Source organism: Pseudomonas parafulva, from assembly GCF_000800255.1.
In the GTDB taxonomy this organism is placed as follows: Bacteria; Pseudomonadota; Gammaproteobacteria; order Pseudomonadales; family Pseudomonadaceae; genus Aquipseudomonas; species Aquipseudomonas boreofloridensis.
In genome coordinates, this window is the sequence record NZ_CP009747.1 from 3,422,264 (window position 1) to 3,537,606 (window position 115,343).

The 115,343-nt window shown below is 62.8% G+C and carries 94 protein-coding genes, 1 other RNA gene and 6 pseudogenes (2 of these 101 running past the window's edge); 45 read left to right on the plus strand and 56 right to left on the minus strand.

Annotation, left to right across the window (positions count from 1 at the left end):
- Both ettA and NJ69_RS14860 read right to left on the minus strand, forming a co-directional pair.
- A protein-coding gene (ettA, locus tag NJ69_RS14855) for an energy-dependent translational throttle protein EttA (RefSeq protein ID WP_039580317.1) crosses the window boundary here: on the minus strand, nt 1–876 show its 5' portion. It extends 792 nt beyond the left edge of the window; the window shows 876 of its 1,668 coding nt (coding positions 1–876); the start codon lies at nt 874–876; the stop codon falls past the left edge of the window.
- Nucleotides 877–1,175: 299 nt separating this feature from the next.
- Complete coding sequence (locus NJ69_RS14860) at nt 1,176–1,583, minus strand: hypothetical protein (RefSeq protein ID WP_039583267.1); 408 nt, start codon at nt 1,581–1,583, stop codon at nt 1,176–1,178.
- Between the two features lie 228 nt (nt 1,584–1,811).
- Here NJ69_RS14860 and NJ69_RS14865 point away from each other — a divergent pair, with 228 nt between their 5' ends.
- The 4 genes from NJ69_RS14865 to NJ69_RS14880 all read left to right on the plus strand — a co-directional run bounded on the left by NJ69_RS14865 (nt 1,812) and on the right by NJ69_RS14880 (nt 8,494).
- A complete protein-coding gene (locus tag NJ69_RS14865) occupies nt 1,812–5,633 on the plus strand; it encodes a sensor domain-containing protein (protein WP_052192124.1) in 3,822 nt (1,273 codons plus the stop codon).
- A 175-nt stretch (nt 5,634–5,808) separates the two neighbouring features.
- A complete protein-coding gene (gene glyA / locus NJ69_RS14870) occupies nt 5,809–7,062 on the plus strand; it encodes a serine hydroxymethyltransferase (RefSeq protein ID WP_039580319.1) in 1,254 nt (417 codons plus the stop codon).
- A gap of 198 nt (nt 7,063–7,260) precedes the next feature.
- The gene (locus NJ69_RS14875) at nt 7,261–7,821 is read left to right on the plus strand and encodes a hypothetical protein (protein ID WP_029614788.1); all 561 of its coding nucleotides are present in this window, start codon (nt 7,261–7,263) and stop codon (nt 7,819–7,821) included.
- A gap of 85 nt (nt 7,822–7,906) precedes the next feature.
- Nucleotides 7,907–8,494, plus strand: a complete 588-nt coding sequence (locus tag NJ69_RS14880) for a hypothetical protein (RefSeq protein WP_039580321.1) — start codon at nt 7,907–7,909, stop codon at nt 8,492–8,494.
- Nucleotides 8,495–8,531: 37 nt separating this feature from the next.
- Here the strand turns inward: NJ69_RS14880 and yjiA are convergent, their stop codons facing one another.
- The 3 genes from yjiA to NJ69_RS14895 form a co-directional block, all read right to left on the minus strand.
- Nucleotides 8,532–9,506, minus strand: a complete 975-nt coding sequence (yjiA, locus tag NJ69_RS14885; RefSeq protein ID WP_039580323.1) for a GTPase — start codon at nt 9,504–9,506, stop codon at nt 8,532–8,534.
- A gap of 79 nt (nt 9,507–9,585) precedes the next feature.
- Nucleotides 9,586–9,783: a YbdD/YjiX family protein gene (locus NJ69_RS14890; protein WP_029614786.1), complete on the minus strand. Its 198-nt coding sequence runs from the start codon at nt 9,781–9,783 to the stop codon at nt 9,586–9,588.
- A gap of 13 nt (nt 9,784–9,796) precedes the next feature.
- Nucleotides 9,797–11,863 (minus strand): carbon starvation CstA family protein, encoded by a 2,067-nt coding sequence (locus NJ69_RS14895; RefSeq protein ID WP_039580325.1) that lies wholly within the window; start codon nt 11,861–11,863, stop codon nt 9,797–9,799.
- Between the two features lie 150 nt (nt 11,864–12,013).
- Between NJ69_RS14895 and NJ69_RS14900 the strand changes: the two genes are divergently transcribed.
- On the plus strand, nt 12,014–12,379 hold the full coding sequence (locus NJ69_RS14900; protein ID WP_029614781.1) for a PilZ domain-containing protein: 366 nt from the start codon (nt 12,014–12,016) through the stop codon (nt 12,377–12,379).
- Between the two features lie 260 nt (nt 12,380–12,639).
- Nucleotides 12,640–14,157, plus strand: coding sequence for a nucleobase:cation symporter-2 family protein (locus tag NJ69_RS14905; protein ID WP_039580328.1), 1,518 nt, complete (start codon nt 12,640–12,642; stop codon nt 14,155–14,157).
- Nucleotides 14,158–14,237: 80 nt separating this feature from the next.
- On the opposite strand, the gene NJ69_RS14910 is transcribed toward NJ69_RS14905, so the two are convergent.
- The 8 genes from NJ69_RS14910 to radA all read right to left on the minus strand — a co-directional run bounded on the left by NJ69_RS14910 (nt 14,238) and on the right by radA (nt 25,507).
- Nucleotides 14,238–15,566, minus strand: coding sequence for a TolC family outer membrane protein (locus NJ69_RS14910; protein ID WP_052192126.1), 1,329 nt, complete (start codon nt 15,564–15,566; stop codon nt 14,238–14,240).
- A gap of 4 nt (nt 15,567–15,570) precedes the next feature.
- Nucleotides 15,571–16,917, minus strand: coding sequence for an HlyD family type I secretion periplasmic adaptor subunit (locus tag NJ69_RS14915; protein ID WP_039580331.1), 1,347 nt, complete (start codon nt 16,915–16,917; stop codon nt 15,571–15,573).
- Nucleotides 16,918–16,919: 2 nt separating this feature from the next.
- Nucleotides 16,920–18,683, minus strand: a complete 1,764-nt coding sequence (locus tag NJ69_RS14920; protein ID WP_039580333.1) for a type I secretion system permease/ATPase — start codon at nt 18,681–18,683, stop codon at nt 16,920–16,922.
- A 161-nt stretch (nt 18,684–18,844) separates the two neighbouring features.
- Nucleotides 18,845–19,462, minus strand: a complete 618-nt coding sequence (locus NJ69_RS14925; protein ID WP_029614778.1) for a heme acquisition protein HasA — start codon at nt 19,460–19,462, stop codon at nt 18,845–18,847.
- 77 nt (nt 19,463–19,539) lie between these two features.
- The gene (locus NJ69_RS14930; protein ID WP_209435538.1) at nt 19,540–22,203 is read right to left on the minus strand and encodes a TonB-dependent receptor; all 2,664 of its coding nucleotides are present in this window, start codon (nt 22,201–22,203) and stop codon (nt 19,540–19,542) included.
- Nucleotides 22,204–22,517: 314 nt separating this feature from the next.
- Nucleotides 22,518–23,495: a FecR family protein gene (locus NJ69_RS14935; protein ID WP_039580337.1), complete on the minus strand. Its 978-nt coding sequence runs from the start codon at nt 23,493–23,495 to the stop codon at nt 22,518–22,520.
- Nucleotides 23,496–23,563: 68 nt separating this feature from the next.
- On the minus strand, nt 23,564–24,067 hold the full coding sequence (locus tag NJ69_RS14940) for an RNA polymerase sigma factor (protein WP_029614777.1): 504 nt from the start codon (nt 24,065–24,067) through the stop codon (nt 23,564–23,566).
- A 72-nt stretch (nt 24,068–24,139) separates the two neighbouring features.
- The gene (gene radA, locus NJ69_RS14945; protein ID WP_029614776.1) at nt 24,140–25,507 is read right to left on the minus strand and encodes a DNA repair protein RadA; all 1,368 of its coding nucleotides are present in this window, start codon (nt 25,505–25,507) and stop codon (nt 24,140–24,142) included.
- Nucleotides 25,508–25,682: 175 nt separating this feature from the next.
- Between radA and mscL the strand changes: the two genes are divergently transcribed.
- The gene (mscL, locus tag NJ69_RS14950; RefSeq protein ID WP_039580340.1) at nt 25,683–26,102 is read left to right on the plus strand and encodes a large-conductance mechanosensitive channel protein MscL; all 420 of its coding nucleotides are present in this window, start codon (nt 25,683–25,685) and stop codon (nt 26,100–26,102) included.
- A 67-nt stretch (nt 26,103–26,169) separates the two neighbouring features.
- Here the strand turns inward: mscL and NJ69_RS14955 are convergent, their stop codons facing one another.
- Complete coding sequence (locus NJ69_RS14955; RefSeq protein WP_039580342.1) at nt 26,170–26,946, minus strand: ferredoxin--NADP reductase; 777 nt, start codon at nt 26,944–26,946, stop codon at nt 26,170–26,172.
- 197 nt (nt 26,947–27,143) lie between these two features.
- Between NJ69_RS14955 and NJ69_RS14960 the strand changes: the two genes are divergently transcribed.
- On the plus strand, nt 27,144–27,857 hold the full coding sequence (locus tag NJ69_RS14960; protein ID WP_039580344.1) for an autoinducer binding domain-containing protein: 714 nt from the start codon (nt 27,144–27,146) through the stop codon (nt 27,855–27,857).
- Nucleotides 27,858–27,946: 89 nt separating this feature from the next.
- Nucleotides 27,947–29,071: a methyltransferase gene (locus tag NJ69_RS14965; protein WP_039580348.1), complete on the plus strand. Its 1,125-nt coding sequence runs from the start codon at nt 27,947–27,949 to the stop codon at nt 29,069–29,071.
- A 365-nt stretch (nt 29,072–29,436) separates the two neighbouring features.
- On the opposite strand, the gene NJ69_RS14970 is transcribed toward NJ69_RS14965, so the two are convergent.
- The 3 genes from NJ69_RS14970 to NJ69_RS14980 are packed head-to-tail and all read right to left on the minus strand — an operon-like array spanning nt 29,437 to nt 32,038.
- Complete coding sequence (locus NJ69_RS14970) at nt 29,437–29,577, minus strand: DUF2474 domain-containing protein (protein ID WP_037028932.1); 141 nt, start codon at nt 29,575–29,577, stop codon at nt 29,437–29,439.
- Nucleotides 29,578–29,590: 13 nt separating this feature from the next.
- Nucleotides 29,591–30,598 (minus strand): cytochrome d ubiquinol oxidase subunit II, encoded by a 1,008-nt coding sequence (gene cydB / locus NJ69_RS14975; RefSeq protein ID WP_039580353.1) that lies wholly within the window; start codon nt 30,596–30,598, stop codon nt 29,591–29,593.
- A gap of 3 nt (nt 30,599–30,601) precedes the next feature.
- Nucleotides 30,602–32,038, minus strand: coding sequence for a cytochrome ubiquinol oxidase subunit I (locus NJ69_RS14980; RefSeq protein WP_029612703.1), 1,437 nt, complete (start codon nt 32,036–32,038; stop codon nt 30,602–30,604).
- Between the two features lie 355 nt (nt 32,039–32,393).
- On the opposite strand from NJ69_RS14980, the gene NJ69_RS14985 reads away from it, so the two are divergent.
- The gene (locus NJ69_RS14985) at nt 32,394–32,672 is read left to right on the plus strand and encodes a hypothetical protein (RefSeq protein WP_039580355.1); all 279 of its coding nucleotides are present in this window, start codon (nt 32,394–32,396) and stop codon (nt 32,670–32,672) included.
- Nucleotides 32,673–32,777: 105 nt separating this feature from the next.
- Nucleotides 32,778–33,169, plus strand: a transfer-messenger RNA (tmRNA) gene (gene ssrA, locus NJ69_RS22445).
- A gap of 51 nt (nt 33,170–33,220) precedes the next feature.
- Here ssrA and NJ69_RS14990 read toward each other — a convergent pair.
- Entirely contained in the window at nt 33,221–33,469 is a 249-nt protein-coding gene (locus NJ69_RS14990; RefSeq protein ID WP_039580357.1) for a hypothetical protein, read from the minus strand.
- Between the two features lie 594 nt (nt 33,470–34,063).
- On the opposite strand from NJ69_RS14990, the pseudogene NJ69_RS14995 reads away from it, so the two are divergent.
- The 6 genes and pseudogenes from NJ69_RS14995 to NJ69_RS15020 all read left to right on the plus strand — a co-directional run bounded on the left by NJ69_RS14995 (nt 34,064) and on the right by NJ69_RS15020 (nt 39,445).
- Nucleotides 34,064–35,229 (plus strand): annotated as a pseudogene (locus NJ69_RS14995) (IS256 family transposase).
- 152 nt (nt 35,230–35,381) lie between these two features.
- Nucleotides 35,382–36,782, plus strand: coding sequence for a YfjI family protein (locus NJ69_RS15000; protein ID WP_039580358.1), 1,401 nt, complete (start codon nt 35,382–35,384; stop codon nt 36,780–36,782).
- Nucleotides 36,766–37,116, plus strand: a pseudogene (locus NJ69_RS23065) (hypothetical protein). The gene NJ69_RS15000 and the pseudogene NJ69_RS23065 overlap by 17 nt, the downstream one beginning before the upstream one ends.
- Entirely contained in the window at nt 37,094–38,074 is a 981-nt protein-coding gene (locus NJ69_RS15010) for an integrase domain-containing protein (protein ID WP_039583270.1), read from the plus strand. The pseudogene NJ69_RS23065 and the gene NJ69_RS15010 overlap by 23 nt, the downstream one beginning before the upstream one ends.
- Entirely contained in the window at nt 38,071–38,430 is a 360-nt protein-coding gene (locus NJ69_RS15015; RefSeq protein ID WP_245219453.1) for a hypothetical protein, read from the plus strand. The genes NJ69_RS15010 and NJ69_RS15015 overlap by 4 nt, the downstream gene beginning before the upstream one ends.
- A complete protein-coding gene (locus NJ69_RS15020; RefSeq protein ID WP_245219455.1) occupies nt 38,399–39,445 on the plus strand; it encodes a hypothetical protein in 1,047 nt (348 codons plus the stop codon). Before NJ69_RS15015 ends, NJ69_RS15020 begins: the two co-directional genes overlap by 32 nt.
- Nucleotides 39,446–39,486: 41 nt before the next feature.
- Here NJ69_RS15020 and NJ69_RS15025 read toward each other — a convergent pair whose 3' ends face one another.
- Nucleotides 39,487–39,900: a very short patch repair endonuclease gene (locus NJ69_RS15025; RefSeq protein WP_039580361.1), complete on the minus strand. Its 414-nt coding sequence runs from the start codon at nt 39,898–39,900 to the stop codon at nt 39,487–39,489.
- A gap of 29 nt (nt 39,901–39,929) precedes the next feature.
- Between NJ69_RS15025 and NJ69_RS15030 the strand changes: the two genes are divergently transcribed.
- From NJ69_RS15030 to NJ69_RS15055, 7 genes are all read left to right on the plus strand, one after another.
- Entirely contained in the window at nt 39,930–41,531 is a 1,602-nt protein-coding gene (locus NJ69_RS15030; RefSeq protein ID WP_039580364.1) for a DNA cytosine methyltransferase, read from the plus strand.
- An 88-nt stretch (nt 41,532–41,619) separates the two neighbouring features.
- Nucleotides 41,620–43,065, plus strand: coding sequence for an ATP-binding protein (locus tag NJ69_RS15035; protein ID WP_039580365.1), 1,446 nt, complete (start codon nt 41,620–41,622; stop codon nt 43,063–43,065).
- Between the two features lie 13 nt (nt 43,066–43,078).
- The gene (locus NJ69_RS15040; protein ID WP_039580368.1) at nt 43,079–45,910 is read left to right on the plus strand and encodes a Z1 domain-containing protein; all 2,832 of its coding nucleotides are present in this window, start codon (nt 43,079–43,081) and stop codon (nt 45,908–45,910) included.
- The gene (locus NJ69_RS15045; RefSeq protein ID WP_039580371.1) at nt 45,894–46,907 is read left to right on the plus strand and encodes a PD-(D/E)XK motif protein; all 1,014 of its coding nucleotides are present in this window, start codon (nt 45,894–45,896) and stop codon (nt 46,905–46,907) included. Before NJ69_RS15040 ends, NJ69_RS15045 begins: the two co-directional genes overlap by 17 nt.
- Complete coding sequence (locus NJ69_RS15050; protein ID WP_039580374.1) at nt 46,907–48,757, plus strand: AIPR family protein; 1,851 nt, start codon at nt 46,907–46,909, stop codon at nt 48,755–48,757. The genes NJ69_RS15045 and NJ69_RS15050 overlap by 1 nt, the downstream gene beginning before the upstream one ends.
- A 217-nt stretch (nt 48,758–48,974) precedes the next feature.
- Entirely contained in the window at nt 48,975–50,789 is a 1,815-nt protein-coding gene (locus tag NJ69_RS22655) for a hypothetical protein (protein WP_155290537.1), read from the plus strand.
- Between the two features lie 525 nt (nt 50,790–51,314).
- Entirely contained in the window at nt 51,315–52,250 is a 936-nt protein-coding gene (locus NJ69_RS15055; protein ID WP_039580376.1) for a restriction endonuclease, read from the plus strand.
- Nucleotides 52,251–52,289: 39 nt separating this feature from the next.
- Here NJ69_RS15055 and NJ69_RS15060 read toward each other — a convergent pair whose 3' ends face one another.
- The 3 genes from NJ69_RS15060 to NJ69_RS15070 all read right to left on the minus strand — a co-directional run bounded on the left by NJ69_RS15060 (nt 52,290) and on the right by NJ69_RS15070 (nt 54,498).
- Nucleotides 52,290–53,054, minus strand: coding sequence for an SDR family NAD(P)-dependent oxidoreductase (locus NJ69_RS15060; protein ID WP_039580379.1), 765 nt, complete (start codon nt 53,052–53,054; stop codon nt 52,290–52,292).
- A gap of 43 nt (nt 53,055–53,097) precedes the next feature.
- Nucleotides 53,098–53,823 (minus strand): SDR family oxidoreductase, encoded by a 726-nt coding sequence (locus tag NJ69_RS15065; RefSeq protein ID WP_039580381.1) that lies wholly within the window; start codon nt 53,821–53,823, stop codon nt 53,098–53,100.
- Between the two features lie 186 nt (nt 53,824–54,009).
- Nucleotides 54,010–54,498, minus strand: coding sequence for a hypothetical protein (locus tag NJ69_RS15070; protein WP_039580384.1), 489 nt, complete (start codon nt 54,496–54,498; stop codon nt 54,010–54,012).
- Between the two features lie 244 nt (nt 54,499–54,742).
- On the opposite strand from NJ69_RS15070, the gene NJ69_RS15075 reads away from it, so the two are divergent.
- Nucleotides 54,743–55,273: a GAF domain-containing protein gene (locus NJ69_RS15075; RefSeq protein WP_039580387.1), complete on the plus strand. Its 531-nt coding sequence runs from the start codon at nt 54,743–54,745 to the stop codon at nt 55,271–55,273.
- Nucleotides 55,274–55,346: 73 nt separating this feature from the next.
- Here the strand turns inward: NJ69_RS15075 and NJ69_RS23225 are convergent, their stop codons facing one another.
- Both NJ69_RS23225 and NJ69_RS23230 read right to left on the minus strand, forming a co-directional pair.
- Complete coding sequence (locus NJ69_RS23225; RefSeq protein ID WP_430736678.1) at nt 55,347–56,210, minus strand: methyl-accepting chemotaxis protein; 864 nt, start codon at nt 56,208–56,210, stop codon at nt 55,347–55,349.
- Nucleotides 56,205–56,987, minus strand: a pseudogene (locus tag NJ69_RS23230) (MCP four helix bundle domain-containing protein); the annotation flags it as partial. The pseudogene NJ69_RS23230 and the gene NJ69_RS23225, both read right to left, overlap by 6 nt.
- A gap of 347 nt (nt 56,988–57,334) precedes the next feature.
- Between NJ69_RS23230 and NJ69_RS15085 the strand changes: the two are divergent.
- Entirely contained in the window at nt 57,335–57,751 is a 417-nt protein-coding gene (locus NJ69_RS15085) for an Ivy family c-type lysozyme inhibitor (protein WP_039580392.1), read from the plus strand.
- Between the two features lie 62 nt (nt 57,752–57,813).
- Here the strand turns inward: NJ69_RS15085 and NJ69_RS23235 are convergent.
- From NJ69_RS23235 to NJ69_RS15130, 10 genes and pseudogenes are all read right to left on the minus strand, one after another.
- Nucleotides 57,814–58,083 (minus strand): annotated as a pseudogene (locus NJ69_RS23235) (methyl-accepting chemotaxis protein); the annotation flags it as partial.
- Nucleotides 58,072–59,082 (minus strand): annotated as a pseudogene (locus NJ69_RS23020) (PAS domain-containing protein); the annotation flags it as partial. The pseudogenes NJ69_RS23235 and NJ69_RS23020, both read right to left, overlap by 12 nt.
- Nucleotides 59,083–59,307: 225 nt before the next feature.
- The gene (gene dctM / locus NJ69_RS15095) at nt 59,308–60,591 is read right to left on the minus strand and encodes a C4-dicarboxylate TRAP transporter large permease protein DctM (protein ID WP_039580398.1); all 1,284 of its coding nucleotides are present in this window, start codon (nt 60,589–60,591) and stop codon (nt 59,308–59,310) included.
- Nucleotides 60,591–61,223, minus strand: a complete 633-nt coding sequence (locus tag NJ69_RS15100; RefSeq protein WP_029615028.1) for a TRAP transporter small permease — start codon at nt 61,221–61,223, stop codon at nt 60,591–60,593. The genes dctM and NJ69_RS15100 overlap by 1 nt, the downstream gene beginning before the upstream one ends.
- Before the next feature lie 67 nt (nt 61,224–61,290).
- Nucleotides 61,291–62,289, minus strand: coding sequence for a TRAP transporter substrate-binding protein (locus NJ69_RS15105; protein WP_039580401.1), 999 nt, complete (start codon nt 62,287–62,289; stop codon nt 61,291–61,293).
- Nucleotides 62,290–62,456: 167 nt separating this feature from the next.
- Entirely contained in the window at nt 62,457–63,275 is an 819-nt protein-coding gene (locus tag NJ69_RS15110; protein ID WP_039580404.1) for an HpcH/HpaI aldolase/citrate lyase family protein, read from the minus strand.
- Nucleotides 63,276–63,294: 19 nt separating this feature from the next.
- Entirely contained in the window at nt 63,295–64,494 is a 1,200-nt protein-coding gene (locus NJ69_RS15115; RefSeq protein WP_039580406.1) for a CaiB/BaiF CoA transferase family protein, read from the minus strand.
- A 20-nt stretch (nt 64,495–64,514) separates the two neighbouring features.
- Nucleotides 64,515–65,864, minus strand: coding sequence for an MmgE/PrpD family protein (locus NJ69_RS15120; RefSeq protein ID WP_039580408.1), 1,350 nt, complete (start codon nt 65,862–65,864; stop codon nt 64,515–64,517).
- A gap of 10 nt (nt 65,865–65,874) precedes the next feature.
- Entirely contained in the window at nt 65,875–67,038 is a 1,164-nt protein-coding gene (locus tag NJ69_RS15125) for an acyl-CoA dehydrogenase family protein (RefSeq protein ID WP_039580410.1), read from the minus strand.
- Between the two features lie 20 nt (nt 67,039–67,058).
- Nucleotides 67,059–67,886 carry an FAS1-like dehydratase domain-containing protein gene (locus NJ69_RS15130; RefSeq protein WP_039580412.1) on the minus strand — a complete coding sequence of 276 codons (828 nt, stop codon included), beginning with the start codon at nt 67,884–67,886 and terminating at the stop codon, nt 67,059–67,061.
- Nucleotides 67,887–68,093: 207 nt separating this feature from the next.
- Here NJ69_RS15130 and NJ69_RS15135 point away from each other — a divergent pair, with 207 nt between their 5' ends.
- Nucleotides 68,094–68,999: a LysR family transcriptional regulator gene (locus NJ69_RS15135; RefSeq protein ID WP_039580414.1), complete on the plus strand. Its 906-nt coding sequence runs from the start codon at nt 68,094–68,096 to the stop codon at nt 68,997–68,999.
- 204 nt (nt 69,000–69,203) lie between these two features.
- Here the strand turns inward: NJ69_RS15135 and NJ69_RS15140 are convergent, their stop codons facing one another.
- From NJ69_RS15140 to NJ69_RS15165, 6 genes are read right to left on the minus strand one after another with little or no spacing between them, the layout of a single operon-like run.
- On the minus strand, nt 69,204–69,896 hold the full coding sequence (locus NJ69_RS15140; protein WP_039580416.1) for a hypothetical protein: 693 nt from the start codon (nt 69,894–69,896) through the stop codon (nt 69,204–69,206).
- Entirely contained in the window at nt 69,893–71,350 is a 1,458-nt protein-coding gene (locus NJ69_RS15145; protein WP_245219457.1) for a M48 family metallopeptidase, read from the minus strand. The genes NJ69_RS15140 and NJ69_RS15145 overlap by 4 nt, the downstream gene beginning before the upstream one ends.
- A gap of 24 nt (nt 71,351–71,374) precedes the next feature.
- Complete coding sequence (locus tag NJ69_RS15150) at nt 71,375–72,037, minus strand: hypothetical protein (RefSeq protein ID WP_240326897.1); 663 nt, start codon at nt 72,035–72,037, stop codon at nt 71,375–71,377.
- Nucleotides 72,030–72,686, minus strand: coding sequence for a hypothetical protein (locus NJ69_RS15155; protein WP_205419291.1), 657 nt, complete (start codon nt 72,684–72,686; stop codon nt 72,030–72,032). The genes NJ69_RS15150 and NJ69_RS15155 overlap by 8 nt, the downstream gene beginning before the upstream one ends.
- A gap of 58 nt (nt 72,687–72,744) precedes the next feature.
- Nucleotides 72,745–73,410 (minus strand): hypothetical protein, encoded by a 666-nt coding sequence (locus tag NJ69_RS15160; RefSeq protein ID WP_205419292.1) that lies wholly within the window; start codon nt 73,408–73,410, stop codon nt 72,745–72,747.
- Between the two features lie 29 nt (nt 73,411–73,439).
- Complete coding sequence (locus NJ69_RS15165) at nt 73,440–73,889, minus strand: hypothetical protein (RefSeq protein WP_029615174.1); 450 nt, start codon at nt 73,887–73,889, stop codon at nt 73,440–73,442.
- A 180-nt stretch (nt 73,890–74,069) separates the two neighbouring features.
- Here NJ69_RS15165 and NJ69_RS15170 point away from each other — a divergent pair, with 180 nt between their 5' ends.
- A complete protein-coding gene (locus NJ69_RS15170; protein WP_039580423.1) occupies nt 74,070–75,014 on the plus strand; it encodes a helix-turn-helix transcriptional regulator in 945 nt (314 codons plus the stop codon).
- 12 nt (nt 75,015–75,026) lie between these two features.
- Here NJ69_RS15170 and NJ69_RS15175 read toward each other — a convergent pair whose 3' ends face one another.
- Complete coding sequence (locus NJ69_RS15175; RefSeq protein ID WP_039580426.1) at nt 75,027–75,761, minus strand: GntR family transcriptional regulator; 735 nt, start codon at nt 75,759–75,761, stop codon at nt 75,027–75,029.
- Nucleotides 75,762–75,886: 125 nt separating this feature from the next.
- On the opposite strand from NJ69_RS15175, the gene NJ69_RS15180 reads away from it, so the two are divergent.
- From NJ69_RS15180 to NJ69_RS15190, 3 genes are all read left to right on the plus strand, one after another.
- Nucleotides 75,887–77,242, plus strand: coding sequence for a class-II fumarase/aspartase family protein (locus NJ69_RS15180; RefSeq protein WP_039580428.1), 1,356 nt, complete (start codon nt 75,887–75,889; stop codon nt 77,240–77,242).
- A 66-nt stretch (nt 77,243–77,308) separates the two neighbouring features.
- A complete protein-coding gene (gene dctA / locus NJ69_RS15185) occupies nt 77,309–78,610 on the plus strand; it encodes a C4-dicarboxylate transporter DctA (protein ID WP_029615177.1) in 1,302 nt (433 codons plus the stop codon).
- A gap of 15 nt (nt 78,611–78,625) precedes the next feature.
- Nucleotides 78,626–80,014 (plus strand): class II fumarate hydratase, encoded by a 1,389-nt coding sequence (locus NJ69_RS15190; protein WP_039580431.1) that lies wholly within the window; start codon nt 78,626–78,628, stop codon nt 80,012–80,014.
- 463 nt (nt 80,015–80,477) lie between these two features.
- Here NJ69_RS15190 and NJ69_RS23240 read toward each other — a convergent pair whose 3' ends face one another.
- The gene (locus NJ69_RS23240) at nt 80,478–81,539 is read right to left on the minus strand and encodes a methyl-accepting chemotaxis protein (protein WP_432416639.1); all 1,062 of its coding nucleotides are present in this window, start codon (nt 81,537–81,539) and stop codon (nt 80,478–80,480) included.
- A 66-nt stretch (nt 81,540–81,605) separates the two neighbouring features.
- A pseudogene (locus NJ69_RS23245) lies at nt 81,606–82,127 on the minus strand (MCP four helix bundle domain-containing protein); the annotation flags it as partial.
- A 171-nt stretch (nt 82,128–82,298) separates the two neighbouring features.
- Between NJ69_RS23245 and NJ69_RS15200 the strand changes: the two are divergent.
- Nucleotides 82,299–83,303 (plus strand): hypothetical protein, encoded by a 1,005-nt coding sequence (locus NJ69_RS15200; RefSeq protein ID WP_039580432.1) that lies wholly within the window; start codon nt 82,299–82,301, stop codon nt 83,301–83,303.
- 5 nt (nt 83,304–83,308) lie between these two features.
- Here the strand turns inward: NJ69_RS15200 and NJ69_RS15205 are convergent, their stop codons facing one another.
- From NJ69_RS15205 to NJ69_RS15240, 8 genes are all read right to left on the minus strand, one after another.
- Complete coding sequence (locus tag NJ69_RS15205) at nt 83,309–84,334, minus strand: PDDEXK nuclease domain-containing protein (protein ID WP_039580434.1); 1,026 nt, start codon at nt 84,332–84,334, stop codon at nt 83,309–83,311.
- Between the two features lie 149 nt (nt 84,335–84,483).
- Nucleotides 84,484–85,875, minus strand: coding sequence for a GABA permease (gabP, locus tag NJ69_RS15210; RefSeq protein ID WP_029614685.1), 1,392 nt, complete (start codon nt 85,873–85,875; stop codon nt 84,484–84,486).
- A gap of 314 nt (nt 85,876–86,189) precedes the next feature.
- Nucleotides 86,190–86,951: an ABC transporter ATP-binding protein gene (locus NJ69_RS15215; RefSeq protein WP_039580436.1), complete on the minus strand. Its 762-nt coding sequence runs from the start codon at nt 86,949–86,951 to the stop codon at nt 86,190–86,192.
- Nucleotides 86,948–88,015 carry a FecCD family ABC transporter permease gene (locus NJ69_RS15220; RefSeq protein ID WP_080754762.1) on the minus strand — a complete coding sequence of 356 codons (1,068 nt, stop codon included), beginning with the start codon at nt 88,013–88,015 and terminating at the stop codon, nt 86,948–86,950. The genes NJ69_RS15215 and NJ69_RS15220 overlap by 4 nt, the downstream gene beginning before the upstream one ends.
- The gene (locus tag NJ69_RS15225; protein ID WP_039580438.1) at nt 88,012–89,127 is read right to left on the minus strand and encodes an ABC transporter substrate-binding protein; all 1,116 of its coding nucleotides are present in this window, start codon (nt 89,125–89,127) and stop codon (nt 88,012–88,014) included. Before NJ69_RS15225 ends, NJ69_RS15220 begins: the two co-directional genes overlap by 4 nt.
- Before the next feature lie 449 nt (nt 89,128–89,576).
- The gene (locus NJ69_RS15230; protein WP_039580441.1) at nt 89,577–90,167 is read right to left on the minus strand and encodes an HAD family hydrolase; all 591 of its coding nucleotides are present in this window, start codon (nt 90,165–90,167) and stop codon (nt 89,577–89,579) included.
- Entirely contained in the window at nt 90,164–91,033 is an 870-nt protein-coding gene (tesB, locus tag NJ69_RS15235) for an acyl-CoA thioesterase II (RefSeq protein ID WP_039580443.1), read from the minus strand. Before tesB ends, NJ69_RS15230 begins: the two co-directional genes overlap by 4 nt.
- A gap of 87 nt (nt 91,034–91,120) precedes the next feature.
- Entirely contained in the window at nt 91,121–91,690 is a 570-nt protein-coding gene (locus NJ69_RS15240; protein WP_039580447.1) for a GNAT family N-acetyltransferase, read from the minus strand.
- A gap of 184 nt (nt 91,691–91,874) precedes the next feature.
- Between NJ69_RS15240 and NJ69_RS15245 the strand changes: the two genes are divergently transcribed.
- The 3 genes from NJ69_RS15245 (at nt 91,875) to NJ69_RS15255 (ending at nt 94,955) form a co-directional block, all read left to right on the plus strand.
- A complete protein-coding gene (locus NJ69_RS15245) occupies nt 91,875–92,564 on the plus strand; it encodes a histidine phosphatase family protein (protein WP_029614679.1) in 690 nt (229 codons plus the stop codon).
- Nucleotides 92,565–92,632: 68 nt separating this feature from the next.
- Nucleotides 92,633–93,547, plus strand: a complete 915-nt coding sequence (locus NJ69_RS15250) for a histone deacetylase family protein (protein ID WP_039580450.1) — start codon at nt 92,633–92,635, stop codon at nt 93,545–93,547.
- A gap of 148 nt (nt 93,548–93,695) precedes the next feature.
- A complete protein-coding gene (locus NJ69_RS15255; protein ID WP_039580453.1) occupies nt 93,696–94,955 on the plus strand; it encodes a TIGR03862 family flavoprotein in 1,260 nt (419 codons plus the stop codon).
- A 46-nt stretch (nt 94,956–95,001) separates the two neighbouring features.
- Here the strand turns inward: NJ69_RS15255 and NJ69_RS15260 are convergent, their stop codons facing one another.
- Nucleotides 95,002–96,327, minus strand: coding sequence for a DEAD/DEAH box helicase (locus NJ69_RS15260; RefSeq protein ID WP_039580456.1), 1,326 nt, complete (start codon nt 96,325–96,327; stop codon nt 95,002–95,004).
- 75 nt (nt 96,328–96,402) lie between these two features.
- Nucleotides 96,403–97,299, minus strand: coding sequence for a drug/metabolite exporter YedA (gene yedA / locus NJ69_RS15265; protein ID WP_039580459.1), 897 nt, complete (start codon nt 97,297–97,299; stop codon nt 96,403–96,405).
- Between the two features lie 150 nt (nt 97,300–97,449).
- Here yedA and NJ69_RS15270 point away from each other — a divergent pair, with 150 nt between their 5' ends.
- The 8 genes from NJ69_RS15270 (at nt 97,450) to NJ69_RS15305 (ending at nt 111,047) form a co-directional block, all read left to right on the plus strand.
- A complete protein-coding gene (locus NJ69_RS15270) occupies nt 97,450–97,929 on the plus strand; it encodes an Lrp/AsnC family transcriptional regulator (RefSeq protein ID WP_039580461.1) in 480 nt (159 codons plus the stop codon).
- A gap of 726 nt (nt 97,930–98,655) precedes the next feature.
- Nucleotides 98,656–99,867 carry a crotonyl-CoA carboxylase/reductase gene (gene ccrA, locus NJ69_RS15275; protein WP_039580462.1) on the plus strand — a complete coding sequence of 404 codons (1,212 nt, stop codon included), beginning with the start codon at nt 98,656–98,658 and terminating at the stop codon, nt 99,865–99,867.
- A gap of 3 nt (nt 99,868–99,870) precedes the next feature.
- Nucleotides 99,871–101,715 (plus strand): non-ribosomal peptide synthetase, encoded by a 1,845-nt coding sequence (locus NJ69_RS15280; protein WP_039580464.1) that lies wholly within the window; start codon nt 99,871–99,873, stop codon nt 101,713–101,715.
- Between the two features lie 2 nt (nt 101,716–101,717).
- Nucleotides 101,718–107,453, plus strand: a complete 5,736-nt coding sequence (locus tag NJ69_RS15285; protein WP_039580466.1) for a type I polyketide synthase — start codon at nt 101,718–101,720, stop codon at nt 107,451–107,453.
- On the plus strand, nt 107,450–108,178 hold the full coding sequence (locus tag NJ69_RS15290) for a thioesterase II family protein (protein ID WP_080754763.1): 729 nt from the start codon (nt 107,450–107,452) through the stop codon (nt 108,176–108,178). The genes NJ69_RS15285 and NJ69_RS15290 overlap by 4 nt, the downstream gene beginning before the upstream one ends.
- The gene (locus tag NJ69_RS15295) at nt 108,168–109,067 is read left to right on the plus strand and encodes a serine hydrolase (RefSeq protein WP_080754764.1); all 900 of its coding nucleotides are present in this window, start codon (nt 108,168–108,170) and stop codon (nt 109,065–109,067) included. The genes NJ69_RS15290 and NJ69_RS15295 overlap by 11 nt, the downstream gene beginning before the upstream one ends.
- 14 nt (nt 109,068–109,081) lie before the next feature.
- Nucleotides 109,082–109,834: a class I SAM-dependent methyltransferase gene (locus tag NJ69_RS15300; protein WP_039580471.1), complete on the plus strand. Its 753-nt coding sequence runs from the start codon at nt 109,082–109,084 to the stop codon at nt 109,832–109,834.
- Nucleotides 109,821–111,047 carry an MFS transporter gene (locus NJ69_RS15305; RefSeq protein WP_039580474.1) on the plus strand — a complete coding sequence of 409 codons (1,227 nt, stop codon included), beginning with the start codon at nt 109,821–109,823 and terminating at the stop codon, nt 111,045–111,047. Before NJ69_RS15300 ends, NJ69_RS15305 begins: the two co-directional genes overlap by 14 nt.
- Nucleotides 111,048–111,055: 8 nt before the next feature.
- Here NJ69_RS15305 and proS read toward each other — a convergent pair whose 3' ends face one another.
- The 3 genes from proS to NJ69_RS15320 form a co-directional block, all read right to left on the minus strand.
- Nucleotides 111,056–112,546, minus strand: coding sequence for a proline--tRNA ligase (proS, locus tag NJ69_RS15310; protein WP_039580477.1), 1,491 nt, complete (start codon nt 112,544–112,546; stop codon nt 111,056–111,058).
- 193 nt (nt 112,547–112,739) lie between these two features.
- On the minus strand, nt 112,740–113,219 hold the full coding sequence (locus NJ69_RS15315) for an NYN domain-containing protein (RefSeq protein WP_039580479.1): 480 nt from the start codon (nt 113,217–113,219) through the stop codon (nt 112,740–112,742).
- 105 nt (nt 113,220–113,324) lie between these two features.
- Nucleotides 113,325–114,068 (minus strand): DUF2076 domain-containing protein, encoded by a 744-nt coding sequence (locus NJ69_RS15320; protein WP_039580482.1) that lies wholly within the window; start codon nt 114,066–114,068, stop codon nt 113,325–113,327.
- Between the two features lie 150 nt (nt 114,069–114,218).
- Here NJ69_RS15320 and NJ69_RS15325 point away from each other — a divergent pair, with 150 nt between their 5' ends.
- Nucleotides 114,219–114,875, plus strand: a complete 657-nt coding sequence (locus tag NJ69_RS15325) for a membrane protein (protein ID WP_039580487.1) — start codon at nt 114,219–114,221, stop codon at nt 114,873–114,875.
- A 106-nt stretch (nt 114,876–114,981) separates the two neighbouring features.
- Nucleotides 114,982–115,343: the 5' portion of a hypothetical protein gene (locus tag NJ69_RS22205; protein ID WP_052192131.1), read on the plus strand. 22 nt of this gene lie beyond the right edge of the window; only the first 362 of its 384 coding nucleotides appear in the window; it begins with the start codon at nt 114,982–114,984; the stop codon falls past the right edge of the window.

Here is a 115,343-nt window from a genome sequence, read left to right on the forward strand (position 1 = left end):
CTGCAGACGTGCCTTGGACTTGGACTGGCGGGCCTTGGCGCCTTTGCGCACCCACTCCAGTTCTTCTTTCATGGCCTTCTCGTGGGCGCTCTGTTGCTTGGATTCCTGCTCCAGGCGCGAGGACTTGGCTTCCAGCCAGCCGGAATAGTTGCCCTCGTACGGAATGCCGGCGCCGCGGTCGAGCTCGAGGATCCAGCCCGCGACGTTGTCGAGGAAGTAACGGTCGTGGGTGATGGCCACCACGGTGCCGGGGAAGTCGTGCAGGAAGCGCTCGAGCCAGGCCACCGAGTCGGCGTCCAGGTGGTTGGTCGGTTCGTCCAGCAGCAGCATGTCAGGGGCCGACAGCAGCAGGCGGCACAGGGCCACACGGCGCTTCTCGCCACCGGACAGGTGCTCGATGCGCGCGTCCCAGGCCGGCAGGCGCAGGGCGTCGGCGGCCACGTCCAACTGACGCTCCAGGTTATGGCCGTCGGCCGCTTGCAGGATGGCTTCGAGCTTGGCCTGCTCGGCGGCCAGCTTGTCGAAGTCGGCGTCCGGATCGGCGTAGGCCGCGTAGACTTCGTCCAGGCGCGCCTGGGCGTCCTTGATCACGCTGACCGCTTCCTCGACCACTTCACGCACGGTCTTGCTCGGGTCCAACTGCGGCTCCTGGGGCAGGTAGCCGACGTTGATGTCGGGCATCGGACGGGCTTCGCCGTCGAATTCCTTGTCCACGCCCGCCATGATCCGCAGCAGCGTCGACTTACCGGCGCCGTTCAGGCCCAGCACGCCGATCTTGGCGCCGGGGAAGAACGACAGGGAGATGTTCTTGAGGATTTCCCGCTTCGGCGGCACGACCTTGCTCAGCCGATGCATGGTGTAGACGTATTGAGCCATTCCAGGCACCTCGATGATGATGAGTGAATCCCGTTGAGCCGCGCCAGGACGCGTTGACGGCATGGGAGAGAACACGTGCCGCGCGCCTGGGCGCGCCAATGGAGGCCTACTGGCCCCGCTGCGCTCGGAAGTCCTGGCGCTCGCAGCCAAGCCGGGCATTATGTCCGCCCCGCTGTGCCAACTCAACCGCGGCACCTGCACTGGGGCAAGGCGGCGCGGTGGCGTGAATCCAGCGCACTGCTGAACAGATTGCCGCTGGCTACGTCACGTTCATGCCAGGAGCCCTCGAACGCCCGACCTCAGACGTGCCGCTGCCTACCCTTGCCACGCGGCAGGCGCGACTGCCCTTGCTGCTCGGCCAAACGTGCGGCCCATTCGGCCTTGGCGCTGAACCCACCCGCACGGGCCGGCGTCTGCACGGTCTTGCCAGCCGGTTTGCTGGCGGACTTGGTCACCGCCTTGGGCGCTGGCGTGCCCTGAGCCGCGACGGCTGCAGCCACCGCCACCGGCTCGACCGCGGCCTTGGCCGACTTGCGCAGCTCGGCCAGCGACGGACTCTTGCGCACCGCCGTCGCCACGTCGGGCTTGGCGAACGAGCGCTGACAGGATTTGCACGACACCTGTTCGGCCACGGCCGTGCTGGCCAGCGTCTGGCTGCTGCGCCCGCAGGCGGAATCGAGACCATTGGTGGAATAGTGGGTAACCAAACCGAGCTTCTCCGATGCATTGACTATGAAACGGCCGGCATTCTCGCACAGCTTGCCCACCGTGCAGAACGTCACACCGTCCGGCGAATGGCGGTTTTAGGGGCTGGCACTTAGCCATAATCCAAGGCATGCTAGCCGCTTTCGTGCGACCGGCCTATAGTGCGCCACGGCGGCCTGCCGCGTGCATGCCTGCCCCTGCCTACGCCAGCCCAATCGCAGGACCAACGCTTGACCCACTTCATTCGACCGCCTATTGAGTCACCGGCGTCGCCCGCCTCGTTGCGTGGCTCGCTCAAGGGTGCGCTCGCCCTGCTGGCCCTGGTGCTGCTCGGCCTGCTGGCCTGGCAACTGTTCTCGCAGTTCCGCCAGACCCAGATCGACGTGCGCGAGCAGAGCGTGGCAGCGGGCGAAGAGTTGGCCAATCACCTGACCTTGAGCATGGCGCTTGAGGCGCAACAGGCGATCAACCTGGTTCAGCCCTACGGCAATCCACCGTCGCCTGAAACCCTGCCGGCGCTGCTGCAGTCCTTGCGCGAGCAACTGCCCAGCTTGCGCGACCTCGCCTGGCTGGACCGTGACGGGGCGATGCGCAGCGACAGCCTGAGCGCCAGCCCGGACCGCGAGGCCATCGAGCGCCTGCTGCGCCAGAGTCAGGGCGCCGGCTTCTTCTATGGCAATGCCGCCGACCAGAGCCTGATCTACCTGCTGTTGCGCCAGTCCAGCGAGCCGACCTCCGGCTACTGGCTGCTGCGCCTGTCCAGCGACTACTACCAGGTGCTGACTCGCCGATTCAATGGCGCCCGGCATCCGCTGTGGCTATTGGAGAACAGCCGCGATGGCAGTGTGCTCGACACCAGCGCGAGCGCGCGTGGCGATCTGTCGGCCCTGCACAGCATCCTGCTGACTTTCATCGACAACAGCACCTGGCAACTGCGCGGGCTCTACGACCCCAACGCCGTGCGCAACAAGCTGCTGCCGCCGCTGCTGGGCAAGAGCCTGCTGGTGCTGTTCTGCGCGCTGCTGCCGGGCCTGGCGCTGATCAACATGCGCCGTCGCCACCGCGCCTTGCAGGAAGACCGTCGCCGCTATCAGGACATCTTCGACAGTACCGGCGTGGCCCTGTGCGTGCTCGACCTCTCCAGCCTGCCCGCTCAACTCGACCGTCACCACACGCGCAATCACACCGCGCTCAAGCACAGCCTGGCGCTGGAGCCGACCCTGCGGCGCAACCTGTTGCAGGAACTGAAAATCACCGAGATCAACCAGGTCGCCCGTCAGTTGCTCAACGTGTCCAGCAGCGAAGGGGCCTGGCAACGGCTGATCGAGGGCAGCGGCGAAGGCCGTGACAGCATCGGCATGCAGTTGCTCGACGCCCTGATCGAGCAGCGTGCCCAGTTCGAGATGGAAGTGCGCCTGCCCGCGCCCCAGGGCGGCGACCTGCACCTGTGGCTGATGGCCCGCCTGCCGCAGCAGCGCCGCGACTATCAGGCGGTGATCCTGAGCATCAGCGATATCACCAGCCGCAAGCAGGTGGAGCTGTCGCTGCTGGAGCGCGAAAGCTTCTGGTCGGACGTGGTGCGCACCGTGCCCGACCAGTTGTATGTGCAGGACGTGCACAGCCGGCGCATGATCTTCAGCAACCGTCACCTCGGCCAGACCCTGGGCTACGACCGCGCGGAACTGGCGCAGATGGGCGATCACTTCTGGGAGGTGCTGCTGCACCCCGAGGACGCCGACCAATACCAGCACCTGCGCCAGTTGCGTCGAGACACCGGCCATAGCCAACTGCTGCACTGCCAGTTGCGTTTCCGTCACCGCGACGGCAACTGGCGCTGCTACGAGATCCGCGAACAGGCGCTGACCCGCGACAATGCCGGCCAAGTCACGCGGATCATCGGCGTGGGCAAGGACGTCACCGTGCAGATCGAGGCCAGCCAGTCGCTGCGCGACAGCGAGCAGCGCTACCGCATGCTCGCCGAGAGCATCAGCGACGTGATCTTCTCCACCGACAGCGCGCTGCAACTGAACTACATCAGCCCGTCGGTGCACAGCGTGCTCGGCTACTCGGTGGACTACATCTTCGAGAACGGCTGGCCGACGGTGGTGGCCAACCCAGCCCAGCTCAGCGGTATCCACGCGCTGATGGAGCGGCTCACCCAGGCGCTGGGCAACCGCGAGCAACTGCATGCCCTGCGCAGCCAATTGCCGACCCAGGTGTTTCTGTTCGACTGCCTGCGCGCCGATGGCCGCAAGATTCCCATCGAACTGCGCCTGGTGCTGGTGTGGGACGACCAGGAGCATTTCGAAGGCCTGCTCGGCGTGGGCCGCGACATCAGCCAGCAGCGCCGCGCCGAAAAAGATCTGCGCATGGCCGCGACGGTGTTCGAGCACTCCACATCGGCGATCCTGATCACCGACCCGGCCGGGTTCATCGTCCAGGTCAACGAGGCCTTCAGCCGGGTCAGCGGCTACGCGCCGGACGAGGTGCTCGACCAGCGCCCGAACATGCTCACCGTCGAAGGCCAACAGGACGCCCACCTGGGCTACGTGCTCAAGCAACTCAACCAGCGCGGCACCTGGGAAGGCGAAGTGTGGCTCAAGCGCCGCAGCGGCGAGCATTACCCGGCGTGGGTCGGCATTACCGCAGTGCTGGACGAAGAACGCGACCTGGCCAGCTACGTGTGCTTCTTCACCGACATCAGCGAGCGCAAGGCCAGCGAACAGCGCATCCACCGCCTGGCCTACTACGACGCCCTCACCCACCTGCCCAACCGCACGCTGTTCCAGGACCGTCTGCACACTGCGTTGCAGCAGGCCGAACGGCACAAGTCGTGGGTGGTGCTGATGTTCCTCGACCTGGACCGCTTCAAGCCGATCAACGACTCCCTCGGCCACGCCGCCGGCGACCGCATGCTCAAGGACATGGCCGAGCGCCTGCTGGCCTGCGTCGACGAAGACGACACCGTGGCGCGCATGGGCGGCGACGAATTCACCCTGCTGCTGCAACCGCGCAGCAGCCGCGAGATGGCCCTGAACCGGGCGATCCATGTGGCCGAGAACATCCTCGGCAGCCTGGTGCGGCCGTTCGTGCTGGAGAGCCGCGAATTCTTCGTCACCGCTAGCATCGGCATCGCCCTGAGTCCGCAGGACGGCAACGAGCTGAGCCAGTTGATGAAGAACGCCGACACGGCCATGTACCATGCCAAAGAGCGCGGCAAGAACAACTTCCAGTTCTACCAGGCCGACATGAACGCCAGCGCCTTGGAGCGCCTGGAGTTGGAGAGCGACCTGCGCCACGCGCTGGAGCAGAACGAGTTCATCCTCTACTACCAACCGCAGTTCAGCGGCGACGGCAAGCGCCTGACCGGCGCCGAGGCGCTGCTGCGCTGGCGTCATCCGCGTCGCGGCCTGGTGCCGCCGGGCGATTTCATCCCGGTGATCGAGGAGCTGGGGCTGGTGGTGGATGTCGGCGACTGGGTGCTGCGTGAGGCCTGCCGCCAGCTCAAGGCCTGGCACAAGGCCAAAGTGCGGGTACCGAAGGTGTCGGTGAACATCTCTGCGCGGCAGTTCTCCGACGGCCAGTTGGGCACGCAGATCGCCAGCATTCTGGAGGCCACCGGCCTGCCGCCGGCCTGCCTGGAGCTGGAACTGACCGAGAGCATCCTGATGCGCGAGGTCAACGAAGCCATGCACATCCTCGACAGCCTGAAGAACCTGGGCCTGAGCATCGCGGTGGACGACTTCGGTACCGGCTATTCGTCGCTCAACTACCTCAAGCAGTTCCCCATCGATGTACTGAAGATCGACCGTACCTTCGTCGACGGCCTGCCCGAGGGCGAGCAGGACGCGCAGATCGCCCGGGCGATCATCGCCATGGCCCACAGCCTCAACCTGGCGGTGATCGCCGAGGGCGTGGAGACCCACGAGCAGTTGGAGTTCCTGCGCGAGCACGATTGCGACGAAGTGCAGGGCTACCTGTTCGGTCGGCCAATGCCGGCGAACCAGTTCGAAGCCCAGTTCAGCAACGAAACGCTGTTCATGTTCCAGTAACGTGAGACCCCAGCCCGCCCCGCTCGCTCTCGGTAGGCGCGCGCTGGGTTCTGCAAAAGGCTGCCCAGGATCCTGAACGCCTTTGCGCCGCGACATGACGCCACTTCATGTGCCAGCCTCCGGAGCAATGGGTTAGAATGCCACCCCACTTCAGCCCCGATCCTTGAGGACCGCCATGTTCAGCCGTGATTTGACCATTGCCAAGTACGACGCCGAGCTCTTCGAAGCCATGCAGCAAGAAGCCCTGCGCCAGGAAGAGCACATCGAGCTGATCGCTTCGGAAAACTACACCAGCCCAGCGGTCATGGAAGCCCAGGGTTCGGTTCTGACCAACAAGTACGCCGAAGGCTATCCAGGCAAGCGTTACTACGGCGGCTGCGAGTACGTCGACGTGGTCGAACAGCTGGCCATCGACCGCGCCAAGCAACTGTTCGGCGCCGACTACGCCAACGTTCAGCCGCACGCCGGTTCCCAGGCCAACGCGGCGGTCTACCTGGCCCTGCTGTCGGCCGGCGACACCATCCTGGGCATGAGCCTGGCCCACGGCGGCCACCTGACCCACGGCGCCAGCGTGTCGTCCTCGGGCAAGCTGTACAACGCCATCCAGTACGGCATCGACGGTAACGGCCTGATCGACTACGACGAAGTGGAGCGTCTGGCGCTCGAGCACAAGCCGAAGATGATCGTCGCCGGTTTCTCCGCCTACTCCCAGGTGCTGGACTTCCCACGCTTCCGCGCCATCGCCGACAAGGTCGGGGCCTACCTGTTCGTCGACATGGCCCACGTTGCCGGTCTGGTCGCAGCAGGCGTCTACCCCAACCCGGTGCCGTTCGCCGACGTGGTCACCACCACCACCCACAAGACCCTGCGCGGTCCGCGCGGTGGCCTGATCCTGGCGCGCAAGAACGAAGAGATCGAGAAGAAGCTGAACTCCGCCGTGTTCCCAGGCGCCCAGGGTGGCCCGCTGGAGCACGTGATCGCGGCCAAGGCGATCTGCTTCAAGGAAGCGCTGCAGCCTGAATTCAAGGCCTACCAGCAGCAAGTGGTGAAGAACGCCCAGGCCATGGCCAGCGTGTTCATCGAGCGCGGTTTCGACGTAGTGTCCGGCGGTACCGAGAACCACCTGTTCCTGCTGTCGCTGATCAAGCAGGAGATCTCCGGCAAGGACGCGGACGCCGCCCTGGGCAAAGCGTTCATCACCGTGAACAAGAACTCGGTGCCGAACGACCCACGCTCGCCGTTCGTCACCTCCGGCCTGCGCTTCGGCACCCCGGCCGTCACCACCCGTGGCTTCAAGGAAGCCGAGTGCCGCGAACTGGCCGGCTGGATCTGCGACATCCTCGCCGACCTGAACAACGAGGCAGTGATCGACGCCGTGCGGGAAAAGGTCAAGGCCATCTGCAAAAAGCTGCCGGTCTACGGCAACTGATCGCAAGCAAGGTTTGAGGGCCGCTGCTGCGGCACTCGCTTGACCCGAAGCCGCTGACGCCCGTGCAGCGGCTTCGTCGTTTTCGGCCGGCGCTTGGCCGTCCCTGGGCAATGCCTGCCGCTTCCTGCCTGCACGCGCTTCTGAGCATCCTCGGTGGACGGTCGCTATGTCAGCGCCCGACGGCACAGGGAAACGCCCATGCTCACCGACCGCCAACAATCCTTCCTCGCCACCTTGCACCTGCAGGATCGCCCGCTCAACACGCTCGATGCGCTGTTGGGCAAGCCCGCGTGGGTCAATTGGTTCGGCGGCGCCTCGACGCTGCCACAGCTGGCCAGCACCGTGCGCAACGATTCCTCGATGCTCAGTTGCCAACCGGGCGTCGGCGACCAGGCCGTGTTGCTCTATTTTCGGTACAGCGAGGGTGGCTACCGTCTGTACTCCCGCACCCCGGGTGAGCACTTCGGCAAGGGCGTATGGCTGCACGGTCACGGCCATCTAGGTTTGGTTTCGACCCGCAAACAGGCGCCCACCACCCTGAGGTTGCAAACCCTGCAAGGTGATGCGCTGGCACTGAGCGAGTTGGCTGGGTCACAGCACCCCGTGTGGCTGATCACTGAGCAGGGTCACGTCCATCCGCGACAGCGCCTGCCATCGCCCTTCGAGTACCTTGGCGGACAAGGTCAGACGCCGCTGACCTGGAGCATGACCGTCATCGAACGTGAGGTGCCGTGGTTGAGCAGTCCCGATGAAGTCTGAAGACATGGGGCGAGGAACTGATTCCGGCTTCGCCGCGCAGCCACGGCTTCGTAACGTTCGGCTCCCCTTCAAGGAGAGCAAGCGCATGTCAAAGCAGCGTTCATTCATCGCCACCCTGTCATTCAATGGGCAGCCCCTCAACGGCTTTGCCGAATCGACCCGTGGGCCGGTTGTCCTAGAGACACCCGGCACGCTCCCCGCCACGGCGGTCGATGGCGGCCAGGCAATGGGCTATCTGGACGGCAGCGAAAGCGACTTCGCCCACGGCCAGGAAATGGGCCTGATCACCTTCGAAAAGGCCCCGCAGCCCGCGCCGCTGCGGCTGTACTTTCGCGACAGCGAACGTGGGTACCGGATTTACGTACGCGGCGGCGCCTTGCATGGCCAGGGTGTGTTCGTCGCCCAGTCCGGGCTGGTGGAGATCAGCCCCGTCGAGCGGCACGATCCGACCTACTGGCAGATCGACGAACTGAGCGGCGGAGCGCCCCTGGACGTGCTCCAGCAGGCCGGCGATACGCTGCGCGTGACGATGACCAGCGAAGCCGGGCAACGCCTCTACACGCAGCTGATGTACCCGGTCGGCGGCTTCCTGGCGTGCCTGCCGCAGGCAGAGCCCTCTTGCTTGGGTCTGACGATCCTAGAGCGCGAGGTCGACTGGCTCAGCGCCAGCTGAAAGCACCAGACAGCCAAGCTTCGCGGCCCCGGAGCCCTCAGCGGCCGAGCGCTGCGAAGCCTTCGCGGATCTTCTCCTGGGGCAGCTCGTCGCCGATGAACACCATCACGCTTTCCCGCGCCTCGCCGTCCTGCCACGGGGCATCCCAATCGAAACCGTAGAGCTTGAGCACGCCCTGGAACACCAGGCGGCGATCTTCGCCGGCGATGTTCAGCACCCCCTTGTAGCGCAGCAACTGCTTGCCGTGCGCTTCGAGCAACCCATTCATGAAGTCGCTGAGCTGGTCGATGTCCAGCGCCGTGTCGCTGCGCAGCACCAGGGTGGAGATACGGTCCGGGGTGGCGGGCTTCAACACGGGGCGTAGCGTCGGCTTGAGGCTGGCGCCCAGGTCCGGGTTGAGGTTGAAACCGCGCACGTCGAGCAACTCGGCCAGGTCGATGCGACCGTGCTCGACCACCCGCAACTGCGCGCGGCCATTGATGCGCGCCAGCCGCTCACGCAGCGCCTCCACCGCCGCCGGTTCGACCAGGTCGGTCTTGCTCAGCAGCAAGCGGTCGGCAAAGCCCACCTGGGCCTGGGCGATGGCCTGGGTCAGGTGGAATTCGGCGTGCTTGGCATCGACCAGGGTGATGATGCCGTCGAGGATGTAGCGATCGCGCAGTTCTTCATCGATGAAGAAGGTCTGGGCCACCGGCGCCGGATCGGCCAGGCCGGTGCACTCGATCACCAGACGGTCGAAGGCGATTTCGCCCGCGTCCAGGCGCTCGAGCAGCAGGTACAGCGCACGGGTCAGGTCGCCGTGGATGCTGCAGCACACGCAGCCGTTGGCCAGGGTCATCACCTGTACCGGTTCGTCGCCCAGCAGTTGGCTGTCGATGCCCGCGTCACTGAACTCGTTCTCAATCACGGCGATCTTCAGGCCGTGCTCGGCCTTGAGCATGTGCTTGAGCAGGGTGGTCTTGCCAGCACCGAGAAAGCCGGTGAGCACGGTGACGGGAATGGGGGTATGCACGCGTTTGCCTCCTTGAAGCCGAAAAAGACTGTGGGAGCCTGCTTGCGCGGGCTCCCACAGGGTCAGGCAGGGTAGCGACTCAACAGCACTTGGGCCCGGACTTGCCGCCGTAGCGGGCTTCCTGGCGCTCGCGGAAGAACGCCTCGTAGCTCATCACCGGCTGGTCCGGATGGGTCTTTTGCATGTGCTCGACATAGTTATCGTAGTCGGGCATGCCGACCATCAGCCGAGCGGCTTGCCCCAGGTACTTACCCAGTCGTCCCAGGTCGTTGAACATCGCAGCGGTCCTCTCAAGCGTCAGGCAGAGCCTGGAACGGGGTTTCCTTGTCGCTGCGCTCCTTGCGGCCCAGGGCGGCGATGCCGACCTTGATGGCGAAGAACAGCACGCTGAACACCACCACCAGGAACAGGATGGTGAGGCCGGCGTTGGTGTAGGCGTTGAAGATCACGTGCTGCATCTGCCCGATGTCCTTGGCCGGGGCCAGCACCTGGCCGGCGTCCAGCGCGGTGCTGTACTTCTTGGCCAGGGCCAGGAAGCCGACGGCCGGGTTCGGGTCGAACAGCTTGATCAGACCTGCGGTGGTGGTACAGATCAGCAGCCACAGCGCCGGCAGCAGGGTGACCCAGATGTAGCGCTCGCGCTTCATCTTGATCAGCACCACGGTGCCGAGCATCAAGGCGATACCTGCCAGCATCTGGTTGGAGATGCCGAACAGCGGCCACAGCGTATTGATGCCGCCCAGCGGATCGATGACGCCCTGGTACAGCAGGTAGCCCCACAGCGCCACGCAGCCGGCGGTGCCGATCAGGTTGGCGGTCCACGACTCGGTGCGCTTGAGCGCCGGCACGAAGCTGCCCAGCAGGTCCTGCAGCATGAAACGTCCGGCGCGGGTGCCGGCGTCCACGGCAGTCAGGATGAACAGCGCTTCGAACAGGATCGCGAAGTGGTACCAGAAGGCCATGGTGTTTTCACCCGGCAGTACCTGGTGCAGGATCTGCGCGATCCCCACCGCCAACGTCGGCGCGCCCCCGGCACGGGCCAGGATGGTGTGCTCGCCGATGTCACGGGCGGTCGCCTCGAGCTGCTCGGGGGTGATGCTGAAGCCCCAACTGCTGACCGTCTGCGCCACCGCCACCACGTCGCCACCGACCACGGCCGCCGGGCTGTTCATGGCGAAGTACACGCCCGGTTCGATGACCGACGCCGCGACCATGGCCATGATTGCCACGAACGACTCCATGAGCATGCCGCCGTAACCGATGTAGCGGGCGTTGGTTTCGTTGTCCAGCAGCTTGGGCGTGGTGCCCGAGCTGATCAGGGCATGGAAGCCGGACACCGCGCCGCAGGCGATGGTGATGAACAGGAACGGGAACAGGGTGCCCTTCCACACCGGGCCGGTGCCGTCGGTGAACTGGGTCAGGGCCGGCATTTTCAGCTCGGGCGCGATGACCAGGATGCCGATGGCCAGGGCGATGATGGTGCCGATCTTGAGGAAGGTCGACAGGTAGTCACGCGGCGCCAGCACCAGCCATACCGGCAGCACGGCAGCGACGAAACCGTAGCCGACCAGCATCCAGGTGATCTGCACGCCGGTGAAGGTGAACGCCGGACCCCAGGTCGGATCCGCCGCGATCACACCGCCCAGCCAGATGGAGGTGAGCAGCAGGACCACGCCGATCAGCGAGATCTCGCCAATGCGCCCCGGGCGGATATAGCGCATGTAGATACCCATGAACATGGCGATCGGGATGGTCGCCATCACCGTGAACATGCCCCATGGGCTCTCGGCCAGGGCCTTGACCACGATCAGCGCCAGCACCGCGAGGATGATGATCATGATCAGGAAGCAGCCGAACAACGCGATGGTGCCGGGGATGCGGCCCATCTCCTCGCGCACCATGTCGCCCAGCGAGCGGCCGTTGCGGCGGGTGGACAGGAACAGCACCATGAAGTCCTGCACCGCACCGGCCAGGACCACGCCGGCGATCAGCCACAGGGTGCCCGGCAGATACCCCATCTGCGCGGCCAGGACCGGACCGACCAGGGGACCGGCGCCAGCGATGGCGGCGAAGTGGTGACCGAAGAGGATGTGTTTGTTGGTCGGGACGTAGTCCAGGCCGTCGTTATTGAGGACCGCCGGGGTGGCCCGGCGCGGATCGAGTTGCATCACTTTGGTGGCGATGAACAGGCTGTAGTAACGGTAGGCGACCAGGTAGATGGCCACTGCCGCGACCACGATCCACAAGGCATTGATCGCTTCACCGCGACGCAGGGCAACCACACCCAGCGCGCAGGCTCCTATGATTGCCAGCGCCAGCCACGGAATGTGGCGGAGCAGGCTATTATTGTTGTTCATGGTTGGCTTCCAGCTGGTGAATTGGAATGAGACCGCCTTTCGAGTCTAGAGCCAGTCATTGCGCATTGCCATACTTGCTTTGGTCTAGAGCCTCTGCGAGCCGATTACGCCCTTCTACTCTCCCCCAGGCCGAACGCCGAGGACTGTCCCATGAGCGACCATGACGAGCGTCGACGTTTCCAGCGCATTGCCTTCGATGCCCCCACCGAGTTGCGCCAGGGCGAGCGCCGTTGGCCGGTGACCCTGCTCGACCTCTCCCTCAAAGGCCTGCTGGCGGAGCGACCCGAAGCCTGGGAAGCGGACTTGAGCCAGGATTTCGAAGCCATCATCCACCTGGACAAGGCCACCGAGGTGAGGATGCAGGTCGAACTTCGCCACGAAGAGCCTGAGCGACTCGGTTTCATCTGCCTGTATATCGACCTGGAATCCATGTCCCACCTGCACCGACTTGTGGAATTGAACCTGGCCGACAGCACCGAAATGATGCGCGAGCTGCGTGAACTGATCGAATATTGAAATCTGTTAGCTCGCTAAGCACCTAGCCGCGCCGCAAAACCTGCCCAACCAGACAGCTTTCAATGGGGTGTCTGGTTTTTTGTACACACCCCTCTGGCACCGTCTCCCTCACCTGGAACGCATTCTGCATTAGCGCTAGGCACCCCTTCCTGGCGCTCCTGGGGGCGGCTTGATCAAAATATTGTATACAATTCATGTGGCAATGATTTGCAAGAGCTGTCTACAGTAGCGGCACAACAATAAACAGAGAGCCTGCTCCCATGACCACGTCTCCCAGCACGTCTCCCGCCCGGCGCCCCGAGGACGAAAACCTCGGCGTCGGGGCCAACCTGGCCTACGGCCTGCAGCACGTCCTGACCATGTACGGCGGCATCGTCGCCGTACCGCTGATCCTTGGCCAGGCGGCGGGACTGGCGCCGGCGGAGATCGGCCTGCTGATCGCCGCCTCGCTGTTCGCCGGTGGCCTGGCGACCTTGCTGCAAACCCTCGGCCTGCCGTTCTTCGGCTGCCAGTTGCCGCTGGTGCAAGGGGTGTCGTTCGCCGGCGTGGCGACCATGGGCGCGATCCTCGGCAGCCAGAATGGCGGCGGCATGCCGGCCGTGCTCGGTGCGGTGATGGCCGCCTCGCTGATCGGCCTGCTGATCACCCCCGTGTTCTCGCGCATCACCCGCTTCTTTCCGCCGCTGGTGACCGGCATCGTCATCACCACCATCGGCCTGACCCTGATGCCGGTGGCCGCGCGCTGGGTGATGGGCGGCAACAGCGCCGCCGCCGACTTCGGCAGCATGGCCAACGTCGGCCTCGCGGCTCTGACCTTCGCCATCGTGCTGCTGTTGAGCAAGCTGGGCAGCGCCAGCATTTCGCGCCTGTCGATCCTCCTGGCGATGGTCGCCGGCACCTTGATCGCCTGGGCGCTGGGCATGGCCGACTTCAGCACAGTGGGCGACGGCCCGCTGCTGGCCTTCCCCACGCCCTTCCACTTCGGCCTGCCGACCTTCCATATCGCCGCGATCCTGTCGATGTGCATCGTGATCATGGTGACCTTGGTGGAAACCTCGGCGGACATCCTCGCCGTGGGCGAGATCATCGACACCAAGGTCGACTCCCGGCGCCTGGGCGACGGCCTGCGCGCGGACATGGCCTCGAGCATCCTGGCGCCGATCTTCGGCTCTTTCACCCAGAGCGCGTTCGCCCAGAACGTCGGACTGGTGGCGGTGACCGGGGTAAAGAGCCGCTATGTGGTGGCCACCGGCGGGCTGATCCTGGTGGTGCTCGGCCTGCTGCCGATCATGGGCCGGGTGATCGCCGCCGTGCCCACGCCCGTGCTGGGCGGCGCCGGCATCGTGCTGTTCGGCACAGTGGCGGCCAGCGGCATCCGCACCCTGTCCAAGGTGAGCTACACCAACAACGTCAACCTGATCATCGTCGCCGCCTCGCTGGGCTTCGGCATGATCCCCATCGCCGCGCCGACCTTCTACCACCAGTTCCCCGGCTGGTTCGAGACCATCTTCCACTCTGGCATCAGTTCGGCGGCGATCATGGCCATCGTGCTCAACCTGATCTTCAACCACCTCAAGACCGGCAACTCGGACCAGCAGTCGGTGTTCGCCGCCGGCTACGAGCGCACCATCCAGTACTCGGACATCTCGCAGTTGCGTGACGGCGACTACTTCAAGGACGGCAAGCTGTTCGATGCCGAGGGCCACGAAGTGCCGGTGAAGAACGAGGCCGAGCCGGGCGCCCGGGGCCGGCGGCGCAAGGTGGTGGCGGAGCATTGAGTGGTGACAGCGGCTTTGGCGGTGATTACGGGTGAGTTCGCGTCTGCGAGTGATCGCAGACGCGAACTCACCCGCGACCTTCACTCACGCCCGACGAAATACCGGTTCAACACATCGAGGTCCTTCGCCTCCAGCACCCCCGCCAGGTAGCGCAACTGCACCCAGGCGCGCAGGTATTCGTGGCGCGCCTGGGCCAGGTCACGCCGCGCGCCGTACAACTGCTGCTCGGCATCGAGCACATCGAGGTTGACCCGCTCACCGCCCTGGACGCTGCGCCGGGTCGCCTCCACCAACGCGCTGGCCGCCTTCACTGCCAGGCCATAGGCGCGGATTTTCGCCGTGCTGCTGGCGCACAGGTTGAACTGCCGACGCAACTGGTTGAGCGTATCGCTGACTTGCGCGTCCACCTGGAACTGCAAGCCGTCGCGCTCGGCGCGGGCCTGGCGCACCCGCGCCGACACCCCGCCCCCGGCGTACAGCGGCATGCTCAGTTGCAGACCGACACTGTCGGTGTCATAGCGCTGGTTGTAGGTGCTTTCGGAACTGGAACTGGAAATGCCTTTGCTGACGTAGGCGCTCAAACTGGGCAGATGCCCGGCGCGCTGGCGCTCGATGCCCTGTTCGGCGGCCTCCAGTGCATGACGCTGGCTGGCAAGCTCGGCGTTGTGAGCCACGGCCAGGTCACGCCACGGCTCGAAGCGCGCAGGCGACAGCGGCTGCACCGCGAACGCCGCGCGCAGCGGCGCCAGGTCCTCGGTAATCACCGCCTCCCCGGTGATCGCCTGCAAGCTGCGCAGGGCCGCATCGAGGTTGTCGGCCGCTTCGATTTCCTGGGCCTGGGCCAATTCGTAGCGGGCGCGGGTTTCCAGCACATCGGTGCGCGTCCCCTCACCGCCCTGGAGCAAGCGCTGATTGAGGTGCAACTGCTCGGCGTAGCTGCGCCGCTGGGCCTGGGCCAGGGCGATCTGCTCGGCGGCGAACAGCGCTTCGCTGTAGGCCGCGAACACCCGCACCATCATCTCCTGACCGCGACCGCGCAAGCGCGCGTCGGCCAACGCCGCTTGGGCCACGCCGCGGCGGTAGTCGCTCCACAGCCCGTAGTCGAACAGTGGCTGCTGCAACGTCAGGGTCGAACTGTAGCTGCGATAGTCACGCTGACTGGTGACGTCGCCGAACTGGCCGCGCTGGGTCACCTCGGAATCGTTGCGCGCACGGTTGTAGCGGTAAGACAGGTTCGGCAGCAGACCGGCACGCCCGATGTTCAAGTGCTCGATGCCGGCGTCTCGCTCGGCGAGGGCGGCATGCAAGGTCGGGTCGTTGCGCAAGGCCAGGGCATAGGCGTCGCTCAAGTCCAGCGCGACAGCCCGCAGGCTCACGCCCAGCAACACGAGGGGCCACAACAGACGCATCGAATCACTCCTCGCTCAAGGCCACATGCACCCGGTCTGCCAGCGGCTTGAACAGGTAGTTGAGCAGCGAGCGCTCGCCGCTGCGCACGAACGCCTCCACCGGCATGCCGGGGCGAATGTCTACACCGGCCAACTGCCGCGTGCCCTCGGCGCTGACCTGGATGCGTACCTGGTAATAGGGCTGCTGGGTCTTGTCGTCGAGCAAGCGGTCGGCCGACACCAGGCTCACCTCCCCGGCCACGCGCGGCGTAGTGCTCTGGTTGAAGGCGACGAACAGCAACTCCACCGGCAGGCCCGGCTGCAGGCGGTCGATCAGTTCCACCGGGGCGCGGGCATCGACCAGCAGCGGGGCGTCGCGGGGGACGATCTCCATCAGTTGTTGCCCCCGGCCGATCACGCCGCCGTTGGTGAACACACTGAGCCCGACCACGGTGCCGGCCACCGGCGCGCGTACCTGGGTGTGGGCCAGTTCGAACTCGGCGCTGCGCAGGCGATTGCCCAAGTCCTCGGCACTGGCCTGGACCTCGCTCAACTGCTGGCGCACCTCGTTCTGGAACTCCTGGCGGCGCTGGCTGGCACGCAAGGTGAGCTCCTGCACCTGACGCCGGGTGCGGGCGATGTTGCCCATGTCCTCGGCGATCGCGCCATTGACCTGGGCCAACAGGCGTTCGCTATCGAGCAGGCGATTGCGCGCGATGTAGCCGTCGCGGGCCAGGTCGCGCAGGCCGCGCAGTTGCTCGTCCAGGGCCTGGCGCTGGGCCTGTTTGCCAAGCAGTGCGCCCTGGAGGCCGCCGAGCGACGCCTGCGCCCCGGCGATGCCCTGGCCCAGGCCAGCCAGCTCCAGCTCACGCGCCTGGGCGCGACTGCCGCGCAGTTGCCGCTGGGTTTCCAGCACCGTGGCGACCCACGGCGTGGCCGCGTCGGCGAGCAGGTCCTGGGGAAAGCTCACGGTTGGCGCGCCCGCCTCCTCGGCGCGCAAGCGCGCAGCCGTGGCCAGCGCGTTGACGTACTGCACCCGCAGTGAGCCCTGCTGGGCCTGGGCCTGGGTCGGATCGAGACTGAGCAGCACCTGGCCAGCCTCGACCTGATCGCCGTCGCGCACCCGCAACGCGCCAATCACGCCCCCGGTCGGGTGCTGCACCGCTTGCCGGCTCCCGGCGACCACCACGTTGCCGCTCAGCGGCACGCCCTTGTCCAGCGGCGCCAGGGCCGCCCACAGGACGAAGCCGCCGAAGCCGACCAACACCAGCCAACGCCCGGCCCTGGCCGGGGCGCTGGCATCGTCGCGCAGTGGATGAACCCTGTCCGCCGCGGGGGCGGCGCCAGGGCTGAACAGTGGATGCACACTCATGCTCAAGACCTCTGCCCGCTCTGGTTGAAGCTGTAGGTCACCCCGGTGCGCGCCGTGGTGGCCACCGGGGGCGTGGGGCTGGCGGGACGTGCAGCGGCCTGCAGCACCCGCGCAGTCGCACCGAACTGCTGGACCCGGCCTTCATGCAGCACCAGCAGCTTGTCCAGCCCCAGCAGCAGGCTCGACTTGTGGCTGATCATCACCAGCGTGCGGCCCTGAGCCTTGAGTGCCGCGAGTGCTGCCAGCAAGGCGCGCTCGCCCGCGTCATCCAGGCTGGCGTTGGGCTCGTCGAGCACCACCAGCGCCGGCAGCCGATACAACGCCCGAGCCAGGCCGATGCGCTGTCGCTGGCCCCCGGAGAGCCCGGCGCCGCCGTCGCCCAAGCGTGTGTCGTAACCTTGCGGCCATTGCAGAATCAGCTCGTGCACGCCGGCCAACTGCGCGGCCGCCACCACTGCGTCGGCGTCCACCGGGCCAAGACGGGCGATGTTCTCGGCAACGCTGCCGGCGAACAACTGCACGTCCTGGGGCAAATAGCCGATGTGCGCACCGAGCAGTGGGCGGTCCCACTGCGCCAGCGCTGCGCCGTCCAGGCACACTTTGCCCGACAGCGGACTGGCCGCGCCCACCAGCAGCCGCGCCAGGGTCGACTTGCCGGAGCCGGAGGCGCCGATCAGCCCCAGCGATTCGCCCGCCGCCAGCTCGAAGGCCACGCCCTCCAGGCACAACCGCCCCCCGCCCGGTACCGCGGCGCTCAAGTGCTCGACGCGCAACTGTCCGCGAGGGTCAGGCAGCGGCATACCATTGGCCAACGGCGCATGGCGCTGCAGCAGTTGGCCCAGGCGCTCGGCACTCTGGCGCGCCGCGCCCCACTGGCGCCAGACCCCGATCAACTGATCGATCGGCGCCAGCACCCGCGCCATGAGAATGGAGCCGGCGATCATCATGCCGGGGCTGATCAGGTGCTCCAGCGCCAGCCACGCGCCCAGGCCCAGTACCAGCGACTGCAGGGCCAGACGCACGCTCTTGGACACGGCGGTGATCGCTGCGCTGCGCTCGCTGCCCAGGTTCTGCAGGGCCAGAAAGCCTTGGTGCAAGAGACTCCAGCGCTGGCGCACGGCGCCGAGCATGCCCATCGCCGCGACCGCTTCAGCGTTGCCCAGGTTGCCCGCGGCTTGCTGCACGGCCTGCTGCGACAGGCGTCCGGCTTCGACGAACACGCCCTCGGTCAGCCGTTCGTTGAGCCAGGCCAGTGAAGCCAGCAGCAGCGCGCCGACCAGCGCCAGCAGGCCCAGCCAGGGGCTGAACAGAAAGATCACCAGCAGGTAGAGCACGAACCACGGCGCGTCGAAGAAGGCGAACAGCGCCTGGCCGGTGGCGAACTGGCGCAGTTGGGTCAGGTCGCCCAGCGCCTGCTGGGCACTGCCCTTGTGCCCCTCCAGGCTGGCCTGGAAAGCGGCGTCGAACACGCGCGGATTGAGGTGCAGGTCCAGCCGCGTGCCCAGGCGGATCACCACCAGGCTGCGCAACCACTCGAGCACGCCGAGGAAAGCGAACAGTCCCAGCACCATGAGGCTGAGCATCAGCAAGGTCATCTCGTTGCCCGACGACAGCACCCGGTCATAGACCTGCAGCATGTACAGCGCCGGCGCCAGCATCAGCACATTGGCCACGGCGGTGAACAGGGCGACATGGCCCAGGCCGCCCCGGCAGGCCTTCAGGGCCTGCCACAGCTCAGCGGTGGCGGCATTGCGGGGTGTACTCATCGCGGACCTCGGAGGACGGGGCGGCGCGGCCATTGACCCGGCCGTCGCCACCTCGCAGAATTTCGCAGCCCCCCGGCCTGGGCCCGACAAGACACGGGCCAGGGTGCCTGCAACAGGGCCAATGACAGAGCGATCTGCCATTGGCCTTTTTCATGCCAAGGTCAGGCCGCCAGGGCCAAGTCCTCAGGCAGTGCCTGCACGCCCACCGCTTCGGCAGCGGCGAAGCTCGACGCACCACCGCCGAGGGCGGCAGCGATGGCGTCGAAGGTGCTGTCGGTGGACACGCCGTAGCTGGCCAACAGGTTGTCCAGCACCCCTTCCAAGGCCGAGGTGTTGCCCTGCATCAGGCCGTAGATCACACCTTGCACCTCGTTGCCGGCACGCCCTGCGCCCAGCGCAGCATCCAGGTCCAGGCCATTGAAGCTGACCACGTAGTTGCCCAGGCTGAAGTCGCTGCCACTGCCGCCGCCGAGCACTTCGCCCAGGCTGACGTTGTCCAGCGAACCCCACAGGTAGTGGTTGAGGTTGTCGCCCGGCGCCTTGGACGGGTCGAACACGTAGTGCAGGCCGTTGGCGGTGTTGGAGTCGGCAATGAAGGCGTAGTCCGAGCCGTTGGCGCCATGGGTGGCGTACTGGTCACCGTCGAAGGTGCCGTTGCTGAAGCCGCCGGTGTTGCTGTAGCCGTGGCCGGCGGTGACGAAACCTGCGCTCCAGAAGGCCAGGTAGTCATCGACGGTAGCGCTGCCGAAGGCTGGATCGTAGGTGACGGAAATAGTCATGACGGTTCCTCTGTGCTGCGTGGTCAAAGCGAAGGCCAACGGCCCTCGTGTCGCCCGGAATGGGCAAACTCAGGGGTTCAGAATCGGTATTCGAGCATGCCGCTCAAGGTCCGGCCGCGGGCCAGGGACAGGTTGTTGGCATCGCCCATGGCGACGAAATAGGCTTCGTCGGTGGCGTTCTCCAGCGACAGCGCCAGGTTCAGGCTGGGGGTCATCCAGTAGCTGGCATAGAGGTCGTAGACCTTGTACTTGGGCCACATGGCCTGGTCGATCTGGCTGTAGCCATGGGTGTCGAGGTTCTTGCCATTGCCTTCGCTGTAGCGCAGGCGCATGCCCACATCCAGGGTGCGCTCGAGAAAGCGCATGCCCAGGGTCAACGCGCCACGGTCGGCCGGCATGTAGGCGGCATTGCCCATGATGTCGCCACAGCTCACCCGGTTGTTTTCCGTGGCGTTGGCTTCGGCCCGCGAGACCCGCACCGGCAGCATGAGAATGCGGCTGCCGACGCGCACTGGACGCAGCACGGTGCCGGCGCTGACCAACTGCTGGGCGCCGCCGAGGTAGAACTGGTTGGAGCAGAAGTCGTTGCTGCCGATCATGTGCGTGTAGCTGAGCTGGCCGTAGTAGTCGCCAGCGTCGTAGTCCAGGCTGTACTCCACACCGCGAAAACGCGTGGCTTGCAAGTTGTTCTGGTACGCCGAACGGCCCAGGGCGATGCCCGAGACACTGGAGCCGGGCAGGCTGACGTTGGTGTCGAGAAACGAGAAATGGTCGATGCGCGTGTCGAAGTAGGCGACCTTGGCGGCGAAGCGATCACCGTCGCGCAGCAGCGATTGCTTGAAGATGTTCAGCCCCAGTTCCCAGTTGTGCGACTGCTCGGCCTGCAGGAACGGATTGGGGTATACCATCTCGTTGCCGCCGCCGTGGGGACGTCCGCTCATGTACGCCTCGGTGACCGCCGGCGGGCGCCAGCCACGGCCCCAGCGGGTGTAGAGCTGCAGCCAGTCCGGCCCTGGCTTGACGGCGATGCCGAAGGTCGGCGAGAAGCGGCCCTCTTCGCGCTCCTGGTCGAACAGCAGGTCGGTCCGCTGGCGCCGCAGGTTGGTCTCGGTGATGCCCTCGGGGTACAGCCAAGTGGTCACGCCGGTCTTGCCGGTGAGGCGATAGCGGTCGTAGCGCAGGCCCGCATCGACGGTCAGCCAGTCGTCGTGCTCGTAGCTGAGGTTGCCGAACAGGCTGGCCATGACCCGCTTGCCGGTGGGGTTGGCGCCTTGGACATACGGCAGCGATTCGGTTTCGTTGGCGGCCGCCACACGCTCGGTACTGGGCCGGAAGCGGTCCTGGAACATTTCGCTGCCGTAGTTGAAGGTCAAGCTGTCGGCCTTGAACAACTGCCAGCGCGAGGTGTTCTGCACCTGCAAGCCCCAGGTGTCGGTCTGGTAGCGGTCGCTATAGCCTTCGACCCGGTTGCCGCTGGTGGCCGAGGCGGCGTTGTCGGCATTCCAGCGATCCTGACGGGTGGTGACGTAGTACAGCTTGGCCTTGAAATCCACCAGGTCGCTGGGGTTGAGGCTGTAGTCCAGCGCCGCGTTCCTGGCGTTGATGTCGTTGCTGCCGGTGACGCGGTAGTAGTACTCATGGCTGCCGGCGTCCTTGACCGTCCAGGCGTCCTTGCTGTCGGTGTCGGTCTCGAAGTAGCTGAACTGCAGGCGCTGGGTGTCGGGCAGGTTGAGGCCGAGCTTGAAGATCTGCGAGCGGGTCACGCTGTCCATGGCGCCGACTTCGCCGTTGAGCCAGTGCTTCCACGCCTGGCGGTCCTCCAGCTTGCCGCGCATTTGGGTGCCGAGGTTGCCGGCGTGCTGGGTGCCGCTGCGGTAGTCGCCAAAATGGCGCTCGCTGTGGCCGACCAGGATGTCGCCCACTTCGTTGCCCAGGGCGAACAACGCGCTGCCGTTGAAGTAGGTACCGTTGCCCAGCTCGCCGATGCCGTGACCGGCGCGCAGGCGTCCACCGATCTCCTTGTCCGGACCGAGCAGGTCGCGGGCCTCGACCGTGTTGAAACTGGCGATGCCGCCGATCACGCCAGCACCGCCCATACCGGCCGAGGTGCCTTTGTCGATTTCCACGTTCTGCACGAACTCCGGGTCGATGAACATCACGCCATTGCGCTGCTGGTGACCGTTGACGCTGAAGTTCTGGCGCATGCCGTCGATGTTCATGTTGACCCGGCCGTAGTCCTGTACGCCACGGATGTTCACCGACAGACCGGGGTCGCGCTGGTTGACCGCGGTGTAGACGCCGGCGGTCTGCTCCAGCAGGTCGGCCGCGTGACGCGGCGGGCGCTGGTCGATCTGCGCGCGGGTGATGACGCTGACCGAGCGCGGCGCCATGTACACCCAGTCGCCGTCACGGCTGGACTCCACATGGGTGGCGCCCAGCTCGACGCTGTGCTCGCCAGCCTCGATCCGCTCCAGGCCCACTTGACCAGGGGCGCTGAAGCGATAGCGCACCGGCGTGCCCTGCAGCAACCGACGCAAGCCGTCCTCGATCGCGTGCGAGCCCTGCAGGCCAGGGCTGTTCAGCCCGGCCAGCTTGCGGCTGTCGAAGAACACCTGCACCCCGGATTGCTCGGCATAGGCGAGCACCGCGCGGTCGAGTGCCTGGGCCGGGATGTCGAAGCGGATCAGTTGGCGCTCGGCGCGCTCGACCGGTGCGGCGGCCTGCACCTGGCCGATCCCCATCGGCAAGGCGCAGGTGCCCAGGGCCAGGCTGCTGGCCAGGGCGAGGCGACTCAAAGGTCGCGGGGTCTGTTGTCGTGGCGTGGTCACTGCGAAGGCTCGTCTGTTGTGGGCGTTTTCTAGTAATGAAAATCAATCTCAACAATCAGACGTGCAGGGGCGGAAAAGTCAGTAAGGAAAAATGAAAAAAGATGCTCAAGGCAGCAATGGCAGCGGCTGCGCGGGGATGTCGGCTCAGTCGCCGCGCCTGCAAAAGTAGCGCGCGACCTGCGGCAGCCGCGATTGGCCGCCCATAGAGGTGCCGAGGCGCGACGGGGTCAGTAGATGACGGTCAGGCCGGGCAGTTCGAGCCGACGGGCCTGCAGCTCATCGCTCAACACCGCGCCGACGGTGGCCAATTGGTCGAGGCGAAACACCCCGCTCACCTCGCGCCGGGCCAATTGCTCATTCAAAACCAGCCATTGCCCGCTGCGGTAGTGATTGAGCCGAGCCACCACATCGGCCAGCGGCTGGCGCTCGAACACCAGCACACCGCGCGCCCAGTCGGTGGCCCGTTGCAGGTCCTGCTGCGGCCAGGGACGCACACCGTCTGCCTGGTCGTAGCGCACCGCCTGCCCCTGCTCCACCACTTGATCGGCGCGCCCCCGGTCCGGCGAGTTGAGCAGGTGCACGGCCACCCGGTGCTCGAGCATCCCGACCCAGCCGCCTGCGCCCGCATCGCCGACCACGAAGCGCGTACCCAGCGCGCGGGTGGTGGCGCCAGCATGCTCGACCACGAACGGCCGCGGTTCCTGCGCCGACACCGGCGCGGCGCTGAACACCGCTTCTCCCGCCAGCAAGCGCACACGGCGCTGCTGGTCATCGAAGTCCAAGGCAATGGCGCTGCGGGCATCCAGGTCGACCTGGCTGCCATCGGGCAGCGTCACCTGGCGCACTTCACCCATGCCGGTGACGTAGTCGGCACGCCATTGCAGCAGCCAGTGCGGGGCCTGCGCGACACCGAAGGCCAATACCAGCAGCGCGGCGACGCCGGTCATGGCCTGGCGCAGGCGGGAACGGCGACGCAGGGGACGGGCGGCGGCACGAGGGCGCGAGGACGTCAACGCGGCCAATCCGCCGAGGTCGGCCCAGGTTGCCTGGGCGAAGGCATAGGCCTGGGCATGCTGCGGGTCGGCAGCGCACCACTGGGCCAACGCCCGTTGCTGCGCCGGGTCGAGGACGCCGCTGGCGGCGCGCACCGCCCACTCGGCGGCCTGCTCGCGAATCGCTTGCTCGGGCGGGTTCTGGCTAGTCACACGGTTCTCTCGCGATCTGGTTATGTCTGGGCTGACGTCTGAAGGGGCGTTTTTCAGTAAACCGTTGGTCAGCCATCCTCGTGCAGGCACTGCATCACATAGGCCAACGCCTTGGCCAGATGCTTCTGCACGGAACTGTCGGAAATGCCCAGGTGACGGGCGACCTCGGCGTGGGTCATGCCCTCCAGGCGATTCAGGCGAAAGACCTGCCCAGTGCGCTCGGGCAGCGCCTGGACAATCGCCAGCAAGCGCCGCAAGTGCTGCTCGCGAGCGACCTGCTCGTCCAACCCCGGACGGTCCTCGACGATGCCTTCGAGGGCCTCGTGGGGCACCAGGTCTGTCTTGCGTCGCTGCTGCTGGCGCACGTGGTCGATCATCAGGTTGTGCGCGGTGCGGTACAGGTAGCCAGGCGGATTATCCAAGGGCTCCTGACGCTGCTGCTCGGCCAGGCGCAGGAAACTCTCCTGCACCAGGTCAGCGGCCAACTGCGGATCGCGCACCTTGCGCGTGAGCAGGCCCTGCAAGGTTTTCGCATGCTTGATGAACAAGCGCTTGAGGTCGGACTCCGCCACACGCACTCCCGCTGGTGCTCGCAAGGTGGCGGAATGCTACTCGCTACTGAGAATCAGTTGCAAGTGAGTCGATCACTCGAACAACGCGTCCAGCGCCTGCTCCAGTCGCGTCACTGCGATCACCTGCAGTCCAGCCGGCGCTTCCTTGGGCGCATTGCCCTTGGGCACGATGGCGCGCTTGAAGCCGTGTTTGGCCGCTTCCTTGAGACGCTCCTGGCCGCTGGGCACCGGGCGCACCTCGCCGGACAGACCGATTTCACCGAACACCAGCAAGCCGTGGGCCAGCGGGCGGTTGCGCAGGCTGGACATCACCGCTGCCAGCAGCGCCAGGTCCGAGGCGGTCTCCAGCACCTTGACCCCACCGACCACGTTGAGGAACACGTCCTGGTCGTGGGTGGGAATGCCGCCGTGGCGGTGCAGCACCGCCAGCAACATGGCCAGGCGGTTCTGGTCCAGGCCCAGGGTGACCCGGCGCGGGTTGGCCAAGTGGCTGTCGTCGACCAGCGCCTGCACCTCCACCAGCATCGGTCGGGTGCCCTCCCAAGTCGCCATCACCACGCTGCCGGGCACTTCCTCCTGGGTCCGGTTGAGGAAGATCGCCGAGGGGTTGGAGACTTCCTTCAGGCCACGGTCGGTCATGCCGAACACACCCAGTTCGTTGACCGCGCCGAAGCGGTTCTTCACCGCCCGCAGCAAACGCAGGCGGCCGTCCGATTCGCCTTCGAAATACAGCACGGTATCGACCATGTGCTCGAGCACGCGCGGCCCGGCCAGCGAGCCTTCCTTGGTGACGTGGCCGACCAGGAAGATCGCCGTGCCGCTCTGCTTGGCGTAGCGCACCAGCAGCGCCGTGCTCTCGCGCACCTGGGCCACGCCGCCGGGCGCCGATTGCAGTTGCTCGGTGAAGATGGTCTGGATCGAGTCGATGACCATCACCCGCGGTTTTTCCTGGCGAGCGGTGGCGATGATGGTTTCGATGCAGGTCTCGGTCATCACCTTGAGCTGGTCCTGGGGCAGCCCCAGGCGCCGCGAGCGCATGGCCACCTGTTGCTGCGACTCCTCGCCGGTGACGTACAGCGCCGGCATGTGCGTGGCGATGTTGCACAGGGTTTGCAACAGGATGGTGGATTTGCCGATGCCCGGATCACCGCCGATCAGCACCACCGAGCCGTCGACCAGGCCGCCGCCGAGCACGCGGTCCAGTTCCGTGCTGCTGGTGGTGAAACGCGGGATTTCCTCGACGCTGACTTCGGCCAGGGTCTTGATCTGCGCCTGCTGCCCGGTCCAGCCGGCGCGCCCGGCCGGGGCCGCTGCAGCGCCGCTCTCGATCATGGTTTCGACCAGGGTATTCCAGGCGCCGCACTCGCCGCACTGGCCGGCCCATTTGGGAAAGGTCGCGCCGCACTCGGTGCAGCCATACAAGCGCTTGGCCTTGGCCATCGGGTCAGTCTCCTGGGCAAAGACCGCCATGATAGCCGAACGCGCGCGTGCCTCGGCGGCGACGGCCAGCGACAAAACTATTCAGGCTGATGGCAGTCTGTACCCCACGCAGTACAAGAATCGATTCCGTGGCTTACACTGCGTTTACTCATCACTTGTTACAAAGGAAGAACACATGGGCGTGCTCAACGAATTCAAGGCCTTCGCGGTCAAGGGAAATGTCGTCGATATGGCGGTGGGTATCATCATCGGCGCGGCCTTCGGCAAGATCGTCTCGTCGTTCGTGGGCGATGTGATCATGCCGCCGCTGGGCCTGCTGATCGGCGGCGTAGACTTCAGCGACCTGGCAATCACCCTCAAAGCCGCCCAAGGCGATGTGCCGGCGGTGGTGCTGGCCTACGGTAAATTCATCCAGACGGTGATCGACTTCATCATCGTCGCCTTCGCCATCTTCATGGGCGTCAAAGCGATCAACCGCCTCAAGCGCGAAGAAGCCAAGGCCCCCAGCGTGCCCCCGGCCCCGACCCCGCAGGAAACCCTGCTCACCGAAATCCGCGACCTCCTCAAGAACGGCAACGGCAACGGCAAGCTGTAAGCGGCAAGCGGGAGCGCGCACGGCACCGCTCCTACTTGCAGCTTGCCGCTTGCAACTTGCCGCTCCCTCACCAATACGTCTCGACCGCGACTTGGCCGGGGCGTTTGCTGAGGCTCAGTTGCAGGTCGCGGGCTTTGAGGACTTTGCGGGTCTCGTCGATCATCTCCGGATTGCCGCAGAGCATGATGCGCGAGTGCTCGGGCGACAGCTCCAGGCCCGCGGCGCGCTCCAGCTCGCCGGTTTCGATCAGCGTGGTGATGCGCGCGTTCAGCGCGCCGGGGTGGGATTCGCGGGTGACCACCGGGATGAACTGCAGCTTGCCGGCGAACTCGGTCAGGTATTCACGCTGCTCGAGGCCCGCGATCAGGTCCAGGTAGGCCAGCTCCTTGGCTTCGCGCACTGAATACACCAGTTTGATTGTGTCGAAGCGCTCCCAGGCCTCGAAGTCCTGAAGGATCGATACGAACGGCGCGATGCCGGTGCCGGTGGCCAGCAGCCACAGGTCGCGGCCGTCGACGAAGCGGTCCAGGGTCAGGTAGCCGTAGGCCTGGCGCTCGATCAGCAGGCTGTCGCCCTTCTGCAAGCGGCTCAGCTCGCTGGTGAACTCGCCGTCTGGCACTACGATCGAGAAGAAATCGAGGAACTCGTCGTGCGGAGCGCTGACCATCGAGTACGCACGCCACACCACGCTGCCATCGGCCCTGGTCACCCCCAGACGCGCGAACTGGCCCGAGCGGAAACGAAAGCCCGGATCGCGTGTGACCCGCAGACTGAACAGGTTCGGCGTCAGTGGCTGCACATCGAGCAAGGTCTGAGAGGTGTATTTGTCGGCGCTGGCGGTCATGGGGGGCTCCTGGAATGATTGCGCCCAGTGTCTCGCAAACCGCCGCGAAGAAACACCGCGCGGCTGTAGGCGTATAGCTTAAGAGCAAGAAATTACCCTGCACTTCGTCGCTATAGCCAAAAATTCCCAGCGGTTTTTACAGCTTTTTCTACACTCAAGTGGGTGAGTCCAATCCTGGATCCAACTGGAGCAGCGTCATGCCGCACTGGAAGCAAGAAAAGCTGCAGACCCTGCTCGGGGAGCGGCACCCCGAAAGAATGTTCGACCAGGCCATCTTGCTGGCGCAAGAGATGGGCATGATGTACCTCGGGCTGGTGTTGCACCTGCACATTCCGGCACGTCACCCGCAGACCATCCTATACAACAATTTTCCCGAAGCGTGGAACGAGCGCTTTCGCGCCGACCGCGATTTCATCCTCCAGGACCCGGCCATCAACCGCAGCCGCATCAGCGCCGTTCCGGTGCTGTGGGAGGATGAGCTGTACGACGAGGTGCCCGATTTTCGTGAGGCCGCGTGCACCCATGGCCTGCGTCATGGCTGGACGCAGTCGCTCTACGACCGCTACAACCACGAGAGCCAATTGAGCGTGGCACGCAGTCAGCGCCGCATCTCCGCCCACGAACTGCTCAGCAAAAGCGCACAGCTTTTGTGGTTGCACAATGTGCTGCATGAGCTGATCTGCGAGCACCACCGCCGAGCGGAAAGCCCGTCCCATGAGCTGACAGAGCGCGAACTCGAAGTCACCAAATGGACAGCCGACGGCAAGACCGCTTCAGACATCGCCTGCATCCTCTCCCTCTCCCCCAGCACCGTGAACTTCCATATCCGCAGCGTCATCACCAAACTCGGCGTCACCAACAAGACCGCTGCCGTTGCAGTCGCCGCGGCTCGCGGTTTGATCTGGAAGTGACTGCCGCTGCCTGGCAAAGCCTGTAGAATCGAGCGTTTTCCAGCACGCAGACGACCTCTGCGCGCGCAGCCGTTTCGAGCCCGTTTCCCATGCCTCTGCTCACCAGCCCCTTCGCCGAACTCGACCTGATCCGCCAGCCGGAGCAGAACAACGACCCGCTACAGGCCTTCGACGCCGCCGACGAATACCTGCTCTCGCACCTGGCCACCCAGGCGCCCGCCGCCGACGCCCGGGTGCTGATTCTCAACGACAGTTTCGGCGCCCTGGCCGCGAGCCTGGCTGGGCAAGTGCAGGTGATCAGCAGCGGTGACTCGCACCTGGCTCACCTGGCACTGGATAAGAACCTGGCGCGCAACGGCAAGCCCTTCGACTGCGTGCCGTTCGTGCCCGCCAGCGCCGCTTGGCAGGGGCCGTTCGACCGCGTGCTGGTGCGCGTGCCGAAGACCCTGGCCTTGCTAGAAGAGCAGTTGATTCGCTTGCAGGGCCATCTGGCGCCGGGCGCCGAAGTGATCGCCGGCGCCATGATCAAGCACCTGCCGCGCGCGGCGGGCGATTTGCTGGAGCGCTACATCGGCCCGGTGCAGGCGTCGCTGGCGCAGAAGAAAGCGCGTCTGCTGACCGCCACGTTCGCCGAACGCCCACAGGCCGTGTCGCCCTATCCCACGCGCTACCGTCTGGACAGCCCGGCGCTGGAGCTGCTCAACCACGCCAACGTGTTCTGCCGCGAAGGCCTGGACATCGGCACCCGCGCCTTCCTGCCCCACCTGCCGCGCGACTTGGGCCAGGCACGTATCGCCGACCTGGGGTGCGGCAACGGCGTGCTGGGCATCGCCAGCGCGCTGCTCAACCCGCAAGCGCAGCACACCTTGGTGGATGAGTCGTACATGGCCGTGCAGTCGGCGCGGGAGAACTGGCAGGCGGCATTGGGCGAACGGCTGGCGGATATCCGTGCGGACGACGGGCTGGCGGGGCAGGACAAGCAATCGCTGGACGTGGTGCTGTGCAACCCACCGTTCCACCAGCAGCAGGTAGTCGGCGATTTCCTCGCCTGGCGCATGTTCCAGCAAGCGCGCGAAGCGCTGGTGGTGGGCGGCGCCCTGTACATCGTCGGCAACCGCCACCTGGGTTATCACAGCAAACTGGCGCGGCTGTTCCGCGGCGTTGAACAAGTGGCCGCGACGCCCAAGTTCGTGGTGCTCAAAGCGCGCAAGTAATGCCTGGACATGTGTGGAGGTGGCCCCGGCGATGGGTGCGGCGAAGCTGAAAACCTGGGACCGCTGCGCGGTCCATCGCGACGCAAGGCCGCTCCCACAAGGGCCGGTGAGCTGCCCGAAATTGAGCAGTACAGTTGCGACCTTAGCCTCTAGCGCTCGATGATCTCCCAATCTGTCTGACACCGCGCCGGCTGCGTTTGGGAGATACCTGAAATTGAGCAAGACAGTCGCGCCCTTAGCCCCTTGCGCTCGATGATCTCCCAATCTGTCTGACATGGCGCCGGCTGCGTGGGAGCGGCCTTGCGTCGCGAAAAGGGCCGCAAAGCGGCCCCGGCGATCTCAAGCGAACACTGGCGCGTCCCCGCTCAATGGGTGGTCAAACCCGCCGCATTCATGAACAGGCGCATGCCATAGGCCACCACGCCCAGCGCCGCGACGCTCAGTGCCCAGATCAGCACCAACCAGCCCAGGCGCTGCCAGAGTGGCTTCTTCTCTTCGACCGTCATCGCCCTGCCCTCCTCAGTGATACCCGTCATCGTGGCGCACCTTGCCGCGGAACACGTAGTAGCTCCAGAAGGTGTACCCCAGGATCAGCGGCAGGATGAACAGCGTGCCCACCAGCATGAAGCCTTGGCTCTGCGGTGGCGCAGCGGCCTCCCAGATGGATATCGACGGCGGAATGATGTTCGGCCACAGGCTGATGCCCAGCCCGCTGTAGCCCAGGAAGATCAGCACCAGCGTCAGCAGGAACGGCAGGTAGTTGGCATGCCGCGCCACCGCCTTGAGCAAGCCGTAGAAGGTCACCAGCACCAGCACAGGCACCGGCATGAACCAGATCAGGTTGGGCATGCTGAACCAGCGCCCGGCGATCTGCCCGTAGGCCAGCGGCGTCCACAGGCTGACGATGCCGATCACCACCAGCAGCACCAGCGCCAACGGCCGGGCCAGGTCGTGCATCTGCTTCTGCAGCGGGCCTTCGGTCTTCATGATCAGCCAAGTGCAGCCCAGCAGCGTGTAGGCCACGATCAACCCCAGCCCACTGAACAGGCTGAACGGCGTCAGCCAGTCCAGCGTGCCACCGGCATAGTGCCGATCGACCACCTTGAAGCCTTCGATGAAGGCGCCCAGCGCCACGCCCTGGAAGAACGTCGCCACCAGCGAGCCGCCGATGAACGCCTTGTCCCACAGGTGACGCTTGTCGTCGGTGGCCTTGAAGCGGAACTCGAAGGCCACGCCCCGGAAGATCAACCCCACCAGCATCAGCATCAACGGCAGGTACAGCGCCTCCAGCACCACCGAATAGGCCAGCGGAAACGCCCCGAACAACCCCGCGCCGCCCAGCACCAGCCAAGTCTCGTTGCCGTCCCAGACCGGGGCGACGGTGTTCATCATCACATCGCGGTCACGCTCGCCCTTGACGAAGGGGAAGAGCATGCCGATACCCAGGTCGAAACCATCCATGACCACGTACATCATCACCCCGAAGATGATGATCACGGCCCACATCAGTGGCAGATCGATACCCATGGCTCAGTTCCCCTCGTTCAGGCTGGCGTGCTGCGGCGTACCGCGATCATCGGCGGCGGACAACGGCCGCGCCGGCGTGCGTTGCTGCCCCGGACCACCCGGCGGCTGACTGTCGCCCTCGCCGCTGGCCGGGCCCTTGCGCACCAGGCGCATCATGTAGCCCAGGCCGGTGCCGAACAGCGCGAAGTACACCACCACGAACATCACCAAGGTGAAGCCAAGTTGCAGGGTACTGTGGTTGGACACCCCATCGGCAGTACGCATCAGCCCGTACACCACCCACGGCTGGCGCCCCACCTCCGTGGTGAACCAGCCAGCCAGAATGGCAATCAGCCCGGACGGCCCCATCCACAGCGTCAGGTACAGGAACGGCCGCGAGCTGTACAAGGTGCCGCGCTTGCGCAGCCACAGGCTCCACAGACCGACCAGGATCATCAGCATGCCCAGCCCGACCATGACCCGGAACGACCAGAACACGATGGTCGAATTGGGCCGGTCCTCAGGCGCGAATTCCTTCATGGCCGGCACTTGCTGGTCCAGGCTGTGGGTCAGGATCAAGCTGCCCAGTGCCGGAATCTCGATCTTGAACCGGGTGGTCTCGGCCTGCATGTCCGGCAGCCCGAACAGGATCAGCGGCGTCGGCTCGCCCGGCGTGTTCTCCCAGTGCCCTTCGATGGCGGCGATCTTCACCGGCTGGTGCTTGAGCGTGTTCAGGCCATGGAAGTCGCCGATCACCGCCTGAATGGGCGCGACGATCAACGCCATCCACATGGCCATCGACAGCATCTTGCGCACCGCCGGGTTGTCCCGCCCGCGCAGCAGGTGCCAGGCCGCCGACGCACCGACGAAGAACGCCGTGGCCACGAACGCGGCCGTGGCCATGTGCATCAGGCGGTAGGGGAACGACGGGTTGAAGATGACCAGGAACCAGTCCATCGGCACCACGCGACCGTCGATGATCTCGTGGCCCTGCGGCGTCTGCATCCAACTGTTGGAGGCGAGGATCCAGAAGGTCGACACCAGCGTGCCGATCGCCACCATCACCGTGGCGAAGAAGTGCAGCCCCCGGCCCACGCGGTTCCAGCCGAACAGCATGACGCCCAGGAACCCCGCTTCCAGGAAGAAGGCGGTGAGCACTTCGTAAGTGAGCAGCGGACCCGTGATCGACCCGGCGAAGTCGGAGAACCCACTCCAGTTGGTGCCGAACTGATAGGCCATGACCAGCCCGGAGACCACGCCCATGCCGAAGTTGACGGCGAAGATCTTCGACCAGAACTGGTAGAGGTCACGGTAGACGCGGTTGTCGGTCTTCAGCCAGAGGCCTTCGAGCACCGCAAGATAGCTCGCCAGACCAATGGTGATGGCTGGGAACAGAATGTGGAAGGAGACGGTAAACGCAAACTGGATTCGGGCGAGCTCCAAGGCTTCCAAACCGAACATGATGCTTCCTCTTCAGGTAATCAGGCGTTCGGGCTCGTGACCCACACGCTCACTGCCCCTACAGATGATCGAGTGCGCTGTTGTCGGATTGTTCTGTTCGATCGCAGGGAACCTGGCCGGTCGGCCGAATCGTTGCATCTGGAACGATTGATCCAGATCAACGACTGAAGCCAAGCATAGACCCGAACGCCAGCACAGCCTGTGTGGTTGTTTGCCGCGTGACCGGTTGCCTCACCCTCTTTACCTTCGCAACATTTCGTGCGCAAACCTCCGGCAACGCCAATGGAACCCTTGGCCAAAGGCCACAGTCCACTTTTCAGGCCCACTTTCCCGCGGCCTTCACGAGGAGACACCCATGAAAGGTACTGCGCTTTCCGCCGTATTCGCGGCTGCCACCCTGCTGGCCTCGCCGGTGTTCGCTGCCGATGACCTGTGTGCGATCAACCTGCAGAAGATCAACGACGAAATGGCCACCACCGGCGCCACCTCCGAAGGCCTGGTCGATGCCCTCAACAAGCACATCGACGAAGCCAAGGCCGCCCAGGCCAAGGGCGACAACAAGGAATGCATCACCATCACCAACAAGGTGCTGGAGCGTCTGAACAAGACTGAAAAAGGCAGCAGCGGCGCCTGATTCGGGGCTGTGGAAAGGGCGGCGGCACCCGCTGTCGACGCCGCCCCTGTAAAGGCGTATACTGCGCGGCACGTGTCGCGAGATACGTCAGCTAGAGCTGAGTGTGGGGCCGATTAGGATTCGACGCCGGTCGCGAAACTCTAGGTGCATGCCGAGTTGGTAACAGAACTCGTAAATCCACTGTTGCAACTTTCTATAGTTGCCAATGACGAAAACTACGAGGGCTACGCTCTCGCTGCGTAAGCAGCTGAGCCCGCTCTCCTGGTAGCTTCGGCTCCAGCAATCACCAGGGGATGCCTGTAAACCCGAAGTGATTGTCATACAGAACAGGATCGTCGTGTAGCACGTTGGGGGCAAAGCGACTAAAACTTACCCAACTCGTCCAAAGCACCCTGCCACTCGGGCGGCTGCGGATTAACTCAGTTGAGATGGCTAAGCATGTAGTACCGACAGCGGAGTACTGGCGGACGGGGGTTCAAATCCCCCCGGCTCCACCAAATCCGAAACAGAAGAAGACGCCTTTGGGCGTCTTTTTTTGTGCGCGGGATTCAGTGCCTCAACGGCAGCACGCCATCACCTTTCCCCTCCTCCGTCATCGCCTCCAGCTTGGCGAACTGCTCGCTGGCCAGCCGGCTGATGATTCGGATCGCCTGATGAATGCCCGCGGTGTTGCGGACGCTCAGTTGCGGGTTGTGCTCACACTCCAGCACCTCGTCATGCTGGACCAGCGCCTCGCCAAATAGCTCGAGCGTCCAGACGTAGCTTTGGAGGGTAGACAAATGCTCACGGTCAGTCATGGGACACCTCCTGCTTGGCGCAGTCGGCGAGGGCTTGGCTATTGATCGGGTAGAAAGCTGGGAATGGCGTGGCCACAGGGGTTGGCCGGCGGAGAGCGGATGCGGGGATCCTGCTCAGAATGCGAATTAGCATGCATGAGACTCCAAGTTTGAGGTTGGAGCTACCACGATCCTTCCTACGGGATTGGGTGGCAGCTGTGCGTGGGGTAGGAATACCGGGAAACTTGGAACCCGGCCAGGCCGAAGCCTGCCCACACACAGCCGCCATGACATCACAGCAGACGCAAAAAAGGCGCCAGCCGATGGGATGGGGCGCCTTGTGCGAGCGCCAAGTTTACCAGCAGGTTCCTACACCTGGTCGCAGATTTTGCTGCGACTTGGGGAATGTAGCCTTGAGGCGGACTTGTTCGCAACCGCTCGTGGGGAAGGAAATTTCCTTAAAGTGGGTAGTTTGTAATCACACCTACGATCGTGTCCCGAGAATTGGTGTAACTGAACCAACCGAAGGCGCCCTGTGGGCGAAAGAGAGTGGTCATCGTGGTTCTTGGCTAACGTTGAGTTTGCGAAGACCTAACACTCACCAGGAAAACCACGATGACCAAGCCCACTATCGCACTGACCGAGTTGGTTGAGAAAGGAGCAGACGCTGATCTGCTCAAGCAAATGATCCAGTTCGTTGCCCAACGCATGATGGAATTCGATGTCGAAAGCCTGTGCGGCGCCGGCTTCGACGTTAAAAGCCCTGACCGGATCAACAGCCGCAACGGCTACCGGGATCGCCTCTGGCAAACCCGCGCTGGCGATATCGATCTCAAGATCCCGAAACTGCGTCAGGGCAGCTATTTCCCCGGCTTTCTTGAGCCTCGTCATACTGCCGAAAAGGTCATGGCCGCGGTGATCCAGGAAGCCTACATCCAAGGTGTTTCAACGCAGCTGGTCAAGGCCATGGGCATGACCGGCATTTCCAAGAGCCAGGTGTCACGGCTGGCCGGCGAGATCGATGAACGTGTCCACGCCTTCCTTGATCGCCCTCTGGAAGGCGACTGGCCTTACCTGTAGATCGACGCCACGTACGTCAAGGTGCGGGAGGCCGGACGCATCGTCTCGGCCGCCTTAATAATTGCCGTGGCCGTGAAGTCCTGGGCATGCGGGTTGGGCCGTCGGAGGCCGAGCCGTTCTGGACGGACTTCCTGCAAAGCCTTATGCGGCGCGGCCTGCGTGGCGTGAAGTTGGTCATCTCCGATGCTCACGAAGGTTTGAAGTCTGCGGTTTAGAAGGTCTTCAACGCAACTTGGCAGCGCTGCCGAGTGCATTACATGCGCAACGCCATGACCCATGTCGGCAACGGCCAGCGCACCATGGTAGCGGCGCTTCTGTGCACGGTTTTCGCTCAGGATAGCCGCGCTGAATGCCACCAACAGTGGCGCTTGGTTGCATACTAACTGCGCGAAAAGTACCCCAAGATCGCGACACTCATGGACGGGTGCGAGGACGAAGTGCTGGCGCACATGGCGTTACCCAAAGCGCATCGACAGCAATTGCATAGCACCAATCCACTGGAGCGGCTCAACGCAGAGTTCAAGCGCCGCACCGACGTCGTGGGCATCTTCCCCAACGATCCTGCGATCACAAGGCTGGTAGGGGCGATGCTGCTGGAGCAGAACGACGAATGGTGCCTGCAACGGCGATAGATGCAGTTGGAGGCCTTTGAATCCGTCAGCGATAATCCACAGGCCAAGCTGTCGGCCGTGATCAACTAAACAGCAAACTCAGTGGCCAGAGCCATGATGAGTTACACCACTTCCTGGGACACGATCACCCTCACAGGTCGCAGGGGCCTTAACCCCTGATAACACTCAACAACCGTGGCGGGATGAGTGAGGACGAAGTCGATCATCTCAGGAGAATGGCGATGCAACTGTGCGAAGCGTTCGAGCCCCTACAACCCTTGCTGGAATACCAGCAAGCGCCACTGCCCTACCCAGTCGAAGCACTCGGGGATCTGTTGGGCCCTGCGGTCGAACGTCTGGCCGAGGTAATCGGCGTGCCCTGCGCCATGGCCGCGCAATCGGTGCTGGCCAGCGCTGCCTTGGTGAGCCAGGGCCATGCCAATGTCCAACTGGACGGCCGAACCTATCCGCTGTCCCTCTACCTACTGACGGTGGCGTCCTCGGGTGATTGCAAAAGCGCGGTGGATCACCTGGCACTGAAGGCCGCGCGCGACTGGGAACGACAGCAATGGACCCTGTATGCGGAAAAGCTCAAAGCCTATCGCGCCGCTACCAGCATCATGGCCAAACCCAAAACCTCAAAGAAACACGCGGAGGCGGAAGGCGGTGAGCTGACCGAGCCGGTCCCGCCGAGACTGATCATTGCCGAGCCGACCATTGAGGCCCTAGTCAAAAGTCTGTGCCATGGCTTGCCCAGCATGGGCTTGTTCAATGATGAGGGTGGCCAGTTATTGGGCAGCAGCACCATGAGCAAAGAGAACCTGCTCAAGGCGATCACCACCTTGTCGACACTGTGGGATGGCAGCCCCATCGACCGGGCGCGCTCCATGGCCGGAGAAAGCTTGAGTGCCTATGACCGCCGCCTCAGCCTGCACCTGATGCTGCAACCCTACCTGGCCAACCAGCTACTCAAAGACCCGGTGATCAAAGGCCAAGACATCCTGGGCCGCTGCCTGATCAGCTGGCCCGAACGTCTGGTCGGTCAGCGCTTGTACAAGGCAGTCGACCTGACGCGAGATGCCAAGGTTCAGCGCTACCAAACGCGCATTACCGCCCTACTGGATAAGCCACTGTCGCTGCACAAAGACAGTTCACTTAACCCCGCCAGGCTGGAACTGACGCCCAGCGCTCGCACTGCCTGGATTGATATTCACGACACCATCGAATGCCAGTCTGGCGAGTTCGGTGAACTGGCAGGAGTCCAATCCGTCGCAGGAAAAGCAGCGGCCAATGTGCTGCGCATAGCAGGTGTGCTCGCGGTAATTGAAGATGCGAATGTAGTGAGTGAGGCCCACATTCAACGCGCCTCAACACTGATGGATTACTACCTAGCGGAGATCCAACGCTTGACCGAACAAGAGCCAATCAACACTTTACGTGAGGAAGCGGATCGACTGCTGCGCTGGCTGACGCAAAAAGGCTGGACCCAATTTACCATCCGCGACCTCAATCGCAACGGCCCTCGCTTTGCCCGCAAGAGTAGCCATCACACCGCCACACTGCTCGTCGAGCTAATCACGCAGAACTGGTTGAACAGTCGCGATGCCAAAACTTTCGAGGTCCGCCATGTTTCGCCTCAATGACGCGGTACGCTGCTACTAGGCGCAACATCAATCGCAACCAGAAACACGGCGTGTCGCCACTTCTGTCGCCACCTTGTCGCCACGCGCAAGGCCAGGAATGACGCGGGTTGTCGCCACTGTCGCCGCCCCACCACTTGACCCCGCCAACATCGCCCTGCTGATCGAGCGACTGCGTGAGGAAGGGGCACTGCTGGAACACTAGGAGAACGCCCTCCTGATCCGCCCGACACACTGGCAGCAGGTGGACAGGCTCAGCCCCCACTGGAAAGCCCTGCAGCTCTTTCTGCAAACAAACGAAAACGGTGATGACGATGGCACTGGTCGGTCGGCGTGATGGTCGCAACTTTGGCTATGGCCGCCAGCTGAGCTACGCCGGCCCACAAGCGCTAAACGATCTGTTTGCCGGCGGCCACTTCGCCACGGTCAAAGCGCATAGCGATCGCTGGCAAGCGTTCGTGCGTTGGTGTCGGTCAGAGGACGGCCCCGGTTACAACGATGCGCCCCAGATCGACCGACAGACGCTGCAGGACTATGCCGCTTATCTGCGTCAGCAGATTCATCAAGGTGAACTGTGCATCGCTACTGCGCAGAACCGCCTGAGCAGCGTTAACCGCACCCTCACCGCGCTGCGCGGTGATCAGGACGTGAGAATCGCCAGCCCGAGTCAAACGTTAGGACAGCAGCGCTCGAGCGTACGCACCCGCGCGCCGGATGGCCAAGACCATCAACAGGTGCGGCGAGTACTCGAAGCGCTTGGCCAACAACAACACCAGCGGGTGGCCGCGATTATCCTGTTGGCCCGAGCAACGGGTATGCGCCTGCGCGAAGCGATCCACGCTGATCTGCCACGTCTCCACCGCGAAGCCGAGCACTACGGTCGCATCAACATCCAGGACGGCACCAAAGGCGGCCGCTCAGGGGCTTCAGCACCACGATGGGTTGTGGCGAATGAAGAGGTGAAGACGGCGCTGCAGTTGGCTCGCCATGCGTCTCCAAACGGCAGCCGCAACTTGCTGGCCCGAGACGAAAGCTACGCCGTGTTCCTGCAACAGACCGTGCTCCCCGCCCGCGAAACGCTGCATGAACACGGGCTGAAGGGTTTTCATGAACTGCGAGCGGCCTACGCCTGCGAGCGTTACGAACAGCTCACTGGCCACGCCGCACCGGTCAATGGTGGCCACTGCTGCCGCATTGACCGCGACCTTGATCAACAGGCGCGGCAACAGATCAGCGTTGAACTCGGGCATAACCGGATCGATGTGGTTTCGGCCTACATTGGAGGTCGAGCATGAGCAAGCCGTTCGATATGGCGCTGTTCCTGAGCGGCGCACTGACCGGTTCGAAGTTCACGCAGCAACGACACCTACGGCAAGCCCGAGCCATGCAAGCGGCCATTCAACAGCGATGGCAACGAGACAATCCCTGGACCTGGCAACTCAAGCATGTGCGCTGGTTTCTCACTCAACACCTGAAAGACCATTCCTACGCCACCCGGTATTACTATCGCCTCACCACCCTATTGATCTGGAAACGATTAGGGAATCACCGAGAAATGCTGATCCAACGCTCGAATAGAGCCCTTGGAAGCAGCGTCGTTTCTAGGCATGATACTGCATATGGCCAGCATTACGACATCGAGTGCTGTTAGTTTCCGTTTAGGCGATAGGGATATGGAAGTAGCGATAAGGGTGATGTCACGCGGACAGGAAATTGACCGCATCATGCGCCCCCTCAGAATGGATGGGGGGCGGCCTGCCGTCACCTACAGAAAATTGCTCTGGCCAGTAGAAGACGGCTGTATCCATATCGAAAGCGAACACGATGCGGCCCTCTACCATGTGAGTACGAAGCTTGACGACTGGGTGGAGCTTGTCACGCGCGTACTACCAGAGTCACTCCCAACTCACATCGATGAGTGTGCAGAACTACTTCGTGCCTGCTTCCGGGAAAATCTGCCTCATGGCGTTATACGCGCATCTTCCTCGCTGGTATCTGTTGGCCTAGAGAATGAAGCGCGCGACTTGCTAGTAGATTTCCTGCGCGAAAAGCACGACTCAGAACGCCTGAGCAAGCTGATACAGATGCAGCTGCTTTTCAGCGAAAGATCCAGCACCCCGCTCCCCCCTACGAATACAAATCCATCTGCTGAAAATACAGAGCCTGAGATCGATACAGCCATATCCATCAAAGATGAGAAAACACTGGACTGGGATTGGATACCAGCAGATGAGGCGCAAAAACCAGAAGTAGATGACCAAGTCCTGAGAACACAGGCCGAATCCACCCAAGAAACTATAGGTACCTACCGCACCATAGAACGTGGCGCAGTGATTTCGGGCCTCGCCGAATCTCTGAGCGAATCAGTATGGGTCGAAGAGCTTCTTCTACCGCCACAAGGTCGCACTTCCTCACTTGGGGAGAACACGCTTTTAGAGCGCACGGCAAAACTCGGAACCATCGCATTGGACCTATTGAGATACTTTGCAGACAACCCGGGGGACCGAGCTGCCCACGCTGAATTGGTACTTGGATACCCTATCGCGGATATCAACAAACTACTTACGGGCTCCCTAAGCCACTACCTGAAGAGAAGCGGGCCAGGTGGATGGGAATGCCACCCGTGGGCTTTAAGCATTCTAACCGCCCTCGACGAAGCCTTGTGAACGCATCAGATCGCAGGGATGCTCACTGGCAATCTGCCGCACTACTCAAGATCCCTCAGGCGCTCAAGCAACGCAAGCAGGGCGGTCTCAGGATGTCTGAGCTCGCACTCCCACAAGACCAGAACGTTCCATCCATCACTCTCCAACCTCTGCATTACCGTCAAGTCTCTTTCAACATTGGATTGAAGCTTGGCCGCCCAGAAATCGACTCGTGTCTTGGGCAAGACAGCATATTTACATCCAGCATGGCGATGCCAAAAACACCCATGTACAAAAATACAGACCCTGAGTCTAGACAGTATAATATCCGGTTTTCCCGGCAGGTCTTTGCGATAAAGTCGGAACCGGTAGCCATGGGCGTGCAGAAAGCGCCTGACTGTCATTTCCGGCTTGGTGCCCTTCCCTTTGATGCCAGCCATCATGCGGGATCTTGTGGCGCGGTCGACGACATCCATTTAGTACTTCCTCAAAACAGCGTGGTTTCATGAGTCGTAGCTATCCCATCCAGGTCGTGGATCTCTTTGCAGGCCCAGGAGGTCTCGGAGAAGGCTTTTCCTCTCACTCCAGCAACAATGCTGAGACCTTCGAGATCAAGGTCTCAGCCGAGATGGAGATCTCGGCTCGCTCCACTCTGCGACTCCGGGCTTTCTACAGGCTGCTGAAAAACCAACAACCCGAGGCCCTAGAGGATTATTACAACTTTTGCGAAACAGCAGATGTAGCGGAGCCCTACACAAACAGAAGTCTTGAGGCCTGGAAGCATGCTGACAACGAGGCGCAGCTGCTGGAGCTGGGCACAGAAGAAGGCAACATCCGGCTCGACAGAATGCTGGAACATCGCCTCGACGAAACCAAACCATGGGTTTTGATCGGCGGCCCACCATGCCAGGCCTACTCAATCGTCGGGCGTGCAAGAAATCGCGGAAAACTGGACTATCGAGCAGAGGACGATCATCGACACTTTCTCTATCGTGAATACCTGAGGATCATTCAAAAGAAAAGACCCGCAGTCTTCGTGATGGAGAACGTGAAAGGGATTCTTTCATCGAAAGTAGCTGGCGAGCAGATGTTTCCACAGATCCTGCGAGACCTCGCTGACCCGGACGCAGCATTGGGAGAAAGCGAAAACGGGCCAAAGTACAGGATCTGTTCGCTGGTAGCCGACGACATCTACGAAAGCGGAGCTGACCCGGACAGCATCGAACCAAGCAACTACATCATTCGGGCCGAGAACTACGGCGTTCCTCAGTCCAGGCATCGAGTGATACTTCTCGGTGTTTCCGAGGAGTATCTAAACGCTCTTGGAGATCACAAGCTATCATCAGTCCAAGGACCATCAATAGACAAGGTCATCGGCTGCCTACCGCCCTTGCGAAGCACTCTTACCAAAGTAAAGGACTCTCCTGATGTCTGGGCAGATACCGTGCGTGAGCATCTGAGGGAGCTGAACCAGGAGTGCCTTCTACAGGTACCCGATATGCCTGAAAGACTAGGTCTAGCCACAAAACTCGGTATTCTCGCCAGCAGCTACGATGGTAGAGACCTGAACTCGGGAGGATTACGTGTTCTCAAAAAGAGTGCATGGAATGGCGTGACAGGCACCCACCTCGATGGCTGGCTGCAGGATCCTCGGCTCAAGTATTGGCTCAATCATGAAGCACGAGGGCACATGAGCTCCGATCTGCGTAGATACGTTTATGCTACCGCTTTTGCCGAGACATACGAGGACTCGCCCAAAGGCCACCATGACTTCAACCTGCCAGGACTCGAACCAGACCATAAAAACTGGAAGACCGGAAAGTTCAGCGACCGCTTCCGGGTACAGAGATCGGGCATTCCCTCCACGACGATAACCAGCCATATCGCCAAGGACGGTCACTACTTTATTCATTATGATCCCAGACAATGCAGAAGCCTGACTGTCCGCGAGGCCGCCCGACTGCAAACTTTCCCTGACAACTATTTCTTTCTCGGAAACAGAACGCAGCAATTCCATCAAGTGGGCAACGCAGTTCCACCGCTTCTGGCTCGACAGATTGCAGATGTTGTAGCGCGCATTATCAGAAACGGAAAAGACACGAGATAGAGTCAATCCAGGCACTACATGCTCGACAGGGAGAGTTCACTTGCCACCGTCATTCAAGAGTCGAAATGCCCCTCCAAAGGCCAGCGCAATGGTCGAGGCACTGCGTGGGCTTGGCTACAACACACAGACAGCACTGGCCGACATTATCGACAACAGTGTAGCGGCAGGTGCGTCGGAAGTCAGAGTCGAACTAATCTGGGCAGAGACAGAGAGCCGAATTACCTGCCTAGACAACGGCACTGGAATGTCAGCAGCCGGGCTTGATCTTGCCATGAGACTGGGCGAGCGAAACCCGCTAGAGGAGCGATCAAAGTCTGATCTTGGTCGTTTTGGCCTTGGACTCAAGACCGCCTCCTTCTCACAGTGTCGCAGGCTGACTGTAGCGACAATCGGCACCGACAACATGCAGTCTCTACGCTGGGACCTCGACTACCTAGCCAATAGCCATGATGGCGGCTGGCACCTTCTAGAGGGCCCCCACCAAGGCTCGGAGAAATGTCTGGCGCCTCTTTCTGATGCAGGCAAAGGAACAATGGTGCTGTGGGAGGAACTAGACAGAATTATTACGCCAGGAAGTACGGTTCAGGACTTTCTTAACCTTGCCGACAAGGTGGAGCAGCATCTCGGAATGGTCTTTCACCGATACCTTGAAGGAAGCAGGCCCCGCCTCAGAGTTCTGCTCAATGGTCAGCCCGTAAGGCCGTGGGATCCCTTTATGACGGACCATCCGGGAAAGCCATACAACCCTCCCGTATTCAAACATCCATCCATCAGAGGTATCGAGGCCGAATGTCATGTTCTACCGCACAAGGACATGCTTTCGCCTGAAGACTTCGAGCGCTTGGGCGGCCCTGATGGCTGGACAGCGCAACAGGGATTCTACGTTTATCGCAACGAACGCCTTCTGGTAGCAGGCAGCTGGCTTGGGCTGGGAACCGGTAGATCTTGGACAAAGGACGAAGCCCATCGCCTGGCCAGAATCCGGATTGATATCCCGAACTCTGCAGATGCCGACTGGAAAATCGATATCAGGAAGTCCACAGCACGGCCCCCCATCTATCTTAGAGACTGGTTGACCAGCTTAGCCGAAGCGACCCGTGCCCGCGCCAGACGAGCTTTTGCCCATAGAGGACGACCAACATTGCTTGGCAACAAGCAGGTTGCTGAAGCATGGAAGGTCGAACGGCTCGCCAGTGGAATGCGATACAGAATAGATAGCGACCACCCTGCAGTAAGAGACGTTCTGGATGAAGCAGGAACATTGCTCCCCCAGATCAAGGCAATGCTGCGAGTTATCGAAGAAACCGTTCCTGTCCAGCGGATATGGATTGATACGGCAGAAAACAAGGATACCCCGTGTACGGGGTTCGAGAAGGCACCATCCAGCGAGGTCAGTGAGATTCTGATGGTCATGTACCGCGGCATGGTCGAGAGGAAGGGATACTCAGCCTCCTCCGCCAAGGAACAACTCCGAGCGACAGAACCCTTTCATGCCTTCCCTTACTTGGTAGATGCTCTGCCTGACAATTTATAAGGAGTCGTAGCGAATGTCCGAGGACAACAAATGGAGTGTGGTCAAAATCGTCCAGGAAATGCTTGCAGACGAACAGGACAAGTCAGCAATTACTCCGACCCTGATTTCGCAAAAGATCGACATGGTGCTGAAGATCATGCCGACCAAGGCAGAAGGGCTCGACCGCACCGCTGTCACTGACGAACTCATTAGGCGATTCAGTATCTGGGTTGGTGATGATTCGTCGCTTGTCGATATGGCCGGGCACATACCCTGGCTTACCAGCGAGCGAAAGAAGGAGTGGCGCTACTGGCGGCGATACAGAGAATGGCAGGAGAAGAAACTGCCATGGAGCGCTATAGAAGCACTCGACAAGACAACCGACAATATCCTCTCGATGCTCGAAGATCCGAAACGCGAAGGGTCATGGGATCGTCGCGGTATGGTGGTTGGTCATGTGCAGTCAGGAAAGACAGGGAACTATACGGGCCTGATCTGCAAGGCAGCCGATGCTGGCTACAAGATAATCATCGTACTGGCAGGCCTTCACAACAACCTGCGTTCCCAAACGCAAATGCGACTGGATGAAGGATTTCTTGGCTACGAGACCAGCCCCATTGAGGGTGAAGGCAACGTTGCAATTGGAGTAGGAAAGATTGATCCTTCACCGGCTCTACGCCCGCAGTACGTAACCAATAGGACAGAGACAGGTGACTTCAATACCAAGTTCGTAAAGAACCTTGGCGTATCGCCTGAACAGAAGCCGTGGCTTTTCGTAGTAAAGAAGAACAAGACAGTCCTACAGCGCCTTTTGAAGTGGATTCACAAACATGTGGCTGAAACGACAGACCCTGAGACTGGCCGCCCATTGGTAACGCATCTCCCCCTTCTGATCGTTGACGACGAGGCGGACCATGCATCAGTGGATACAGGAGAGAAAGTTGTCGACGACAACGGCCAGCCGGACCTTGAACACGAGCCAACGGCAATAAACAGCCTCATTCGCCAAATATTGCACTCCTTTTCAAGAAAGGCCTATATCGGCTACACCGCCACGCCGTTTGCGAACATCTATATCCATGAACAAGGCGAGACCACCAAGGAAGGACCAGACCTGTTCCCGGCAGCATTTATCACCAATCTCTCAGCCCCATCCAGTTACGTAGGTCCATCAAGAGTATTCGGGCTGGCTAGCGAAAATGGGCGACTCGGTGCGCTCGATCTGGTTCGCCCGGTCACGGACCAGTGCTCGGAAGATGGCAAGAGTGGCTGGATGCCTGTTAGTCACAAAAGCAGTCATACACCCCCAGATATCATGCCGCCCTCACTTATCGAGGCAATACAGGCATTCATCCTTGCATGCACAATTCGACAACTCCGTGGTCAGGGAGCAGAGCACAGCTCCATGCTGGTTCACGTTACCCGCTTCAACCTTGTTCAGCAGCATGTACACGGACAAGTCTACGATTACGTGATGCATTTGAAACAGCGTCTCAGACGACGCATTGATCATCAGGGCGCTCTATCCGAACTGCGTAGCCTGTGGAGCCGTGACTTCTTGTCAACTAGCGACAGCGTTGAAAAGCAAACGTCGGAGTCGCCTCACCGCACAATTACAGACTGGATTGAGATAGAACAGGCTCTACCGGATCTGCTGGAGCAGATCGATGTGCGCATGATCAATGGTACGGCAAAGGATGCATTGGACTATGCCGACAGCGCCACGGGACTAAAAGTCATTGCCATCGGCGGTGACAAACTGGCACGTGGGCTTACGCTTGAGGGACTATGCGTCAGCTACTTTCTCCGCGCCTCCAAGATGTACGACACACTGATGCAAATGGGCCGCTGGTTTGGCTATCGACCAGGCTACCTAGATTTGTGTCGCCTTTACACCACGGAAGATCTAGTCGAATGGTTCGAACACATTGCCGATGCTGCCGAAGAGCTTAGAGCCGAATTCGACTTCATGATGGATAGCGGCCTTACGCCACGCGACTATGGTCTCAAGGTAGTGTCCCATCCCGTGTTGATGGTCACATCACCGCTGAAAATGCGGACGGCAAAAACCCTGCATCTGTCTTTCAGCGGTGACATTGTCGAAACGGTCAGTTTCTTCAAAAACCCTGCAAAGCTCGAACAGAACCTGGGGGCTTTCAACTTCCTTGCCGATAGCTTGGGAATGCCGTCCTTAATCCCTTCTCAGAGCCGAAATGGCCGAAAAGACAACTGGAACGGTGTGAATTGGGTTGATGTTCCGGTGCAGCCGGTAGTCGACTTTCTAAGGTCGTATCAAACGCACCCGGATTCCCGGAAGGTTAGAAGCGATCTACTCGCGAACTTCATAGAGGAAATGAGCCGCATCGGCGAGCTTACCTCTTGGACTGTTGCCGTAATCGGTGGTGGTGTTGCGGAGACGGAGAACGTTGCGGGCTTTCAGATCAAACGCATGAAGCGAAAAAACAAATCTCTGGATACTGACGATAAGTACTCCATTGGCCGCCTGCTGTCACCTCAGGACGAGGCGCTGGATATCGATGAGCCGGCATGGAATGCCGCACTTGAGTTGACGCAGAAAAGCTGGAAACCCGACCCTAGTCGCTCAAGAGGCAGAGAATTGCCTGAGGTTCCAAGCGGCCCCTACATCAGACGTATCCGTGGCCTTGGGGCCGACACCGTAGTCCCCGCCCCCGAAAGAGGGCTGCTGCTGATATCTATTCTCGACCCGGAGCAATCTGACGTTTCAGGCGTTAAAACTCCTATCATTGCATTTGCTATCAGCTTTCCTTCGAGCCATGCGGGGAAATCAGTGCCCTATGTCGTCACAAACCTTCTGTGGGAGCAGCAATATGGCGGCGCTGAGTAGCACCGATATTCTAGGTACTTGGAGGGCGCTTCCCGGTAACGCATCGATCCCCGGATGGAGATCCATAGATCTCTTTCAGTCAGGCACCTGTCGAGTAAAAGCCGCTAGGCATGCTCCCGGAAATGAAGAGGCCATTCTGATTGGGTTTTCGAGTGCCAAGTTAGCTCCAACCTCACAGCTACCCCAAGGACAGGGATTTCGCATGGAAAGAGCGACTCTTGGCGAGACTGCTGGCGAATATCAATGGCTTGCAGTCGTTCGCCAATCTGCGGGCAATCTTGAACTGTTTGCCACTGTTGTGACGGATGTCTGCGGGCTTATTGACTCATCCGATAGCTACCCTGAAGATCTGCTGTATCAACGGCTGCTTGGAAGGGTACGCGGATGGCAGGAGTTCATGCGCAGGGGCCGTGAAGGACTTAGCGTCGAGGCAGAACTGGGGCTTGTAGGTGAGATCTGCCTGCTGCGCTACCTTTTTGATGAAGGCGTACCGTTTTTTTCTGCAGTTGATGGATGGAAAGGACCGCTCGACGGCCTGCATGACTTCCAACTGGGGACAGGCGCAATAGAGGTCAAATCAACAATGGCCACGGAAGGCTTTCCAGTGAGGATTGCCTCTTTGGACCAGTTGGACGACTCCGAGTGCCCGCCACTCTTCCTTGCAGCGCTCCGCTTTGGATCGAACGAGTCGGGCATAACTCTTCCCGAGTACGTATCGAATACTCGCCATCTTCTGGAGCCCGATCCTGCAGCGACAAGACTTTTCGAGCAGGCACTCCTTCATGTCGGCTATCTGGACATGCAGGCAGAAACCTACACACGTCGTTTTTCGTTAGGCGAGATCAGGATCCATCTCGTGGATTCGGAATTTCCTAAGCTGACACCTTTCAACATCCCTACACCTATTCGCCGAGCGCAGTATGAACTCGATCTGGCATTGCTTCAGGTCGATAACTGCCCTCTTTCGGATGTGCTTGAGAAACTTGGAGTCGTTTGATGGAACTTGTGGACTTTCTGCGAGAAACGCAGGCATCAATCAGAGAAGAAATAGAGAAAGATGTTGCTCCAGGTGCAGCGCCGGTTCCTGCCGAGGCCGTTTTCACCGAGCAGGTAATGACACATATGGCAGATGAAGGCATCACCTTTGAGCCAACGGTCTGTCATTACGAGGCAAAAGTCGGAGGCAGCATCGGCGGGAAAAGCGCGGCCTATAAGGTCAGAATCAGTGGCTACTCGGTGTCCGAAACCACAGACGAAAATGGAAGCCCCGACAGGCTCGATCTTTTTGTCAGTCTCTATAAGGCACTGGACGAAATCGAATCCCTTCCCGACCAAGAAGTAGGCAAGGCGGCAAAAGAAGGCCTGCAGTTCCTCAGGTTCTGCGCAACCGGGCAGCTAGCCGGAAAGCTCGATGAGACCAATGATGCCTACGCGCTGGTAACGGAAGTCGAACGTATCTTCAAGACACTCGACAACATAAGGATCTTCATAATTACTGACGCGCTGGTCAAAACAAGGACCTACGCCCCCCATGATGTCGAAGGCAAGCAGGTCCGACTTGAAGTCATGGATATTCAGCGCTTGTTTAACCATTGGCAACAAGGCCGACCGCGCGATGAACTAATAGTCAATTTTCAGGACCTCTGCGGAACAGCGCTACCAAGCGTATGGGTTCCGGGCTCAGGTGACGACGAGTATGACTATGCTCTGACAGCAGTACCTGGTGAGGCACTACGCTTTCTCTACGAAAAATACGGCCCGCGCATTCTTGAAGCCAACGTACGCTCATTCCTTGGGGTAAACAGCAAAGGAGTGAACAAGGGGATTCGCGACAGTCTGCGGAATAATCCTGACCGTTTCATGGCATACAACAATGGCATCGTTGTTGTGGCCGATGCCGCCAAACTGGACCGCGCTAAAGATGGATCAACGGGCATCCTGTGGCTGCAGGGTATGCAAATAGTTAACGGCGGGCAGACGACTGCCTCCATCTACTTCGCCAAGAAGAAAAATCCTGAGATAGATCTGAGTAACGTACGAGTCCCAGCCAAGATCATCGTGCTGCGAAATGGGCAAGGTGATGACGAAGAGCTGATCTCGAATATTTCTCGCTATGCCAACAGCCAGAATGTCGTCAAGCAGTCAGACCTTTCCGCCAACAAGCCATTCCACCGTGAGTTGGAGAAACTGTCCATGCGCACATATTGTCCGGATGGTGTGGGCCGCTGGTTCTACGAACGATCAGCAGGAAGCTACAAGGTGATGCTGGAAAAGGAGGCGACTACACCTGCTCAAAAGAAAAAACTGCAGGTTGCCATCCCGACATTCCGCAAGATCACCAAGCCTGATCTAGCGAAGTTTCTGCTCACTTGGGAGCAAAAACCTCATGTTGTTGGACTGGGTAGCCAGAAGAATTTTCAGGCATTCATGGATGAGCTAGCCGAACGAGAGGGCGCTGGGGGAAATGTGATCCCGGACCAAGAGCAGTTCAAAGAAATGATTGCAAAGGCAATCCTCTTCAAGTCTGCCCAGAAGATTATCAGACCCTTGTTCCCCGCATTCCAAGGCAACATCACGGTCTACACGGTCTCGGTGCTCGCGCTTAAAATGGGTAATAATTTCAACTTTCAACGTGTCTGGCAGGAGCAAGCCATTTCACTACAGCTGCAAAGACAACTAGCAACTTGGGCGCATGAGGTAAATGAAGCACTTCATCGCGGCGCTGGTGGAAAAATGATCTCCGAATGGGCCAAGAAACAAGAGTGCTGGGGACAGGTAAGCGATACTCGCTATTCTGAATTAGAGAAAAACATCCCAGAGCACTTCACCCCTGAAACTTTAAAGTGAGAAAACAAACTTGCTATTTGGAAGCAGGCGCAACAGATGACTACGTAGTAGATATAACCCAAAAAACAGTCTAAAATCGCTGAAACTTTACCTTTCCAAATACACTTTTATGAAAAAAATCTTGAAATATCTGTTGAACAGCTTTATTAATCACAACTCAGACAGCCACCCCAAAGACTTCCGTTAACACGAGTTAAATTTTATAGGGATATTAAATATGGATATTTCAGCGGGGCAAAATTTAAGAAACCTAGCCGACTCAGAGCTAATACGAATACTAGACTCACTCCCTAAAGATCCAATATCAAAAATGACCTTATTCATAGACATGATGAGGTTTCTAGATTATTTTACCGTATATAAAGACTCGCTACCTAAGGAGCAAATAACTTCGACCTCAGAGTCAGAGCTATATAGACTTGGCTGGGGAATGGCCATAAAGCATTTTTTTGTAGACATCGGAAAGCCGGGAATACCAGTTAGGGAAAGTACTACCGGAACAAGAAAAATTGCAGCTCAAGTATTGTATCGACTAGGGGCGATCGCCTTCCTAAAAAACATTTCAGACTTAAACTGTACCGGACTGATAGATATCCACACCTCCACTGACCAAATAACAGTGACTGCACGAGAAGAGATCACATATCAACTTATGGATGCACTACAGTCCACATACGCATCTCAAATCGATCTAGCGGTAAGAAAAAACACAACCGGCTTCTCAAATGGATGGAAAGTTTTTAGCTTTGATGAAGAACCCGATGAAATAAAGGCTGTTGGTGCATTCTATGGCTTCAATAACTCCAGCCTACACAAAGACAAAAAAATTGAAAATGTAAGAATACTGATGGAACCATTGATATTCCCTCATGACTTGGGACATGGAGTCATGATGGGGTACGGTGCTGACCCTCGAATAGATAATCATTTCTTCTCTCTAGCCCTTGACTGGATAAGAGAGGCACGAGACCAAGCAGGGCTTCATCCTAGTGTAAAAATCAACGGAATAAGCGCCGTACACATCATAGTCGTCACTGCTGTGATCATAGCACTGCATACTAAACACATTACATTTGCAGATATAGCACTCCATAAAATAAAGGAAATATCAATACCGCAAAGCCTGACCATCTGGACCACGCAAAGTGACCTTATAGATGCAGTTATGGCTCATACAGGCTTCGAGAAAGACCTGATATCTGAAATTCTCGACATAATATCTTTTAAAATATCAGACCTTTCCACATTCAAAAGCGGCAGTTATATTTCACCACTACTACTTGACATGGGCAATGGAATGTTTCTTCGGCCCGTCGCCAGCATACTCAGAAACCCATTTCATTCAATGATTGAACTACTCACGCAAAGAGACATAAATACAACCAACGCTATCGCGCTCCCTAGAGAGGATTGGCTTAGAAGCCACATTTATTACATGTTCATGGGAAATCGATACAAGCGGGTAACAGGAAATATTAAGTTACGAAATGCAGGACGAACAATTACCGATCTAGACGGCGCTATTTATGATACTGTTTCAGGAAACCTTGCGCTCTTTCAGTTGAAGTGGCAGGACTATTTTGTTTTTGATGTTAAAAAGCTTCGAAGCAAGGCAAAAAATCTTGCTTCCGAGATAGATTCATGGGGGGAGGCTGTAGAGTCATGGCTGAAAGATAAAAGTTCAGATGAACTCGTAAAAACGCTGCGACTGAAGCTTCCAGAAGGAAAGTCAATTACCAGAATTTATCTTTTTGGAATTTCTTGGTCGGCCTTCCGTGTTCAAGGGTATGGCTACAGCCGCGAGGCCAGCCATGTAGCCTGTTGTAACCTTCCAATGTTTCGTCGAGTTCGCTACAGCATTGGGAAAAGTATTGATGTATTTGGTGACATCTTTGAACAGCTATTAAAAGAACAAACACACATAGATGAAAACATAAAAAAAGAGTCCTTAGATCTATATCTACCCGGGATAAAAGTGAGACTCAAAGACCTGTTCTTTAGTTACTGCCCCCCCCGAATCTTGTCTGCGTGATCTGCTCTTGGTCGATTTTTTCTTGTCGTCATCTGCAGCTGCAGGCAGTTTACTGCCAATCATGGTTATGAAGCGTGCTGTCAAATTGACTGCAAAACGGGTGGTCACGTGGGGCGCTGTATTCCAATTGGTATTCCAATAAAAAATTGGATCTATATAAATATTATAAATCAATATCTTACCAGCCGGATTCAAATTACCCCGGCATAGCAGCTTCATAATGCTTGATGCACTAAAGCCACAAAGCTCTCCACTGAGCGCTTCAGAAACTTTGCGCTCGGGCTTAACATGAGCAGGAGTACACGTACGCCAACCAAAAGTAGGCGTTTATCGGCCCGAGCACAAAAATCCGACAGTGTCCCGATAACCTTCATAGTAAGCTCGTCGCGGTCGGGATAACGTTCCCAGACTCACGCATCATCAGCAAGCAACACTACCGTCTGACTCCCGCAGGCCATGCACTAAAAAATCATCAACACCGCTCCCCCCCAAAGCAGGCTAAGACTTTCAGGAAGAAATCGGATAATGCCCATCCCAACCTACGACCAGTTCATCGAGCCCATCCTGCGCTTCCTAGCCGCCCACCCGACAGGCTCGACAGCGAGCGAGGCCCACGAAGCAGCCGCACACGCCTTGGGCCTGAGCGAGGCACAGCGGCAAGAAACCATCGCCAGCGGCCAGCCCACCTACAAGAACCGTTGCGGTTGGGCACACGATCGGCTTAAGCGCGCAGGCTATTCCAGCAGTGCCAAACGCGGCTATTGGCAACTGACTGAAACGGGCCGCGCCTTCGCTCAAACCAATCCCACGCCATTGAGCCCGGCACAGGTCGAGCATCTGGCCATGAACTACATGAGTGTGAGGCTCAAGACAGCGCCGGACGCCGCCTCTTTGGATGACCTCAACGACACCTCCACGCCCATTGATCAGGCCGACCTCGCCACGAGCAGTCCGCAAGAGCGCTTGAACCAAGCCATCCTCGAACTGCGCACCAGCGTTGCTGGCGATTTGCTCGATAGCTTGCTGCAAGCAAGCCCGACGCGCTTCGAGCATATTGTGCTCGACGTCCTGCACAGCTTAGGGTACGGCGCCAATCGTCAGGCTCTGCAACAAGTGGGCGGCAGTGGCGACGGCGGTATTGATGGCGTGATCTCTCTGGATGCGCTGGGCCTAGAGAAGGTCTACGTACAGGCAAAACGTTGGCAAAGCACCGTTGGCCGCCCCGACCTGCAAGCATTTTATGGTGCCTTGGCCGGGCAAAAGGCCAAACGGGGTGTATTCATCACCACGTCAGGCTTCACCGCCCAAGCCGTTGACTTCGCTCGCTCGGTAGAAGGGCTTGTCCTCGTCGACGGCAAACGCTTGGTCAACCTGATGCTCGACCACGAAGTGGGCGTCAGTTCACAGCTCTACAAGGTGCCCAGGCTCGACAGTGATTACTTCGACGAATCCCTTGGCTGAGCAATAACACCGCAGACCGGGCGGCCCTCCACCGCCCGATCACCTCACCAAATACCCCCCATCCACCACCACAACCTCCCCCGTCACATAACTCGCCGCCCCCGAACACAAAAACACCGCCACCGCCGCCACTTCCTCCGGCTGCCCCACCCTCCCCATCGGCGTCATCTCCATCCACTTACAAAACCACGCCTCATTCTCCATCCCCCCGCGCGACAAATCCGTCTCGATATACCCCGGCGCCACGGCATTCACCCGAATCCCCTGCCCCGCCGCTTCACTGGCCAAGCTCTTGGTCAACATATGCACCGCCGCCTTGGACGCGTTGTACGCCACTTGCTGCTGCGGCACGTTCGACACCAACCCCGACATGGACCCGACATTCAACACCGCCCCGCGCCCCTGTTCGCGCATGATCGGCAGCGCGGCGCGGCAGCAGCGGAACACGGCGTCGAGGTTGACCGCCATCACGTCGCGCCAGGCCTGGTCGGGGTACTGCTCGGTGCAGCCGTGGCTGGCGATGCCGGCATTGTTGACCAGCACATCCAGTCGGCCGTGCCACTGGTGGGCGCGCGCCACCAGGCGGGCGGCGGCGTCGGGTTCGGTGAGTTCGGCTTCGATGAAGCGAAAGGCTACGCCTGCTTCTTCCAACACTGCGGCTGCGGCGTCGTTGAAGCGGCGCCCGCTGATGACCACATAGGCCCCCACTTCGCCCAGGGCCTGGGCGATCGCCAGACCAATGCCGCGTGTTCCGCCGGTCACCAGCGCGACCTGGCCGTCGAGCCTGAATTTATCAAGGATCATGACTACCTCTTCTTATGATTGTGGGTGCATTCGCGAGGACGCTCTACAGATCGACATTGCTCGGCAACACCACCAGATCGCGCACCGTAACGTTGCGCGGGCGGCTGAGCATGAACAGTACTGACTCGGCCACTTCGCGTGGCTCCATCAGCGAGCCGTTGGCCAGGGCTTCGTTGAGCTTGTCCTTGGGCCAGTCCTTAAGCAGCGCGGTGACCACCGGGCCTGGCAGCACCGAGCAGACGCGGATGCCGTGGCGCGCCACCTGGCGGCGCACGGTGTGGGCGAAGGCCTGCACGGCGAACTTGGAGGCGGTGTAGACCGGCTCGCACACCACCGGCACCACGCCGGCCACGGAGCTGGTGATGACGATGTCGCCGGTGCAGCGCTCGACCATGTGCGGCAGCACCGTGCGGATGGCGCGGAAGGTGGCGTTGACGTTGAGGTTGAGCATGCGGTCCCAGGCGTCCGGGTCTGCTTCGAGCACGTCGCCGCCGACGTAGGCGCCGGCGTTGGCGTGGAAGATGTCCAGGCGGCCGTAGCGCCTGAGGATGGCAGGCAGCAGGCCGTTGACGCTTGCGGGATCGAGCAGGTCGGCGACCCAGGGTGAGGCGTTGCCGCCGAGTTCGTGGCAGGCCTGCTCCAGGGCCTGCTCGGAGCGGTCGATCAACATGACCTTGGCGCCTTCGGCGAGCATCGCCCGTGCGCATTCCAGGCCGATACCGGCCGCCGCGCCGGTGATGGCGGCGACTTTTCCAGTGAGGGTGTGCATGGTGTATCCCTTACAGCCAGACGGTTATGGAAACCAATCCTTGACCCGACCTGTCCGTAGATCGGGCTACCCGGCCACACGCGCGGCGGGTTGCCATGGCGCGTGCGGCGGGCCCATGCCTGCCTTCGCCCCGAGGGGCGGTCAAGGCAGTGTAGTCGCTGTGGCGGGTTGTGCGAGCGGTTGTGCTCAGCGCACGGGCTTGAGCTTGAGCAGCGCGCCGTCGTACCAGACTAGCGCCACGTCGCCGGCGGCGGTGGTGTAGAAGATCTGGCCAGCGCCTTTGACCGGGCCCCAGGAGCCGGTTTCACAGCGCACGGAATACGCCGTGGTATCGCTCATGCCCAGCTTGTCGAGCAGGGCCAGCTTGTTGGCGGCGGGGGTACTGGAAAGCGCATTGATGCTTGGGTCTTTGCACGCATCGTCCGGCCCGTCCTGGGCATCCCATTTCAGCAGCTCGGGGCTGAAGGTGAGGGTTCTGTTCATCAGGCTTGGGTCGTTATCGACCAGCGCTTGCACGCCATCATCGGACACCGCCACACCGGCGACGCTCCAGCGGCCATCGAAGGAAAAGCCCTGCGCCTCGGTGGCCGAGGGCTTGGCAGTATTGCCCGCATCGCAGGCTGCCAGTGCCAGCAGCCCAACGGTCAAGACAAAGGGTTTGGCCAACGGATACATTCAACTATCTCCCTGAAAAAAGTGTCTGAAGTGTTGGGGGCAGGCTGGAAACAACCCGCCTGGATAGTTCAGCACGTAAAGGTCATCTGTTCGAAGCGCTGCCGCGCGAAGGCGCCGTGCTAGCATCCTCAAACTTGGATGTGGGGCAATGACTTGGACCAGGATGGGTTGTCGGTCAATACAGGGTCGGCGGTGGGCTCGACGTCATCGTCACGTGCAGCACAACACACATTGAAGAGCGCCCATGCATACCCAGACTCTAGAGCTGTCGCAGTATTTGTCTCAACCCGAGAGAAATGCCATTGCCGAGATCGAAGCCACCACCAGCATCCTCAGGCTAGTGACTCGTATCACCCGCATGAAGTTCGCGGCCATTGCCAAGTTCAACGAAGACGAATGGCTCACCTGCTCGGTGCACGACCCCGACGACATCGGCCCGGACGTGGGCGAAAGCGTGCCGATCGAAACCACCATCTGCGATGAATTCCGCACCCTGCCCAGCGCCTTGCTGATTCCGTCGATCAGCGAGGTGAAGCGCTTCGCGCAAAAGCCGATCGTGCGTCAGTACAACCTGGAAAGTTATGCCGGCGTGCCGATCTTCCTGCCGGACGGGCGTTTGTACGGCGCGCTGTGCGCGTTGGACACCACGCGCACCGCCCTGGACGATCCTGACCTGGCAGAAACCCTCACGCTGTTCTCGCGGCTGATCGGCTGCATCTTCTACAACAACCTGCAGCAGGACGCCGACGAACCGTCGATGCAGTACGCCCGCTGAAAACACCCGCTCGCTAAACGCCTACAGGGCACCACGCTGCTTGCAGCGGGTGCCCTGTTCAGGGTGACGCCGATCAGAGGCGGAAGCGGCCGACCAGGTCGTTGAACGAGATGGCCAGGCGCGACAGCTCCTGGGCCGAGGCGGTGGTCTGGTGGGCACCGGCCGCGGTCTGGGTGGAGAGGTCCTGGATGTTGACCAGGTTCTTGTCCACTTCGCGGGCCACGTGGGCCTGCTCTTCGCACGCGGTGGCGATCACCAGGTTGCGGTCGTTGATGCTGGCGATGCCCGAGGCGATGGATTCGAGCGCCTGACCGGTGGCCGTGGCCAATTGTTGGGTGTTGTTGACCAGCGTCTGGCTCTTGGCCATGGCCACCACCGCTTGGTCGGCACGGGCCTGGACGCTGCCGATCATCTGCTCGATCTCCACCGTCGAGGACTGGGTCCGGGCAGCCAGCGCCCGCACTTCGTCGGCGACCACCGCGAACCCACGGCCTTGCTCGCCGGCACGGGCGGCTTCGATGGCGGCGTTCAGTGCCAGTAGGTTGGTCTGCTCGGCAATGCCACGGATCACGTCCAGCACCTTGGCGATGTCTTTCACCTGGCCGGCCAGGTGCTCGACGGTGTCCGAAGAGGCCTGGATTTCCACGGTGGCGTTGTTCACCGCAGCCACCGCCTCACGGGCCTGGCCCACGCCTTGGTCGGCCTGTTCGCGGGCGGCTTTCGAGGCTTCGGAGGTGGACACGGCGTTGCGCGCCACTTCGTCTACCGACGAGGTCATCTCGTTGACGGCGGTGGCCGCCTGCTGGATTTCGTCGTTCTGCTTGAGCAGGCCACGGCTGCCGTCTTCGGTCACCGAGTTGAGCTCTTCGGCGGCCGAGGCGAGTTGGTTGGCGGCGTCGGAGATCTGGTGCAGGGTCGTCTTCAGGCTGTTCTGCATGTCGCCGATGGCGTTGATCAGGTCGCCGGTTTCGTCGCGGCTGGTGCTGGAGACTTTCTGGGTCAGGTCGCCCTGGGCGACGCGCTGGGCAGCCGTCACGGCTTCGACGATGGGTCGGCTGATCAGGCGGCTGATGAACAGGCCCAGGGCGAAGGCGATGATGAAGGCGATGACGATACCGGCGTACAACACCGTGGTCACTTGGCTTTCCAACTCATCGGCGGCCTGAGATCCTTCACCGATCTGACGGTTGTTGGATTCGACCATGATGGTCAACTCGGACAGGATCTTGTCGTACGACTGTGCCAACTCACCCGACAGCACCGCACGGGCACCTTTCAAATCACCCGCCTGGGCCAGGTTGACCACCTGCTGCAATTGCGCCTGATACACCGGCCACAACTTTTCCATGCGATCGCCTGCCGCCCGCTCGTCATCTTCCAGCGGCGTCGCGCGATAAATGGCGAAGGCTTTTTCGCTGGCAGCGCGGTCGGCCGCCATATACCGCAGGATTTGATCCTTGGTCGCTTGATCGGCGTTTTCGGCAGTGGCGGTAATCAACGAATAAAGGTTGCGCTGCTGGGAAATGGCCATGGCCCTGGCCTCCCCGGTTTTGGCCACCGACACCAGGTTGTTGGAGAACACCAGGCCGAGGCTCTGCGCCATCTGGCCGACACCGCGCCCGCCCAGCAGACCGATGGCCAATGTGATGAGCGCGCAGACACCGAAGGCCGTCATAAGTTTGGTCGATAATCGTGCATTTCTTATGAAATTCATTTTAATCTCGAATGTAATTGGACATACCAAACATATCGACCCTACAGCGGCTTTATTGAATGTTTATTTTAGGATCCAATATATAGAGTTCTTCCATTGAGGCGGTCCGTAATGAAAGTAATTCTTAATAAATAAGCGTGATGAATACCTACACCGATGCGCGCATATGTCGCACTTCGACAGATTGGATTTAATAGGCAGCGGCGCACTAGGCAGGCACATGAATGCCTTTCTGATGGATTCGTCTACAACCGTACGTAAATCCCAACTACGCTGAACCGCAGCGGCGCACCGCCCGGCCTGGGTCGGATGGTCAGCGCCAGGCACAGTCTTCACAGGAGTCGTCGATGAAGCTCACCCCCTCTCTGCTGCTGGGAACCCTGTTCACCTGCTGCGCCCTTCAGGCCACAGCCGCCGATCAATACTTGCCGGATCTGGTGCAAAAAGCGCCCTACAAGGCGGCCTACGCCAAGATGCTGGTGCTGCCGGAGTGGATCAGCCAGGCCAAAGGCACCGCCACGCCGCTGCGCAAGGTCAAGCTGGGCGACGACACGGTGCTGGTGGGTAACGTGTGCAAGCCCCACGACTGCAAGGACAACCAACTGGTGGTGGTCTTCAACGCCAAGGGCACGCAATCGTGGGGCTTGCTGGCCACGCGCGAGGACAGCGACGGCGCATTCGAGAAGCACTACCTCGGCTCGCCGAGCGAGGCCGTGAGAGCGCTGTTGGAAACCACCTTCGAGCGCGACAATCCCGACGACTGAACACCACGGCCGGGGCTGCATGGCAGCCCCGCCGCGCCTCAACCGCGCATCATGTCCGCAGCCTGCTCGGTGGCTTCGGTGGTGCGCGTCGCCAGCTTCCTCACCTCATCGGCCACCACGGCGAAGCCCCTGCCCGCCTCGCCGGCACGGGCCGCTTCGATGGCCGCATTGAGTGCCAGCAGGTTGGTCTGGCTGGCGATGCTCTGGATGGTGCCGACGATCTGCGTCAGCTTGGTGATGTTCGATTCCAGGGTGCGCTGATGCGCCGCCTCGGTTTCGCGCATGGCGTTCTGCTGGTGCTGCAGGTCCACGTCCACCAGGGCCCCCACCACCCGCAGCGGCGCGCCGCTGGCATCGCGCTTGGTCTGGCCACGGGCACGGAACCAGCGGTACTCGCCGCTCTTCATCTTCAGCCGGTACTCGACATCGAAGGGAGTCTTGCCGCTGCGATCGTTCAGGTGCGCCTGGAAGGCCTCCAGGCTGTAGCCCTTGTCGTCCGGGTGCAGGCGCGACGCCCAGCTGTCGAGCACATCGGGGAATTCCTCGACGGTCTCGAAACCGAGCAGACGGCGGAACTGCGGCGACCACCAGAAGGGGTTCTTTGGGTTCACCGGATCCCCGGCGATCACTTCCATGTCCCACAAGCCATCGGAGAGCATTTCGCGGGCCAGCTCGAAGCGGGTGATGATCACTTCGTGCTCGGCCGCGCGCTCGAGCTCATCGTGGATGTCGCGCAGAGCGCCGGCCACGCGCAGCGGCGTGCCACGGCCGTCGCGCAGGGTTTCGCCCTGGGCGAAGAACCAGCGGTAGCTGCCGTCCTTCATGGCCAGGCGATTCTTGACCCGATAGGGCGTCATGCCGGACTTGTCGTTCAGGTGGCGGGCGAAGGCGTCCAGCGTGGCCGCGCGGTCGTCCGGGTGCAGCCGGTCGGCCCAACTGGCCAGCACGTTGGGAAAGTCCTGCTCGTTGCGAAAACCGAGCATTTCGCGGAACTGCTGCGACCACCAGAAGCGGTTGCGCGGGTTGACCGGGTCGCCCGCGACCACCTCCATGTCCCACAAGCCCTCGCTGGAGGCGCGGTTGACCAGGTCGAAGCGGGTTTCCGAAGCGCGCGCCGTGGCGTCGGCCTCGGCCAGCAACTGACGCGCCGACTCCAGCTCGCGCTCGAGTTCGGCGATGCGCGCCTGGTCCTGCGCGGCCTGCGATTCACGGGAGGTCCAGGCCTGTTGCACGGCCATCCAGTTGGCCGGGCCTTGGCCTGCAAGGGACAACGATTGGGTCAGCTGTTTGAGCGCCTGAAGCTCGCCGGACCGGCGGAAGAGATGCAGCATGATTGGGGTACTCGAAGGAAGACGGGGCGCCTTTCCATGGCTGACAAGGAATATCTGCAAGGCACGCCGGTGCGGGCTGCGCAAGCCCGGCACGGGCAACGCAACCTTCGACCCGCGCGGCAGTCGAAAGGTTGCGTTGCATTACTGGCGATATGATATCCAAGCTCTGGAATTTGCGCTGCGTCCTCATCGAACCACTGGTCGCCCGCCGCCGTCGCGCACCGGCTACGGCATGCCCAACCAGGCCGGCAAGGCCAGCGAAATGAACGGCACGTAGGTCACCAGCACCAGGAACAGCAGCAGGATCGACAACCACGGCAGCGCCGCGCGAATGGTCTGGCCCAGGGTCAAGCCAGTCACCGCACTGGTGACGAACAGGTTCAGCCCCACCGGCGGGTGCACCAGGCCGATCTCCATGTTCACCACCATGACGATGCCCAGGTGAATCGGGTCGATACCCAGCTTCATGGCGATGGGGAAGAAGATCGGCGCCAGGATCAGGATGATCGCCGACGGCTCCATGAAGCTGCCGGCCACCAGCAGCACCACGTTGACCATGATCAGGAAGCCGAGCGGCGTCAGGCCTTCGGACAGCACCCATTGGGTGATCTGCTGGGGAATCTGCTCGGTGGTCAGCACATGGGCGAAGAGCATGGCGTTGGCGATGATGAACAGCAGCATGATGGTCAACCGGCCGGACTCGAGCAGCACCTTGGGGCACTCGCGCCAGCTCATGTCGCGGTACACGAACAGGGCGATGAACGCCGAGTACACCGCCGCCACCGCCGCCGCTTCGGTGGGGGTGAACATGCCGCTGTAGATGCCGCCAAGGATGATCACCAGCAGCAACAGCCCCCAGAACGCCCGGCGTGCGGTGCGCAGCCATTCGGCGAAGCTGGCCCGTGGCTGCGCGGGCAGCTTCTTGATGCGCGCCACGATGTAGATGGTCACCATCAGGAACAGGCCCAGCAGAATGCCCGGCACCACACCGGCCATGAACAGCTTGCCCACCGAGGTTTCGGTGGCGGCCGAGTACACCACCATGACGATCGACGGCGGAATCAGGATGCCCAGGGTGCCGGCGTTGCAGATGATCCCGGCGCCGAATTCCTTGGGATAGCCCGAACGCACCATGCCGGCCACGGCAATCGAACCCACCGCCGCGACGGTGGCGGGCGATGAACCGGACAACGCGGCGAACAGCATGCACGCCAGCACCGCCGCAATCGCCAGGCCGCCGCGAATGTGGCCGACGCAGGCGTTGGCGAAATCGATCAGACGCTGGGCCACGCCCCCGGTGGTCATGAACGCACCCGACAGCAGGAAGAACGGGATGGCCAGGAAGGTGTAGCTGTCGGAGGTCTCGAACAGCTTGATCGCCAGCGAGCTCAGCGAATCCTGGCTGAACAGCAGGATCGACACCGCGCCGGAGAGCCCCAGGGAAATGGCGATCGGCACGCCCAGGAACATGAACACGAACAGCAGCAGGAACAGGCAGATGACGGTCATCAGTGTGACTCCTCGCCCGGGTTGGCCAGTTTGCTCGCCTCGGCGGCTTCGTCTGCCAGGCCCAGTCCGGTCTGGCGGTGGGTGACGATGCGGTAGAGGATTTCCAGGTAACGCACGATGATCAGGGCGAAGCCGAACGGCACGATCAAGGCGATGTGGCCGATCTGGATGCCGTAGCGGTCCAGGTCCTCGGCACCGATGCCGGCGGCGAGCACGGCACTCACCCACTTGAGGCTAGCGATCAGGAACAACCCGGCGTAGGCCAGGCAGCAGGCGCAGGCGATCATCGCCAGCACGCGCTGCACCGGTTTGCGCGCACGTCGCACCAGCACGTCGACGCCCAGGTGGCCGGCGGTGCGCACGCCATAGGCGATGCCGAAGAAGATCAGCCAGCCGAACAGCGCCTTGGTCAGGGCGATGCTCCAGGTCATTTCCTGGGCGTAACCCATCAGGTGATCGCCGATGTCGAGCAGCGGCTCGCTGGCGAAGCTGAAGCGGTCGCTGAGGCTGTAGAACAGCGTGTAGAGGTTGTTCAGGGCCACGTAGATGAAGGTGATCAAAGTCATGGCCGCCAGGAGAAAGGCGATCATGCCTTCCTCGAAATGCTCCCAGACGTATCTGATCCGTTGCATGGGCAATCTCCGGACAGGAAGGGGCCGGGCCACCTGGCGAACAGGCGGCCGTAGGCGGTGACGTCGATCAGGACGGGGTGTTGGCGGCGTCGGCGGCCTTGATCAGGTCGGCGCCGATCTGTTCGGAGAACTTGTCCCACACCGGACGCATGGCCTCGCGCCACTGCGCACGTTGCTCGGGGGTGAGCGCGTCGATCTCGCTGGTCTTGGCGTCGATGATTTTCTGCCGCGAGGCCAGGTTCAGTTCCTCGGCCTGCTTGTTCACCTCGACCGTGACCTTGTCCATGATCGCCTGGAGTTCGCCGCGCACGTCTTCGGGCAGGCTGTTCCAGAACTTGGCGTTGGTGATCACCATGTAGTCGATCAGGCCGTGATTAGTCTCGGTGAAGAACGGCTGCACTTCGTTGACCTTCTGGCTCTCGTAGTTCGACCAGGTGTTCTCGGTGCCGTTGACGGTACCGGTCTGCAGGCCCTGGTAGACCTCGGCGAAGCTCATCTTGCGCGGGTTGGCGCGGATGGCCTTGAACTGCTCCTCAAGCACGCTGGAGGCCTGCACGCGGAACTTCAGGCCACGGGCGTCCTTGGGCAGGATCACCTTCTTGTTCGCCGACAGTTGCTTGAGGCCGTTGTGCCAATAGGCCAGGCCATGAATGCCCTTGTCTTCCATGGAGGTGAGCAAGGCCTTGCCCTGCGGGCCGTGCTGGAAGCGGTCGACGGCGGCCAGGTCGTTGAACAGGAACGGCAGGTCGAACAGTTGCACCTGCTTGTTGTAGTGCTCGAACTTGGCCAGCGACGGCGCCAGCATCTGCACGTCACCCAGCAGCAAGGCTTCCATTTCCTTGCCGTCGCCGAACAGCGAAGAGTTGGGGTAGGCCTCGACCTTGACCTTGCCCTTGAGCTGCGGGTCGGCCTCCACCAGTTTCTGGAACATCAGCGCGCCCTGGCCTTTGGGCGTGCTGTCGGCCACCACGTGGGCGAACTTGATGATCACAGGGTCGGCAGCGTGGGCGAGCCCGGCCATGGAGACGGCGGCGGCGCACAACAGCGCCTGGGTCAGCTTCAACATCGATGTCACCTTTTATTGTTGTTGGATGGATCAGCAGGGAAGCGTGCCAAGGGTACGATGGCCCATGTGGGCGTGTGTGCAGAATCTGCTTTTGTGTAAGCCTGCGTTTGGCTGGGGTGAACGCCCGCCTCGCGCTGGCGTGTTGGCCGAGGGTCAACCGCTCGCGATCAGCCCAATGCCAACAGCCGCTGCGCGCGCAACAGCACCGGCGCATCGACCATCTGCCCGTCGAGCTGGAACGCCCCGGCGCCCTTGGCCGCGACACTGGCCTCGACCACCCGGCGCGCCCAGGCCAGCTCGTCGCTGCTCGGCGCCAGCACGCCATGAATCAACGGCACCTGGCTGGGATGAATGCACAGCGCCCCGCCATAACCCATGTCGTAGGCATGGCGCATGGCCCGTTGCTGGCCCTCGGGATCGCCGATGGCCGGGAACACGCCGTCCAGCGGCGGCGCCAGATCGGCCCCTCGCGAATGCAACTGCACGGCCATGCGCGCCTGGTCGAGAAAACGCTGCGCGGCAGCGCTTTCGCTGTTGAGGTTCAGGTCCAGCGCCAGGTCGAGGCTACCGAACGACAGGCGCTCGACGCCCTCGGCCCCGGCGATGCGTTCCAGCGCCAGCAAGCCCTTGGCCGTCTCGATGATCGGCAGCACCGGCTTGCCGGTGCGCCAGGCCAGCGCCACCTGCGCGGCGTTCTCCACTTTGGGCAGCAGCACCGCAATCACCCCCGCGTGCAGGGCGCAGAACGCCAGGTCGTCGGCATGGCCGGGGTGCTGCGGGGCATTGACCCGCACCCACACCCGCGCCTGCGGCTGGGCGCCGAGGAAGGCGGCGAGGTTGTCGCGGGCCTGGGCCTTGAGCGCTTCCTCCACCGCGTCTTCGAAATCGACGATCACGGCATCGGCCCCGGCCGCCAGGGCCTTGGCGAAACGCTCGGGACGACTGCCCGGCACGAACAGCGCGGAACGCACGATGGATCGTTGCATCGGTATCGGCTCCATGTCCTTACACCACACCGGCGGCAGCGAGCCGGGCCTGGTCATCGCGGGAGAACCCCAGCTCTTCGAGAATCGCCGCACTGTGCTCGCCCAGGCCCGGCACCGGGTCCATGCGCGGCGTGAAGGCGCTGTTGCGCCCTGGCGGCAGCAGCGACGGCAGCGCACCGGACGGACTGTCTACCTGGCGCCAGCGGTCGCGGGCCGCCAACTGCGGGTGCTGCCACACGCCGTGCATGTCGTTGACCCGGGCATTGGCGATCTGCGCCGTCTCCAGGCGCGCCACCACCTCGTCCAGCGACAGCGTGGCGAAGCCATCGACGATGATCTGGCGCAACACCTCACGATGCTCGGAACGGCGGAAGTTGGCCGAGAAGCGCGGGTCGCTGGCCAGCGCCGGGTCGAGCAGCACCTGCTCGCAGAACACCTGCCATTCGCGCTCGTTCTGCAGGCCGAGCATGATCGTGCCGCCGTCACCGGTGGGAAACGGCCCGTAGGGGTAGATGGTCGAGTGCGAGGCCCCCGCGCGCGGTGGCGGCGGCGCGCCGTCGTAGGCGTAGTACATCGGGTAGCCCATCCACTCCACCAGGCTTTCCAGCATCGACACATCGATGCGGCTGCCCACGCCGGTCCTGTCGCGCAGCAGCAGTGCCGAGAGCACGCCGGTGTAGGCGTACATCCCGGCGGCGATGTCGGCCACCGAGCAACCGGCCTTGGCCATCTGTTCCTCGCCCGGCCCACCGGTCACCGAGAGGAAGCCGCCTTCGCTCTGGATCAGCAGGTCGTAGGCTTTCTTCTTCTCGTAAGGCCCGCCCTCGCCGTAGCCGGAGATATCGCAGACGATCAGCCGTGGATAGCGCGCGTGCAGGGCCTCGAACGACAAGCCCATGCGCGCCGCCGCGCCCGGCGCCAAGTTCTGCACCAGCACGTCGGCCTTGGCCAACAGCCCGTGGAGAATGCCGTCGGCCTCGGCCTGCTTGAGGTCCAGGGTGAGGCTCTGCTTGGAGCGGTTGGTCCACACGAAGTGCGAGGCGAGACCCGCCACGCGCTGGTCGTAGCCACGGGCAAAGTCGCCGCTGCCGGGGCGTTCGATCTTGATCACGCGCGCACCCAGGTCCGCCAGTTGGCGGGTGCAGAACGGCGCGGCGATGGCATGTTCCAGGCTGACGACGGTGATGCCGTCCAGCGGGCGGGGAGCCGATTGAGTCATGGCGAATTCCTGTTCGGTAGTCAGTGCAGATCGGCCAGCGACTGCGCATCGCGCAGTTGCCAGACACGCTCGATCAATACCCGGCCCTCGTCCGCGCTGCGCTGCCCGGCATAGGCCAGCAGGCGCTGGAACTTGGCCTCCAGTTCGGCACGGCTGAGGGTATTGCCCGGATCGCCCTTGGGCTGGTCGATGGCCGCGCTGAAGGTGCGGCCATCGACACCGCGCACCTCGACCCGACCCAGCCAGCGCGCCGGGTAGGCGGCGTCCACTTCAGGGTCCAGTTGCATGCGCACCTTGTCGCGAAACGCCGCCACCTGCGGGTCGCTCAGGGCCAGGTCGCGGAACTCCAGCAACTGCGCACGACCGTGCACGGCGATCAGGCCCAGCACGGTGCCCATGGAAAACTTGGCCTGGTGCACCGTGGTCGGCGTGCTCACCCGCCCCAGCACATCGATGGCGCCTTGATGCACGCGAGTGACCACCTCGGCGATGTCCCCGTGCGCCAGCCCTTCGCGCTGCATCAGGTGCAACAGGGCGTCGGCGGCGGGATGGGTGTGGCGGCAGGAGGCGTGGAACTTGAACGAGGTTTCCGCCAACGCCCAGCGGGTGCCGAGACGGTCGGACAAGCGCGCCGGATCGGCATCGCGGGACATGCCCGCCGCCAATCCCTGCTCGCCTTCGAGCACATTGCGCGCCCCGGTCAGGCCATCGGCGGTGAGGTAGGCGGCCAGCAGGCCGTCGGCGGCGGCCTTGGCGGTGTGCAACTGCTTGGAGTCGGCCGCATCCCGCAGGAACTCCCACAGCCCGGCGGCCTGGGTGCCGGCGCTGCCCAGCAGGTTGACGAACTGCTCGCGGTCGAAGGCCATGAGCTTGCCCACGCCCACCGCAGCGGCCAGGGTGCCGACCGTCGCAGTGGTGTGGAAGATGCGGTAGTGCGAGCGGCCAAGGAACTCGCCGATACGAATGCCCGCCTCGTAGCCGGCCACGGCAGCCAGCAGCAGCTCCTGGCCGGACTTGCCCAGGTCCTGGGCCGCCGCCAGCACGGCGGAGAACACCACGGTGGCCGGGTGCAGCACCGAGCTGTTGTGCAGGTCGTCCTGCTCCACCAGGTGCGAGGCGGCGCCGTTGACCAGCGCGGCGAAGTACGGCGAAGTGCGTCGCCCGCTGGTCAGCACCCGCGCCCGGCCCGAAGACGGGCCCATGCGCTCGGCATAGCGCTCGAACAGCGGAATCGGGTGCGACCCGTGGCTGGCCAGGGCCGAGCCGAGCCAGTCGAGGAACAGGTCTTCGGTACGGTCCAGCACGAAAGCGGGTAAATCGCTGTAGCGAAGTTCGGCGAGGAAGCCGGCCAGGGCCTGGGTATCGCGCATGGTCAGGCCCTCAGAAGCTGCGCGGCAGCTCGAGCAGGTGCTCGGCCACGTACGACAGGATCAGGTTGGTGGAGATCGGCGCCACCTGATACAGGCGGGTTTCACGGAACTTGCGCTCGACGTCGTATTCGTTGGCGAAGCCGAAGCCGCCGTGGGTCTGCAGGCAGGCGTTGGCCGCTTCCCACGAGGCCTTGGCCGCCAGGTACTTGGCCATGTTCGCCGCGGCCCCGGCATTGGCGCCACGGTCGTACTCGGCGCAGGCGCGCCAGCGCATCAGGTCGGCGGCCTCCAGTTCGATATGGGCTTCGGCGATAGGGAATTGAACGCCCTGGTTCTGGCCAATGGGACGGCCGAACACCACCCGGTCGCGGGCGTACTGGCTGGCCTTCTCGACGAACCAGCGACCGTCGCCGATGCACTCGGCGGCGATCAGCGTGCGCTCGGCGTTGAGGCCGTCGAGGATGTAGCGAAACCCCTTGCCCTCCTCGCCGATCAGGCTGCTGGCGGGAATCTCCAGGTTGTCGAAGAACAGCTCGTTGGTCTCGTGGTTGACCATGTTGGCGATCGGCTGCACGGTCAGGCCCTGGCCGATGGCCTCGCGCAGGTCGACCAGGAAGATCGACATGCCTTCGGACTTCTTCTTCACCTCGGCCAGCGGCGTGGTGCGCGCCAGCAGGATCATCAGGTCCGAGTGCTGCACACGCGAGATCCACACTTTCTGGCCGTTGATCCGGTAGTGGTCGCCCTGGCGCACGGCGGTGGTCTTGAGCTGGGTGGTGTCGGTGCCGGTGGTCGGTTCGGTGACGCCCATCGATTGCAGGCGCAGTTCGCCGCTGGCGAGCTTGGGCAGATAGAAATTTTTCTGTGCCTCGCTGCCGTGTCGCAGCAAGGTGAACATGTTGTACATCTGCCCGTGGATGGTCCCGGAGTTGCCGCCGCAGCGGTTGACCTCCTCCAGGATCACCGAGGCCTCGGCCAGGCCCAGGCCCGAGCCGCCGTACTGTTCCGGGATCATCGCCGACAGCCAGCCGGCGTCGGTCATGGCCTTGACGAAGGCCTCCGGAAAGCCTTTGCGCTCGTCGAGCTGGCGCCAGTACTCGGCGGGGAATTCGGCGCACAAGGCGCGCACGCCTTCGCGGATGGCAGTGAGGTCATCGCTGTCGTAGCTGTGCATGGGGGCGTCTCTGCTGAGGGTCAGTCGAAGGTCACGTCGGCGCTCTGGGCGATGCCATCGGCGTTGCCGGCCCACAGCCGGGCCGTGCCGGGCGCGTCGAGGCAGCCGCTCACCTGGAAGGGCGTGGGCAAGGTCAGCGGGCGCAGGCCGCGGTAGGCGAAATGACGCACGCGCTTGTCAGGGTGGGCGCGCCTGAATGCGCGCAGGCTGAGGGTGGCGATCAGCGGACCGTGCACCACCAGGTCGGGGTAGCCTTCGCTGTGGGTGACGTAGGGCTGGTCGTAGTGGATGCGGTGGCCGTTGAAGGTAACGGCCGAGTAGCGGAACAGCAGGGTCGACGTCGGTGCGATGGTTTCGCTCCACTGGCCCGCTTCGCAGCCCTGGCCGCTGCCGGTCTTCGGCGGGTTGGGCTCGCGGTAGACGATGTCCTGTTCTTCACGCACGCACAGCCGGCCGTCCTGGCTGTAGTCATGGCGCACGGTGACGAACAGCAAGGCGCCGCTGCGTCCGAGCTTCTCTTCGATGTGGGTGATGGTGGAGAGGCGATGGGCCTCACCGCCAACGATCAACGGCTCGATGAACTCGACCCGCCCGCCGGCCCACATGCGGTTGCGGTTGTCGGCCGGCGGCAGGAAACCGCCCCGTGCCGGATGGCCATCGACGCCCAACTGCGCCTCATCGACCGGCTCCTGGAAAAAGCACCAGGTCCACAACGGCGGCAGCGCCTCGCCATGCCCCGGCGCCGCTTCGCCAAAGGTGGCGGCAATGCGCTTGACCAGATTGCGGCTGAGCACATCCCAGGCCTCTTCGGTGCGGCCGATCCAGGCGCTGTAGTCGGTAGGGTGCATCGGAGCAGTCATGAGTGGGGCCTCTGCGTCTTGTTATTGTGTGAGGAAGCAGTGCCAAGCGGCGACCTGCAGGCTCTGCGCGACCGGCTTGCCGCTCGCCACTGCCCTTCAACCGATGATGCGAGGCGCCCGGCATTCTGTGAATTTGCATTTGCGTAAGCCAGCGTTCATAACTGCCGAACGCCATCACCGTGACAGGACCTCCCCATGCACTTCGATCTGGCAGACCTGCGGCTGTTCATCCACATCGGCGAGTCGCCGAGCCTGACCCAGGGCGCGCGCCGCGCCTTTCTCTCGCCGGCGGCGGCCAGCGCGCGGATCAAGGCGCTCGAAGCGCAGCTCGACACGCGCCTGCTGTACCGCGACAGCCGTGGCGTGGAGCTCACCCCGGCGGGGCACAAGCTGCTCACCCACGCGCGGCTGATCATGCGTCAGGTGGACTATCTGAAAGCCGAGTTCACCCGCTTCGGCACCGACTCGGCCGGGCATATCCGCATCTTCGCCAACACCACGGCGGTCACCGAATTCCTGCCCGAGGTGCTGGCCGGTTTTCTCGCCGAGCGCCCTGGGGTCACGGTGGACCTGCAGGAGCGGCTGTCACGGGACATCGTGCGCGGCGTGCTCGACGGCAGCAGCGACATGGGCATCATCGCCGGGCCCGTGGAAGCGTCGGGGTTGCAGGTGATGCGCTTCAGCACCGACCGTCTGGTGTTGATCGTGCCGGCCGGCCACGAGTTGGCCGGGCGGCGGCAGGTGACATTGAAGCAGACCCTGGCCTACCAGCACATCGGCCTGCACGACGGCAGCACGCTGCTGACCTTTCTGCGCGACCATGTCGAACGCATGGGGCAGAGCCTGGCGCTGCGCATCCAGATGTCGAGTTTCGAGGCGATCTGCCGGATGGTCGAGGCCGGCGTGGGTATCGGCATCATTCCCGAGTCGGCGGCGCTGCGTCACAGCCGCACCATGAACCTGGTGACCATCGCCCTGGACGAATCCTGGGCGATCCGCGAGCGCAGCATCCTGGTGCGCGAACTCGATGCCCTGCCCGGCACCGTCCGCGCGCTGATCGCCACGCTGATGCCGGACGACGCGCCCGTGCAGATGGTTTAGGACCCGGCCTGGTGGCGGGGCGGTGTGTCAGGCGGTTGCGCATCGTCTGCTTTGCGGCCGCTGCGCGCCCGATCGCGACACAAGGCCGCTCCTACATGAATCTGAGCTGCGCACCGATCGTTGAACACCTGTCCACTGTTGAGGCGTGGCTCAGGCCTTTGTGGGAGCGGCCTTGCGTCGCGATGGGCCGCGCAGCGGCCCCAATCAGAATGAGGACTGTGTGCACGCCACAGGCCAATTCAACCCATCACCCCTGTGCGACAACGCGTCAAGCCGGAGCTTGGCCTGCGCGCACGCATCGTACGCGCGCAAGAGATCCATCAACGCCTGCGCATCCAATGACTGGCCTTGGTGCGTCAGCCCGTAGCAGATCAACGTCACCTGCGGCTGGACACCGCCTTTGACCTTGGCCCTGGGCATCCAGGGCCCCAGCCGATTGCGTGGGCGCGGCAGGACTGTGCCTGGCTTGAGGGTGAGCACGATGTGCAGGTCCCGCCCCTGCCTGACCCGCCCCTCGACCAGGTCGACCAAGGCCAATTCCCGGTCCAGGCACGCGAACCACAACCGCTCATGGGTCAGGCGCAGCAGCGGCTGCTGCCCCGGGTCACGCTGCAGCCACAGGCTACGGACCGCCAACGCGGCCAGCAGCCATAGCGGCACGCTCACCGGCCAGGCATCCTTCAGGCACCAGAGCGCCAGCCCGGACAACACCACCACACCCACCGCCAACATCCCGCGCACCTGGGGCGACTGCGTCAGTTCGGTCACCGGCGGCACGGCCGCCAACTGGGCCTCGTGCTCGGCGATGGCTGCACGACGGCGGGCGTCCATGCGTGCGTCGAACTCACGACCCAGCGACTGCGCCAAATCGTCGAGCGAAGCGCAATCGCTGCTCATGCCGAAGCCCCTCGGCGGGGCGCCTGCTGGGCACCGAGCAACCCTTCGAACCAGCGCCGGTCTTCCTCGCTGGGCACCCGCGTGGCGGTCGCCAACAGCTCGGCGTCGGCCTTGACCTTCAGCTCACGCAAGCGCAGCGCGGTCGGTGGATGGCTGTCGAACGGGTGGGCCAGGGCGTGTTGCAACACCTGCTCGTCCAGCACCAAGGGATGCTCGCGCAGATGCCCCTGCCAGGCCTGCAGCAGGTTATCGCCCGCGCGCGCCGCCAACACCTGGGGCAGCGCCTCGTCCAGGGCGATGATCCGCAACAGCGCCTGGCCAAACACCTGCGTGCCGGCCACCTGCGCCCCGACACGATCCGCCGCCAGCTCCTGCACCCGGCTCCAGTGCTGCACCGCACGCTCGAACTGCTCCAGGAACTGCCCCGCCATCCACAGCGCCGGTCGTTCCAGCCAAGGCGGCGGGCCATCGTCCTCGGTCAGGCTGGCGTAGTGCGCGCACATCAGGCCGAACTGCGCAGCCAGGGCACTGCTGCGCTCGGTGTCCTGGGAACGGAAATGCCCCAGCTCGTGGCCGATGATCGCGGCGGTCTCGGCCTGACTGAGTGCGCATAGCGCGGTGAGCGGCAGGTACAGCGTGCGACCGTGCAGCGCTTGACCCGAAGGCTGCAGGACCACCGGCACGCTGGTGACGAAGAACGACTGGTCCAACCCCACCACCAGGTGGTCGGGTGTCGGCGCCCCGACCTGCTCGGCCAGGCTGCCCACCCAGGCCCACACCGCCGGCGCCTGTTGCAGGCTCAGGGTGCGCCCCAAAAAGCTCGACGATGGCGACTCCAGCACCGTCCACTGCCGACGCAAGCGGTCGATCATCACCACGCCAGCACAGATCATCGAGACCATGGACAGCACGATGATCAGCGCGCTCAAGCCGCCTTGCTTGAAGTTGCTGTAGCCCCAACTGATCTCGTACAGCAGCGCCAGCCCCAGCGCGCCCACCAGCAGACCGGTGTAACCGATCAGGCAGCGTCCCAGCACGTGCCAACTGCGTGCCAGGCGCTGTTCCAGAAAGTCTTGCGAAAGCCGCGCCCGCCAGGCGTCGATGCGGATCTTCAGCCAGGTGCCGACGCCTGCCAGCAGCGCCGCCACCGCCAGCCAGTACGCCAACTCGCCCAGCCAGGCGCGCAGGTGCAGCGAGCCGGCGTCGGCGTCGACCCGGTCGATCTGGCGCTGGAAAGAGTGAGCGCGATCCTCTGGGCGAATCACTTCATTGCGCTCACGCGCCGACAACTTCGCCAGCAAGGTGTCGTCGGACGTGGCGATCCACTGGCGCATGATCTCGGCGGTTTCCAGGTCATGGTTGGCGCGCCAGGACTGCTGGGCGGTCCAGGCCATGAGCAGCAGTGGCAGCAGGATCACGGGCAGCGCCCACCACAGGCGTTTGGTCAGGTTCACCGGCGTATCTCCAACTCGATGACTTCAGCGCGCAGCACCGAAGCGCTGCACCTGTGGGTAGAGCTCGCCCAGGGTGCGCCGCGCCTGCGCCGCTTCGATGTAGTCCAGCAGCAGGGAAGTCAGCGCCTCGAAGTCGATGCGCTGGCCATCGAGGGTGGGCACGCACAGCCAGAGTTCGACACTCAGGCCGCCGGCCACCGGATGGGCATCGGGCGCGGCCAGCGACTTGAAGCAGGCGGCTTGCAGCGCCGGTGCGCGGGCGTGCGCGGCGACTCGAAAGGTCAACACCGTTCTCAGGTGACGCTGGTCGATCTCGAAGCCCGAAAAGGTGTGCAGTGGCACCGCACCGTTCGAGTTGGAGAACGCCAGGGTGTTCGGGGTCAGGGCCAGGACACACTGGCCATGCCGGCGGCGCAACGCTTCGGCCAAGGCCAGCGCGGCGACACCGGCCAGCACCAGCGCCAGGCTGACGGCCCAGGCCAGCAGGAACACGGGCTTGCCGGGCGTGATGCCGATCACCACGAAGACCCACGACAACCAGCCTCCCAGGGCCACCATCAGCCCGCCGAACACCGCGCAAGCCATCGACTTGCCACGCGAGGACTCACGGATCTCCAGGCGCTCGGTCGGCCCGTCGGCCAGACGCTGCAGGTCGATCAGATGCGCTTCGCGAGCGGCCTCATCCACGCGGCTGTACCACCGCGAGCTGACGCTCGGCGCAGGCGGCATCGCGATACGCCTCCAGCAACGCCGCCATCTCGCGGACTGAGACCTTGCGCCCACCGCTCATCAAACCGGCCGACATGATGCGGATGCAGGGCTCGGGCTCCGTATCGACCACGGCCTGGTCGGCGAAGAACACCATGTGCCGCACCCGGTGGGTCGGCAGGATGGCCTCGCGGCTCAGGGTCAATTCCTGGGTGGTGAGCAGGCCCTCTTCCTTGACGCTGATGTCTTCGACATCGGCCAGGTCCACCGGCGCCGACAGGGTATCGACCCAGACCTGACGACGGGTCAGGCGCATGAACACCTGGGTGCCGGCGTTACGGTGCTGCCAGAACAGGGCGGCACCGAACAGCACCAGCGCCACGCCGCACAGCACCACCAGCAGCTTGCCGCTGGAGAGGCCGAAGAACACGCCGCCTACGCCGGCCAGGGCGATCACCGGTCCCCACAGTTTGTAGCGGGGAGAGTTGGTGAACTCGGTCTGCTCGGGCACGCGCTCGAGGGTCTGCTTGAGCTCGGCGATCACGCGGCCGAGCTGGGCCTGGCTGGACGCTGAGGCGTCGCTGTCGGATGGCCCGTTCAGCGGGTCGGGTTTTTCTGGGTTATTCACGCAAAACACTCTCTGGATAGGGGAAAGCGACGCTGAAAAGCGTTTCGAGGCGGCGGCGTCATCCCTGACGCAGCAGCAGGTCCAACTGACGCTGCGCACGCGCAGCATCGCGGTAGGCGGCCAGGATCGCGGCCATTTCGTCCACATGCACCCGGCGTCCAGCGGTCATGATGCCGGCGGACATGATGCGGATATGCGGACGCGGCTTTTTCAACGCCATGGCCTGGTTGCCGAACAGTTGGAATTTCGCGGCACGGTGGGTGGGCAATACAGCCTCGCTGCTCAGGTCGAGCTTCTGCTGCATCACCTGGCCTTCGTCCTTGACGCTGATGTCCTCGACATCGGCCATCTCCACCGGCGCCGACAGCGAGTCGACCCACAACTGCCGGCGAGTCAGGCGCATGAACACCTGCGTGCCGGCCGTGCGGTGCTGCCACGACATGACCCCGAACAGCACCGCCATGATCACCCCAAGCCAGGTCAGGCCAGCGCTGCCGGTCTTCATCCCACCGAAGGCGATGGCCAGGCTGACCAGTAGCAGGATCGGCCCCCACACCTTGAACCGCGTCGTGTTGGTGAACTCGATCTGCTCGGGCACCTGGTCGATCACCTGTTTCAACTCGGCGATCACCTGCTCGCGCTGGGCAGCGCGGGACTGGTCGTATTCGGCGCCAAGCGAGTCGGACAGTGCGTTAAGCGAGTTGGGCTGGTCTGGCGTGCTCATGGGCAAGGCTCTCGGCAAAAGAAGGGAATTTATTTTTGTGCGTTCAGGTAATCGGTCAGGAACGCTTGGGCATTGCCCTGCTCGGACAGCGACTCGGAGTAACCCAGTTTCAGCGCCTGGGCTTCACCCGGCAGGTACAGCTCGCTGGCGGCCCAGCTGTCCGAACCCTGGATCACCAGCGCGGCGAATTTCTGGCCATCGACGGTGGTGTAGTAACGGGTGGCCTTGTCGGTCTTCTCGACCTTCATTTTCTGGATCTTCATGTTCCAGTCGTGGTCCACGCCCTCGACCTGCACCAGGGCTTCGTTGGCGCTGCGCTCGCCGATGCGCAGGGTCCACACCTTCACGCCTTGCTCGCCGGCATAGGCCACCACCTTGTCGGCCACGGGCGGACGATCCTCGGCCTGGGCCTGCGCGATGCCCATGAACAGGGCTACGGAAGTGGCCAGTACGGCCGCCCATCTACGATACGTCAGCATGCTCGTCGCTCCTCGGAGGTCAAAAGTGAAGTATTGAAGTGGACCCTCAGGGAACTGCCAAGCCATTTGGCCGTCTCTCACAACTAACGGCCCGCCACTCACAACGGCTGACGGTAAAGATGTGGACGCGTTAACATTGCGCACCGCGTCACTCACCTCATTCACGGACGCGCTCGCCCCATGAACAGCCCGAACCCCTATCTCGACACCCACTTCAGCTTCGACAGCCCGTCATCCCTGGCCCAGGCCGGTGTGTTCGACCGCCGCACGGCGCAGGTCATGGGCAGCGCGGTGGGCCACTACCATGCGCACACCGTGCGCGAGCACCTGCAGTACTTCGACTGCGACCTGCAGTTCCCCGAGCCGCTGCGCATCGAGAAGGTGTTGCCTGGCAGCCTGTGCATCGTCCAGGTGCTGGACGGCCAGTGGCAGCACCGCATCGAGGGTCGGCTGAACCAGTACGAAGCCGGCACGCCCCATGTGCTGGGCCTGAGCGAGAGCATGCAGGCGGTCGACACCCTGGCCCCCGGCAGCCACGCGCGCATGGCCGGGCTGCGGGTGGCCGGCCGTTACCTGCGCGAGTTGGCTGAGGAAGATCCAAACCTGCGCCCGTTGCTGGCGCTGCTGGGCGACGGCATGCGCTTCAGCGCCCTGCCCGCCTGCCCCGCCGTGGGCCGCCTGCTCGAACAGCTCTACCACTGCCCGTACCACGGCGCGCTCAAGCGCTTGCACCAGGAAAGCCTGAGCCTGGCCGTGCTGGTGGAGTTGGGGGCGCATGTGGCCGGCCGCGTAGCCCCGCCCGACGCGCCGCAGCGCGGCCAGCAGGACCTGGCTCACGAGGCTCGGCGTCTGCTCGACGAACACCTGGCCGATCCGCCGACGATACTGGAACTGGCGCGTCAGCTAGGGGTGGGCGAAACCACCCTGCGCCGCGCCTTCGCCAAGGTATTCGGTCAGTCGATGCTGCAGTACCTGCGCCAGCAGCGCATGGAGCTGGCGCGCACGCTGCTGCTGCAACGCAAATGGCAGGTGGCGCAGATCGCCTATCGCCTGGGCTATGCCAACCCGGCCAACTTCAGCAACGCCTACAAGGCCTACCACGGCCACCCGCCCGGCATGGCCTGACCGCCGCTGCGCTCAGCGCTGGGCGCGGGTCATGTGCATCACCAGGGTGAAGCGGTCGCGTGGGTAGACGGTTTCGGACACCGAGATGATTTCACCGGCCTGATCGCGGTAATGGCGGATGATGTTCAGCCCCAGATCGCCGCTGGGCGCTTTCAAGCTCGCGCTCAGCTCGGCGGTGAGCTGCACCGGGCTGACCTCCTGGTCCACCGACTCGATGCTCTTGGCGAAGGCCTTGCCGATCAAGGCGGCGATCAGCTCGCCCGGATGCGCCTCGGCCTCGGCCACCACCTCGGCGAAGCGCTGTTCGGCGTAGACGTCGGTCCAGCACAGCGGATAGCGCCGCTCGCCACTTTCGACCTTGATGCTCGACACGCAGAAGTAATGCCCGCCCGGCGTCAGCCCCAGGCGCTTGGCCAGGGCGATATCGGCCACGAAATGGCGCACGCCCTGTATTTCACGGACATGGGATTCGGCCACCTGGACCAGGTCGGTGATCGAATCGATCGCCTGCGAATAACCGCTGCGCGGCGCTGCCGCCTCGACCCGCGTGCCGACCTTTCGTCGCCGCGAGACCATGCCCTGGCCCTGCAGCTGGTCGATGGCCGCCCGCACCGTGTGTCGCCCCACCCCGTACAGCTCGCACAGCTCAAGCTCGGTGGGCAGCAGCGAGCCGACCGGATGATCGCCACGGGCGATCTTGTCGGTGAGGTCTCTGGCGATATCGGAGTAGCGGCCACGGGTGCTCATTGACGGCTCATGTTCACGGAAGGCAAAGGGTTGACAGTGTACCAAATGTGGCAGACCATTTTGTTCGGATGTATTAAATAAGTTCGATTAATTTCGGACAAATACCGAACAAGAAAGGATCCGCCATGTCCACCACCGTCTTCGATTCCGCCCTGTTCCGCGACATGTTCGGCACCGCCGAAATGCGCGGCGTGTTCTCCGACAAAGCGCTGATCGAGCGCTACATCGAAGTGGAGATCGCCCTCGCCCGCGCCGAGGCCCGCTGCGGCGTGATTCCGGCCGCTGCCGCCGACGAGATCGCCGCCAAGGCCACCTACGCCTCGCTGGACCTGGCGCTGATGCAGCACGAGACCGAGATCGTCGGCTACCCGATCCTGCCCCTGGTCGAGCAACTGTCGAAAACCTGCGGCGAAGCCGGACGCTACGTGCACTGGGGCGCCACCACCCAGGACATCATGGACACCGCCGTGGTCTTGCAGGTGCGCGCCGCCCTGGCCATCGTCGAGCGCGATATCCAGGCCGTGCGTGGCCTGCTCGCCGACCTGGCGCAGCGCTACCGCGACACGCCGATGGCCGGTCGCACCCACTTGCAGCACGCCCTGCCGATCACCTTCGGCTACAAGTGCGCGGTGTGGCTGAGCATGTTCGACCGCCACGCCGAGCGCCTGGTCGAGCTGCGCCCACGGGTGGAAATTGGTCAGTTCGCCGGCGCCGCCGGCACCCTCGCCTCGCTCGGCGACAAAGGCCTGGAAGTTCAGGAAGCGCTGATGGCCGAACTGGGCCTGGGCGTGCCGCAAGCCACTTGGCACGTGGCCCGCGACGGCCTGGCCGAAGCCCTGAACTTCCTCGGCCTGGTCAGCGGTTCGCTGGGCAAGGTCGCGCTGGACGTGATGATGATGATGACCAGCGAGCTGGGCGAGGCCTACGAGCCCTTCGTCAAGGGCCGGGGCGCCAGCAGCACCATGCCGCAGAAACGCAACCCGATCTCCTGCGAGCTGATGTACGCCGCCGCCAAGGGCGTGCGCCAGCAGGCCGGGCTGATGCTCGATGCGATGATCCAGGACTTCGAGCGCTCCACCGGCCCGTGGCAGGCGGAATGGATCGCCATTCCCGAAGCCTTCGCCCTCACCGCCGCTTCCTTGGGCCAGGCCAAGTTCATGCTCGCCGGCCTGGAAGTGCGCACCGAGCGCATGCGCCAGAACCTGGACATGACCCGTGGGTTGATCGTCGCCGAAGCGGTGATGATGGGCCTGGCGCCGGAGTTGGGCCGCCAGGTCGCCCACGATGTGGTGTATGCCGCGTGCCGCGTGGCCAACGACGAAAGCGTCAGCCTGCTCGATGCGCTGCTGCGCGATGCCGAGGTCAGCGCACGCCTGCCGCGCGCCGAGCTCGAACGCCTGACCGACCCGGCCAACTACCTGGGTCTGGCGCCGCAGATGGTCGACCGCGCCCTGGAGCGCCAAGGCCGCGTGCCGCGTTGATGCAAGACGCGGGCTGTGTGCAGCCCGCGTGGTTTTCTCGACAACGACAACAATGAGAATTCGACCATGTCATCTGCCCCTGCAAAACCCTTCTACCGCGACCTGACCTTCCAGGTGGTCGCGGCCATGCTCATCGGCATCGCCTTCGGCTTCATCGCTCCAGAGCTGGCGGCCAAGTTCAAGATCCTCGGCGACATCTTCCTCAAGCTGATCAAGACCGCCGTGGCCCCGCTGGTGTTCTTCACCGTGGTCCACGGCATCGCCTCGGCCGGCGACATCCGCCGCGTCGGCAAGGTCGGTATCCGCGCGCTGATCTACTTCGAGGTGGTCTCCACCCTGGCCCTGGCCATCGGCCTGGGCTGGGGCAACCTGATCGACATCGGTTCGGGCATGCATGACGCCCACCCCAACAGCGCCACCTCGGCCGCCGCCGCTGCCGCCGTGGCCAAGGGACACGCGCCGCAGTCGACCCTGGACTTCATCTACGGCATCTTCCCCGACAACTTCGTCGGCGCCTTCGCGGGCGGTCAGTTGCTGCAAGTGCTGGTGATCTCGGTGCTGTTCGGCTTCGCCCTGCTGGCGCTCAAAGCTGAGCGCCGCGCGGTGGTCGAGGACGGCCTGAACCGCGTCTCGGAGTGCTTCTTCGAGTTCATCAACCTGATCATGAAGCTCGCCCCGCTGGGCGCCTTCGGCTCGGTGGCCTACGCGGTGGGCAGCAATGGCACGGCGGTGCTGATGTCGCTGGCCAACCTGGTGCTGATGTTCTACGTGGCGGTGCTGTTCTTCATCTTCGTGATCCTCGGCACCGTGTGCCGGTTGTGCGGCTTCAGCCTGTGGCGCTTCCTCAAGTACATCAAGGATGAAGTGTTCATCGTGCTCGGCACCGCCTCGTCGGAAAGCGCCCTGCCGCGCCTGTTGCAGAAGCTGGAGAAGTTCGGCTGCTCCAAGCAGAGCGTCGGCCTGGTACTGCCCACCGGCTACGCCTTCAACCTCGACGGCACGTCGATCTACATGTCGCTGTGCGTGCTGTTCATCGCCAACGCCTATGGCGTGCCGCTGAGCTGGGAACAGCAACTGGGCATCATCGCCATCATGCTGGTGACCTCCAAGGGTGCGGCGGCGGTGTCCGGCGGCAGCTTCGTGGTGTTCGCCGCCACCGTCACGGCCATCGGCAACCTGCCGGTCGAAGGCCTGGCGCTGCTGTTCGGGGTGTACCGCTTCATGTCCATGGCCATCGCCACGTGCAACACCATCGGCAACAGCGTGGCCACCGTGGTGGTCGCCAAGTGGTCCGGCGAGTTCTCCGAGCAGCAGGCCCAGGGCGAGTACGAGCGGGTGCTCGGACGTGCCTCGGCGGCGCCGCTCTGAGCCATGGAGAAGCCCATGCAAGCCTTTCGTCTCGAACACGACGCCTTCGGCGCGGTGCAGATTCCCCAGGACAAGTACTGGGGCGCCCAGACCCAGCGCGCCATCGGCGTGTTCGGCGCCGGTCGCGAGCAGTTCCCGCCCGCGCTGGTGCATGCCTTCGGCCAGCAGAAGCTGGCCTGTGCCCGCGCCAACCGGCGCCTGGGCACACTGGACGCGGCGCTGGCCGAGGTGATCGAGCAGGCCGCGCAGGCGCTTGCCGACGGCCACTTCGACAGCCACTTTCCGCTGACGCTGTGGCAGACCGGCTCCGGCACGCAGACCAACATGAACGCCAACGAGGTGATCGCCAACCGCGCCAACCAGTTGCTGGGCCAGCCCTTGGGCGGCAAGACGCCGGTGCACCCGAACGATCACGTCAATCGCTCGCAGTCGTCCAACGACACCTTCCCCACGGTGATGCACCTGAGCACCCGCCTGGCCTTGAGCCAGGCGCTGCTGCCGGCGCTGGTGCAGTTGCAGGCCGCGCTGCAGGACAAGGCGCAGCAATGGCAGGCGGTGCTGAAGATCGGCCGCACGCATTTGATGGATGCCGTGCCCATGACCCTGGGCCAGGCCTTCGCCAGCTTCGCCGCGCAGATCGCCCATGGCATCGAACGCGTGCACGGCTGCCTGCCCCGGCTGAGCAGCCTGCCCCAGGGCGGCACGGCGGTAGGCACTGGACTGAACGCACCGCCAGGCTTCGCCGAAGCTTTCTGCGAAGCGCTGTCGCAGATCACCGACACCCCGTTCACCGCCAACCCGTGCGCGTTCGAGGGCATGGGTACCCACGATGTGTTCGTCGAAGTGTCGGGGGTGCTCAACGTGCTGGCGGTATCGCTGAGCAAGCTGGCCAACGACATTCGCCTGCTCGGCTCCGGGCCGCGTTGCGGGCTGGGCGAGCTGATCGTGCCGGACGACGGCCTGACGTCCTCGATCATGCCGGGCAAACGCAACCCGACGCTGGCCGAGGTGCTGGCCCAGGCCTGCATGCAGGTGATGGGCAACCACACCACAGTGACGGTGGCCGGCGCGTCCAGCCTGTTCGAGCTGAACGTGGCGAAACCGGTGATCATCCACAACGTGTTGCAGTCGATCAGCGTGCTGAGCGAGAGCATCGTGCGTTTCACCGAGCATTTGCTGCTGGGTCTGGAAGTGGATCGCGCGGTGCTGGCGCGCAACGTGGAAGGCTCGTTGCTGCTGGCCACGGCGCTGAACCCGGTGCTGGGCTACGACCAGGTGGCGCGCATCACGCGCAAGGCGGCCGATGAAGGACTGACACCGAAACAGGCCGCCGTAGCGCTGGGCCTGCTGACCGAACAGGCGTACGACGCGCATGTTCGGCCAGACCAGATGGTCGGGCGCTGAGGCCTGTAGGTTCGGCTTCGCCGTGGCCATTGCCGGGGACCGCTCTGCGGTCCAATCGCGGCGCAAGGCCGCTCCCACAAGTTGGCCGGTGTAGGCTCAGACTGCCTGGGGCGGGCCCCGTGCGCTGAGGCCCTTGCGAGCAACTGTCATGCTCAATTTCTGGCAACTCGCACGCTCGTGGGAGCGGCCTCGTGTCGCGATTGGACTGCGCAGCAGTCCCAGGTTTTCAGCTTCGCCGTGGCCATTGCCGGGACCGCTCTGCGGTCCAATCGCGGCACAAGGCCGCTCCCACAAGTTGGCCGGTGTAGGCTCAGACTGCCTGGGCGGGCCTCGTGCGCTGAGACCTTTGCGAGCAATTGTCATGCTCAATTCCTGGCAGCTCGCACGCTCGTGGGAGCGGCCTCGTGTCGCGATTGGACTGCGCAGCAGTCCCAGGTTTTCAGCTTCGCCGTGGCCGCTTGCGCTAGCGCAGGGTCTTGAAGAAGCCCATGCGCTGGCCCAGTGCATCGGCCAGCGCCAGCAACTCCTGGCTGTCCTGCGCCAGGCGCGTGGAGCCGGCCTGAACCTGCTGCGACGAGCCCTGGATGCGCTGGATATCCTGGCCCAGCAGCGTCGCCGCCGTGTCCTGCTGCGAAGACGCCGTGGCGATCTGCTCGTTCATCCGACTGATCGCCGCCACCTCACGGCGGATCTCGTTCAACGAACGCTGCGCCACCTGCGTGCGCTGCACTGTCTCCTGGGCCAGTTCGCGGCTGCTGCCGACGATCTGCGCAGTCTTGCCGGCGCCGTCCTGCAACTTGCCGATCATGGCGCTGATCTCGCGGGTCGATTCCTGGGTACGGTTGGCCAGCGAGCGCACCTCGTCGGCGACCACCGCGAAGCCCCGGCCGAACTCGCCGGCGCGCGCCGCTTCGATGGCCGCGTTGAGCGCCAGCAGGTTGGTCCGTTCGGCGATCGAGTTGATCACCTCGATGATGCTTTCGATGGCCTGGCTGTCCGAGGCCACTTGCAGCACCGCCTCGCTGGCCGACTCCAGCACCTGGGACAACGCCTGCATCGAATCGGCCGTGCCTTCGACCACGGTCTTGCCGGCGTCCACTTCCTGGTCGGCGGCAGCGGACGCTTGCGCTGCGCTGGCGGCATAGGCGGAGATCTGGTTGATCGCGGCCACCAGTTGGGTCACGGCGCTGGCCATCTGCTGGGTGTCGTCGCCCTGCTGCTGCATGCGCCCTTGATTGTCCGACGCGTTCTGGCGCATGCGGCTGGAGGACTCGACCAGGTCGCTCGCCACCTGGTTGACCTGGGTGACGATCTCGGTGAGGTGACGGTTGGTGGTGCCCAGCGCGCCCATCACGCTGTGCGGGTGCTGGCTGCGCAGGTTCGGGTCGATCTGGCCTTCGGCCAGGCCGCGCAACAGACGCGCCACTTCCTCAGGCTCGGCACCGAGGGTCGAGCGGATGCTGCGGATGATCAGCAGCGAGGCGACCAGGCTCAGCAACGCGGCCAGGGCCACCGACCACAGCATCAGCCCGGCGAAGCCCGAGGCACTCGCACGCACCTGGGCGATGTCGTGCACCACGTCCTTTTCCTGGAAGTCGATGAAGGCGTTGATGCTGCGCAGCCATTCTTTGTAGTCCGGCCCAACCTGTGCCAGCAGCAGTGCCTGGGCCTGGGCGAAATCGCCTTGCCGGCGCAGTCCAAGCAACTGCGCGGTGGCCGCCTGGGCGCTGCGTTCGGCGACCTGGATCTGCTGCTGCAGGCGCAGTTCTTCGGCACTGCCCAGCCCCTCGCCGAGCATCTTGGCCAACGGCGCGGCCGAGGTCTGATAGACGTCGTCAAGACGCTGGATGTCCTGGAGAATCGGCGTCAATTGGCTATCCTCGTGCACCAGCACCGCGTCGCGCAGGGCGATGGCGCGGTCGTGCACGCTGCCGCGCAGGTTGATGGCATAGCGCTGTTTGACAGTGGTCTGGCTGCTGACCTGGGTCAGTCGCTCGTCGATGCCGCCGACTCGCCGCACGCCAATGGCCGTGACGATCAGCATCAAACCCACGACCAATGCGAAGCCGAAGGCCAACCTTTTGGTGATACCGATCTTGCCGAACATGTTCATCCCCAAGCGCTAAAAGCTATTTGCCAGTATTCTCTACGAGAATCTGGGACGCGCGTATTAAAAAACTGCCTATGGGATGAATTGACTGCGCACATGGCTCGCGCGCACGGCAGGCGGGAACTAGCATCGAAGGCACGCGGTTTACCACCGCTGCACATTGAGGTTGCCTGCATGCCACACGCGCTCCGACGCTTTCTGCTCCTGCTGTTGACCAGCCTGCTGAGCGCCCAGGCCTTCGCCGCCCCCCAGACCCTGCGCCTGGGCACCGCCGCCCCCTACGCCTTCCTCGCCTTCGCCAACGACGACCTGCAGCGCGCCAGCCTGCCCGTGCAGCGGGCGGTGATCGTGCTGCACGGCGTGCGCCGCAACGCCGACGACTACTACCAGGCGGGCGAGCGACTGCTGAGGGCGGCGGGGCTGACCGCCAACGACACCCTGCTGCTGGCGCCGAACTTCCTCACCGTCAACGACCGCCTCGCCACACCGGACATGCCGTTATGGCCCAAGAACCTGTGGATGCATGGCACCGAATCGCGCAGCGGGCGTGCAGGCATCGCCGGCTTCAGCGTGCTCGACGATCTGCTGGCCTACCTGAGCGACCGCCAGCACTTTCCCGCGCTCAAGGACATCCTGGTGATCGGCCACTCCGCCGGCGGCCAGTTGCTGCAGCGCTACACCCTGCTCGGCGCCGGCGACCAGGGCTTGGACGCGCGCGGTATCAACGTGCGTTACCTGGTGTCCAGCCCGTCGTCCTACCTGTACCTGGATGCCAACCGCCTGCGCGATGGCGTCTTTGAGCCGCTGGCCAGTACCGAATGCCCCGACTACAACCACTACCGCTACGGTCTGGAGCAGGCGCCGGCGTACTTCACTCGCCAGGGCCTGGACGCCGTGCAGGTGTTCCGACGCTACGCCGCGCGCGACGTGACCTACATGGTCGGTCAGCTCGACGACAAGCCGGACGACCCGGTCATGGATCACGCCTGCGGCGCCGCCGTCCAAGGCGCCACCCGGCTGACACGCCAGCTCGCCTACCTGCGCTACGAGGCGTTTCTGGCCCAGCAGTGGCAAACGCCCGTGGCGCATCGACAGTTCCAGGTGCAGGGCGTCGGTCACAACGCGGCGCGGCTGCTGGTGGCCAAGGACGTGGTCACGATGGCGCGCGCGCCGCACTGATACCCTCAGCCGGTGTCGAGGGCGTAGAACTCCTGCAACTTGGCCTGAAGCAGTGCCTTGTCCGGCAGCTGGGTCTGGTACTCGGCCACCAGCGCCGGACTCAGGCTGCGGTTGAGGGCATACTCGACCACTTCGTCATGCTTGCTGGCACACAGCAGCACACCGATGCTCGGGTTCTCATGGGGTTTGCGCACCGTGCGGTCCAAGGCCTCGAGGTAGAAATTCAACGTGCCCAGGTGCTCGGGCTCGAAGCGTCCCACCTTGAGCTCCACCGCCACCAGGCAGTTGAGGCCCCGGTGGAACAACAGCAGGTCGAGGGCGAAGTCGCGTCCACCGACTTGCAACGGGTACTCGGCGCCGACGAAGCAGAAATCGCGCCCCAACTCGATGAGAAAACGCTGCAGACGCTGCAACAGGCCTCTGTGCAGGTCGACCTCGGCGTGGGTGTCCGGCAGGTCGAGGAACTCGAGCAGGTAGGTATCGCGGAACACCGACAGTGCCTGCGGGTGAGCGTCGGCCAGGGAGGCCGAGGCCTTGACCGGATCGGTGACGCTGCGCTCGAACAGGGCGGTGCGCATCTGGCGTTCGAGTTCGCGCTTGGACCACCGCTCGCGAATCGCCAGCCGCACGTAGAACTCGCGCTCTTCCACACGCTTGCTCTGGCTGAGGATGATCATGTTGTGGGTCCAAGGCAGTTGTCTCACCAGTGGCGAGACAACTTCGTCATGACGGTAGGCCTCATAGAATTGGCGCATCCGAAACAGGTTCGGTCGGGTAAACCCGCGCAACCCCGGCTGCGTCCGCGCCAGGTGCGCGGCCAACTGAGTGACCACCGCATCGCCCCATTCGGCGCTCTCGATCTTGCGGCTGATGTAAGCACCGACCTGCCAATACAGCTCGATCAAGTGCGTATTGACCGCCTGCAGGCAGCGCTGGCGCGCGCCGTGAATCAGGGTCACCACTTCGGCGAAGCGGTCTTCGCCCTGGCCTTGCGGTGAAGTGTTTTCGGATGTGTTGCGGGGTGTGGACATGGGCGCACTCCTGGCAGGAAGGTAAGCCAGGAAGCCTATCCAAGGGCGCCGCTCAATCGCTGTCGGACCGCTCCGAGTGGGCTGTGGTAAACGACAGAGGGGCGCCCGGTAAAGGCGCCCCTCTTCACATCGAGTTACACGCGCGGCTTTCAGCCCATCGAGCCCGCCACGACCTTGCGCGCATGCCCACGGGTGGTGACGATGCCCAGGAACGAGATCAGGATCGCCAGGCTCAGGGTCGCGCTGACTTCGGCACGGTGTTCCTCGGTGAACATCATCACCGCCAGCGCGCAACTGATGAACACGATCACGCCCCAGGTCAGCCAGGGGAACAGCCACATGCGGAACTTGAGTTCGGTGCTTTCGCGCTCCAGGCGACGGCGCATGCGCAGTTGCGAGATGGCGATGACCAGGTACACCAGCAAGGCGATGGCGCCGGAGCTGGCCAGCAGGAACTCGAACACGCCTTTGGGGGCGAAATAGTTCAGCACGGCGATGGCGGCACCGATCAGCGTACTGCCGAACACCGCGGCACGCGGCACGCCCACTTTCGAGGTGTGCTTGAGCAGGGCCGGCGCGTCGCCGCGCTTGGCCAGCGAGTACATCATGCGCGAGGCGATGTAGATCGACGAGTTCATGCAACTGGTCACCGCCACCAGCACCACCATGTCGACCATGAAGGCGGCGTTGGGGATGTTCATGATCTCCAGCGCGCGCTGGTAGGAACCTACCACCGCCAACTGCGGATCATTCCACGGCACCACCGAGATGATCACGAAGATCGACAGGATGTAGAAGGTACTGATCCGCCAGATGACCGAGCGGGTGGCCTTGGCGATGTTGCGCGACGGGTCGCTGGACTCGGACGCGGCGATGGTCACCGCCTCGGTGCCGATGAAGCTGAACATCACGGTGATGAACGCACCGATCACCGCCGACCAGCCGTTGGGGGCGAAGCCGCCGTGTTGCGCCACCAGCGTGCTCAGGCCGCTGACTTCGCGGTTGGGCAGCCAGCCCATCAGCGCAGCGAAGCCCAGGCCGATGAAGCCGAGGATCGCGGTGACCTTGAGAATGGCGAACCAGAATTCGAACTCGCCGTACTTGGCGACGCTGAACAGGTTGGTGCACGCCAATAGCAGCACCGAGGCCAGGGCGAAGATCCAACTGTCTACCTGCGGGAACCAGGCGTTGAGCACGTGCCCGGCGGCGAGCGCTTCGATGGGAATGACCAGCACCCAGAACCACCAGTACAGCCAGCCGATGGTGTAGCCGGCCCAGCGGCCAATGGCCTGGTCGGCGTAGGTGGAAAACGAGCCGGTGTCGGGATGGGCGACAGCCATCTCGCCGAGCATGCGCATCACCAGCACGACCAAGGTGCCGGCAACGAAATAGGAAAGGATGGTAGCGGGTCCGGCGGCCGCGATGGCGTGTCCGGAGCCGACGAAAAGTCCTGCACCAATGATGCCCGCGATGGACAGCATCGTTACATGACGTGGCTTGAAACCTTGAGCAAGGTTGCCATCAGTACCCACGGTGTTCATTGATATTGTTCTCTTTTTGCTGACACAAGTAAGGACGGGCAGGCGTAGGCGGAAACGATCTCCTTTTAAAACAATGAATTGCACGCAGTCCACGTGATGTTGTTGAGGTTGTTCACGGGTTGACGGACTGCGGCGTCGAAGTGGGCTTCATTCAAACAGTGCGGGTGCCGGGCTAATTGTTCGAGAGCGCCGCGAAGGTGTTCGATCACGACACCGTTTATCCGTGCACGCCACCGAGGGGGGCACCGATGGCGGTGCGGGGTATGTCGGTGGCAGCAGGCTCACCCGCGAACGGGCGGCGCCTGCGTCAGGACTCAGCGCAGCGCCCGGTCCACCAGCACTTGCAGGCGGCCGCGCGAGCATTGCTCGACCCGCGCCTCGACGCCGTACACCTGCGCCAGCAAGTCCGGCGCCAACACCTGGGCCGCAGTGCCGCAGGCCACCACCCGGCCTTTCTCCAGCATCACCAGGCAATCGGCATGGCTGGCCGCCAGGTTGATGTCGTGCAGCACCGCCACCGCCAGCAGGCGATGGCGCACGACGCGCTCGCGCACCGCATCCATCACCCGCAGTTGGTAGTGCAGGTCCAGCGCGCTGGTGGGCTCGTCGAGCAGCAGCACCTGGGGATTGCGCGCCAGCAGTTGAGCCAGGGCCACCAACTGGCGCTGGCCGCCGGACAGGCTGTCGAGTCCCTGCTCGGCCAGGTGCTCGATGCCGAGTTGGCGCAGCGCCTCGTACGCCGTGCCCAGCACGTCCTGCGCCGCGCCCACGCGCAGGGCGGCGACGATGCTCTCCAATACGCCCAAGGCCAACCCCGGCGGCAACTGCTGGGGCATGTAGGCCAGGCGCCGGGCGCGCTCGGCGAACGGCAGGCGGGTGACGTTCTCGCCGTCGAGATGCACGGCGCCCTGCATCCGCTCCAGCCCGGCCAAGGCGCGGAGCAAGGTGGACTTGCCGGCGCCGTTGGGCCCGACCAGCGCCACCAGGCTGCCGGCCGGCAGTTCCGGCAGCCTCAGGCCCTGGATGATCGAACGTCGGCCATAGGCCACCGAGACCTCGTCGATACGCAGACTCACAGTCGCCTCCCGCGCTTGAACACCAGCGCCACGAACACTGGCACACCGACCAGCGCGGTGACGATGCCGACCGGCACGATCACCCCCGGCAGGATCAACTTGCTGGCGATCGACGACAGCGACAGCAGCAGCGCCCCGACCAGGGCGCTGGCCGGCAACAGGAAGCGCTGGTCCTCGCCCACCAGCAAGCGCGCGATGTGCGGGCCGACCAGGCCGATGAAACCGATGGTGCCGACGAAGGCCACGGCGGTCGCCGACAGCAGGCTGATGCGCAGCAGCGAGGCCACACGCAAGCGTCGGGTATCCACGCCAAAACTGCGCGCGCGGTCCTCGCCCATGCGCAGCAAAGTCATGGCCGACGCGCTGCGCAAGGAAAACGGCACGACCAGCGCCAGCACCGCGGCGAGGATGCCAAGCTTCTGCCAGTTGGCCCGGGCCAGGCTGCCGAGGGTCCAGAACACCAGTTGCTGCAACACGTCCTCGGTGGCCAGCAGTTGCAGCAACGACACCAGCGCGTTGCAACTGAACACCAGGGCGATGCCGAACAGCACCAGGCTTTCGACCCCCGCGCCGCGCAGCCGCGACATGCCCTGCAACAGCAGCACCGACAGGCACGCGAAGACGAACGCCATCACCGTCACCTGGGCGCTGGGCGAGAGCCAGGCCACGCTCAGCGGGTAGGCGATGGCCAGCGAGGCGCCGAGCGCGGCGGCCGACGACACGCCCAAGGTGAACGGGCTGGCCAGGGGGTTGTCGAGGATCGCCTGCATTTCGGCGCCGGCCAGCGCCAGGGCCGCGCCCACCAGCACCGCCATCAGCGCATAGGGCAGGCGCACGTTCCAGATGATCACCCGCTCGGTGGCGCTCAGCGTGCTCGGGTCGAACACCCCGTGCAGCAATTGCCCCAGGCCCATGCCCGAGGCGCCGCTGGCCAGGTCACCGAGCACCGACAGCAGCAACAGCACGGCCAGGCCGCCGACCAGTGCGGAGCGCCGCCACAACAGGCGTCGATACTGCCAGGCCGCCTGTTCGACGCCTGGCAGCGCCTGGGCCTGGGCCGTCACTGGGCGTCGATCCAATAGTGGCCATCCAGGCCGACTTCGAGCATCCGGTTGATCTGGCCCATGGTCGCCTGCGGGTCCAGGTCCTTGAAGCGCTCGGGGTGAATCCAGCGGGCCATGGCTTCGATGGCCAGGATGTTGAACGGCGAGTTGTAGAAGTCGTGCCACAGGCCATGGGCCTGGCCCTCGCGGATCGGCCGCAGCGGCGCGAATTCGGGGCGCGCGGTGATCTTCGCCAGGCTCTGGCGTGCGCTGTCGGCGCTTACGCCAGCCCCGAGCAGCACGCCTGGAGCACGGTTGCCGGTGGCGATGTAGACGTCCGGGTCGGCCTTGAGCACGTATTCGACGCTGACATCGCCCAGCGCGCCGGGCACCACGTCGGCGGCGATGTTATGCCCACCGACCGCCTCGACCACGCTGCCCAGGCCGCTCTTGCCAGTCGTATGGCCCGGCGCCTGCCAGACACCGGCCAGCAGTTCGAGGAACACCTTGGGCCGCTGGCTGGGCTCGAGCCCCGCCAGCGCATCGGTGACTCGCTTGAGGTGACTGTCGTAGAAGCTCAGGTACTGCTGCGCTTGCTGCTCGCGGCCGAGCAAAGTGCCCAGCGCTTGCAGGCTGACCCGGGTGTTCTCGATCGGGTGCACGCGAAAATCGATGAACAGCACGGGAATGCCCGCCTGCTCCAGCAGGTCGGCCACCGGGCTGTGCTGGGTCGGCCCTTCGCCGGCGATGCTGAAGATCGCCAGGTCCGGCTTGAGCGCCAGGATCTGCTCGGCGCTGACGCTCTGCTCCGAGGCCTGGCCGATCAGCGGCAGCTTGGCCACCTGTGGATAACGCTTGGCGTAGACCTCATAGGTGTGCGGGTCGAGCAGGCGCATGTCGTTCTGCCAACCGACCACACGCTGGAACGGGTTGTCGCGGTCGAGCAGGGCCAGGGCGAAGAACAGCCGGCCCTCGCCGAGGACGATGCGTTGCGGCGCGTGGTCCATCTGGACCTTGCGTCCGAGCACGTCGGTGACTTGGGTGGCGCTGGCGGTCTGGGCAATGCCCAGTCCGGCCGCGAGGAAGACCACGAGCGGCAGCAACTGCCGCGCGCAACGGAGAATGGCGGACATGCAAGGGCTCCTGCGACTGCGGATGCGTGACAGAGAATCGGTCTCATTCAAGCCGCGCATTCTAGTCGCCGCCGTGCCCTGGGCAGCGTGTGGGAATGTAATGGAATGTCATGCGCTAGCGCGGTGACTGTGAGGCCGTACCACCCCATGCTCCAGGGGTTTATGCGGACATTGCGCAAGCCAACTGTCTCTCACCTACCACCGACCCGCGGTCTTGCTCAACTTCTTGGGGGCTGCACGATCTCGTGGGAGCGGCCTTGCGTCGCGATTGGACCGCAGAGCGGTCCCGGCAATGGCAGCGGCGAAGCTGAAAACCTGGGACCGCTACGCGGTCCAATCGCGACGCAAGGCCGCTCCCACAAAGCCGCGCTGGACGCTGGAGATCATGCGCTGCAGATGAACAGCAAACGCATGTTCACGCGGTGTCGCAATCTCGGCGCCAGCGGCCGTCAGTCCAACATCGCCTTCAAGGCCCGGCAATCCGCAGCGTGCCAGTCGGCCAGGCCCGGCCAAGGGTTGTCCGCCAGGTTCACCAGGACCGTGCCAGCACCGGCGGCGCGACCGCAATCCAGGTCGTGGCGGTGATCGCCGACCATCAGCAATTGCGTGGGGGCCACGCCCCAGGCCTTGGCGATGTGCAGCAGGCCTTCGGGTTCGGGTTTGGGCGCTGCTTCGTCGCGACCCAGCACCTGCTCGACGGGGAAACAGTCGGCCAAGCCAATCGCCTGCAAGGTGATATGCGCCAGCTCGCGGGCATTGCGGGTGAGGATCGCCAGGCGACAGCCCCGCGCCGCCAACTCGCGCACCAACTCCACGGCGCCGCTGGCAGCGGTCGAGGTCAGCGCCAGTTCGCGCTCATGCTCCAGCAGCCAGGCGTGCTTGGCGGCCGCCTCGGCCGGCGGCAGCGCGGCGAGATGGCCCAGGATGTCGTCCTCGGGCGGAATCTGCAGCGTACGGCGGATGGCGGCGAAATCGTGCACCGCCACGGTGAGGGTGCCGTCCATGTCGAACACCCAGTGGCGCGCCTCGTGCAGCTTCATGCCCAGTCCTTGCGGTGGCGGATCAGGCCTTCCTGGGTGGTCGAAGCCACCAGTTGCCCGGCGCGGTTGAAGATGCTGCCGCGACTGAAACCGCGCGCGTTGCCGGCCCAAGGGCTGTCGGTGGCGTACAGCAGCCACTCGTCGGCGCGCAGGTCGCGGTGGAACCACAGCGCGTGGTCGAGGCTGGCGATCTGCATGTCCTTCTGCCACACCGAGCGGCCATGGGGCAGCAGCGCAGTGGTCAGCAGGCCGAAGTCCGAGGCATAGGCCAGCAGGTACTTGTGCAGCGCTGGAGTGTCGGCCAGGTTGCCGTCGGCGCGGAACCAGGCGTACTTCACCGGATCGCCGGGCTTGGGGTCGAACGGGTCACGCTCGGTGACCGGACGAATCTCGATGGGCTTGGCGCACAACACCTTGTCGCGGATGCGCTCGGGCAGCTTGTCGGCCATGGCCCGGGCCAGCTCCACTTCGCTGGGCAGGTTTTCCGGCCCGACCACCTCGGGCATCGTCGCCTGGTGCTCGAAACCGCCCTCGTCGTACTGGAACGAGGCGCTGCAGGTAAAGATCGGGTTGCCCTTCTGGATCGCCGTGACCCGGCGCGTGCTGAAGCTGCCACCGTCGCGCACTCGGTCCACCGAGTACACCACCGGCATGCTGGCATCGCCCGGGCGCAGGAAGTAGCCGTGCAGCGAATGCACGTGGCGCGCGTCCTCGACCGTCTGGCTGGCCGCCGACAGCGACTGGCCCAGCACCTGGCCGCCATACAGCTGGCGGAAGCCCAGGTCCTGGCTGCGACCTCGGAACAGGTTTTCTTCGATGGGTTCGAGGCTCAACAGGTCGACCAGGTCGTCCAGTACGTGGCTCATCGGCGATATCTCCTACGGCATTGCGGCAATCGGTTGAATGGCGCGAATCATACAGAATTTGTCAGCGCCGCCGCGCGCAAGTGCCGTTCAGCCGCGCACGCTGCGTTCCCAGTGCGCACGGTCCATGCGATAGAGCACGTGCGGGCGCAGCGGGTGGCCCTCGGGCAGACGCGGGTGCTCGAAGCGGGCCGCTTCGTCCTCAAGCATGCCGATGGCCTGCATCACTTTCTGCGACGGCACGTTGTCCTGGCTGGTGAAGGCCACCACCTCGTCCAGACGCAACTGCGCGAACGCGCAGCGCAGGCAGGTCCACGCCGCCTCGCTGGCGAAGCCCTGCCCCCAGTGGCGCCGGGCCAGGCGCCAACTGATTTCCACGGCCGGTGCGAAGGGCGCGTCGAAATTGACGTTGAGCAGCCCGGTCAGGCCGATGAACGCGCCGCTGTCCATGCGCTCCAGGGCCCAGAGGCCGTAGCCGTATTCGCTGAAATGCCCGCGAATGCGACCGATCAGCGCGGCGCATTCCAGGCGCGTCAAGGGCGCTGGGAAGTAGCGCATCACCTGCGGGTCGGCGCACATCTCGGCGAAGGCCGGCAGATCGTCGTCGTGCCACTGGCGCAGGTTCAGGCGTGCGCTTTCGAGGGTGAGGATGGGGGTCATGGACAGGGCTCCGGCTGGCACTGGGCTGCAGTCTACAGCGTAGGCAATGGATGAAGATTTCCTCATGTGCCGGGGCCAATGGATTTTTCACAATGGCTTCACCGGGCTCCCACAGATCCGTTCGCACAATTGATCCATACCCGCCGCCGCCCTGTTCGCGGCCCTTTCCTGCCGGAGCCCGCGCATGCTGTCGAGCGACACCCTCACCCCCTTGGTCATGCCCACGCGCCGTACGTGGCAGCGCCTGCCGCGCATCACCCTGGCGCTGGGCCTGGCACTGCTGTTAACCGCCGCATCGGCACTGCTGTGGGCGTCGACGAGGACCACCATCGTGAACCTGGGCAACGAACGACACTTGAACGCCAGTGGCCTGCTGCAGCAGTGGGCCGAAGGTGCGGTCATCGTGATGATCCGCCATGCCGAGCGCTGCGACAGCGCGCCCGGCCCGTGCCTGGACGACGCCACCGGCATCACCGTGGCCGGCAGCCAGGCCGCCAGCCGCGTCGGCGAAGGCCTGCAGCACCTGGGCCTGGCGGGCGCCGACCTGCTCAGCAGCCCGAAACTGCGCACCCGCCAGACCGCGCACTTCATCGTCGGTGACACGGTCACCAGTGAGGACTGGCTCGAAGGCTGCAACGCCCACTTCACCGAACAGGCCCTGGCGCACAAACGCAGCGGTCACAACCTGGTGCTCATCACCCATGACGGCTGCGTCGATCATTTCCAGCGCTCGCTGAGCGTCGCGCCCGGTCAACGCGACAGTGCCTACGCCAGTGCCCTGTTCGTCTCGGTCGATGGCAACGGCAAAGCACGGATTCTCGGGCGCATGAACGAGCCGGACTGGCAGCGGGTGCTGGCCACGCGGCAGCGCTGAGCGCTCGTCTTGCGCCGCATCGCCGGGGACAGGCAAGATCAGCGCTGCCTTTCGCCGCGACCCTCGCCATGTCCCTGCCCCTGATCTACCACGACGACTACAGCCCGGAATTTCCGCCCGAGCACCGCTTTCCAATGGACAAGTTTCGCCTGCTGCGCGACCACCTGGTCGCCAGCGGCCTGACCCAGGACGAGGCGCTACTGCGCCCGGCCATCTGCCCCGATGACATCCTCGCCCTGGCCCACGACCGCGCCTACATCGACCGCTACATGAGCGGCGAGCTGTCGCGCGAAGACCAGCGCCGGCTCGGCCTGCCCTGGAGCGAGGCGCTGGCCCGGCGGACCGTGCGGGCCGTCGGCGGCTCGCTGCTCACCGCCGAAATGGCGCTGCAACAGGGCATCGCCTGCCACCTGGCCGGCGGCACCCACCACGCTCACTACGACCATCCGGCCGGTTTCTGCATCTTCAACGACCTGGCGGTGATCAGCCGCTATCTGCTCGAAGCCGGGCGCGTCCAGCGGGTACTGATCTTCGACTGCGACGTGCACCAGGGCGACGGCACCGCGCGCATCCTCGAGGACACCCCGGACGCCATCACCGTCTCGCTGCACTGCGAGCAGAACTTCCCGGCGCGCAAGGCGCGCAGCGACTGGGACATCCCGCTGCCACGCGACATGGGCGATGCGGCCTACCTGCAGGTGGTGGACGATGCGCTCAACTACTTGTTGCCGCTGTATCAGCCTGACCTGGTGCTGTACGACGCCGGCGTCGATGTCCACCAGGACGATGCCCTTGGCTACCTGCAACTGACCGATGCCGGGGTTGCCGCGCGCGACGAGGCGGTGCTGCGTCATTGCCTGGGCCGCGACATTCCGGTGGCTGGGGTTATCGGCGGCGGCTACAGCAAGGACCGCGAGGCCTTGGCCCGTCGTCACGGCATCCTCCACCACAGCGCAGCGCGGGTGCTGGGTTACGCACAATGACTGTGGAACCGCCTGTGGATAACCTGAGCGAAAGCCGCCACAGCCCTTTAACTGCCTGACCTGCAAGCATCTGATCATTTTCTGTACAGTGCCTGTGGCCCCAGCGCTGGGGTAGAATGCCGGCTCTTTTCCACAGCCGCCTGCCGCCATGACCGACTCTTGCCCCGCTCGCCCTCCCCTCGTCGCCGTGATCGGTGCCGGTCCTGCCGGCCTCATGGCCGCCGAGGCGCTGGCCCAGGCGGGTGTGGCGGTGGAGGTGTTCGACGCCATGCCCTCGGTCGGCCGCAAGTTCCTGCTGGCCGGCGTCGGCGGCATGAACATCACCCACTCGGAGCCCTACCCCGCTTTTGTCGGTCGCTACGGCGAGCGCCGCGACGCACTCGATGCGCTGCTGCGCGACTTCGACGGGCAGGCGCTACGCCAGTGGATTCACGGCCTGGGCATCGAGACCTTCGTCGGCACCTCGGGCCGGGTGTTTCCCACCGACATGAAGGCCGCGCCACTGCTGCGCGCCTGGCTCAAGCGCCTGCGCGAAGCCGGCGTGGTTATCCACACCCGGCACCGCTGGCTGGGCTGGACTGCCGAAGGGGCGCTGCGCATCGGTTATCCACAGGGCGAACGGCACGTGCACGCCCAAGCGATGGTGCTGGCCCTGGGCGGCGGCAGTTGGGCGCGCCTGGGCTCGGACGGCGCCTGGGTGCCCGTGCTGGCCGAGCGCGCTGTGGATATCTCGCCACTGCGCCCGAGCAACTGCGGGTTCGAGGTCGAGGGCTGGAGCGAGCTGCTCAAGGCCAAGTTCGCTGGGGCGCCGCTGAAGAACATCGCCCTGAGCGTGCCGGGCAGCGTGCCGCGCAAGGGCGAGTTCATCCTCACGGCACAAGGGGTCGAGGGCAGCCTGGTGTACGCCTGGTCGGCGCCGCTGCGCGCCAGCCTGGAACGCGAAGGTCGCGCCACGTTGTTGCTCGACCTGCTGCCGGACCGGCCTGTGGACAAGATCGCCCAGGCCCTGGCCAAGCCGCGCGGTTCGCGGTCCATGGCCCGGCACCTGCAAGGGCAATTGGGCATCGATGGGGTGAAGGCTGCGCTGCTACGCGAACTGACCGACCCGGCGACCTTCGTCGATCCGCAGCGCTTGGCCGAAGCGATCAAGGCGTTGCCCATCGAGTTGCTGCGCACACGGCCACTGGACGAAGCGATCAGCAGTGCCGGCGGGGTGCGCTTCGAGGCGCTCGACGACGGCTTGATGCTCAAGGCACTGCCGGGCGTGTTCTGCGCCGGCGAGATGCTGGACTGGGAAGCGCCGACCGGCGGCTACCTACTCACCGCCTGCTTCGCCAGCGGCCTGCGCGCCGGACGGGCTGCGGCGCAGTGGGTCGCTGAGCTCCAGCCCGCTTCGACTAACCCCTGACACCCCACCTGCAGTGCAGCCTCGTCTCGCGATCGGCCTTGCGCCACTAGGGTTTGCGCTTGCGCGGTCCGCCATTGAAACTCGGCACCTTGCGTACCGGCTTGACCGTCGGCGCAGCGTCCTCGGCGCTGTCCATCCACTTGCCCAAGCCGCGCTTGGCGCTGTTCTCCTTGGGCTTCTTGGGTTTCTTCGGCTTCTTCAGTACCTGGCCGCTGGCATCGGTCATCGGCACCCGATGATCGGGGATGAAATCCGCCTCTTCATGGCGCGGCAAGGTCTGGCGGATCAAGGTTTCGATGGCCGACAGCAGTTGCACTTCATCGGCGCACACCAGCGAGATCGCCTCGCCCTTGTTGCCGGCACGACCGGTGCGGCCGATGCGGTGCACATAGTCCTCGGCGACGATGGGTAGATCGAGGTTGACCACCAACGGCAGGTCGTCGATGTCCAGACCGCGCGCCGCCACGTCGGTGGCCACCAGCACCTGGATCTCGCGCGCCTTGAAGGTATCCAGCGCGCGCTGGCGGGTGGCCTGGGGACGGTCGCCATGGATGCCGTCGGCCTTGATGCCGTCGGCGAGCAAGCGCTCGACCAGTTGATCGACACCGTTGCGCGTCTTGGCGAACACCAGCACCTGGCTCCAGCGCTGCTTGCGCAGCAGGTGGCAGAACAGGTCGGTCTTGCGCTTCTTGTCTACCGGCACCAGCCACTGCTTGACCGTGGTGGCGGCGGCATTGCGCGGGCTCACTTCGATACTCAGCGGATCGCTCAGCGCCAACCCGGCGAGTAGGCGGATCTGCTCGGAGAAGGTGGCCGAGAACAGCAGGGTCTGGCGCTTGCGCGGCAGCGCGGCGTACACCGCCTGCAATTCTTCGGCGAAACCCAGGTCGAGCATGCGGTCGGCTTCGTCGAGTACCAACATTTGCACCTGAGCGAATTTCAGGGCGTTCTGGCGGAATAGGTCGAGCAGCCGGCCGGGAGTGGCCACCAGCAGGTCGACACCGCGGCGCAGGCGCATCATCTGCGGGTTGATGCTGACACCGCCATACACGGCATAGGTGCTCAGCGGCAGTTGCTCGGCATACTCGCGGATGTTGGCGTGGACCTGCTCGGCCAGCTCGCGGGTGGGCACCAGCACCAGGGCGCGGATCGAGTTGCTGTCCACCTTGCCGCCCTCCAGTGCCAGGCGTTGCAACACGGGCAGGGCGAAGCCGGCGGTCTTGCCGGTGCCGGTCTGGGCGGCGGCCATCAGGTCGCGGCCGGCCAGCACGGCGGGAATGGCCTGGGCCTGGACCGGCGTGGGAGTGCAGTAGCCCAACTGCTCCAGGGTGCGCAGCAGCGGTTCGATCAGGCCGAGTTTGGCGAAAGTCATGGGTGTACCGTCAGAGGGGGTTCAGCGAAGGCGGCAGTTTACCGCAAGCCTGCCTTCGCTGTGGCCTTGCGCTGCTCACGCCACCTGACGCGGCGCCCGTCGCCACTGCGGCAGGCCGATCAGCACCACCGCGCCGACGATCACGCCCATGGCCAAGGCTTCCTCGGCACCGATCCGCTCGCCGGCGAAAGCGATGCCCAGCAGCACCGCCACCACCGGGTTGACGTAGGCATAGCTGGTGGCGGCCGCCGGGCGCACGTGCTTGAGCAGGTACATATAGGAACTGAACGCCACGATCGAACCGAACACCACCAGATACGCCAGCGCACCCCAGCCCGCCGCGCTCGGCATCTGCGTCAGGCGCTCGCCGCTGAGGACGCTGCCCAGCAGCAAGGCGCCGCCACCGACCAGCATTTCCGCCGCGCTGGCCATGGCGCCCTGGGGCAGCGGCAGGGTCTTGCTCCACACCGAACCGAAGGCCCAGGCAGCGGCAGCGAAGATCAGCAGCGCCGCGCCCATGGGGCTGGCCTGCAGGTTCGAGCCCAGGTTGAGCAGCGCGATGCCGGCCAGCCCAAGCAGAATGCCCGCCCACTCCAGGCGCGAGTTGCGGTGGCCGAACCACAGGCCGAACAGCAAGGTGAACAGCGGCACCGTGGCCACCGCCAGGGCGGCGACACCCGAGGCGACACCGGCATGCTCGGCCAGGGTCACGCCGCCGTTGCCGCAACTGAGCAGCAGAAAGCCGATGGCGCCGGCCGAGCGCCACTGCGGCCAAGTGGGCGCCGGCACGCCGCGCCAACGCAGGAAGCCATACAGCAGGCTGCCGGCAATGACGAAGCGCACCCCCGCCATCAACATCGGCGGCCAGGATTCGACACCGATGCGGATGGCCAGGTAAGTGGAACCCCAGACCAGGTACAGCGCCGTGAAGGCGCCCAGGAGCAACCAGGGAAAGCGACGGGAGGCGGGCATGATAAAAGACTCGAAATCCGTTTGCGGGTGTCTTAGTTTAGAAAGGCGCCTGGGCAAACATAAGTTACAAAACAGGTTTAATCAGGCATGACACTTTTCAATCAACGGTAATTGCACGGGTTTACCGTCGATTGCCGGAACGAGGCTCCGATGGACAAGTACGACCGCATGCTGCTCGCCGCCCTGCTCGAGGACGGCCGCGCCTCCTACGCCCAACTCGCCCGCCAGGTCAACCTGTCACCCCCGGCCGTGGCCGAACGGGTGGCCAAGCTCGAGGCCAGCGGCGTGATCACCGGCTACACCGCCAAGGTCGATCTGGAAAAGATCGGCCTGCCGATCCAGTGCGTCATCGAGCTGCGCCTGAACAGCCATGGAAACCAGCAGGCCTACGACGCCCTCACGCGTATTCCCCAGCTCACCGAATGCCATCGGGTCACGGGTGACCCCTGCGTGATCATGCAGGCGGCGGTGGCGTCGATGCCCGAGCTCGAAGCGCTGATCAATCAGGTGTCGCAACTGGGTTTCAGCAAGACCGCGATCATCTTGTCCAGCGCCGTGGAACGGCGGGTGCCGCTGGATCACCTGAAACCTGACGCGATGAGATCCACCACACATTCCACTAAGCGTTGAAGGGCGCATCAGTCAACGTAACAATGCCTCCAGACGCTGACAGCCCTCTTTATGTCGCTTTCAAGCGCTGCGTGCAATGGCGGGATTGCCGAGGGGCAGCAGCGATCCCACGTCGTCACGAACAGTTGCGCACCTTCAGGCAGCGACCGCCCACGGCAGGTCGAAGTCGCGTTGGACGGTTGGGGAGCGATGAGCAGGGCCTGCGAGCAGAGGCTGCAGGCCATGGGTCGCCTTCAGTGGCCCACATCGCCGTGACTCAACCCGCATTGAAACACTATGATCAAACGAAGTATCTATACACTTCGGCTACTAACTTTCCACCGTGTAGGCTCTTTCCGACACTCAAATGAACGCCTACTTTCGCCTCATCCCCTCGCTTGTAGATATAACAAAACGTTCACTGGACTTCCGACCAGCGGAGTCTCTCCACTGCAATCAATTGAGTTCATTGATTTTTATCAGGTGTTGATTATCACATTTGCACGCGGCCTTGCTGGATCCGCTTGACTGGACACTTGCACCGGGGGCGTTTCGAACTAGCCTAGTGAACCTGACCCGTCCTAGAAGACTAGTTAAAACACCTGCATTGGATAATTAATCTACCCCCTCACAACTCTGATCTCGATGACGCCAGAACATCGATCCCACGACCACTGGTCGAATGGAATTCAAAGGGCGGTGAGTTCGAGCGGTGAGTTCTAATTGTCGAACATGGAGAGTCGAACGATGAATGCACCCGTAGCATCCACCTCTACACACCGGGCCCTTGGGCTTCCCCACACCATGCAAGCGCACACGATAAGACCGGAGCGCTATGGCCCACCGCTGAAAGCGTTCGCCCTGGAACGTGTGACCCTTCCTCCGGTGGGTGACGATGAGTGCCTGGTAAAGGTCATGGCTGCAGGCGTCAATCACAATGGCATCTGGGCAGCACAGGGCCATCCGGTCGATGTCGTCGCACTGCAGGGTGGCGGTGGGCAGCAGCAGGGATTTCATATCGCGGGATCGGACGCCTCCGGAATCGTCGTCGCCATCGGAGAGCATGTAACCGACGTCCAGATTGGGGACGAAGTGGTCATGCATTGCGGTTGGTGGGATGAGGATGCGGTCGATGACCAGATCATGGACAGGTCTGCAAAGATATGGGGGTATGAAGTCAACTTCGGCGCGTTCGCCGAATATACCCGCGTCAAGCAAACAGCGTTGCTGCCAAAGCCCAAACATCTCTCTTGGGAGGAAGCGGCCTCCTACATGCTCTGTGGAGCGACTGCCTATCGAATGTTGTATGGATTCGCACCCCATACCCTGAAGCCAGGGGACGTGGTTCTCATCTGGGGCGGTAGCGGGGGTATGGGAACGATGGCTACCCAGTTGGTACGGGCGGCAGGCGGCATTGCAATCGTAGTGGTCAGCAGCGAGGAAAAAGCTGCGTACTGCATGGAGAACGGCGCGCACGGAACGATCAATCGCCGCGACTACAAGCACTGGGGGCCCCTCGATGACCTGCAAGATAGCGCGCTCTACCATGACTGGATGATGGAAGCTCGGCGCTTCCAAAAAGAAATATGGCGCTTGGTGGGTGCACGTAAAAACCCATCGATCGTGATCGAACATCCCGGCGAAGATACGTTCCCAACATCAAATTTCGTTTGCGCACCCGGCGGCATGGTCGTGATATGTGCCGGCACCAGTGGTTACAGGGGCACGTTCGATATTCGCTACCAGTGGATGAGGCAAAAGCGACTTCAAGGTTCGCACTTCGCCAATAGAAAACAGTGCGAGGCATTCAACGCCTTGGTTGAACAGAAAACAATAAGACCCTGTTTGACTCGAACTTTCGAATTCCACGAGCTTGCCCAGGCGCATCAACTCATGTTTGAGAATCGCGACCCCATGGGCAACATGGCCATTCGTATTGGCGCCGGTAATGGAGCATGAGCCATGGACTTTATCGAGCGGTTCATCGACATTGCACGTGCTCATCCTGAGCGTATTGCCGTTACCCAGACTGATCATTCATTGTCGTATCGGCAACTGTACCGCCGCGCTGCGGCACTGGCGCTCACCCTGCAAGCAGCCACCACCGGCCCGCTTATTGGCTTGATGATGGCAAAAAATATCAACTACATCGTCGCGCTGCTGGCGGTGCACATCTCGGGACGAACGGCCGTTGCGCTGGACCGCGGGTATCCCATCGAGCGTCAAAAACAGCTGGCCGATGCCGTTGACCTGGCGCTCTGCATTGTGGATCGACACGTCACCGAACCTATCGACTTGGTGCGTGCTGGGACGGTCTTGCTCGACCTGAGCGAAGTCCACCCCGGCACCGAGCCGTCCGAGCCCACGGGAGTCAACGAACGTCAGGAGGCTGCTGCCTACATAGTCTTTACCTCGGGCACGACCGGACGCCCCAAGCCGGTCATGGTGCCCTACCGCTCGTTGAGCGCACTGATCGCCGGCATGATCCAACCCGATACCGCACAGGGCTGCACGCTTTTCTATGCCGCGCAGGGCTTCGACGTATCTTTTCAGGAGATCTACAGCACGCTGTGTTGCGGCCACACCCTTCATTTGATTGAAGACGATATCAAGAAAGACCTGCACATCCTCTATCGCACTCTGCACGACAGGCAGGTCACCCGGCTGTTCCTGCCCACTTCCATGCTCATCCCTTTCACGATGTTTGATCGCAATGGCGCCTTTGACCTACCGCGGCTGACACAGATCCTGGTGGCAGGTGAACAGTTGAGGATCAATCCCGCAGTACGTAGATGGTTCCAGGAGCACCCAAACTGCCGGCTGATCAATCATTACGGGCCATCGGAAACTCACGTCGTGATGGAACACGTGCTCGAGCAGCCACCCAAGCAATGGCCCGATCTCCCTCCCCTCGGAGACGTGCTGCCTTGCAGCCGGGCCTGTGTACTGAACGAGGACCTGCAGCCGGTAGCGCCAGGCGCGTGCGGTCGTCTGTACATCGCCGGTAGATCACTGGCTCTGGGGTACTACGGCATGGCGCAGCAGACAGCCGACAGGTTCATCCATGATCCTGTATCCGGTGAGCGGATGTATGACACGGGCGATATTTGCTATCAGGACAGCAACGGCCTCTATCACTATAGAGGGCGTCACGACCGTCAGCATAAAGTGCGAGGGCATCGCGTCGAACTCAAGGAAATCGAGGTGGTGGTGTCCGACTCGGGCCTTGTTACGGACTGCCTGGTCGTTGCACGCGAGTCGGGGGCCACGACGGTGTTGATCCTCTACTACACCACACACGCAGCGGATCAAGACGTCACCCTCGCTCTGCACACGCACTTGGCCGCGCAATTGCCTGAGTACATGCTGCCCTCTTTCTATCAGCGGATAGCCGCCATTCCGCTCAACCATAACGGCAAAGCCGATCCGCAACGTTTACCTCGACTCGGTAGCGCACGCGATCAACTCCCAGGGCATTACGAGCCCCCGCAAGGCCCCATGGAAATTCAGTTGTGCGCAATCGCCGCCCCCTGCCTCGGACTGGACAAGGTCGGCGCACTCGACAACTTCATGGACCTGGGCGCCAGTTCAATCACTTTGCTGTTGCTCATGGCGGAGTTGCGTCATGCGCTGGGTCGCGATCTGCGTCTGACAGACCTGTATGAATTCCCCTGCGCACGCCATCTCTGCGCGCACTTGGCCCGTCCTCACAGCGTCACACCGCCGCCCGATAGACCGTTGCCGGTCAGTGATCGCAGGCAGCGCTGTGCTGCCATGGCAACTCTATCGGCCAAGAGGAGGCACTGAAGATGAGCGAGCTCAATGACCAACAGTCGAGACTCGAAGACACCGCGATCGCCATCGTCGGCATGGCATGCCGCTTCCCGGGTGCCAATTCGGTGCATCAATACTGGCAGAATCTCCTGAATGGCGTGGAGAGCATCGAGGTTTCCCAAGATCAGGCAGGCAGAATTCACGCCAAGGCGCAGATCACGCACATCGAGTGCTTTGATCACGAATTTTTCGGCTTCAGCCTCAAGGAGGCGATGTTGTTGGATCCGCAACAGCGGGTGTTGCTCGAATGTGCGTGGGAAGCGATGGAAGATGCCGCGCTACATGGCCGAACAGCAGCCACTGGGGTGTTCTGCGGTGCGGGTCCAAGTTCGTATTTCATTAACAATGTCTATGGCTTGCAAGCACACGACAGTGCATGCGCCCTGTACCAGTCCTCTGAAGCGCTCGCCCGCTTCATGGCCACTGACAAGGAATTCCTTGCCAGCAGAATTGCCTACAAACTCGATTGCCGTGGGCCGGCGGTGAATGTTCAGGCCGCATGCGCAACCTCTTTGTTTGGCGTCCAGGCTGCCGTACAGGCCCTGCTTCTAGGCGAATGCGAAAGCGCGGTGGTCGGCGCCAGTGCTATCTCGGTACCTCAGACGATTCCTTACTTCTTCGAGCCTGGGATGCCGTTCAGCTCGGACGGTCACTGCCGTCCGTTCGACGCCCAGGCCAGCGGCACCATCTTTGGTTCCGGGGCGGCGGTCATCGTGCTCAAGCGACTGAGCGACGCGCTTGCCCAAGGCGATGAGATTCATGCGCTCATTCGGGGTATTGCAACCAACAATGACGGTGCTCACCGGGCAGGCATGTCGGCGCCATCCGTGGCAGGCCAGACTCAAGTGGTGAGTGAAGCGTTGAGTCTTGCAGAGAGCTCGCCGGAACGCATCCACTACATCGAGGCCCACGGCACCGCCACGCCCATTGGCGACCCGATTGAAGTCAAAGCCTTGGCCAACGTCTTCGCTGAACGCTCCAGGCAGTCACTCTGCTATCTGGGCAGCGTCAAGGGCAACATCGGCCACTTGGGATGGGCAGCAGGCATGGCAGGACTGATCAAAGGGATCATGATCGCCAAGTACCGCAAGATTCCGGCGACGCTCCACCTACACACTTACAATCCAGAACTGCACATCGAAGACACGCCATTTGAAGTCAACCGGAACACGATTGACCTTGATGTCGATCGTGTCCAGATCGGCGTCAGCAGCTTCGGCTTGGGTGGCAACAACGCCCATTTGATCCTGGAAACGGCGCCTACGCACGCTCATGCCCCAGCAGTGCCCGCGCTCCCGGCAGGTCTCGTTCCTCTGTCAGCACGCTCCCCGCAAGCCCTACGTGAATTGATAGCGCAATACAGGGAGTTTCTACATACCCAGCCGGATGAGGCCTACGCCACATTCGTGGCCAACCTGTGGCAACGGCGCACGCACTTTGACCATCGCGCTTGCCTGGTCGCTACCGACCGCTCACAAGCCATGCAAGGCCTGCAAGACCTGCAGGACATGCCACTGCCCATCAGGCACTCGCAGCCGGTTCGAGTCGCTTTGATGTTCTCGGGCCAGGGCGGCGAACATCGGGGCATGGCGCGCGCGCTGTATGAGCGAGAGCCCGTTTTCCGCCAGGCAGTGGATGAGTTCGACGCGATCTGCAGCACGACGTTCGCGGCACGGGCAGCGCAATTACTGTTCGATGACCACTTCAGTGGCGCGCTCGAAACGGATATCTCTCGCTCCCAGCCTTTGATCTTCGTTGTGCAAGTGGCGATGGCGCGCTTGCTCCTGAGCAACCTTCATGCACCTGACGCGTTACTGGGGCACAGCCTGGGAGAATATGCTGCGGCCTGCATCGCAGGCGTCTTCACCCCTGAGCAAGGCTTCATGATCGTCACCGAGCGCAGCCGTCTACTGCATTCGATCGGCGAGCAGGGCGCCATGCTGATGATCGCAACGGACCAGGAACAAGTCATCGGGCTGATGCAAGCGTGTGGCGTCAACGCATCCATCGCGGCAACCAATACGCTGGCCAACACCGTAGTATCGGGAAGCGTTGCCGACATCGAGACCCTGATGCGACATGCTGATGCCTGCGCAGTCACCCACCAGCGCCTGAACATCAGCAGGCCGGGACATTCGGCGCTCCTGGAGCCCTTGCTGGAACAGTTCGAGGCATTCGTCTCGCAGTTCGAACTGGCCTCCCCGTCCATGCCGCTGATCTCGGGCCTGACCGGAACAATGGCAGACAGCACGGTGGCCCAGGCCGCTTACTGGCGTCGCCAACTGCGCGAGACCGTCAACTGGCAGAGCGCTTACGCCTGCGCCGTGGAGCGAGGGTGTACCCATTTCGTCGAGGTCGGCGTATCCAGTGCCTTGTCTGCGATGGCAGTCGGGCAATCCCCTTCAGAGGTCATCGTTCTTCCAATGACTCGCAAGGGGCGCGCTAGCGATCAGCAATACCTCGCGGTGCTCGCACGGCTCTACAGCGATGGCGCCCAACTCAGCAGTTCGCTGGCACCGTCGCCCCACTTGCTCGAAGGATTGCCAAGTTATCCCTTTCAACGGGTGCGCTGCTGGATCGAAAGCAACGTCCCTGAGGCGAGCACACCAAGCCTTTACAAAACCACTTGGCATCCACTTTCCTGGGAAAATGCTCAATCGATCAGCTCGCCCCCCACGAACGTGTTGTTGCTCACCCCAGATTCGAATTCCAGATACGGCTCAGCACTGCAACGGGCTTTCGGCCACGTCTGGGCTGTGGACTCGGCCCCCTGGATAGGGGCTGCCCAAGGATCCGATCACTGCGCGCCTGCCGCAATCGACACGCTTTGGCGAGAGTACCCGGAAGGATTCGACTGCGTTTACGCAGACCTCACTCATCTGCCGACAGACGAGCCAGACGCGGCAGTCGCGGTGTGTGCCTATCTTCTGGACCTCGTGCGTAGCCTGACGCGAACGTACGCACAACTGCCTCGGCTTTGTGCGATCTGTGCAAGTCCGGCCGCAATGGCCCATCCCGATCATCCTTCAGCACTCGCCACCAGCGTGGCCGCCTTGTTCCGCACTGTCATGATCGAATGTCCACAACTGCGGGCGTGCGTGGTGCATTTCGTCCAGCCTTCGCCTGCGCAACCGGATGATGAAAACGAGTGGAGGGTGTTACGGCAGGTGCTGCACAGCGATGAAGCGCTGGTGCACTGTAGCGACGGCACTGCTCAGGTCCCGCGCCTGGAGGCAGCGCACCTCGAGCAGACACCCATGAAGTTCGACAACGGCATAACGTATCTACTGCTGGGCGGCGGCGGAGGAATTGGCAGACATTTGATACAGCGTCTTGTGGACGATCATGTCAGCGCTATTCATGTGATTGGACGATCCCTGCGGCCGGCAGATGAACTGCAGGCAATCATGCGTTGCCATCCTCAGGTCCACTACCACTGTATGGATACCAGCAGTGAACAAGGGCGGGAAGAATGTCGTGCCTGGGCCAGCAGCGCTCGCCTGGGCAAGCTGTGCCTGTTCAATCTGGCGGTGGATCTGCAAGACAAGTTGTACGAAGACGTCAGCTTCGAGGATCTGCGACGGGCATTCGCAGCCAAGTGCACAGCCATCCTCACGCTGTGCACTGTGCTTGCCGAACGAGGCTTGCAGGTCCAGTGGGTGATCAACTTCTCCTCCGCTACTGCGTTGCTGGGCAATGGCGGACAAGCGGCCTACGGGGCTGCCAGCGCCTTCCTCGACGCATTGCCAACCCAGTGCTTTGGCACCGCAGCCAACGTCTCCACCATCAACTGGGGCGTTTGGCTCGACGCCGGAGCACTACGCGATCAGCCTCAACGTCAACACGTCTTGCAAGCCGGCGGACTGCTGGGGCACTCGAGCGCCCAAGGCATCGATTACTTGAGTCAACTGATGGCACAACCGCCTGGCAACAGCGCATTCATGAAGTTGGACGTCGAGCTGCTCGCTGCTCGCTCGCCCGCATGCGCCAGGTTGCTTGAGCAGTTGCCCCCCTCAGCCCAGGCCAGCGCGATCTCGACCCCGGATTCTCTCACCCTGGCTGAGAGGCTCGGTACCTGTCACGACGAGCGCGCCAGGCGCTCGGAGCTCGAGCCGTGGCTGATGAAAACCGTGGACAACCTGGTAGGACTGAACGCCTCTACACAACGCAGCTTCCAGGACATCAGCCAGGCGACGCTGGCCGAGTTGGGTTTTGACTCACTGGCGAAGGTGCAATTGCGCAATGCGCTCACCACGCAGTTGGGTATTGATTACAGCATCAAGCAACTGCAGCAGATCGCCAATATGGACGCGCTCGCGCAGGTGGTCGCAACCTTGACCGGGACCGAACAATGGCGAGCGCCCGGCGCTCGACCGCAGTCACTGGATAGCGTGGAAACAGGGGAGCCCCCCGTGTCGATCCAGCAGGTTCGCTGGCTTTCGCTGATCGCCAAAGGGTACGGCCTGCGGGTCATTCCCTATCGAATTCATGCGCCGCTTCAGCGCGAGCATTGCTATGCTGCCTTGTCTCAAGTGCTGGACGAAGAGCCGCTGCTGCGCACCTTTTTCCCGCAAGGTAGACCACAGATCCGCTCGACCCACGAAGTACTTGACAGCTTCGACGCGCTGTTCGTGGACCTGCGAGATGTCGCCGATCCAGCCCAGCAGCTTGGTGAGCAGGTGCGCGCAATGGCTCGCACGCTACCCCAGCCGCAGGTGAACGTGACCTGGGCACTGCGTTTCATTGACGTGGGAGAACCCTTTTTCATCGCGCTGCTAGGTGTGCAGCACCTGGAGTTCGATGGCAAATCGCTGACGCTGATGCTCGAACGATTCGCCCATTGCCTGCACGCCTTCATGCGAGATCAAACGCCACGCGCACGCGCAGAGGGCCTGCGCTACGCCGACTACGCCAGAAGGCAGGCCCAGTACCAGAGCACTTGGGCGGAAGATGCCGCCTTCTTCCGGGGGCTGTTCAACGCCTTCGAGGGTCCCACAGCACTGCCTGACCACCCAGGGTTCACCTCGACGACGGTGGCGCCTTCAAGCCGATACAGTATTGAATTGCCATCGGCCAATCGGCGCCTGGCGACCTTGGGGGGCGAATACGGTTTCAGCGTATTCAATGCGGTCTTGTATGCCTATGCCTCCACCATGGCGCACGTGTTGCGGTGCGACAAGCTGATGATAAGCACGATCAATAGCGGCCGCGGTCTCGAGGAGCTCAACGATGTCATTGGCCCCTTCACTTCGCCTTGGCCCATTCCAATTACGGTGCATCACCAGTGGCTTGATGGCATAGGGATGGTCGCACGCACGATCAACGCCATGCAGGACTATCCGTTGATGCACCCAAGTATGCTGATTGATGTTGTCCCAGCATTCGCGGGTATGGCACTGGATACCTACTTCTCCGATCTGGGCATCAACTTCCTCAACTATCGGCACACGGTCCCGGCGCCAGATCAGGTGCGTGTGGAAGGTGTAGAAATTCTCGGGCCCATCTCAGACCGTCTATTGGCCCAAGCGAATATAGAAGACATGCAGCGTGTCCCTGGCCTGCACTTGGTAGTCGAGATACTTGACGACGACCTGCGCTTGAATTTCTGGCATCACAGTCAGCGCTTCAGCCACAAGCAGGTAGAAGGGTGGGCACAGTTGATGAGCCAGAAGCTCGATGCACTACTCCAACTGAAGGAGCGTGACGTGTGAGCCAGGACCGTATTTCATTGCTGTGTTTTTCCTACGCGGGAGGTAGCGCGAGTTTCTACGCACGCTGGCAACGTCTACTACCGATGGCCCAGGTCATACCTGTGGACTTGCCGCCACGGGGCCAGTCGCCCGGGGCCCCTGCGTTCAACAGCCGTGAAGCCACGATCACCTATCTGCTCGAACAGGTGCAAAGCCGCTGCCGCGGCCGGTTTGCGTTGTTCGGGCATAGTCTTGGCGGTCGGCTCGCCTTTGAGCTGCTCGTCAGTCTTGAGCAGCGTCTGGAACTGCGCGCAGAGGCACTGTTCGTCAGTGGCTGCCTGGCACCCGAGCGCTTCGCCGTTGCCATGGGCGCCTATGAACGTGATCTGAGCGATCAGCGCCTGCTGCAGGTTCTCCAGGACTTGGGCGGTACGCCGCCAGAACTGATGAGCAACCCTGAACTCATGCAACAGGCTCTGCCGGTCATACGCGCAGATTTTCAGCTGGCCATCGACCTCTCCAGATGCCCGCCTGCGCAGGTATCGGCGCCCATTCATCTCATACTGGGCGATAACGACCCGGTGACCGATCAGCAGCCCGATTACTCGGGCTGGGCGCGTCAAACGTTGGGCAGGTGCCAATTGACGACGGTCGCAGGCGATCACTTCTTCATCCGTACGAACTTCGCAGCCGTAGCTGAGACGGTGGCACGAACGCTTCGTGAGGTCACCGCACATGCCTATTGAACTGCCCGCTCACCCGTACCCAGCGCGTTGCTCGACGATTCAGGACATTCATCAGTGCATGCTCACGCTGTCACGAACAGGGCCAGGTTGCGCTTATCGATGGTGCATCCTCGACTGGCAGACAGGCTCGCGCTTCGAACAGGCAGCCGATGCGCCATGCCCTGCCTCGAGTACCCGCAAACTGTTCATCCTCATTGCGGTACTGCGCGAAATCGAAACCGGTAACTGGCGGCTCGACGACCGGCTTTGGCTCCTTCCGCAGGCGGCTGGCCAGCAGACGTGCGGGGCATTATGGCTACTGGACGAACCCCGCGCGTTCACCATTGCGGAGTTGCTCAAATGCATGATGGCCCTGAGCGACAACGTAGCCACGTTCCATCTCGTGCGTCGGCTCGGCCTGCAGCGGCTCAATGCGTTTTCAAAGACGTTGCAGTTGCAGCACACCCATCATGTCGGTGCCGTCCCCAACCCGCTGCTCGATGCAGACCATCCCCTGGAAGCGGTGAATACCACCACCGCTTCGGACCTGGTGAAAGCCCTGGAGTTGATGGTGCAGGGCGTTCAAGGCACCGGCAGGGGCCCCACATTCATTGCCCAAGAACTGTGTGAATTCGGCTTGGCGTGCATGCGTGGGCAACAAGACACCACGGCAATCCGAAGTTGGCTCGACGAGGCCAGTCACGTAGGTGATAAACACGGCATTGGTTATCGCAACTACAACAACGTGGGTTACTTCATGCGCCAAGGTCAGGTGAAGGTGATCGTTTCGGTCATCGTTGACGACCTGAACCACGTCGCTCCCACCACATGCGCCTTTGCCCACGCCAGGGACTTCATTGGGCTGTTTTCACGCCTGCTCGATGACTACTGCACACTTCAGCATGATTAACGGAGCCCGGACCCATGACCCTCTCATTGGCGAAGTCCTACAACGGCAAAACTGACGTGTACGAGCGCGCAAGACCGCTCTACCCCAGTGCCGCGATCACGTGGATCAATCACTGCGTTCCACGCCTGTCCACGCTACCGATTGTCGATATCGGTGCAGGCACAGGTATTCTCACCCGCCAGCTTGGCGCTTTAGGGCTCCCCATGATCGGCATCGAACCCAATCGTCAGATGCTCACTCAAGCGCGTGACCGTGACCAGAACGCAGACTATCGACAGGGATCTGCCGAAGACACCGGACTGGCCCCAGGCTCGGCCCGTGCAATTGTGTGCGGGCAATCCTTCCATTGGTTCGATACTCGGCGAGCGGCTGAGGAGTTTCGCCGAATCCTGAACGTCGGCGGACCGGTCATACTGGCGTGGAACATCAGAAGCCCTGACCACGACGCCTTCCATATCGCTTATGAAGCCATGCTCGCACAGAGCTTCGAGCACTATGCACAGACGCTCGAGATCGACCGGGAACTCGAGGACCGCGTGAACGACTTCTACGCTGGGCAGTTCGAAGAACGCAGATTTGCCAATGCCCAGCAGTTGGGAATTGATGAATTCATCGACAGAACCTTGTCGTGCTCGTACGCCGCGTTGCCGGGAACCGCCGAGTACGAAGCTGCGATTGCAGCCCTGCAAGCGCTTCATCGTCAATTCCAGGTGCAAGGTCAAGTATCGCTTCGGTACTCAACGCGTGTCGTCCATGGCGTTATCTAAACCTCTGGCGCTTGCGTCGCTGTTTCACGGCCGTGGATTGATCGTTCCTTTGTCGGCCTTGCCGACATTGGCGCGTGCCGCATTCATGGCCTACTTCCTGGTGTACTTGAAGGTCAACTTCGGCCTCGCAGTGGACCAAATAGGACTGTTCATCGCTGGCTTTGTCTTGTTCAGTTCACTGGTGAGCTTAGTGGCGGGAGCGCTGACCGATCGGCTAGGGCCCAAGTGGGTGATCGTACTTTCACCCCTGCTGCAAAGCGCGGCCTATGTGGGACTGCAACTGTGCGACTCGTTGATCGTCGCGTTCATGCTGTGTCTGATCCTGAACCTGGCGTACCTGGCTTCGGAGACTGCGGTGCGTCTGTGCATCGCTCGCTGGTTCGGTGCGCATCAGACGGCAGGCGTCCTCTCGGTGAAGTACAGCCTGACCAACATCGCCTACGCCGTCGGGCCATTGATGGGCCTTTGGTTGCACAGCCTCGGCGGAAATCCGCTACTACTGTGCGCAGTCATGGCTTCACTGTTGATGGCTGCAATCTTTCTCCCCTGGCAGCCAAGCGACTCTGGCAGCGACGACTCCAGCCCCCAGGAAACGATGCGGTCGACCCTCAGGAGCATGGTCGCAGACCGAACATTACTGACCTACACGCTGGCGACTATCTTGCTCGCAGGCGTGTTTGGCCAGTTTCATCTCTACATCGGCCAATATCTGCTGACGCGCTACTCGGTCCAGCAGATGTACGAAATCATCAATGTCGTCTTCATCACTAACGCGCTGACGTCCGCCTGCTTGCAATATGTGTTGGGCCGTCACGTCTCAGTTGAACATTTCGCGCGCTGGATCGGACTGTGCCTGGTGGCCTTTGCCATTGGGCTCGTTGGCTTCGGCACGTCCAGCACACTGGTGGGATGGATACTGTTCACGCTGATATTCACCGTCGGCGAAATCATCGTGCAACCTGTCGAATTTCTGTTCATCACTGAGATCGCGCCGGCACACCGGGCCGGGGCCTACTACAGCTCGCAGAATCTAACGTATTTGGGTGCCGCTTCCACTCCGCTGGTGGCCGGGCTGATCCTTTCTCAGACAAGCCCGATCTGGCTGTTGATTTATCTTCTGACATTGCTCGCCACAGGCGGGGGTATATTGCTGCGACACAGTCGGAAAATCCGCCCAACCGTACTCGTCGACGAGCACGGTGACGGACGGTGAGCCTAGGTTCAGTAGGACTTGGCAAATAGCGCCATTGTCTGGGTCGGTTGCCCAGTGAATAAACAATGGTGTGTATCGCCTGTTTGTTGCAGGGGCAGACAACGGACACTGACGCCCATGCCTGAGAGCCCCTCTTCTACGTGAGGATGATCTACAAAAGGCGCCAGTACGAATGGCGCAGTCTGCTGCTCTTCCTCGAACGCTCGCTTGAAATCGCTCAATGAAGTTACAGTGATCGTCCGCTCCAGTAAACGCTGACTGGCCTGTTCCAATAACCGGTCCTGTATCCCTTGAAGTCGCTGACTTACGCTATGGATAAAGTGTTCGACTGTCGAACTTTCAACCTCTTTGGGCTCGGTCCGAAGACTTAACGACACGGTGCTTGCCAGAACTTCCCTGGCGCCAATTTCAACCCGTATCGGAACACCTCGTTTAATGTGGTACCACTTCTTGTCCGCACCGCTTAGTTCTCGTTTATCCACCAGCGCTCGTACCGGCTGATCGTCCCAGCGCTGCGCTGACAGTCGCGAGCGCAGTACGTCGCAAGCCTCCAGGATCGACTGTCTGTCCGACTCATCGCGAACGACGGGCACGATGACTATCTGCACGGGCGCCACTTTGGGTGGAACCCGCAGACCATCGTCGTCACCGTGCGTCATGATCATTGCGCCGATCATTCGTGTGGACACCCCCCAGGAGGTCGTCCAGGCGAATGCTCGCTGACCGTCGCGATTGATGAAGCGGATATCGGAAGCTTTAGCGAAATTCTGCCCCAGAAAATGCGACGTACCCGCCTGCAACGCCTTGCCGTCCTGCATCATGGCTTCGATGGTGTAGGTATCGACCGCGCCAGGAAAGCGCTCCCAGGAGCACTTGAGGCCCTTGATGACCGGAATCGCCAGGTGGTCGTGGACGAAGTCCGCGTAGATATTCAACATTCTCAGAGTTTCCTCCAGAGCCTCCTCTTTGCATGCATGGGCCGTATGGCCTTCTTGCCACAGGAACTCCGAAGTTCGCAGGAAGATCCGCGGCCGCATTTCCCAGCGCAGCACATTGGCCCACTGGTTGATCAGCAATGGCAGATCCCGATAACTCTGTACCCAGCGAGCAAATGAGGCGCCTATCACCGTTTCGCTGGTCGGCCTGATGATCAGCGGCTCTTCGAGTTCACCGGCGGCGACCAGAGCACCCTCTGCGTCCTGCTCGAGACGATGATGGGTGACGACTGCGCACTCTTTGGCGAAGCCCTCGACATGATCGGCCTCCTTTTGCAGAAACGACAATGGAATCAATAACGGAAAGTAAGCATTGACATGGCCCGTCTCCTTGAAACGCCTGTCCAGTTCTTGCTGAATATGTTCCCAAATACCATAACCCCAGGGTCGAATGACCATGCAACCCCTTACTGGCGAATTCTCAGCCATCTCAGCGTGCAGGACGACTTGCTGATACCACTCTGGGAAGTTCTCGGCTCGCGTAGGTTTGATTGCAGTTTTCATACAGGCTCTACATAGCAGATGATTTGGAATGTAAAACCATCAGCATAGACGCGCTGCGGCAGAGCGCCACTTCACAGTTGCATCGCGTATTTCAGCGAAGTGTGTTTACACACCACGAATTCGATCGGCCCATATGTTCGAGAACCGTACCGGCTGCTGCACTATGAAAACAGCCCCCAAAACTGCGACGTGATCAATGTCGCTTGAGCAGACAGCCTTCGATAGGCACGTAGTGTGTCGCCTGCCTGATCAACGACAGAGCGGTCAGGCCCGGCGCGCCATAGACCTGAGTCTGCACACCGAAACGGCGCATCACCCGCTCCAGCAATTGGTCGAAATCGCCGTCGCCGGACGCCAGCACCACCAAATCGACTCGGCTGGCGGCTTCGTACACGTCCAAGGTGATGCCCACGTCCCAGTCGCCCTTGGCCGAGCCATCGCTGCGCTGGATGTAGGGCTTGAGGCGCACCTCGAAACCCAGGTTGCGCAGGATCTGCTGGAACTGCTGCTGCTTGCTGTCACCGCGGTCGATGGCATAGGCCAGCGCCTCGACGATTTCGCCCTGGGCGCTGACCTGCGACCACAGCGCGCTGTAGTCGAAGTGGCAGCCATGGGCTTGGCGCACGGTGTAGTAGAGGTTCTGGACGTCGGCGAACAGTGCGATCTTTTTCAACTGGAAGCCGCTCCCGCTGCAATGCGCTCAATCGTGGCAGCGGCCTGGCGCCGCGAAAAAAGGGGCGCTGGGCGCCCCTGGAATTCGCGACAGTATGCCTGAGGCTCAGACGAAGGTGTCGTCATCGTCGAAGAAGCCGCCGCCGCCGCTGTCGTAGTCGCTGTCCACGTAGCCGCCCTGATCCGTGTTCCAACTGCTGTCGTCGGCGACCTGGCGCTGGCTGTCCTGGTCGTTCCAGCCGCCGGTGTCGCTGGCCGGCGCCGGTTCGTCATGGATCACCTCGACCACCTCGTTGGGCTGCGAGTTGTGGTTGAACAGGCTGCTGATACCTTGCGCCAGCAGTACACCGCCCGCCACCCCGGCCGCCGTCTGCATGGCGCCGCCAAGGAAGCTGCTGGCGCCGCTGCGTGCCGGCGCCGCACCGAAGCCTTGCGCCTGGGCCTGGGCTTGCGGCGGCTGGGCGTAGGCTTGCGGGGCTGGTGCCGGGTCGCGCCAGCCACCGCCGGACGCGGGCGGTGCCACTGGCCGTTGCGGCTCGGGGGCGGGACTGCGCGGGCTGCTGCCGAAGAGACTGGAAAGGAAGCCACCACTGCTGCGCGACGCTTCCGGCGCCTGCTCGCGCGCCTGCTTGAGCTGGGCCTCGAGGTCCTTGACGCGGGCGTCGAGCTGCTTGAGCGCCGCCTCTTGCACCAGGATCGCCTGGGCCATGTAGTACGGCGCCGCCGGTTGCTGGCGCAGGTGTTCTTCGATACGCGCCTGGGCCTGCGCGTCGCGCGGCTGTTGCGGATCCTCGGCCTGCTTGATGCGGGTGAACAAGCCGTCGATCAGGGTTTGCTCTTCAGTGTTCATGGGCTACCTCGTGGGCCATGCGGAACATCGGACACCTGCAAAGATGGGGCGCGCAAGCGACGGATTCAATCGCCGGAGCGATGAAAGTTTTTTCAGGCAGGCGCGGCTGGGCTAAAGTGACGCACCGCTTTTTTCCTGCGATCCGGACCGATGAACCCGCTGACCATCCTGCGTGACTCCCTGTACTTCTTCCGCCGCCACTTCACCAGCATCGTGCAGCTGTGCCTGCCGCTGGTGGTGCTCGAAGCCCTGTTCACCCAGCTGCTCTATCGCCAGATGGGCGACAGCGCCTCGCCGGCTTACGGCATGCTGGTCAGCCTGCTGTTCTACCCGCTGTACAGCGCCGCGCTGATCCTCTATCTGGACACCCGCAGCCAGGGCCTGGACACCCGCAAGCGTGATCTGTTCGCCCGCGCCGTGCAGCTGTGGCCAGCCCTGGCCCTGCTCATCCTGATCAGCTCGCTGCTGATCATGGCGGGCCTGGCGCTGTTCGTGTTCCCCGGCATCTGGATCATGATCAACCTGGTGTTCGCCGAATACCTGCTGGTACTGCGCGGACTACCCGTGATCGAGTCGATGCGCACCAGCGCACGCATGACCACCGGCCACTTCCTGCGCATCCTGATGTGCGTGCTGGCGGTACTGGCACCGCTGTGGCTGCTCGACGGCCTGCTGCTGATGGCCTTCCCCGAGCCGCAGCCTGGCGTGCAACTGGCGCTGGACAGCCTCAGCGGCTTCCTGCAGTTGTTCAGCAGCGTGGTGCTGTACCGGCTGTTCATGTTGCTGGAGGACAAGGCTCACGCGTGATTCATCGACGCTGTGCAGGTGGGGTACAGGTTGAAGCTTTTGACCCTGCCGCCTCGGCAAGCGGCCCTCTAGTCTGGGGCCTCTTCCCTACTCCGAGCCGCTCACCATGCATTCAGACATTCTCGCCCTGTATGGCCGCTCTTTCCGCGCCCAGCTTTATCTCAACAGTGCGCGCAGCCTCAAGCCCCTGCGCCTGAGCCGCTCGGACGACAGCTTCAGTTGGACCGGCATCGCCGAAGATGACTGGTTGCAGGTCGGGAGCGATGGACACAGCCCCGCCATGGACTTCGTATTTCGCCACAGCAGCACCGACAGACTGTATTTCGACATCACCCTGCCGGGTCCACCACGCGACAGCACCGAGCACTGGCGCACCGCGTTCAACCTCAAGAACCTGTTCGACCGCCGTTACTACGCCGGAGGTCTGGCCCAGGCCGTGGCGGCGGGCGATGAGCGCACGGCGCTGAT

Bases quoted from the DNA above. Each gene is read 5' to 3' on its own strand.
- glyA (WP_039580319.1), top strand. From the start codon at position 5,809: ATGTTCAGCCGTGATTTGACCATTGCCAAGTACGACGCCGAGCTCTTC.
- NJ69_RS14875 (WP_029614788.1), top strand. From the start codon at position 7,261: ATGCTCACCGACCGCCAACAATCCTTCCTCGCCACCTTGCACCTGCAG.
- NJ69_RS14880 (WP_039580321.1), top strand. From the start codon at position 7,907: ATGTCAAAGCAGCGTTCATTCATCGCCACCCTGTCATTCAATGGGCAG.
- NJ69_RS14890 (WP_029614786.1), bottom strand. From the start codon at position 9,783: ATGTTCAACGACCTGGGACGACTGGGTAAGTACCTGGGGCAAGCCGCT.
- NJ69_RS14895 (WP_039580325.1), bottom strand. From the start codon at position 11,863: ATGAACAACAATAATAGCCTGCTCCGCCACATTCCGTGGCTGGCGCTG.
- NJ69_RS14900 (WP_029614781.1), top strand. From the start codon at position 12,014: ATGAGCGACCATGACGAGCGTCGACGTTTCCAGCGCATTGCCTTCGAT.
- NJ69_RS14905 (WP_039580328.1), top strand. From the start codon at position 12,640: ATGACCACGTCTCCCAGCACGTCTCCCGCCCGGCGCCCCGAGGACGAA.
- NJ69_RS14910 (WP_052192126.1), bottom strand. From the start codon at position 15,566: ATGCGTCTGTTGTGGCCCCTCGTGTTGCTGGGCGTGAGCCTGCGGGCT.
- NJ69_RS14915 (WP_039580331.1), bottom strand. From the start codon at position 16,917: ATGAGTGTGCATCCACTGTTCAGCCCTGGCGCCGCCCCCGCGGCGGAC.
- NJ69_RS14920 (WP_039580333.1), bottom strand. From the start codon at position 18,683: ATGAGTACACCCCGCAATGCCGCCACCGCTGAGCTGTGGCAGGCCCTG.
- NJ69_RS14925 (WP_029614778.1), bottom strand. From the start codon at position 19,462: ATGACTATTTCCGTCACCTACGATCCAGCCTTCGGCAGCGCTACCGTC.
- NJ69_RS14930 (WP_209435538.1), bottom strand. From the start codon at position 22,203: ATGGGGATCGGCCAGGTGCAGGCCGCCGCACCGGTCGAGCGCGCCGAG.
- radA (WP_029614776.1), bottom strand. From the start codon at position 25,507: ATGGCCAAGGCCAAGCGCTTGTATGGCTGCACCGAGTGCGGCGCGACC.
- mscL (WP_039580340.1), top strand. From the start codon at position 25,683: ATGGGCGTGCTCAACGAATTCAAGGCCTTCGCGGTCAAGGGAAATGTC.
- NJ69_RS14955 (WP_039580342.1), bottom strand. From the start codon at position 26,946: ATGACCGCCAGCGCCGACAAATACACCTCTCAGACCTTGCTCGATGTG.
- NJ69_RS14960 (WP_039580344.1), top strand. From the start codon at position 27,144: ATGCCGCACTGGAAGCAAGAAAAGCTGCAGACCCTGCTCGGGGAGCGG.
- NJ69_RS14965 (WP_039580348.1), top strand. From the start codon at position 27,947: ATGCCTCTGCTCACCAGCCCCTTCGCCGAACTCGACCTGATCCGCCAG.
- NJ69_RS14970 (WP_037028932.1), bottom strand. From the start codon at position 29,577: ATGACGGTCGAAGAGAAGAAGCCACTCTGGCAGCGCCTGGGCTGGTTG.
- cydB (WP_039580353.1), bottom strand. From the start codon at position 30,598: ATGGGTATCGATCTGCCACTGATGTGGGCCGTGATCATCATCTTCGGG.
- NJ69_RS14980 (WP_029612703.1), bottom strand. From the start codon at position 32,038: ATGTTCGGTTTGGAAGCCTTGGAGCTCGCCCGAATCCAGTTTGCGTTT.
- NJ69_RS14985 (WP_039580355.1), top strand. From the start codon at position 32,394: ATGAAAGGTACTGCGCTTTCCGCCGTATTCGCGGCTGCCACCCTGCTG.
- NJ69_RS14990 (WP_039580357.1), bottom strand. From the start codon at position 33,469: ATGACTGACCGTGAGCATTTGTCTACCCTCCAAAGCTACGTCTGGACG.
- NJ69_RS15000 (WP_039580358.1), top strand. From the start codon at position 35,382: ATGCAACTGTGCGAAGCGTTCGAGCCCCTACAACCCTTGCTGGAATAC.
- NJ69_RS15010 (WP_039583270.1), top strand. From the start codon at position 37,094: ATGGCACTGGTCGGTCGGCGTGATGGTCGCAACTTTGGCTATGGCCGC.
- NJ69_RS15015 (WP_245219453.1), top strand. From the start codon at position 38,071: ATGAGCAAGCCGTTCGATATGGCGCTGTTCCTGAGCGGCGCACTGACC.
- NJ69_RS15020 (WP_245219455.1), top strand. From the start codon at position 38,399: ATGGCCAGCATTACGACATCGAGTGCTGTTAGTTTCCGTTTAGGCGAT.
- NJ69_RS15025 (WP_039580361.1), bottom strand. From the start codon at position 39,900: ATGGATGTCGTCGACCGCGCCACAAGATCCCGCATGATGGCTGGCATC.
- NJ69_RS15030 (WP_039580364.1), top strand. From the start codon at position 39,930: ATGAGTCGTAGCTATCCCATCCAGGTCGTGGATCTCTTTGCAGGCCCA.
- NJ69_RS15035 (WP_039580365.1), top strand. From the start codon at position 41,620: ATGGTCGAGGCACTGCGTGGGCTTGGCTACAACACACAGACAGCACTG.
- NJ69_RS15040 (WP_039580368.1), top strand. From the start codon at position 43,079: ATGTCCGAGGACAACAAATGGAGTGTGGTCAAAATCGTCCAGGAAATG.
- NJ69_RS15045 (WP_039580371.1), top strand. From the start codon at position 45,894: ATGGCGGCGCTGAGTAGCACCGATATTCTAGGTACTTGGAGGGCGCTT.
- NJ69_RS15050 (WP_039580374.1), top strand. From the start codon at position 46,907: ATGGAACTTGTGGACTTTCTGCGAGAAACGCAGGCATCAATCAGAGAA.
- NJ69_RS22655 (WP_155290537.1), top strand. From the start codon at position 48,975: ATGGATATTTCAGCGGGGCAAAATTTAAGAAACCTAGCCGACTCAGAG.
- NJ69_RS15055 (WP_039580376.1), top strand. From the start codon at position 51,315: ATGCCCATCCCAACCTACGACCAGTTCATCGAGCCCATCCTGCGCTTC.
- NJ69_RS15060 (WP_039580379.1), bottom strand. From the start codon at position 53,054: ATGATCCTTGATAAATTCAGGCTCGACGGCCAGGTCGCGCTGGTGACC.
- NJ69_RS15065 (WP_039580381.1), bottom strand. From the start codon at position 53,823: ATGCACACCCTCACTGGAAAAGTCGCCGCCATCACCGGCGCGGCGGCC.
- NJ69_RS15070 (WP_039580384.1), bottom strand. From the start codon at position 54,498: ATGTATCCGTTGGCCAAACCCTTTGTCTTGACCGTTGGGCTGCTGGCA.
- NJ69_RS15075 (WP_039580387.1), top strand. From the start codon at position 54,743: ATGCATACCCAGACTCTAGAGCTGTCGCAGTATTTGTCTCAACCCGAG.
- NJ69_RS23225 (WP_430736678.1), bottom strand. From the start codon at position 56,210: ATGCAGAACAGCCTGAAGACGACCCTGCACCAGATCTCCGACGCCGCC.
- NJ69_RS15085 (WP_039580392.1), top strand. From the start codon at position 57,335: ATGAAGCTCACCCCCTCTCTGCTGCTGGGAACCCTGTTCACCTGCTGC.
- dctM (WP_039580398.1), bottom strand. From the start codon at position 60,591: ATGACCGTCATCTGCCTGTTCCTGCTGCTGTTCGTGTTCATGTTCCTG.
- NJ69_RS15100 (WP_029615028.1), bottom strand. From the start codon at position 61,223: ATGCAACGGATCAGATACGTCTGGGAGCATTTCGAGGAAGGCATGATC.
- NJ69_RS15105 (WP_039580401.1), bottom strand. From the start codon at position 62,289: ATGTTGAAGCTGACCCAGGCGCTGTTGTGCGCCGCCGCCGTCTCCATG.
- NJ69_RS15110 (WP_039580404.1), bottom strand. From the start codon at position 63,275: ATGCAACGATCCATCGTGCGTTCCGCGCTGTTCGTGCCGGGCAGTCGT.
- NJ69_RS15115 (WP_039580406.1), bottom strand. From the start codon at position 64,494: ATGACTCAATCGGCTCCCCGCCCGCTGGACGGCATCACCGTCGTCAGC.
- NJ69_RS15120 (WP_039580408.1), bottom strand. From the start codon at position 65,864: ATGCGCGATACCCAGGCCCTGGCCGGCTTCCTCGCCGAACTTCGCTAC.
- NJ69_RS15125 (WP_039580410.1), bottom strand. From the start codon at position 67,038: ATGCACAGCTACGACAGCGATGACCTCACTGCCATCCGCGAAGGCGTG.
- NJ69_RS15130 (WP_039580412.1), bottom strand. From the start codon at position 67,886: ATGCACCCTACCGACTACAGCGCCTGGATCGGCCGCACCGAAGAGGCC.
- NJ69_RS15135 (WP_039580414.1), top strand. From the start codon at position 68,094: ATGCACTTCGATCTGGCAGACCTGCGGCTGTTCATCCACATCGGCGAG.
- NJ69_RS15140 (WP_039580416.1), bottom strand. From the start codon at position 69,896: ATGAGCAGCGATTGCGCTTCGCTCGACGATTTGGCGCAGTCGCTGGGT.
- NJ69_RS15160 (WP_205419292.1), bottom strand. From the start codon at position 73,410: ATGAGCACGCCAGACCAGCCCAACTCGCTTAACGCACTGTCCGACTCG.
- NJ69_RS15165 (WP_029615174.1), bottom strand. From the start codon at position 73,889: ATGCTGACGTATCGTAGATGGGCGGCCGTACTGGCCACTTCCGTAGCC.
- NJ69_RS15170 (WP_039580423.1), top strand. From the start codon at position 74,070: ATGAACAGCCCGAACCCCTATCTCGACACCCACTTCAGCTTCGACAGC.
- NJ69_RS15175 (WP_039580426.1), bottom strand. From the start codon at position 75,761: ATGAGCACCCGTGGCCGCTACTCCGATATCGCCAGAGACCTCACCGAC.
- NJ69_RS15180 (WP_039580428.1), top strand. From the start codon at position 75,887: ATGTCCACCACCGTCTTCGATTCCGCCCTGTTCCGCGACATGTTCGGC.
- dctA (WP_029615177.1), top strand. From the start codon at position 77,309: ATGTCATCTGCCCCTGCAAAACCCTTCTACCGCGACCTGACCTTCCAG.
- NJ69_RS15190 (WP_039580431.1), top strand. From the start codon at position 78,626: ATGCAAGCCTTTCGTCTCGAACACGACGCCTTCGGCGCGGTGCAGATT.
- NJ69_RS23240 (WP_432416639.1), bottom strand. From the start codon at position 81,539: ATGCTGTGGTCGGTGGCCCTGGCCGCGTTGCTGAGCCTGGTCGCCTCG.
- NJ69_RS15200 (WP_039580432.1), top strand. From the start codon at position 82,299: ATGCCACACGCGCTCCGACGCTTTCTGCTCCTGCTGTTGACCAGCCTG.
- NJ69_RS15205 (WP_039580434.1), bottom strand. From the start codon at position 84,334: ATGTCCACACCCCGCAACACATCCGAAAACACTTCACCGCAAGGCCAG.
- gabP (WP_029614685.1), bottom strand. From the start codon at position 85,875: ATGAACACCGTGGGTACTGATGGCAACCTTGCTCAAGGTTTCAAGCCA.
- NJ69_RS15225 (WP_039580438.1), bottom strand. From the start codon at position 89,127: ATGTCCGCCATTCTCCGTTGCGCGCGGCAGTTGCTGCCGCTCGTGGTC.
- NJ69_RS15230 (WP_039580441.1), bottom strand. From the start codon at position 90,167: ATGAAGCTGCACGAGGCGCGCCACTGGGTGTTCGACATGGACGGCACC.
- tesB (WP_039580443.1), bottom strand. From the start codon at position 91,033: ATGAGCCACGTACTGGACGACCTGGTCGACCTGTTGAGCCTCGAACCC.
- NJ69_RS15240 (WP_039580447.1), bottom strand. From the start codon at position 91,690: ATGACCCCCATCCTCACCCTCGAAAGCGCACGCCTGAACCTGCGCCAG.
- NJ69_RS15245 (WP_029614679.1), top strand. From the start codon at position 91,875: ATGCTGTCGAGCGACACCCTCACCCCCTTGGTCATGCCCACGCGCCGT.
- NJ69_RS15250 (WP_039580450.1), top strand. From the start codon at position 92,633: ATGTCCCTGCCCCTGATCTACCACGACGACTACAGCCCGGAATTTCCG.
- NJ69_RS15255 (WP_039580453.1), top strand. From the start codon at position 93,696: ATGACCGACTCTTGCCCCGCTCGCCCTCCCCTCGTCGCCGTGATCGGT.
- NJ69_RS15260 (WP_039580456.1), bottom strand. From the start codon at position 96,327: ATGACTTTCGCCAAACTCGGCCTGATCGAACCGCTGCTGCGCACCCTG.
- yedA (WP_039580459.1), bottom strand. From the start codon at position 97,299: ATGCCCGCCTCCCGTCGCTTTCCCTGGTTGCTCCTGGGCGCCTTCACG.
- NJ69_RS15270 (WP_039580461.1), top strand. From the start codon at position 97,450: ATGGACAAGTACGACCGCATGCTGCTCGCCGCCCTGCTCGAGGACGGC.
- ccrA (WP_039580462.1), top strand. From the start codon at position 98,656: ATGAATGCACCCGTAGCATCCACCTCTACACACCGGGCCCTTGGGCTT.
- NJ69_RS15280 (WP_039580464.1), top strand. From the start codon at position 99,871: ATGGACTTTATCGAGCGGTTCATCGACATTGCACGTGCTCATCCTGAG.
- NJ69_RS15285 (WP_039580466.1), top strand. From the start codon at position 101,718: ATGAGCGAGCTCAATGACCAACAGTCGAGACTCGAAGACACCGCGATC.
- NJ69_RS15295 (WP_080754764.1), top strand. From the start codon at position 108,168: ATGCCTATTGAACTGCCCGCTCACCCGTACCCAGCGCGTTGCTCGACG.
- NJ69_RS15300 (WP_039580471.1), top strand. From the start codon at position 109,082: ATGACCCTCTCATTGGCGAAGTCCTACAACGGCAAAACTGACGTGTAC.
- NJ69_RS15305 (WP_039580474.1), top strand. From the start codon at position 109,821: ATGGCGTTATCTAAACCTCTGGCGCTTGCGTCGCTGTTTCACGGCCGT.
- proS (WP_039580477.1), bottom strand. From the start codon at position 112,546: ATGAAAACTGCAATCAAACCTACGCGAGCCGAGAACTTCCCAGAGTGG.
- NJ69_RS15320 (WP_039580482.1), bottom strand. From the start codon at position 114,068: ATGAACACTGAAGAGCAAACCCTGATCGACGGCTTGTTCACCCGCATC.
- NJ69_RS15325 (WP_039580487.1), top strand. From the start codon at position 114,219: ATGAACCCGCTGACCATCCTGCGTGACTCCCTGTACTTCTTCCGCCGC.